Annotated in this window: 102 protein-coding genes, 1 tRNA gene and 2 pseudogenes; 78 read left to right on the top strand and 27 right to left on the bottom strand. The window is 60.4% G+C overall.

The window, feature by feature from the left end:
* Positions 1 to 274: 274 nt before the first annotated feature.
* Positions 275 to 571, bottom strand: a pseudogene (locus ABH945_RS09185) (hypothetical protein); the annotation flags it as partial.
* A gap of 527 nt (positions 572 to 1098) precedes the next feature.
* Between ABH945_RS09185 and imuA the strand changes: the two are divergent.
* From imuA to ABH945_RS09170, 3 genes are read left to right on the top strand one after another with little or no spacing between them, the layout of a single operon-like run.
* Positions 1099 to 1938: a translesion DNA synthesis-associated protein ImuA gene (gene imuA, locus ABH945_RS09180; RefSeq protein ID WP_429250347.1), complete on the top strand. Its 840-nt coding sequence runs from the start codon at positions 1099 to 1101 to the stop codon at positions 1936 to 1938.
* Positions 1838 to 3700, top strand: a complete 1863-nt coding sequence (locus ABH945_RS09175) for a Y-family DNA polymerase (RefSeq protein WP_429250388.1) — start codon at positions 1838 to 1840, stop codon at positions 3698 to 3700. The genes imuA and ABH945_RS09175 overlap by 101 nt, the downstream gene beginning before the upstream one ends.
* A gap of 5 nt (positions 3701 to 3705) precedes the next feature.
* Positions 3706 to 7356 (top strand): error-prone DNA polymerase, encoded by a 3651-nt coding sequence (locus tag ABH945_RS09170; RefSeq protein WP_429250346.1) that lies wholly within the window; start codon positions 3706 to 3708, stop codon positions 7354 to 7356.
* Positions 7357 to 7372: 16 nt separating this feature from the next.
* Here the strand turns inward: ABH945_RS09170 and ABH945_RS09165 are convergent, their stop codons facing one another.
* Entirely contained in the window at positions 7373 to 8314 is a 942-nt protein-coding gene (locus ABH945_RS09165) for a dTDP-4-dehydrorhamnose reductase family protein (RefSeq protein ID WP_429250345.1), read from the bottom strand.
* A gap of 34 nt (positions 8315 to 8348) precedes the next feature.
* A complete protein-coding gene (locus tag ABH945_RS09160) occupies positions 8349 to 8579 on the bottom strand; it encodes a heavy-metal-associated domain-containing protein (RefSeq protein ID WP_429250344.1) in 231 nt (76 codons plus the stop codon).
* Positions 8580 to 8702: 123 nt separating this feature from the next.
* Between ABH945_RS09160 and cueR the strand changes: the two genes are divergently transcribed.
* The 4 genes from cueR to ABH945_RS09140 all read left to right on the top strand — a co-directional run bounded on the left by cueR (position 8703) and on the right by ABH945_RS09140 (position 11482).
* On the top strand, positions 8703 to 9134 hold the full coding sequence (gene cueR / locus ABH945_RS09155) for a Cu(I)-responsive transcriptional regulator (protein ID WP_429250343.1): 432 nt from the start codon (positions 8703 to 8705) through the stop codon (positions 9132 to 9134).
* 310 nt (positions 9135 to 9444) lie between these two features.
* The gene (locus tag ABH945_RS09150; RefSeq protein ID WP_074763567.1) at positions 9445 to 9591 is read left to right on the top strand and encodes a DUF3563 family protein; all 147 of its coding nucleotides are present in this window, start codon (positions 9445 to 9447) and stop codon (positions 9589 to 9591) included.
* 238 nt (positions 9592 to 9829) lie between these two features.
* The gene (locus ABH945_RS09145; protein WP_074763568.1) at positions 9830 to 10174 is read left to right on the top strand and encodes a hypothetical protein; all 345 of its coding nucleotides are present in this window, start codon (positions 9830 to 9832) and stop codon (positions 10172 to 10174) included.
* Between the two features lie 261 nt (positions 10175 to 10435).
* Entirely contained in the window at positions 10436 to 11482 is a 1047-nt protein-coding gene (locus ABH945_RS09140) for an ABC transporter substrate-binding protein (protein ID WP_429250342.1), read from the top strand.
* An 85-nt stretch (positions 11483 to 11567) separates the two neighbouring features.
* Here the strand turns inward: ABH945_RS09140 and ABH945_RS09135 are convergent, their stop codons facing one another.
* Both ABH945_RS09135 and ABH945_RS09130 read right to left on the bottom strand, forming a co-directional pair.
* On the bottom strand, positions 11568 to 12413 hold the full coding sequence (locus tag ABH945_RS09135; protein ID WP_429250341.1) for a 23S rRNA (adenine(2030)-N(6))-methyltransferase RlmJ: 846 nt from the start codon (positions 12411 to 12413) through the stop codon (positions 11568 to 11570).
* 255 nt (positions 12414 to 12668) lie between these two features.
* Complete coding sequence (locus tag ABH945_RS09130; protein ID WP_429250340.1) at positions 12669 to 13640, bottom strand: potassium channel beta subunit family protein; 972 nt, start codon at positions 13638 to 13640, stop codon at positions 12669 to 12671.
* Positions 13641 to 13863: 223 nt separating this feature from the next.
* Between ABH945_RS09130 and ABH945_RS09125 the strand changes: the two genes are divergently transcribed.
* Together ABH945_RS09125 and ABH945_RS09120 are read left to right on the top strand one after the other, a co-directional pair.
* Complete coding sequence (locus ABH945_RS09125; protein ID WP_074763572.1) at positions 13864 to 14661, top strand: 3-hydroxybutyrate dehydrogenase; 798 nt, start codon at positions 13864 to 13866, stop codon at positions 14659 to 14661.
* Between the two features lie 10 nt (positions 14662 to 14671).
* Positions 14672 to 15910: a DUF3734 domain-containing protein gene (locus tag ABH945_RS09120; RefSeq protein WP_429250339.1), complete on the top strand. Its 1239-nt coding sequence runs from the start codon at positions 14672 to 14674 to the stop codon at positions 15908 to 15910.
* 133 nt (positions 15911 to 16043) lie between these two features.
* On the opposite strand, the gene ABH945_RS09115 is transcribed toward ABH945_RS09120, so the two are convergent.
* Entirely contained in the window at positions 16044 to 17243 is a 1200-nt protein-coding gene (locus ABH945_RS09115; RefSeq protein ID WP_074766330.1) for an amino acid aminotransferase, read from the bottom strand.
* Positions 17244 to 17715: 472 nt separating this feature from the next.
* Between ABH945_RS09115 and uvrB the strand changes: the two genes are divergently transcribed.
* From uvrB to ABH945_RS09090, 5 genes are all read left to right on the top strand, one after another.
* A complete protein-coding gene (gene uvrB, locus ABH945_RS09110) occupies positions 17716 to 19806 on the top strand; it encodes an excinuclease ABC subunit UvrB (RefSeq protein ID WP_074763574.1) in 2091 nt (696 codons plus the stop codon).
* A gap of 358 nt (positions 19807 to 20164) precedes the next feature.
* Positions 20165 to 20713, top strand: a complete 549-nt coding sequence (locus ABH945_RS09105; protein WP_074763575.1) for an iron transporter — start codon at positions 20165 to 20167, stop codon at positions 20711 to 20713.
* Between the two features lie 126 nt (positions 20714 to 20839).
* On the top strand, positions 20840 to 21172 hold the full coding sequence (locus tag ABH945_RS09100; protein ID WP_074766332.1) for a cupredoxin domain-containing protein: 333 nt from the start codon (positions 20840 to 20842) through the stop codon (positions 21170 to 21172).
* Between the two features lie 78 nt (positions 21173 to 21250).
* Complete coding sequence (locus ABH945_RS09095) at positions 21251 to 22105, top strand: FTR1 family iron permease (RefSeq protein ID WP_074763576.1); 855 nt, start codon at positions 21251 to 21253, stop codon at positions 22103 to 22105.
* Positions 22102 to 23508: a 4Fe-4S binding protein gene (locus ABH945_RS09090; protein WP_429250338.1), complete on the top strand. Its 1407-nt coding sequence runs from the start codon at positions 22102 to 22104 to the stop codon at positions 23506 to 23508. The genes ABH945_RS09095 and ABH945_RS09090 overlap by 4 nt, the downstream gene beginning before the upstream one ends.
* Before the next feature lie 274 nt (positions 23509 to 23782).
* Here ABH945_RS09090 and hemP read toward each other — a convergent pair whose 3' ends face one another.
* The 4 genes from hemP to ABH945_RS09070 form a co-directional block, all read right to left on the bottom strand.
* Positions 23783 to 24043, bottom strand: a complete 261-nt coding sequence (hemP, locus tag ABH945_RS09085; protein ID WP_074763578.1) for a hemin uptake protein HemP — start codon at positions 24041 to 24043, stop codon at positions 23783 to 23785.
* Positions 24044 to 24284: 241 nt separating this feature from the next.
* Positions 24285 to 24767: an SRPBCC family protein gene (locus tag ABH945_RS09080; RefSeq protein WP_074763579.1), complete on the bottom strand. Its 483-nt coding sequence runs from the start codon at positions 24765 to 24767 to the stop codon at positions 24285 to 24287.
* A gap of 76 nt (positions 24768 to 24843) precedes the next feature.
* On the bottom strand, positions 24844 to 25242 hold the full coding sequence (locus ABH945_RS09075) for an OsmC family protein (protein WP_429250337.1): 399 nt from the start codon (positions 25240 to 25242) through the stop codon (positions 24844 to 24846).
* 336 nt (positions 25243 to 25578) lie between these two features.
* A complete protein-coding gene (locus ABH945_RS09070) occupies positions 25579 to 26457 on the bottom strand; it encodes a pirin family protein (protein ID WP_429250336.1) in 879 nt (292 codons plus the stop codon).
* A 122-nt stretch (positions 26458 to 26579) separates the two neighbouring features.
* Between ABH945_RS09070 and ABH945_RS09065 the strand changes: the two genes are divergently transcribed.
* Positions 26580 to 27566 (top strand): LysR family transcriptional regulator, encoded by a 987-nt coding sequence (locus ABH945_RS09065; protein WP_074763582.1) that lies wholly within the window; start codon positions 26580 to 26582, stop codon positions 27564 to 27566.
* Between the two features lie 347 nt (positions 27567 to 27913).
* Here the strand turns inward: ABH945_RS09065 and ABH945_RS09060 are convergent, their stop codons facing one another.
* The 9 genes from ABH945_RS09060 to ABH945_RS09020 all read right to left on the bottom strand — a co-directional run bounded on the left by ABH945_RS09060 (position 27914) and on the right by ABH945_RS09020 (position 35868).
* Positions 27914 to 28333 carry an ExbD/TolR family protein gene (locus ABH945_RS09060; protein WP_074763583.1) on the bottom strand — a complete coding sequence of 140 codons (420 nt, stop codon included), beginning with the start codon at positions 28331 to 28333 and terminating at the stop codon, positions 27914 to 27916.
* 18 nt (positions 28334 to 28351) lie between these two features.
* Positions 28352 to 29101, bottom strand: coding sequence for a MotA/TolQ/ExbB proton channel family protein (locus ABH945_RS09055; protein WP_074763584.1), 750 nt, complete (start codon positions 29099 to 29101; stop codon positions 28352 to 28354).
* Positions 29102 to 29139: 38 nt separating this feature from the next.
* A complete protein-coding gene (locus ABH945_RS09050; protein WP_429250335.1) occupies positions 29140 to 29877 on the bottom strand; it encodes an energy transducer TonB in 738 nt (245 codons plus the stop codon).
* Between the two features lie 266 nt (positions 29878 to 30143).
* Positions 30144 to 30383 carry a (2Fe-2S)-binding protein gene (locus ABH945_RS09045; RefSeq protein WP_074763586.1) on the bottom strand — a complete coding sequence of 80 codons (240 nt, stop codon included), beginning with the start codon at positions 30381 to 30383 and terminating at the stop codon, positions 30144 to 30146.
* 216 nt (positions 30384 to 30599) lie between these two features.
* Positions 30600 to 31487 (bottom strand): glutamate racemase, encoded by an 888-nt coding sequence (gene murI, locus ABH945_RS09040; protein ID WP_429250334.1) that lies wholly within the window; start codon positions 31485 to 31487, stop codon positions 30600 to 30602.
* A gap of 210 nt (positions 31488 to 31697) precedes the next feature.
* A complete protein-coding gene (gene bfr, locus ABH945_RS09035; RefSeq protein ID WP_074763588.1) occupies positions 31698 to 32177 on the bottom strand; it encodes a bacterioferritin in 480 nt (159 codons plus the stop codon).
* A gap of 211 nt (positions 32178 to 32388) precedes the next feature.
* Positions 32389 to 33912: a fumarate hydratase gene (locus tag ABH945_RS09030; RefSeq protein WP_074763589.1), complete on the bottom strand. Its 1524-nt coding sequence runs from the start codon at positions 33910 to 33912 to the stop codon at positions 32389 to 32391.
* Positions 33913 to 34023: 111 nt separating this feature from the next.
* Positions 34024 to 34635 (bottom strand): TIGR00645 family protein, encoded by a 612-nt coding sequence (locus ABH945_RS09025; RefSeq protein WP_074763590.1) that lies wholly within the window; start codon positions 34633 to 34635, stop codon positions 34024 to 34026.
* 339 nt (positions 34636 to 34974) lie between these two features.
* Positions 34975 to 35868: a DMT family transporter gene (locus ABH945_RS09020; RefSeq protein ID WP_074763591.1), complete on the bottom strand. Its 894-nt coding sequence runs from the start codon at positions 35866 to 35868 to the stop codon at positions 34975 to 34977.
* 543 nt (positions 35869 to 36411) lie between these two features.
* Between ABH945_RS09020 and acs the strand changes: the two genes are divergently transcribed.
* The 19 genes and pseudogenes from acs to ABH945_RS08925 all read left to right on the top strand — a co-directional run bounded on the left by acs (position 36412) and on the right by ABH945_RS08925 (position 50857).
* Positions 36412 to 38394 (top strand): acetate--CoA ligase, encoded by a 1983-nt coding sequence (acs, locus tag ABH945_RS09015; protein WP_429250333.1) that lies wholly within the window; start codon positions 36412 to 36414, stop codon positions 38392 to 38394.
* 202 nt (positions 38395 to 38596) lie between these two features.
* On the top strand, positions 38597 to 38986 hold the full coding sequence (locus tag ABH945_RS09010) for a DUF4212 domain-containing protein (RefSeq protein WP_074763593.1): 390 nt from the start codon (positions 38597 to 38599) through the stop codon (positions 38984 to 38986).
* A gap of 8 nt (positions 38987 to 38994) precedes the next feature.
* Complete coding sequence (locus tag ABH945_RS09005) at positions 38995 to 41013, top strand: sodium:solute symporter family protein (RefSeq protein ID WP_074763594.1); 2019 nt, start codon at positions 38995 to 38997, stop codon at positions 41011 to 41013.
* A 60-nt stretch (positions 41014 to 41073) separates the two neighbouring features.
* Positions 41074 to 41164: transfer RNA gene (locus ABH945_RS09000), tRNA-Ser, on the top strand.
* A 174-nt stretch (positions 41165 to 41338) separates the two neighbouring features.
* Positions 41339 to 41584, top strand: a pseudogene (locus tag ABH945_RS08995) (Arm DNA-binding domain-containing protein); the annotation flags it as partial.
* Positions 41585 to 41599: 15 nt separating this feature from the next.
* Positions 41600 to 42580 (top strand): tyrosine-type recombinase/integrase, encoded by a 981-nt coding sequence (locus tag ABH945_RS08990; RefSeq protein WP_429250387.1) that lies wholly within the window; start codon positions 41600 to 41602, stop codon positions 42578 to 42580.
* Positions 42577 to 43083: a hypothetical protein gene (locus tag ABH945_RS08985; protein ID WP_429250332.1), complete on the top strand. Its 507-nt coding sequence runs from the start codon at positions 42577 to 42579 to the stop codon at positions 43081 to 43083. Before ABH945_RS08990 ends, ABH945_RS08985 begins: the two co-directional genes overlap by 4 nt.
* Before the next feature lie 107 nt (positions 43084 to 43190).
* Positions 43191 to 43499, top strand: a complete 309-nt coding sequence (locus ABH945_RS08980; RefSeq protein ID WP_429250331.1) for a hypothetical protein — start codon at positions 43191 to 43193, stop codon at positions 43497 to 43499.
* 96 nt (positions 43500 to 43595) lie between these two features.
* Entirely contained in the window at positions 43596 to 44717 is a 1122-nt protein-coding gene (locus ABH945_RS08975; RefSeq protein ID WP_429250330.1) for a hypothetical protein, read from the top strand.
* A gap of 12 nt (positions 44718 to 44729) precedes the next feature.
* Entirely contained in the window at positions 44730 to 45008 is a 279-nt protein-coding gene (locus tag ABH945_RS08970) for a hypothetical protein (protein WP_429250329.1), read from the top strand.
* A gap of 109 nt (positions 45009 to 45117) precedes the next feature.
* Positions 45118 to 46134: a phage major capsid protein gene (locus ABH945_RS08965; RefSeq protein WP_429250328.1), complete on the top strand. Its 1017-nt coding sequence runs from the start codon at positions 45118 to 45120 to the stop codon at positions 46132 to 46134.
* A 10-nt stretch (positions 46135 to 46144) separates the two neighbouring features.
* The gene (locus ABH945_RS08960) at positions 46145 to 46513 is read left to right on the top strand and encodes a hypothetical protein (protein WP_429250327.1); all 369 of its coding nucleotides are present in this window, start codon (positions 46145 to 46147) and stop codon (positions 46511 to 46513) included.
* 10 nt (positions 46514 to 46523) lie between these two features.
* Positions 46524 to 46757, top strand: a complete 234-nt coding sequence (locus ABH945_RS08955; RefSeq protein ID WP_429250326.1) for a hypothetical protein — start codon at positions 46524 to 46526, stop codon at positions 46755 to 46757.
* A 196-nt stretch (positions 46758 to 46953) separates the two neighbouring features.
* Positions 46954 to 47280: a P27 family phage terminase small subunit gene (locus tag ABH945_RS08950; protein WP_429250325.1), complete on the top strand. Its 327-nt coding sequence runs from the start codon at positions 46954 to 46956 to the stop codon at positions 47278 to 47280.
* 75 nt (positions 47281 to 47355) lie between these two features.
* Entirely contained in the window at positions 47356 to 47670 is a 315-nt protein-coding gene (locus ABH945_RS08945; RefSeq protein ID WP_429250324.1) for a hypothetical protein, read from the top strand.
* A gap of 329 nt (positions 47671 to 47999) precedes the next feature.
* Positions 48000 to 49049: a hypothetical protein gene (locus tag ABH945_RS08940; RefSeq protein ID WP_429250323.1), complete on the top strand. Its 1050-nt coding sequence runs from the start codon at positions 48000 to 48002 to the stop codon at positions 49047 to 49049.
* The gene (locus ABH945_RS08935; RefSeq protein WP_429250322.1) at positions 49042 to 49689 is read left to right on the top strand and encodes a hypothetical protein; all 648 of its coding nucleotides are present in this window, start codon (positions 49042 to 49044) and stop codon (positions 49687 to 49689) included. The genes ABH945_RS08940 and ABH945_RS08935 overlap by 8 nt, the downstream gene beginning before the upstream one ends.
* Positions 49690 to 49957: 268 nt before the next feature.
* Positions 49958 to 50500 carry a hypothetical protein gene (locus ABH945_RS08930; protein ID WP_429250321.1) on the top strand — a complete coding sequence of 181 codons (543 nt, stop codon included), beginning with the start codon at positions 49958 to 49960 and terminating at the stop codon, positions 50498 to 50500.
* A gap of 24 nt (positions 50501 to 50524) precedes the next feature.
* Complete coding sequence (locus ABH945_RS08925; protein WP_429250320.1) at positions 50525 to 50857, top strand: hypothetical protein; 333 nt, start codon at positions 50525 to 50527, stop codon at positions 50855 to 50857.
* 65 nt (positions 50858 to 50922) lie between these two features.
* Here the strand turns inward: ABH945_RS08925 and ABH945_RS08920 are convergent, their stop codons facing one another.
* A complete protein-coding gene (locus ABH945_RS08920; protein ID WP_429250319.1) occupies positions 50923 to 51699 on the bottom strand; it encodes a hypothetical protein in 777 nt (258 codons plus the stop codon).
* 928 nt (positions 51700 to 52627) lie between these two features.
* Between ABH945_RS08920 and ABH945_RS08915 the strand changes: the two genes are divergently transcribed.
* From ABH945_RS08915 to ABH945_RS08890, 6 genes are all read left to right on the top strand, one after another.
* Entirely contained in the window at positions 52628 to 52936 is a 309-nt protein-coding gene (locus tag ABH945_RS08915; protein ID WP_074763595.1) for a hypothetical protein, read from the top strand.
* Between the two features lie 132 nt (positions 52937 to 53068).
* Positions 53069 to 53347 carry an AlpA family phage regulatory protein gene (locus ABH945_RS08910; RefSeq protein WP_429250318.1) on the top strand — a complete coding sequence of 93 codons (279 nt, stop codon included), beginning with the start codon at positions 53069 to 53071 and terminating at the stop codon, positions 53345 to 53347.
* Positions 53325 to 53576, top strand: coding sequence for a hypothetical protein (locus ABH945_RS08905; RefSeq protein ID WP_429250317.1), 252 nt, complete (start codon positions 53325 to 53327; stop codon positions 53574 to 53576). The genes ABH945_RS08910 and ABH945_RS08905 overlap by 23 nt, the downstream gene beginning before the upstream one ends.
* A gap of 320 nt (positions 53577 to 53896) precedes the next feature.
* Positions 53897 to 54208 carry a PAAR domain-containing protein gene (locus tag ABH945_RS08900; protein WP_429250316.1) on the top strand — a complete coding sequence of 104 codons (312 nt, stop codon included), beginning with the start codon at positions 53897 to 53899 and terminating at the stop codon, positions 54206 to 54208.
* A 231-nt stretch (positions 54209 to 54439) separates the two neighbouring features.
* Positions 54440 to 54805, top strand: a complete 366-nt coding sequence (locus tag ABH945_RS08895) for a hypothetical protein (protein ID WP_429250315.1) — start codon at positions 54440 to 54442, stop codon at positions 54803 to 54805.
* Positions 54806 to 54808: 3 nt separating this feature from the next.
* Positions 54809 to 55441 (top strand): type VI secretion system amidase effector protein Tae4, encoded by a 633-nt coding sequence (locus ABH945_RS08890; RefSeq protein WP_429250314.1) that lies wholly within the window; start codon positions 54809 to 54811, stop codon positions 55439 to 55441.
* A 400-nt stretch (positions 55442 to 55841) separates the two neighbouring features.
* Here ABH945_RS08890 and ABH945_RS08885 read toward each other — a convergent pair whose 3' ends face one another.
* On the bottom strand, positions 55842 to 56228 hold the full coding sequence (locus tag ABH945_RS08885; protein WP_429250313.1) for a tyrosine-type recombinase/integrase: 387 nt from the start codon (positions 56226 to 56228) through the stop codon (positions 55842 to 55844).
* Between the two features lie 379 nt (positions 56229 to 56607).
* Between ABH945_RS08885 and ABH945_RS08880 the strand changes: the two genes are divergently transcribed.
* The 6 genes from ABH945_RS08880 (at position 56608) to ABH945_RS08855 (ending at position 63330) form a co-directional block, all read left to right on the top strand.
* On the top strand, positions 56608 to 57231 hold the full coding sequence (locus ABH945_RS08880; RefSeq protein WP_429250312.1) for a YdcF family protein: 624 nt from the start codon (positions 56608 to 56610) through the stop codon (positions 57229 to 57231).
* Positions 57232 to 57564: 333 nt separating this feature from the next.
* Complete coding sequence (locus tag ABH945_RS08875) at positions 57565 to 57915, top strand: hypothetical protein (RefSeq protein ID WP_429250311.1); 351 nt, start codon at positions 57565 to 57567, stop codon at positions 57913 to 57915.
* Positions 57916 to 58196: 281 nt separating this feature from the next.
* A complete protein-coding gene (locus ABH945_RS08870) occupies positions 58197 to 59450 on the top strand; it encodes an MFS transporter (protein ID WP_429250310.1) in 1254 nt (417 codons plus the stop codon).
* A gap of 143 nt (positions 59451 to 59593) precedes the next feature.
* A complete protein-coding gene (locus tag ABH945_RS08865) occupies positions 59594 to 60511 on the top strand; it encodes a LysR substrate-binding domain-containing protein (protein WP_429250309.1) in 918 nt (305 codons plus the stop codon).
* A 203-nt stretch (positions 60512 to 60714) separates the two neighbouring features.
* Positions 60715 to 62022 carry an MFS transporter gene (locus ABH945_RS08860; protein ID WP_429250308.1) on the top strand — a complete coding sequence of 436 codons (1308 nt, stop codon included), beginning with the start codon at positions 60715 to 60717 and terminating at the stop codon, positions 62020 to 62022.
* 60 nt (positions 62023 to 62082) lie between these two features.
* Positions 62083 to 63330 (top strand): amidohydrolase family protein, encoded by a 1248-nt coding sequence (locus ABH945_RS08855; protein WP_429250307.1) that lies wholly within the window; start codon positions 62083 to 62085, stop codon positions 63328 to 63330.
* 75 nt (positions 63331 to 63405) lie between these two features.
* On the opposite strand, the gene ABH945_RS08850 is transcribed toward ABH945_RS08855, so the two are convergent.
* Positions 63406 to 64317 carry a DMT family transporter gene (locus ABH945_RS08850; protein WP_429250306.1) on the bottom strand — a complete coding sequence of 304 codons (912 nt, stop codon included), beginning with the start codon at positions 64315 to 64317 and terminating at the stop codon, positions 63406 to 63408.
* 124 nt (positions 64318 to 64441) lie between these two features.
* Here ABH945_RS08850 and ABH945_RS08845 point away from each other — a divergent pair, with 124 nt between their 5' ends.
* Complete coding sequence (locus ABH945_RS08845) at positions 64442 to 65371, top strand: LysR family transcriptional regulator (RefSeq protein ID WP_429250305.1); 930 nt, start codon at positions 64442 to 64444, stop codon at positions 65369 to 65371.
* A gap of 121 nt (positions 65372 to 65492) precedes the next feature.
* Positions 65493 to 66569: an asparaginase gene (locus ABH945_RS08840; RefSeq protein WP_429250304.1), complete on the top strand. Its 1077-nt coding sequence runs from the start codon at positions 65493 to 65495 to the stop codon at positions 66567 to 66569.
* Between the two features lie 82 nt (positions 66570 to 66651).
* Here the strand turns inward: ABH945_RS08840 and ABH945_RS08835 are convergent, their stop codons facing one another.
* Entirely contained in the window at positions 66652 to 67626 is a 975-nt protein-coding gene (locus tag ABH945_RS08835; protein ID WP_074763612.1) for a chemotaxis protein, read from the bottom strand.
* A 399-nt stretch (positions 67627 to 68025) separates the two neighbouring features.
* On the opposite strand from ABH945_RS08835, the gene ABH945_RS08830 reads away from it, so the two are divergent.
* The 3 genes from ABH945_RS08830 to ABH945_RS08820 all read left to right on the top strand — a co-directional run bounded on the left by ABH945_RS08830 (position 68026) and on the right by ABH945_RS08820 (position 71663).
* A complete protein-coding gene (locus ABH945_RS08830) occupies positions 68026 to 68577 on the top strand; it encodes a DUF4142 domain-containing protein (RefSeq protein WP_074763613.1) in 552 nt (183 codons plus the stop codon).
* Between the two features lie 244 nt (positions 68578 to 68821).
* Entirely contained in the window at positions 68822 to 70531 is a 1710-nt protein-coding gene (locus tag ABH945_RS08825; protein ID WP_429250303.1) for a tetratricopeptide repeat protein, read from the top strand.
* Positions 70532 to 70637: 106 nt separating this feature from the next.
* On the top strand, positions 70638 to 71663 hold the full coding sequence (locus ABH945_RS08820; RefSeq protein ID WP_074763615.1) for an aldo/keto reductase: 1026 nt from the start codon (positions 70638 to 70640) through the stop codon (positions 71661 to 71663).
* Between the two features lie 166 nt (positions 71664 to 71829).
* On the opposite strand, the gene ABH945_RS08815 is transcribed toward ABH945_RS08820, so the two are convergent.
* Positions 71830 to 72573 carry an SDR family oxidoreductase gene (locus tag ABH945_RS08815; RefSeq protein WP_429250302.1) on the bottom strand — a complete coding sequence of 248 codons (744 nt, stop codon included), beginning with the start codon at positions 72571 to 72573 and terminating at the stop codon, positions 71830 to 71832.
* 162 nt (positions 72574 to 72735) lie between these two features.
* Between ABH945_RS08815 and ABH945_RS08810 the strand changes: the two genes are divergently transcribed.
* The 3 genes from ABH945_RS08810 (at position 72736) to ABH945_RS08800 (ending at position 75113) form a co-directional block, all read left to right on the top strand.
* Positions 72736 to 73644 (top strand): LysR family transcriptional regulator, encoded by a 909-nt coding sequence (locus ABH945_RS08810; RefSeq protein WP_429250301.1) that lies wholly within the window; start codon positions 72736 to 72738, stop codon positions 73642 to 73644.
* A 97-nt stretch (positions 73645 to 73741) separates the two neighbouring features.
* A complete protein-coding gene (locus tag ABH945_RS08805; protein WP_429250300.1) occupies positions 73742 to 74665 on the top strand; it encodes a LysR family transcriptional regulator in 924 nt (307 codons plus the stop codon).
* A 130-nt stretch (positions 74666 to 74795) separates the two neighbouring features.
* Entirely contained in the window at positions 74796 to 75113 is a 318-nt protein-coding gene (locus ABH945_RS08800) for a single-stranded DNA-binding protein (RefSeq protein WP_074763619.1), read from the top strand.
* On the opposite strand, the gene ABH945_RS08795 is transcribed toward ABH945_RS08800, so the two are convergent.
* Positions 75083 to 76009 (bottom strand): LysR family transcriptional regulator, encoded by a 927-nt coding sequence (locus tag ABH945_RS08795; protein WP_074763620.1) that lies wholly within the window; start codon positions 76007 to 76009, stop codon positions 75083 to 75085. The two genes, ABH945_RS08800 and ABH945_RS08795, sit on opposite strands and share 31 nt — an antisense overlap.
* A gap of 158 nt (positions 76010 to 76167) precedes the next feature.
* Here ABH945_RS08795 and ABH945_RS08790 point away from each other — a divergent pair, with 158 nt between their 5' ends.
* The 11 genes from ABH945_RS08790 (at position 76168) to ABH945_RS08740 (ending at position 94168) form a co-directional block, all read left to right on the top strand.
* Complete coding sequence (locus ABH945_RS08790) at positions 76168 to 77934, top strand: acyl-CoA dehydrogenase family protein (protein WP_429250386.1); 1767 nt, start codon at positions 76168 to 76170, stop codon at positions 77932 to 77934.
* On the top strand, positions 77931 to 79184 hold the full coding sequence (locus tag ABH945_RS08785; protein WP_429250299.1) for a CaiB/BaiF CoA transferase family protein: 1254 nt from the start codon (positions 77931 to 77933) through the stop codon (positions 79182 to 79184). The genes ABH945_RS08790 and ABH945_RS08785 overlap by 4 nt, the downstream gene beginning before the upstream one ends.
* Positions 79185 to 79257: 73 nt before the next feature.
* Positions 79258 to 80571, top strand: a complete 1314-nt coding sequence (locus ABH945_RS08780) for an MFS transporter (RefSeq protein ID WP_429250298.1) — start codon at positions 79258 to 79260, stop codon at positions 80569 to 80571.
* A gap of 184 nt (positions 80572 to 80755) precedes the next feature.
* Complete coding sequence (locus ABH945_RS08775; RefSeq protein ID WP_429250297.1) at positions 80756 to 82291, top strand: amino acid racemase; 1536 nt, start codon at positions 80756 to 80758, stop codon at positions 82289 to 82291.
* A gap of 300 nt (positions 82292 to 82591) precedes the next feature.
* On the top strand, positions 82592 to 88531 hold the full coding sequence (uvrA, locus tag ABH945_RS08770) for an excinuclease ABC subunit UvrA (protein WP_429250296.1): 5940 nt from the start codon (positions 82592 to 82594) through the stop codon (positions 88529 to 88531).
* Positions 88532 to 89504: 973 nt separating this feature from the next.
* Positions 89505 to 90215, top strand: coding sequence for an energy transducer TonB (locus ABH945_RS08765; RefSeq protein ID WP_074763626.1), 711 nt, complete (start codon positions 89505 to 89507; stop codon positions 90213 to 90215).
* A gap of 76 nt (positions 90216 to 90291) precedes the next feature.
* On the top strand, positions 90292 to 91194 hold the full coding sequence (locus ABH945_RS08760) for a MotA/TolQ/ExbB proton channel family protein (protein ID WP_429250295.1): 903 nt from the start codon (positions 90292 to 90294) through the stop codon (positions 91192 to 91194).
* 12 nt (positions 91195 to 91206) lie between these two features.
* On the top strand, positions 91207 to 91629 hold the full coding sequence (locus tag ABH945_RS08755; RefSeq protein ID WP_074763628.1) for an ExbD/TolR family protein: 423 nt from the start codon (positions 91207 to 91209) through the stop codon (positions 91627 to 91629).
* 59 nt (positions 91630 to 91688) lie between these two features.
* Positions 91689 to 92117 (top strand): ExbD/TolR family protein, encoded by a 429-nt coding sequence (locus tag ABH945_RS08750; protein ID WP_074763629.1) that lies wholly within the window; start codon positions 91689 to 91691, stop codon positions 92115 to 92117.
* Between the two features lie 9 nt (positions 92118 to 92126).
* Positions 92127 to 93332: a tetratricopeptide repeat protein gene (locus ABH945_RS08745; RefSeq protein WP_429250294.1), complete on the top strand. Its 1206-nt coding sequence runs from the start codon at positions 92127 to 92129 to the stop codon at positions 93330 to 93332.
* 260 nt (positions 93333 to 93592) lie between these two features.
* On the top strand, positions 93593 to 94168 hold the full coding sequence (locus tag ABH945_RS08740) for a helix-turn-helix domain-containing protein (protein ID WP_074763631.1): 576 nt from the start codon (positions 93593 to 93595) through the stop codon (positions 94166 to 94168).
* Positions 94169 to 94477: 309 nt separating this feature from the next.
* Here ABH945_RS08740 and ABH945_RS08735 read toward each other — a convergent pair whose 3' ends face one another.
* Positions 94478 to 94732, bottom strand: coding sequence for a hypothetical protein (locus ABH945_RS08735; RefSeq protein WP_429250293.1), 255 nt, complete (start codon positions 94730 to 94732; stop codon positions 94478 to 94480).
* A gap of 31 nt (positions 94733 to 94763) precedes the next feature.
* Here ABH945_RS08735 and ABH945_RS08730 point away from each other — a divergent pair, with 31 nt between their 5' ends.
* The 10 genes from ABH945_RS08730 to ABH945_RS08685 all read left to right on the top strand — a co-directional run bounded on the left by ABH945_RS08730 (position 94764) and on the right by ABH945_RS08685 (position 110380).
* Positions 94764 to 97250 carry a TonB-dependent receptor gene (locus tag ABH945_RS08730; protein WP_429250292.1) on the top strand — a complete coding sequence of 829 codons (2487 nt, stop codon included), beginning with the start codon at positions 94764 to 94766 and terminating at the stop codon, positions 97248 to 97250.
* Positions 97251 to 97542: 292 nt separating this feature from the next.
* The gene (locus ABH945_RS08725; protein WP_429250291.1) at positions 97543 to 99435 is read left to right on the top strand and encodes an extracellular solute-binding protein; all 1893 of its coding nucleotides are present in this window, start codon (positions 97543 to 97545) and stop codon (positions 99433 to 99435) included.
* Positions 99436 to 99443: 8 nt separating this feature from the next.
* Complete coding sequence (locus ABH945_RS08720; RefSeq protein ID WP_074763633.1) at positions 99444 to 100496, top strand: microcin C ABC transporter permease YejB; 1053 nt, start codon at positions 99444 to 99446, stop codon at positions 100494 to 100496.
* Entirely contained in the window at positions 100450 to 101565 is a 1116-nt protein-coding gene (locus tag ABH945_RS08715) for an ABC transporter permease (protein ID WP_429250290.1), read from the top strand. The genes ABH945_RS08720 and ABH945_RS08715 overlap by 47 nt, the downstream gene beginning before the upstream one ends.
* Positions 101562 to 103229, top strand: a complete 1668-nt coding sequence (locus ABH945_RS08710) for an ABC transporter ATP-binding protein (RefSeq protein ID WP_429250289.1) — start codon at positions 101562 to 101564, stop codon at positions 103227 to 103229. The genes ABH945_RS08715 and ABH945_RS08710 overlap by 4 nt, the downstream gene beginning before the upstream one ends.
* The gene (locus ABH945_RS08705; protein ID WP_429250288.1) at positions 103222 to 104658 is read left to right on the top strand and encodes a TldD/PmbA family protein; all 1437 of its coding nucleotides are present in this window, start codon (positions 103222 to 103224) and stop codon (positions 104656 to 104658) included. Before ABH945_RS08710 ends, ABH945_RS08705 begins: the two co-directional genes overlap by 8 nt.
* Positions 104658 to 106019 carry a TldD/PmbA family protein gene (locus ABH945_RS08700; protein ID WP_074763637.1) on the top strand — a complete coding sequence of 454 codons (1362 nt, stop codon included), beginning with the start codon at positions 104658 to 104660 and terminating at the stop codon, positions 106017 to 106019. Before ABH945_RS08705 ends, ABH945_RS08700 begins: the two co-directional genes overlap by 1 nt.
* A 58-nt stretch (positions 106020 to 106077) precedes the next feature.
* Positions 106078 to 106608 (top strand): GNAT family N-acetyltransferase, encoded by a 531-nt coding sequence (locus tag ABH945_RS08695; RefSeq protein ID WP_429250287.1) that lies wholly within the window; start codon positions 106078 to 106080, stop codon positions 106606 to 106608.
* Between the two features lie 3 nt (positions 106609 to 106611).
* Positions 106612 to 107160, top strand: coding sequence for a GNAT family N-acetyltransferase (locus ABH945_RS08690; protein WP_429250286.1), 549 nt, complete (start codon positions 106612 to 106614; stop codon positions 107158 to 107160).
* Positions 107161 to 107173: 13 nt separating this feature from the next.
* Complete coding sequence (locus ABH945_RS08685) at positions 107174 to 110380, top strand: multidrug efflux RND transporter permease subunit (RefSeq protein ID WP_429250285.1); 3207 nt, start codon at positions 107174 to 107176, stop codon at positions 110378 to 110380.
* 95 nt (positions 110381 to 110475) lie between these two features.
* Here the strand turns inward: ABH945_RS08685 and ABH945_RS08680 are convergent, their stop codons facing one another.
* Positions 110476 to 110832 (bottom strand): DUF4148 domain-containing protein, encoded by a 357-nt coding sequence (locus ABH945_RS08680; RefSeq protein ID WP_429250284.1) that lies wholly within the window; start codon positions 110830 to 110832, stop codon positions 110476 to 110478.
* Positions 110833 to 111215: 383 nt separating this feature from the next.
* On the opposite strand from ABH945_RS08680, the gene ABH945_RS08675 reads away from it, so the two are divergent.
* From ABH945_RS08675 to ABH945_RS08665, 3 genes are read left to right on the top strand one after another with little or no spacing between them, the layout of a single operon-like run.
* Positions 111216 to 111893: a response regulator transcription factor gene (locus tag ABH945_RS08675; RefSeq protein WP_074766336.1), complete on the top strand. Its 678-nt coding sequence runs from the start codon at positions 111216 to 111218 to the stop codon at positions 111891 to 111893.
* 11 nt (positions 111894 to 111904) lie between these two features.
* Entirely contained in the window at positions 111905 to 113302 is a 1398-nt protein-coding gene (locus ABH945_RS08670) for an ATP-binding protein (protein ID WP_429250283.1), read from the top strand.
* Between the two features lie 38 nt (positions 113303 to 113340).
* A complete protein-coding gene (locus tag ABH945_RS08665; RefSeq protein ID WP_074763642.1) occupies positions 113341 to 114045 on the top strand; it encodes a response regulator transcription factor in 705 nt (234 codons plus the stop codon).
* The last annotated feature ends 259 nt before the right edge of the window (positions 114046 to 114304 follow it).

Genomic DNA, 114304 nt, shown 5'->3' with positions numbered 1-114304 from the left:
GACCGTGAAACGACTCCACGCCGATGATAGTGCGGATTGCCCGTGTGAAAGTAGGTAATCGTCAGGCTCCCCAGCAGCATCAGAAACCCCACCCCGCAAAGGTGGGGTTTCTGCGTTTACCAGCACCGATTCAGCAGGCTGGGGGCATCGAATGATACAGGTCCGGCACCCTGCAGGGGAACCCTGCCACGGCAGAGGAGCACGGGTGGTAGCGACCATGATATGCACGGCATCCCGAGCCAGCGCTAAATAGCGCGTTAGCGCTTCCCGATGCTTAAGGCTGTAATTCAGCGCTTTCGCATTCGATGAACCTTTTCCGAAAGCAACTAGCTTGCGCTGCGTAACCATCCATTCGTAAGGCCTCTCGCACACTGTTTTTTTGCCGGTCATGGGGACCGCACGCTTCGTGCTCGATGTCGTAAAGCACAGCGAAAGGAAGAGAAGGGCGGGAGAGCCAGCCCTGCAACCAGGCATGCATGTAATTTGCATGCAGATCAAAGAATTTCGGTCTCGCATGTGATGCACATCCCATTTCAGTGATGCTCTGCCGGAACGACGTCTTCCACCTGCCGTAATCATCGCAACGTTACTTAAGTGCCCGTGCCCGCACTGGCCGTCTACCTTTGTTCTTCCTCACCCAGCGTCCTGACAGCCTCGCGTTTAGCTTGTGATTCAACGCGATGGCGGCAAGCGATACAACCGGTCTTCTGCGGTCGGCCACTACCAAGGCTTTTGAATTCCGCGCTATCGTGCGGATGCCGACGTCGGCCAAGCATCACTTCTTCTTCGATAGTGTTCATCTGTTCCCTATTTAAAAGGGACACGATGCTCCGAGACCTTTAACGCAGCTCACGACGAGATGATCGGGCGCTCACGAAGGTGCGCACAAAGCGGAAATTTAACTCACTACTGTATGGTTCGGAGTGCCGCGTAAATCAAACTGTCTGACAAAATTAAAATAAGAATCGCGACACTTCGCTGCGCCACTCGTCCTTAACATTTCCCGCAAAGTACTGTATAAATATACAGTACCAACTCATCTCCCAATCTTGCTCGATTTTTGAGCAGGGTGAGCATTCCCTTTCTACGAGCGTGTCTATGGCGGCAGCGATTCAGCTTGTGACGGCTACGCTGTCGTCGCAATTGCGGCGTCAGGTGTGGCAGGGCAATGAGATTGCCGAGGCAGAGTCTCGCGTAATTTCTAGCGGCTATACGGCGTTAGATCAACTGTTGCCGGGGCAAGGCTGGTCGGCTGGCAGTCTGACCGAGTTATTGATCGAACATTGTGGGGTGGGGGAGGTGCGACTGCTGGCTCATGCGCTTTGCCATCTGACAAAGCAGGCCGGGCGGCATGTCATGCTCGTCGCACCTCCCTATAAGCCATGTGCTGCGGCTTTGAGAGCCTGGGGTGTCGATGTCGAGCGGGTCTTATGGGTGCGCTCAGGTGAGGATCAGGCTTTGTGGGCCGCCACTCAGGCATTGAAGCAGGAGGGCATCGGCGCGGTTCTGGTATGGCTGCCGAATGTGCGCGCCGACAAGGTCCGGCGTCTGCAAGTGGCCGCTCAGGAATCGACAGCGCTGGCCTTCTTGATCAGGCCTGCCGAGGTCGCCACGCAATCTTCACCCGCGCCTTTGCGAATAATTTGCGAGCCACTTTTGCCCGCTAATGCGCAGACGATCAATCGTCGCCAATGGTTGCAGGAGATCGCTTTGTCGATCGATATCTTCAAGCGTCGTGGTCCCGCTCTCGCTGCACCTCTGCGTCTCGTTTTGCCGTTACAAGGCGTTTTGCTACCGGAAAACGGAGCCGGCAGCCGCCAGGACTCCGAGGTCAAACATGTTGTGGATCGCAATCACATTGCCACTCTTGTCGCTCGAAGCAGTGAAGCCTCTCGTTCCGCGTCCGGATGGTTCGCTCGCGAAGCCGAAGCGGTATGAGTTGTGCGACGAGGCAAGCAAAGCTCAGGATGTCCAGGACGCCGCCGCGGGGAATTGTTATGCGCTGGCTGATCACGCACACATTCTGCTGCCGGATTTCGACGCATTGTGTGCAGGAGTGCAGGCCGGTCATTCGCGTTCCTCAGCGTTGGCGCTTGCACCAGGATTGAAGTTGCTAGCCGCCGACATAGGCCGTGAGACTCAGGCATTCGAGGCGATCGCGCTCGCGCTGTTGACATACACGCCGAAAGTGTCGCTCGCCGAGGCTCACACCTTGTTGCTGGAAGTCGGTTCCGGTTTGAGATTGTTTGGCGGCTTGCGCATGCTGTTGTTGCGAGTGTCTGCGACAGTGGCGGAGTTCGGCTATACGGCGCGCATCTCCTGTGCACCAACTGCCTGGGGCGCGTGGTTATTGGCGCAGGCGCGCGTTGGCCGGCAGCGACATCGCTGGCATGTGATCAAGGAGAGTTCTCTCGAGCGTGCTCTCGATGGGTTATCGGTTTCGTTATTGCCGGTAGCGCAGGCACATCGTGATGCATTCGCGCATGTCGGCTGCATTACGCTCGCCGATTTGCGTCGATTGCCAAGGACGGGTGTCGTGCGGCGTTTTGGTAGCGGCATCCTGGACCTGCTGGCACAGGCGTACGGCACTCGTGCCGATCCGCGCGAAGCGTTTCGTGCGCCGGCATCGTTTCATGCGCAACTAGAATTGCCGTCGCGTGTCGATAACGCGGACGCGTTGCTGTTCGCCGCGCGTCGGCTGATCGTGCAACTGGCCGGCTGGCTGAGTGCGCATCATGCGGCACTCAGTGGTTATACCTTGCTGATGGAGCATGAATTGGCATCACGTCATGCTCCGAAGACATCCAGTCTGAACGTCGCGTGGGCGATCCCGTCGCGTGACGCGGATCATCTGATCTGGCTATTGCGGGAAAAGTTGAATCAAACGGTTCTGGCTGCGCCGGTCATCGAGTTGAAGCTGGTTGCAGATCAAATTGTCGAATATGCAGGGAAATCCGATACGTTGTTTCCGATGCCCGAATCGGACGGCGATTCGATTGCGCGCCTGCTCGAACGATTGAGCGCGCGATTGGGGCCTGAAAATGTGTTGCAGATGTCGGTGCAGGACGATCATCGCCCTGAACGGGCAATGAGCGTCGAGGCTTATCAGGCGAAGGCGTTTTCGCGCAAGAGGCGTTCGTCGGCGAAGGGGCGGACGAAGGTTCGGGAAGATAAGACCTGGCTGATCGACGAGTTGAAGAATGCCGAAGAAGGCGCGCGTACGAAGGGCGAGGTGATGGCGAGAGCAGCCGCGGTAGATTCGGGCACTATGGCTGAGAACATTGTTGAGCTCAACGCAACCAACGCAACCAACGCAACCAACGCAACCAACGCAACCAACGCAACCAACGCAACCAACGCAACCAACGCGACCAACGCGACCAACCAAGCCCCCATACTCCCTCACCCAGCCAACCCTCAACACAGTCTGGCATTGCCCGACACCCCTCTACCCAGCCAGCCGCGCCCACTCTGGATGCTCGACAAACCATTGCGCCTCATGATGCGCGACCAGCGCCCGGTCTATCGTCGTCCGTTGAAAATGCTGACCCGTACCGAGCGGATTGAAGCGGGGTGGTGGGACGGCGATATTGTCGAGCGGGATTATTACGTTGCCGCCGACGATCGCGGCCACATGTTCTGGGTGTATCGGGAGCGTACCGAGAAGGGCGAATGGTATTTGCAAGGCCTGTTCGGTTGAGTGTGATGAAAATTTTCCAGTCATCGCAGCTTGCTCGACAGTCGTCCACGGCGCACTTGCCGCCGTATGCCGAGCTGCATTGCCTGACTAATTTCACATTCCTGCGCGGCGCGTCGCATCCGCATGAGTTGGTTGAGCAGGCCATGTCGCGCGGCTACAGCGCGCTCGCGATCACTGACGAATGCTCGTTGGCGGGTGTCGTGCGGGCTCATGTGAGGCTGAAAGAAATAGGCGAGGAGCGGGAGCGTCAACGGAAAGAGCGTGAGAAGGAGAAGGCAGCCGAAGCCACAGAAAGTACAGAAGCACCAATCTCCGCTGAAGACGTAAAAGAAGCAGCAGTTCCGCACGAAGAGACGCGAAAACCTCCGGCAAGAAACGAAGCAAGAACTCCTGAAGCGCAACCAGAAACCTCAGAGGCACAAGCCGAACCCCAACCCGAACCGCAAAAGCCCATCCCCCACCTCATCATCGGCAGCGAGCTCAACCTGACCGATGAAAACGGCGAACCGTTCTGCACGCTGGTCGCGTTAGCCATCAACCGCAATGGATATGGCAACCTCTCCGAGCTAATTACGCTGGCGCGATCGCGCGCGGAGAAGGGCAGCTATCGTCTCGGCCCATCGGACTTCACCGATGCACTCCCACATCTGGCGCATCTGAAAACGTTGCCCGATTGCGTGTTGCTCCTCGTGCCGCAGCGTACGGCAACGCTCTCGCATACGTTGTATTGCGCGCACTGGCTCGCATCGTTCGCGGCAGGGCGTGCGTGGATCGCGCTTGAACTATGGCAAACCGGCAGCGACGATCTTCAGATCGACGCGTTGCGGATGATTTCGCAAGCGAGCGGATTGCCCCTGGTCGCCGCGGGTGGCGTGCTCATGCACACGCGATCGCGCAAGCCCTTACAGGACACGATGACCGCCATCGGCCGCGTCACGCCGCTGTCTGAATGCGGCCATGCACTCGAACCGAACGCGGAGCGGCACATGCGCACTCGGGTCCGGCTCGGCAAGCTGTATCCACGGGACACGCTCGAAGAAACGTTGCGCGTCGCCGCGCTGTGCCGCTTCTCGCTTACGGAACTTGCGTATGAGTATCCCGAAGAACTGGTGCCTGCCAGCGAGTCGCCGTCGAGTTATTTGCGCAAGCTGGTCATGGCCGGTGCCATGGAACGTTGGCCGCAAGGCATGGACCTGAAACGAATCGGCCAGATCGAAAAGGAGTTGAGCCTGATCGCCGATCTGAAATACGAAAAGTATTTTCTGACGGTGCACGATATCGTGAGTTTCGCTCGCTCCAGAAACATTCTGTGCCAGGGGCGAGGGTCGGCGGCGAATTCGATTGTCTGTTATTGCCTGCACGTCACGGAAATCGATCCGATCAGTATGAACATGCTGATCGAGCGATTTATCTCGCGCGCGCGCAATGAGCCGCCCGATATCGACGTCGACTTCGAGCATCAGCGTCGCGAAGAGGTCATCCAATATATTTATACGAAGTACGGTCGCCATCGGGCGGCGTTGACGGCATCGCTGATTACATATCACACGCGCAGTGCGTTGAAAGACGTCGGCAAGGCGCTGGGTCTGGAGGCGTCGCTGATCGAGCGGATCAGCAAGTCGCAGCAGTGGTGGGACGGGCCGGACGCGGTCGCCAAATATCTGACCGAAGCGGGCTTCGACGCCAACTCCCACATCACGCAGTATCTGATTCGTCTCACGAACGAGTTGCGCACTTTTCCGCGTCATCTGTCGCAACACGTCGGCGGTTTTGTGATCGCGAAAGACAAGCTGTCGCGGCTTGTGCCGATCGAGAACGCGACGATGAAAGACCGCAGCGTGATCGAGTGGGATAAGGACGATATCGACGCACTCAAGCTGCTGAAAGTCGACGTGCTCGCTCTCGGCATGTTGTCGGCGATCCGGCGCGGGCTGGAATTTGTCGCATTAAGACGCGGCTTTCCGGCGTTCAGGATGCAGGACATTCCGCGCGAGGATCGTGGCGTCTACGAGATGTGCGGCCATGCCGACACGATCGGCGTGTTCCAGATCGAATCGCGCGCACAGCAAAGCATGCTGCCGCGTCTGAAACCGAAGGAGTATTACGACCTGGTGATCGAGGTGGCGATCGTGCGGCCGGGGCCGATTCAGGGCGGCATGGTGCATCCCTATTTGCGTCGCAAGCAGGGTCTTGAGCCGGTCGACTACGCGAAAGACGAATTGCGGCCCGTGCTCGAACGTACTCTTGGTGTGCCGATTTTCCAGGAGCAGGTCATGCATCTGGCGATGGTCGCGGCGAAATATACCGGTGAACAGGCCGATCAGTTGCGACGTGCCATGGCCGCGTGGCGGCGCAGTGGCAACCTCGCGAAATATCAGAAGGATTTGAGCGACCGCATGCTCGCGCGCGGTTACGAGCAGGAGTTTATCGAGCGTATCTGCAATCAGATCGAGGGCTTCGGCGAGTATGGGTTTCCTGAAAGTCATGCGGCGAGCTTCGCGTTGCTGGTTTATCTCAGCGCATGGTTGAAGCGCTATGAGCCGGCCGCTTTTCTCGCGGGGTTGCTGAACAGTCAGCCGTTGGGGTTCTATTCGCCGTCGCAACTGGTTCAGGATGCGAAGCGTCACGGCGTCAAGGTATTGCCGCCCGATGTGACGCAAAGCGATTGGGAGTCGTGTTTCGAACAGCGCGAATCTGAGGGGCAGCGGATTTCAGCAGCGCAAACCTTGTTGCGTCGTCAGCAGGCGGTGCTGTCGGCGCAGCAATTGCGCGATCTTTCTTTGCGACGATTGTCGGTGAGCCGGACGATCCGGTGGGCGGCAAAGCGACTTGCCGCACGTGTGTATCGGCCGTCAAACACGTATGGTTTGCGCGGTCCCGCTGTGCGCCTCGGTTTGCAACTGATCAAGGGGCTCGCGCAAGACGCTGCCGAGCGCATCATGGCGGCCCGCAAAGACGCGCCGTTTTCCAATGTCGACGATCTGGCGCGTCGTGCGTCTCTGGCGCGACGCGATCTCGAAGCGCTTGCCGCGGCGAATGCGCTGGTCAGTATTGCCGGGCATCGACGGGAAGCCTGGTGGGCGGTGACTGCGCAACATATCGTGCCGAAGCTGCTGCGTGACGCGCCGATCGCCGAAGCGCCGCTGGCGTTGCCGCAGGCGGCCGAAGGCCGCGAGATCGTCGACGACTACGCGAGCATCGGGCTCACTCTCAATCGTCATCCGCTAGCACTGTTGCGGGCGCGTCTTGCGCAACAGCGCTTTCGTACGGCGGCCCAGCTTGCTGCGAGCCGGCACGGCACGCTGGTGCGCGCGTGCGGCATCGTCACCGTGCGGCAGCGGCCGGGCACGGCGAACGGCACCGTGTTCGTATCGCTCGAAGACGAAACCGGTTCGGTCAATGTGATCGTCTGGCCGTCGCTAGTGGAAAAGCAGCGCAAGGCGCTGTTGGGCGCATCGTTGCTGGCGGTTTACGGCGTTTTGCAACGAGACGACGGCGTGCTCACCGGTGGCGGCAATGCCGATAAGGAAGACAACGGCAGCCGGAAGAAAAAGCAGAAACACCAGGGCGAGGTGGTTCACCTTGTCGCCCATCGTCTCGAAGACCTCAGCGACTGGCTCGGCGAACTGGCGACCACGAGCCGCGATTTTCATTGATGCCGGTTCGCCGGCCTCAGGTCGACGGCGTTTCGCCTCGCCATGGATGCGCAGCCAATACCTGCCGGATCGCCGTATCGAATGGTGTGCGGCGGCCGATCCCGAGTGCCTCGAGCTGGCTCGAAGCGAGATGGCAGTTGTGCGGGCGGGGCGTCGTATCGGTCGGCGTGCGTTGTGGCGTCAGGCGCGCATCGAGTTGCAACGCGTCGGCAAGACGTATGGCGATTTCGTACTTGGTCATCGGTTCGTCGCCCGACCATTGGACCATGCCGCGGATCGTTTCGCCGCGCGAATGCCGTTCAAGCATTTGCCGGATCACAAAGGCGACGTCGGGCGTGAAGGTGGGATAGCGGATCGCCCATGCGTCCATCACGGCGGGCTTGCCGCTGGTGTCGTTAGCGCCGTTCGTGGAAGCCGAGGCGGCAATCGCCGGCACGAGACTGGTAACAGCCGATTCCGCCCAACTGACGACAGGTCCGTATAGCAGCGGCAACCGCAGCACACAGCCGAGGCTGGTTGTCTCGATTAGCGCACGTTCGCCTTCGAGCTTGCTGTGTCCGTAAGCGTTGAGCGGCGCGGGCGTGGAATCATGCTGGTAGGGCGGGTGGGTGCCGTCGAACACGTAGTCGGTGGAAATGGAGAGTGTCCACGCGCCGCGCCGGTTGGCCGCTGCGGCGAGGGTCCGCACCGCGTCGACATTCAATGCGCGAGCAAGCGCCGGATCATGCTCGCACACGTCCGGACGACGCTCTGCCGCAGCGATCACCAGCGCGTCAGGCGCTTCGGTTTCGACAAACCGCTCGACCGCCTGCGCGTCGCGAATATCCAGCGCAACCGTATTCGGACCTGGCCGGCTGAACGCCGTGGCAACGACTTGCCAGCCGGATTGCTGTGCGAGTTCGTCGACGAGTGCGCGACCGAGCAAGCCCGATGCGCCAATAACGGCAACCGTGAACATGATCTGGGGCTCGCCTTGTTTCGTTTAGTTTCGCTTAATGGGCGGCGTCGCCTGCGACTCCGGTCGCAACGGCCTTGACGGTGTAGCCGGCTTCGTCGATCGCGGCTTTCAGCGCGTCGACCGATTGTGTGGAATCGACCACCACGCGCCCCGACGCGAGATCCACCTGAACCTGGGCGGTGTCGTCGTGTTCGCGAATGGCGTTCGTGACGGCTGCGACGCAATGCTGGCAGCTCATGCCTTCTACCTGGAATTCGATGGTCATTGGATTGGTCTCGGGAGAAATCAAGATGGCGATAGTTGAATTATGCCTGCCGAACCGTATTTGAGTACGTGACCTTCCCATCATGGGAAGGTGTACGATCGATTCATACTCTGAGGAAAAGTCATGAATATCGGTGAAGCGGCGCGCATGTCGGGTGTCACGGCGAAGATGATCCGCTATTACGAAAGCGTGGGTTTGCTGGCGGCAAAGGCGAGGACGAGCGCGGGCTATCGCGTATACGGGCCCCAAGAGGTGCATTCGCTGCGGTTTATCCGGCAGGCCCGTCGGCTGGGTTTCCTGGTCGAAGATATTCGACGTCTTCTGGCGCTGTGGCACGACCGGTCGCGCGCAAGTGCCGAAGTCAAGGGAATCGCGCTGGAACATGTGGCAGAACTGGATCGTCGTATCGCCGAATTGACGGACATGCGCGACACGCTGGCCCATCTGGCAAACCATTGTCACGGGGATGACCGCCCAGACTGCCCGATTATCGAACGTCTTGCCGATGCGGATTCAGATACCAATTTGGAGAAATCAGGGTGCGATGATCGATAACGTTGGTAGCTGACAAGGACGCAGGTGCAACCCTTGGATGTTATTTGTCGCAACCCTCCCTTGTTTGCACCAATATTGTGCTTAAAAATTTGGGGAAGTACCAATTTTCGTTGAAAATGCATTCTGAATCGCGCTAAATCAACAACTTACACGCACCACACGCGTGCACCATTCCAAAACGGAATGCACGTCATGCGGGCATTTCACTAGCAAGGTTGCACCATCACGCTATAATCCGGGTTAACCCTTTTACGGGAAATCCCTGATGTCCAACTTCACCGGGGATTCAATCTGATCCTTGGAGAACATCATGTTTGCGTACATTCTTGAAAAGCTGAGCACCTGGTTTGAAACTGCAGAGCGTAACCGCCGTGAAGCCTACCTGGCCTCGTCGTCGGACATCGTCCAGCTCGAACAACGTATCCGCTCGCTGGAAACCAACGGCTACTCGCTGTAAGTTTCGCCCGCATCACGTTTGACCCGGCGGCGCATGTTGCGCGGCCACTGCAGTAAAAGCGTCAAGCCCCGTCAAATGCGGGGCTTTGTCACATCTGGACCTCGGAAACTGAATTGGGCGTCCGACGGCTAGTTGTGGCGAATATCGACTAGCCTCCTGGCTCACGTCGAGGTAAGGTAAATGTTCGCCGCGCCGTTGTCCGCGCGATTCGGCATTTTCAAACCAAACCGATCCGCCTATGCCTCCTGTCCGTCCGCTTAAATCCTTTCTGGCCGTGGCCTCCGCTGCTTCGCTGGCGACGGTTCTGGTCGCGTCCACTGCGTACGCTGCGTCGGATAGCACGCGCGCGCCGGTCATCCTCGATTCGCAGGGCGGAATTTACGACGGTCAGGGCGGCACGATGCTGCAAACCGGGCCGCTCTCGCGGCAGCCGATTGTCGGCGCGCAGCCCATCGCTGCACCCGCCGAACTGGCGCCCCCTGAGTCGTCGACACCGGTAGTTGTCGCGCCGTATATCCAGGTGCCGGTTGGCGGCGGCTCGACGCCACGGCCCCAGCCGCGTCCGCTACCTCGCACGCAGTAACAGTCTGCGGCGAGTATTCTCTCCGCCGATTTTTCCCCCGTTCCTTTTATTAAAAACATCGATGACACGGCGGGCGCCCGGTTGCTGCGCGCCCGCGTGATTACGCGTGAAGTGGCTCGACATACGCCATTGGGGTTTGGGCGAATGGCCCGGCCGAAACCGTCCGACGACAATCGTGGCGCGGCTTGTCGATGGCCATTCCGCGCCACGACGATCGTGCAGTGCCGCCGCATCGAATAAAAAGGAACAAGGAGATATCAGATGCCCCTTTTCGGGATGCGGCGTGCTACCCGCGCCTGCGTGACGCTGCTCGCACTTGTCGCCATCGCGCTACCCGGTGCCACGCGCGCCAAGGACGTACCGGAAACGCCGGCGATAACGTTGGCCGTGGGCGGCTTGCCGGGTCTTTACTATTTGCCGGTGCTGGCTGCGCAGCAGTTGGGCTACTTCAAGGAGGAGGGCCTCGACGTCACGCTCGAAGATTTCGCGGGGGGATCAAAGGCGCTGGAGGCGGTGGTGGGCGGCAGCGCGGACGTAGGCGCCGGCGCGTTCGAGCACACCTTGTTCATGCAGGAAAAAGGACAGCATTACCGCGCATTCGTGCTGATGGGCCGCGCACCGCAGATCGTGGTCGCGGTGCTGAAATCGAAGGCCGATCAACTCAAGACGCTGGCGGACTTCAAGGGCGCGAAAGTGGGCGTGAGCGCGCCGGGTTCGTCGACGGATCTCGTTCTCACCGTGGCTTTGCGCAAAGCCGGCGTGCAGCGCAACGAAATTTCGGCGATCGGCGTGGGCAGCGGCGCCACGGTGCTGGCGGCGGTCAGCGGCGGGCGGATCGACGCGCTTTCCAACGTCGATCCGATGATGACCAAACTCACGCGCAGTGGCGCAATCAGGGTGCTGATCGATACGCGAACCGTGAAGGGAACGCAGGAGGTATTCGGCGGGACAATGCCCGCGGCGACGCTCTACGCGTCGGAACAGTTCATTCAGAAGAATCCGAAGACGACGCAGGCGTTAGCCAACGCGATCGTGCACGCCAACCGCTGGCTGCAGACCGCAAGCGACGCCGATCTGCTGAAGATGGTGCCGCCGGCTTATCTGCTCAACGACTCGGCGCTTTATGTCGAGGCTTTTCACAATGTACGTGACGCCTATTCGCCGGATGGCTTGATGCCGGCGGACGGCCCGGCGACTTCATTGCGGGCGCTGTCGTCGTTTGATAGCACGCTCGATCCGAAGAAAATCGATCTGAACGCGACTTATACGAACGACTTTGCCCAGAAGGCCGCGGCGCAATTCAAGTAGAGGATGGCGGCGTATGCTCCAGCGCGCCGTCTGCGCGACGGCGGCCGGGCGTTCGAAGCCGCATCCTTCAACTTACGACTGAACCTCAATCGCCGCGATATTCGACCTTGAATTCCGCAGCCTTGTCTTCGCCGAGCGCTTTTACGAGCCAGGGCATTTGTTCCTTCAGCTCTTTGGCGAGCGTATAAGGCGGGTTCAGAATGAACATGCCGCTGCCGAACAGCCCGAAGCCGTCTGCCGGCGGGTTGCTCACGGTCAGGCTCACGTGCAGCCAGTTACGCGCCTGCAGTTTCTTCAACTGCTCAGGAAAACGTTGCGATTCCGGGCGTCGCACCTGCGGATACCAGACTGCATAAGTGCCGGTCGGAAAGCGCTTCAGACTTTCTTCGACACAGCGAAACGTGCGCATGTAATCGCGCTTGTCTTCATAGGACGGATCGAGCAGCACCAGCGCGCGGCGCGGCGCCGGCGGCAGCAACTTGATAATGCCGTCGAAGCCGTCGCCCGCGAACAGCATGGCGCGACGGCCCGCGTCGCGGAAATTGTGGCGCAATACGTCGATTTCGGTGGTGTGCAGCTCGAACAGACGCATGCGGTCCTGTTCGCGCAGTTGCCGCCACGCGATGTACGGCGAGCCCGGGTAAAAGCGCAACTGGCCGTCGGGATTCAACGCGCTGACTTCTTCGATGTAATCGGCGAAGATCGGCGGCAGATCGTTGCGTTCCCACAGTTTGGCAATGCCGGTCTGGAACTCGCCGGTCTTGATCGCGAAGCCTTCCCTCAGCGAATAAACGCCGGCGCCCGCATGCGTGTCGATATACCAGTAGGCTTTGTCCTTCTGGCCGAGGTAGCGCAAGAGCTGCAACACGACGGCGTGTTTCAGAACGTCGGCGTGATTGCCTGCATGAAAGGCGTGGCGGTAGCTGAGCATGATGAGGAGACGCTGAAAGAGAGCATGCCGGTCCGGACGGATGCGGCGGTGCGGTGCAGGACGGCCGCGCGACGGACAAACATCGCCGATGCGCAGCGCGGTCGCGTATTGTACGCGACGCCGCGTTGCGCTTTGCGGGAAGTTCCGCCGGAAGGTGCGCCTTGCGGGCCGCCACCTCCGTTTCGCGTCACTCCACGGCGTTGCCGCGTCGAACCATGCTACGCGCTCCGACGCAAATCCGGTCAGTCGTATGGATCAGTCGTACGCGTCGCCGATGATGTCTTCGATCCGCTTCTTGATCTCCGGCGTAATGCGTTGCGCGACCTCGATCGACTTCATGTTCTCGCCGATCTGTTCGACTCGCGACGCGCCGGTAATCACCGTGCTGACGTTCGGGTTCTTCAGGATCCAGCCGATTGCCAGTTGGCCGATCGTGCAGCCCAATTCGTCCGCCACTTCGCCGAGCCTGCCGACCGTGTTGTTCCTGCCCGCATCAGTGACCATGTTGCGCAGCCAGTCGTAGCCCTGCAACTGCGCGCGGCTGTCAGCGGGCACGCCGTTGCGATATTTGCCGGTGAGCAGGCCGGACGCCAGCGGACTCCACGTGGTCAGCCCGAGGCCGAGGTCCTCATAAAGCCGTTTGTACTCTTCCTCGACGCGCTTGCGATTGAACAGGTTGTATTGCGGCTGTTCCATCACCGGCTTGTGCAGATGATGCCGCTCGGCGATCTCATACGCGGCGCGGATCTCGTCGGCGCTCCATTCGGAGGTGCCCCAGTACAGCGCCTTGCCGCGCGTGATCATGTCGCTCATCGCCCAGACCGTTTCTTCGATCGGCGTATTCGGATCGGGACGATGGCAGAACGCCAGGTCGACGTAATCGAGTTGCAGCCGTTTGAGCGAAGCGTCGATTGCGTTCAGCAGGTATTTGCGGTTCAGCGTGTGGTACTGGTTCGGCGCTTCATTGAGACCCCAGAAGAATTTCGTCGACACCACATAGCTCACGCGCGGCCACGCCAGTTCCTTCAGAGCCTGACCCATGATTTCTTCGGATTTGCCGCCTGCGTAGGCCTCGGCGTTGTCGAAGAAATTGACGCCGGCGTCGCGCGCGGCGGCGAGCGATTCACGCGCCGCGTGAGTGTCCACCTGGCTGCCGTAGGTGACCCACGAGCCGATGGACAGTTCGCTGACTTGCAGGCCGGAGCGGCCCAGACGTCGATAATTCATGCATGCCTCCTTGTTGTTGATGTCACCGGAATTTCACCGAAAACGTCCAGTTTAATGAGATATCGCGCGATGTGCGTTTTACCTCTGGAGTTCACAGGGTTCATGCACAATAGCAGCCTTGGCCGCAATGCAGCATTCGGCGGATGGCCTATGCCGTCTGGCTGACTTCACGCCGCTTGCGGTTCCGTGGTCTCATTGCTTATCAACTGCATGGAGGTTCTGAATGTCGTCTACGAACACGAATCTGAATGGCAAGGTCGCCGTGGTCACCGGCGCGGCAAGCGGCATCGGCAAGCAGATCGCGCTGACTCTTTCCGCAGCCGGCGCAGCGGTCGCCATCGCCGACCTGAACCAGGACGGCGCGAACGCTGTTGCCGAGGAAATCACGAAAGGCGGCGGTAAGGCAATCGGTGTGGCCATGGACGTGACGAACGAAGATGCCGTCAATCAGGGCATCGACAAAGTCGTGGCCGAACTCGGCTCGGTCGACATTCTCATTTCCAACGCCGGCATCCAGATCGTCAATCCGATCGAAAACTATTCGTTTTCCGACTGGAAGAAAATGCAGGCCATTCACGTGGACGGCGCGTTCCTGACCACGAAAGCCGCGCTCAAGCATATGTACAAGGACGATCGCGGCGGCATCGTGATCTACATGGGTTCGGTCCATTCGCATGAAGCGTCGCCGCTGAAGTCCGCGTACGTGACGGCGAAACACGCGTTGCTCGGCCTGTCGCGCGTGCTGGCGAAAGAAGGCGCGAAGCACAACGTGCGCTCGCATGTGGTGTGTCCGGGTTTCGTGCGCACGCCGCTCGTCGACAAGCAGATCCCCGAGCAGGCTAAAGAACTCGGCATCAGCGAAGAAGACGTGATCAAGCGCGTGATGCTGGGCGGCACGGTCGACGGCATTTTCACCACGGTGGAAGACGTCGCGCAGACGGTGCTGTTCCTGTCCACCTTCCCGACGGCGGCGCTGACCGGCCAGTCCTTTATTGTGAGCCACGGCTGGTACATGCAATAAGGGGGCACCCATGGCGCAACGCAATCTCAAGCGGGCGCGCGTGGGCGCGCCCGGCGACGGGGAGGGCGAGGGCGCAGGACCGGCCACCGCCTCACGCCCGGGGCGGCACCTTCATTTGCCCAACTACGAAACCGTCGCGCTGATGCTGCAAGGCGGTGGCGCATTGGGCGCCTATCAGGCTGGCGTCTTTCAGGGCCTTTACGAGGCCGGCATCGAGCCGAACTGGCTGGCGGGCATTTCGATCGGCGCATTGAATACGGCGATCATTGCCGGTAATCCACCGGAAAAGCGCGTCGAGCGGCTGCTGCAATTCTGGGAGACGATCTGCCAGCCCGCGTTCGGGCCGCCGTTGCCGGCTTTCATCGAGCATGCGCTGTTCAACTCCAGCGAAGCCGTGCGCAAAGCGTTCACGGCAACCCAGGCAATGGGCGCGATCATCGAAGGGCAGAAGGGCTTTTTCGTGCCGCGCTTCCCGCCGCCGTTGCCCACGGTGTCCGGGCCGCCGCAAATGGCCAGTTATTACGACACCACGCCGCTGAAGGCCACGCTCGAAGCGTTGTGCGATTTCGACCGGATCAACTCGAAGGAAATGCGCGTGTCGGTGGGCGCGGTCAATTGCGGCACGGGCAACTTTGCGTACTTCGACAACACGCACACGACGCTGAGGCCCGAGCATTTCATGGCGTCGGGCGCGTTGCCGCCGGGCTTCGCGGCGGTTGAGATCGACGGCCAGTATTACTGGGACGGCGGTTTGATGTCGAATACGCCGCTCTACGAGGTGATTCAATCCACGCCGCGTCGCGACACGCTCGCATTTCAGGTCGATTTGTGGAGCGCGATCGGACCGGTGCCGGACAACATCACCGACGTCCAGGGGCGCATGAAGGACATCCAGTATTCGAGCCGTACACGCCTCGTGACCGATATGCTGCAGCGGTCGCAACGTTTCAGGCACGTGCTGCGCGAGGTGCTGGAGCGGGTGCCCGCCGAAGGGCGTGAAGATCCTTGGTGCAAGCTGGCCGAAGACCTCGCGTGCTCGAAGCGCTACAACGTGATTCACCTCATCTACCGGCACAAGGAGTACGAGGGGCACTACAAGGACTTCCAGTTCGGCTTGTCGACCATGCGCGAACATTGGCAAAGCGGGCTGGAGGATATTCGCCACTCGCTTGCGCATCCTGACTGGCTCGACATGCCCGATAACGACGCAGGTTTTGTCACGCACGACATTCATCGCGATTCGCGTTGAAGTCGGGCTAACTAAAATCGTCCGCGAAGTTTAGTTAACGAAAAACGGCGCCCTTTCGTCAGACAGGGCGCCGTTTCTACAGGCATTTTCAGCAGAGCAGGCAACTACCTCCCGCTCTCGCTCAAACAAACAATTACTTCAGCACGTGGGCAATCGCGTTAGCCACCACGTCGAGGTTGCGCGTGTTCAGCGCAGCCACGCAGATACGGCCCGTGCCCACCGCGTAAATGCCGAACTCTTCACGCAGACGATCCACTTGCGGAGCCGTCAGACCCGAGTACGAGAACATACCGCGTTGTGCATTCACGAAGCTGAAGTCGCGATCCACGCCGCTTGCCTTCAGGCGCTCGACCAAGCCGTTACGCATTGCGCGGATACGATCGCGCATTTCGCCCAGTTCCGCTTCCCACGTCGCGCGCAGTTCCGGCGAAGCCAGCACCGCTGCGACCACCGAGCCGCCATGCGTCGGCGGGTTCGAGTAGTTCGTGCGGATCACGCGCTTCAGTTGCGACAGCACGCGGGCCGATTCTTCCTTGCTCGCAGTGATGATCGACAGCGCGCCGATCCGTTCGCCGTACAGCGAGAACGACTTCGAGAACGACGACGACACGAACACGTTCAGTTCCGATGCAGCGAACAGGCGAACTGCTGCAGCGTCCGATTCGATGTTGTCGCCGAAACCCTGATACGCGATGTCGAGGAACGGCACCAGATTGCGCGCCTTCACGACTTCGACGATCTGCTTCCATTGGTCGACGGAGAGGTCGACGCCAGTCGGGTTATGGCAGCAGGCGTGCAGCACGACAACCGTGCCCGCCGCGTAGCCGTTCAGCGCGGCCAGCATGCCTTCGAAGTTCACGCCATGCGTCTTCGCGTCGTAGTACGGGTACGACACGACTTCGAAACCTGCACTTTCGAACAGCGCGCGGTGGTTTTCCCAGCTCGGGTCGCTGATTGCGACCTTGCCATTCGGGTTCAGACGCTTCAGGAAGTCTGCGCCGATCTTCAGCGCGCCCGTGCCGCCCAGAGCCTGTGCCGTCACGACGCGGCCTGCTGCGAGCAGCGGCGAGTCGTTGCCGAGCAGCAGCGTTTGCACGGCTGCATCGTAAGCGGCGATGCCTTCGATCGGCAGGTAACCGCGCGGCAGCGCAGCTTCGACGCGAGCCTTTTCAGCATCGCGGACAGCGCGCAGCAGCGGAATCTTGCCTTCTTCGTTGAAGTACACGCCAACGCCCAAGTTGACCTTGGTGGGACGTGCATCGGCGTTGAAGGCTTCGTTCAGGCCCAGAATCGGGTCGCGGGGAGCAAGTTCGACGGCGGAGAACAGAGACATGATGGGTGGCAGCAGTAGTGGGAAGAGGGCAAAGAAGGCGGCATCGAGCGCGAGCGGCCCAGCCTGACGGGTATGACGCAAAACGCAGGTCAGGTGACGGACGGCGGCGAGCGAGCGCAACTTCGCATTGTAACGAATCCGCGCGCATTTTTCGGACGACTCGGTTCGCAGAAGGGAATTATTTGCTTGAAAAACAGGCACTCTGGCGTCATGTGGCTTGAGCGGATCGGCGTGGAAAATGCCCGGCGAAGGCCGTCGCGTGCGTTCCGCCATGCAAATAACGTTCAGAATGCAAGCGCCGCGAACCCGTGAGCAAAAGAAACGGACTGTTCATGCAAAGGGCCAGAGCGTGTGGTTTGCGCCGGCCGGCAGTCACCCCGCGCAAAGGTCAGGAAAGCTGCAAATTCTGGCCCAATCCGCGTTTCCCGCAACCCGTTAGAATGATTCTTTGCCCAAGGCCCGCGCCGTCCCCATGTCCGAACAACATCTGACTGAAGCCGAAGACACGCTCGACGAATCCAAATTCGCGACGTTCGAAGGCTCGCCGTTCCAGTTGTACCAGCCGTACCCGCCCGCCGGCGACCAGCCCACGGCAATCGCCACGCTCGTCGAAGGCGTCGAGGACGGTCTCGCGTTCCAGACGCTGCTCGGCGTAACCGGCTCGGGCAAGACCTTCACGATGGCCAACACGATCGCGCGTCTCGGCCGTCCGGCTATCGTGTTCGCGCCGAACAAGACGCTCGCCGCGCAGCTTTATTCGGAGTTCCGCGAGTTCTTTCCGCGCAACGCGGTCGAGTACTTCGTGTCGTACTACGACTACTACCAGCCGGAAGCATATGTCCCGCAGCGCGACCTGTTCATCGAAAAGGACTCGTCGATCAACGAGCATATCGAGCAGATGCGGCTGTCGGCCACCAAGAGCCTGATGGAGCGGCGCGACGTGGTGATCGTCGCGACCGTGTCGGCGATTTACGGTATCGGCAACCCGTCCGAATACCATCAGATGATTCTGACGCTGCGCACCGGCGACAAGCTCGGCCAGCGCGACATCATCGCGCGGCTGATCGCGATGCAATACAACCGCAACGAAGCCGACTTCCAGCGCGGCTCGTTCCGCGTGCGCGGCGACACGATCGACATTTTTCCGGCCGAGCATGCCGAAATGGCGGTGCGCGTCGAGTTGTTCGACGACGAAGTCGAGACGCTGCAACTGTTCGATCCGCTTACGGGCCGCGTGCGGCAGAAGATTCCGCGTTTCACGGTCTATCCGTCGTCGCACTATGTGACGCCGCGCGACACCGTGGTGCGCGCGGTCGAAACGATCAAGAACGAACTGCGCGAGCGGCTCGAATTCTTTTATAGCGACGGAAAACTTGTCGAAGCGCAGCGGCTCGAACAGCGCACGCGCTTCGATCTGGAAATGCTTCAGGAGTTGGGCTTCTGCAAGGGCATCGAAAACTATTCGCGGCACTTTTCTGGCGCGGCTCCGGGCGAGCCGCCGCCGACGCTGGTCGACTACCTGCCGTCGGACGCGATCATGATGCTCGATGAATCGCACGTGCTGATCGGCCAGTTGAACGGCATGTACAACGGCGACCGCGCGCGTAAAGAGAACCTTGTCGACTACGGCTTCCGCCTGCCGTCCGCGCTCGACAACCGGCCGCTGAAGTTCAACGAGTTTGAGCGGAAGATGCGCCAGATCGTGTTCGTCTCCGCCACGCCCGCCGATTACGAAAAGAAAACCGCCGGGCAGGTGGCCGAACAGCTGGTGCGGCCAACCGGTCTCGTCGACCCGGAAATCGAGGTGCGCCCCGCGCGCAGTCAGGTCGACGACGTGCTCGGCGAGATCAACGAGCGCGTCAAGGTCGGCGACCGCGTGCTGGTCACCGTGCTGACCAAGCGCATGGCCGAGCAGCTAACCGAATTTCTCGCCGACCACGGCGTGAAGGTGCGCTATCTGCATAGTGACATCGACACGGTGGAGCGGGTCGAGATCATCCGCGATCTGCGGCTGGGCACGTTCGACGTGCTGGTCGGGATCAACCTGCTGCGTGAAGGGCTGGATATTCCGGAAGTGTCACTGGTCGCGATTCTCGACGCGGACAAGGAAGGCTTCCTGCGCGCCGAGCGCTCGCTGATCCAGACCATCGGCCGGGCGGCGCGCAACGTGAACGGCAAGGCGATTCTGTACGGCGACAAGATCACGGATTCGATGCGCCGGGCCATCGACGAAACCGAGCGGCGGCGCACCAAACAGATCGCGTTCAATGTTGCGAACGGCATTACGCCGCGTGGGGTGGTCAAGCGGATTCGCGACATTATCGACGGTGTGTACAACGTCGACGACGCGCGTGCCGAACTCAAGGAGCAGCAGACCCGCGCGAAATTCGAGGACATGTCCGAGAAGCAACTCGCGAAGGAACTGAAGCGCCTCGAAAAGCAGATGATGGAGCACGCCAAGAATCTGGAATTCGAAAAAGCAGCCCAGACTCGCGACCAGTTGGCGTTGCTGCGCCAGCGCGTGTTTGGCGCGAATGTCGGCGATCACGTTTCCGGCGTCTGACACACCATCTGATATTTCCTTCTCCCAAGGGCGTGGCGATCTGCCGCGCCCTTGTCAATTCCAGCTGGTACCCAGCGTGGCCGCATCGGCCGGCACCAGCAAGCCGTTCCACACGCGCTTCCTTAAAACAACCTTAAGACCCTTTTGCGACAAGGCTTTGCGAGTTTCGCAATTTGTTCTCCCCAAGGATCGGTGATAAACTCCGCCAATATTGAGAATGGTTCGCATTAACGTTTCATGTATGCGGTTTGCGGACGGTCGATCGCCCGATTAAGGACGGTGGGACCCTGCGCACAGGCATGCGCACCAACTGTTCCAATGGGTTTGATCCAGTCTGATAAAAAAACAAGGAGTTTCAATGCGAATTTCTTCATTTGTGCGTGGTAGCGCCGCTGCGGTCGCCGCAGTGGCGACCTTGTCGGCTTCGGCGGCGGAATACCCGATCGCCAAGCAGCAGATTCACGGCGGCATGGAAATCGGCGTGGTCTATCTGCAGCCGATCACGATGGAGCCGGAAGGCATGATGCGCAAGGCATCGGATTCGGACGTTCACCTCGAAACCGATATTCACGCGGTCAAGAACAACCCGACCGGTTTCGCCGAAGGCGACTGGATGCCGTATCTGCAAGTGCATTACGAACTGAACAAGGTTGGCTCGAAGAACGTGCAGAAGGGCGACCTGATGCCGATGGTCGCCAACGACGGCCCGCACTACGGCGACAACGTCAAGCTGGAAGGCCCGGGCAAGTATCACCTGAAGATGATCGTCGAACCGCCGATGCAGATGGGCCACATGGCTTTCGGCCGTCACGTCGACAAGGAAACCGGCGTGGGTCCGTGGTTCAAGCCGATCACGCTCGAATACGATTTCACCTTCGCCGGCATCGGCAAGAAGGGCGGGTACTGATCGTCGCATTGCCGTGCTTCGCCGCGTGAGTTCACTGCGAGGCGTCGGCAAATAAGTGATTGAGTCAATGCAGCAGGCGGCGCGCGGGTGGTCATCTTCGTCGCGCCGCGTTTTCCGGAAGGGCTAATGAGAATCAACCGAAAGATCGCGATGTTTGCCGCCACGGCTTTGCTGGCGGGCGCAGCTCACGCAGCGGACCTGCCGACCTTCAAGCTGGAAATGAACGACGGCAAACTGAACCCGGCCCGCATCGAAGTGCCGGCGGGGCAGCGGATCAAGATCGAAGTGCGCAACACCGGCAAGGGCGCGGCCGAATTCGAAAGCGTCCAGTTGCGTAAAGAAAAGGTGTTGGCGCCGGGCGCGGATTCGTTCGTCGTGATTGCTCCTCTGGAGCCGGGCGAATACAAGTTTTTCGACGATTTTCACCAGCAGGCGCAGGGCGTGATCGTCGCGAAGTAATGGCCTGAATGCGAGCGCCGGCCCGGGAGTGGCGGCGCGTTCGCACAGGCAGTAGAAGGATCGAAGGGAGAGCTTGGAATGGGTCAGATTCTGTTCGTCGTGTGGCGGGAAAGTGTCGAGGCGTTGCTGGTCGTCGGCATCCTGTATGCGTGGTTGAAAAATGGCGACGACGATGCGCGCCGCGGTTTGCCGTACCTGTGGGGCGGTGTCGCGGCCGGGCTGATCGCGGCCGTGGCGCTGGGCGCTGCGCTGGTCGGCTTCACGGAAGTGCTGTCCGGCGACGCGCAGGATTATTTCCAGACCGCGATGGTGCTGGTCGCTTGCGTACTGATCGTGCAGATGGTGCTGTGGATGAAGCAGCATGGCCGCACCCTCAAGCGCGACATGGAACAGTCGCTGCAAAAGAGCAAGCGCGATTCGAACTGGTGGGGCGTCGCGTTGCTGGTCGCTCTGGCGATCGCGCGCGAGGGCAGCGAAACGGTGATCTTCCTGTACGGCCTCGGTTTCGGCCAGTCGGGTCACGTGGACGGCAGCCAGATGCTCGCCGTCGTGCTCGGCCTGGGCCTCGCGTTCCTGACCTTCTACGTGCTGCAACTGGGCGGCAAGATTTTCTCGTGGCGCCTGTTTTTCCGCGTCACCGAATTCATGCTGCTGTTCCTCGGCGCGGGCCTGTTCCAGACCGGCGTCGACAAGCTGATCGACAAGGAAATCCTGCCGACCATCATCGACCAGGTATGGAATTCGTCGGCGCTGCTCGACGACTCCAGCACCTTCGGCTCGCTGGTTTCCACGCTGACAGGTTATCGCGCGCATCCCGCGCTGATGAACCTGATTGCTTACGCGGTCTACTGGGCGGTCGTCTATCTGCTGGTGCGCCGTGCCAACCGTAAGAACAGCAAGCCGGCGCAGCAGGCGGCAGGGCGCGCAGCATGAGCACAGTGATGACCCGTCCGGGCCGCCTCGCGGCGGCAGGGCAGTGGATGCAGCGTCACGGCGCCGTGATCCGCGGCATTCAATGGGTCGTGGTGGCGGTGTACGCGTTCCTGATCATCGTCCCGGCGGTGATGCCGCTGCCGGCCGATACCGCGCATCTCTGGAACAACCTGACGCTCGCCGCGCAGTTCGTGTTCTGGGGCATCTGGTGGCCGTTCGTGCTGCTGTCGATGGTGATGCTCGGTCGAGTGTGGTGCGGCGTGCTGTGTCCAGAGGGTGCGCTCGCCGAGTTCGCCAGCAAATTCGGCCGCGGCTGGGCGATTCCGCGCTGGATGCGCTGGGGCGGCTGGCCGTTCGTCGCGTTCGGTATCACGACGATCTACGGTCAGATGGTGAGCGTCTACCAGTATCCGAAAGCGGTGTTGTTGGTGCTGGGCGGATCGACCTTCGCGGCGATCATCATCGGTTTGCTGTACGGGCGAGAGAAACGCGTCTGGTGCAAATATCTCTGCCCCGTCAACGGGGTTTTTTCGCTTCTGGCGCGGCTCGCGCCGTTCCACTACAAGGTCGATGAAGACGCTTGGCGCCGCTCGTACAAGAACGGTGAGCATGGGCATCGCGTGATCCCGATCAACTGCGCGCCGCTGGTGCCGTTGCGCAATATGAAGGGCGCGTCGGACTGCCATATGTGCGGCCGTTGCAGCGGTCACCGCGACGCAGTGGCGCTGACGTGGCGCAAGCCGTCGTCGGAAGTGGTGCAACTCGGCGACAAGCAGGCGAATCCGTGGGACACCGCGCTGATTCTGTACGGCCTGCTCGGCATCGCGATCGGCGCGTTCCACTGGACCGCTTCGCGCTGGTTCGTCGACCTGAAGATGTTCTTCGCCAACTGGCTGGTCGATCACAACATCCTGTGGCCACTCGATACCAACGCGCCGTGGTTCCTGTTCACGCATTACCCCGAACAGAACGACGTGTTTTCGTGGCTCGACGGCTCGATGGTGATCGGCTACATCCTCGCGACCGCGCTGGTGTACGGCACGACGCTGCTGGTGCTGCTGATGGGCGCGACGCGCATGCTCGGTCGCTTTAACGCCGTGCGTCTGCATCATCTGACGCAGGCGTTGATTCCGATTGCCGGTACTGGCGTGTTTCTCGGCTTGTCGGCGACGACGTTGTCGTTGCTGCGCGCCGAGCATGTATCGCTGTGGTGGGCGTCGGACATGCGCATTGCAATTCTCGCGATTGCGAACCTGTGGAGTGCGTGGCTCGCGTGGCTGGTCACACGTCGCTACAGCGAACGATTCGTTCAACGCGGTCTCGCGATGGTGTGGTTCCTCGCAGCGTTGGCGGTGGTCGATAGCGCGTGGTGGTTGATGTTCTGGGGCTGGTCGGGGAAGTAAGCCTTTAAGCCTTGCATGAACTGGCGCGCCGCATAAAAAAAGCCGTGGAGATGATTTCATCCCACGGCTTTTCGTTTTCTGCATTGAGCATTGCACGGCATGTCGTGCAATCGCGTCGGTGAGGACCGAAAAAAGCGGCCTGGCTTGCTGCGACGGCTGGCTTGGTGTCTGCACGAAGGGGTCTAGTTCTCACGTGCAAGCCGTCGTGGCTGGCTACTGCCTAACACCTCTCTGGGAGGTGGTCCCCACAATACCCGGTACTGACTGCAATTCGTTACTTCGTCAGGATCAGCTTGCCTAAGCGCGTAGCACGCAGCTGGTAGGTTTCGCCGTTATGCAAGATGCTGATGTGGCTGTGGCCTTGCAGCAGTGCGTCGCTGCGCACCGACCGCTCCGAGGTCTCCGCCGAACCGCTCGCACGGTCCGCTGCAGGCTTCGCCGCGGAGGTGCTCGCCGTCGAAGCTTTCGGACGGCTGGTCAGCGCGGCTGCCGGACGGCGCAGGCTGAGGGTAGAGGTTCGGTTGAGATCGGTCATTCGTTTTAGGTGTTCGTCGATTCGATGGATTAATTCTAAATGATAACTATTCCCATTTACAAGAAAGAGAAATTGATCGGTTTTGAGTTTCGATAGTTAGATGAATTCGAGGAGGGGCTGAGCGAGGCCGGTCGTGTCAAAGGGCCTCGTCATCGGCGGATATGCAGTTCAGCGGACCCGCACGCGGCGGCGCGGGCAGGGCGCCCGCGCGATGTTCACATACAGCGGCGATTGACGGCTTTTAATGCAGCGAGCCCGGCTCCTGCTTCGTCTGCACGTATTGACGGATCAGCCGCACGGTATCGATATCGTTCTCCCGATACGCCGACTTCACGATTTCCTGCGTCTGTACGGCGTCCTGATCGGTCGAGACAGGCAGGGTGGTCGCGTATTCGAAGCGCAGGAACAGTTGCAACTCGTCCGGCTGCTCGATGGTCATGGTCAGCGAGCCGCCCACATGGTCGGCAGTCGGCAGGATGTCGTAGCGCACGCTGCGGCCGTCTTCCAGCGTGACGCGGTCGCGTACGGTGGCTTTGCCGTAATGCAGTTCGCGCTCGAGCACATTGCCTTCGCGCGAAACGATCGTGCAGCTATCGAGCCCGAGCACGAACAGCTGGGGTTGCTCGGCGCGCAGCACGAGACCCTCCCACAACTGGTCGCGGGTCATCGAGTCGACAAAGGGATTCAACGGATCGTTGATCTGGATAAGGTGTTCGAAATTCAAGACGACAGCTTCCTATGAAAGCGTTGCGATACGTGCGGCCCGCTCACTCGTGGCCGCTTCTTCAAATCGCCGCGCGTCAGGCGACGGCGAGGCCCGAACGGATCGTGATGGAATGCGTGAGGATCTTGTGAACTGGGCATGCATTGGCAATTTGCAAGAGCCGTTCCCGCTGCTCGTCCGACAGATCGCCTTCGAGCACGATCCTGCGGTCGATGGTCGAGCCTTCGGCGCCGGTTTCGATCGACAGCGTCACGCGAACGTCGGCGAGCGGCCATTGCTTGCGCTGGGCGTACATCTTCAGTGTGATCGACGTGCACGCGCCGAGGCTCGACAGCAACAGCGTGACGGGGGTCGGGCCGCGATCGCCGCCGCCGAGCGACTCGGGTTCGTCGGCAAGCCACGTGTGCTTGCCGTCGTCAAATAAGACCTGGAAATTCGTCGAACCGATGTGGGCGGTGACGGTGGACTCTGCCATGCGCGCTCCTGAACAGGACGGAAAGTCGCCGCGCGCCCAGGTTCATTGCAATGAAACGGCGCGGCGCGCGGCCTGAGCCGCTATTGTGAACGAAATTACCGGGGATAGCGGCCTGGGGTCATCCGCGTGATGGAGCGCGTCGCGGTTCGGCGCGGAAGGGCGTAGCGTGCGTTTTACGGCCTTGCGTGATCACTGCGCACTGGCCGCTGGCATCGACCGGGCAAGCCGGGAACCCTCAGCGGGCGGCGAAGCAGCAGCGGCAGTGATGCACGCCTACAGCAACCTCACGTGCCTTGTTGCCACCTCTCGCCACCGCCGCTCGAATTGCGCGAACGCTCAATGCGTAATCTCGCCCATGCGTCCGGCCTGGTAATCGATCACCGCCTGGCGGATTTCGTCTTCGGTGTTCATCACGAACGGGCCGTACCGCACGACAGGTTCTTTCAGCGGCACGCCGCCGAGCAGCAGCACCTCGAGCGGCTCTGCGCCCGCCGTCAGCGTGACGGAGTCGCCATCGTTGTGGAACACCACCATCTTCTGTGCGTCGATTTCCTGCCGCGCTTCGCTTTCGCCATAAAAGCCCTTGCCCGACAGCCCATAAGCGAACACGCGATAGTCAGCGGGCACCGGCTGCGTGATCGTTGCTCCGGGTTGCAGCGAGAAATGCTGATACAGGATCGGCGTGCGTGTTTCGATCGCGGCCTTCACGCCGAGCGCCTCGCCGGCGATCACCTTGACGCGCACCTTGCCATCCGTGGAAGTCGCGACCGGAATGCTCGACGACGGCATTTCCTGATAACGCGGCGCGATCATCTTGTCGCGACGCGGCAGATTCACCCACAGTTGCAGACCGTGCACGCGGCCGCCGGTGCGCACGAACGACGGGTCGGGCATTTCGCTATGCACGACGCCCGCGCCGGCGGTCATCCACTGCACGTCGCCCGCATGCAGAGTGCCGGAATGGCCCGCCGAGTCCTTGTGGCCGAACTGGCCTTCGAGCACATATGTCACGGTTTCGAAACCGCGATGCGGATGATCGGGCGCGCCCTTGGCTTCGCCTGGCGCGTAGTCGATCGGACCCATTTCGTCGAGCAGCAGGAACGGATCGAAATCCATCAGCAAGCGGGTCGGAAACGGGCGGTGGACGATAAAGCCGCCGCCTTCGGTCGTGCGGACGGCGGGAAACGTGCGTTCGATCGTGCGTGCCGAGCTCATTAAAGTCACCTTGAAAAATGGGGAATAGCGTTATTTTTGAAACATGGAGCTATTATAGGGACCGTTTTTCGAGGTGCCAGCCGCCGTCACGCAATGGATTGTTCTATTACTGGAACGATGAGATGAAGATCGATTCACACAACCTGAATGACCTGATGTACTTCTCGCAGGTCGTCGAGCATGGCGGGTTTTCGGCCGCAGAACGCGTACTGGGCATCTCGAAGTCGCGGCTATCGCGCCGTCTGACGGAGCTGGAAGCATCGTTGGGCGTGCGCTTGCTGCAGCGTTCCACGCGCAAGCTGGCGCTGACCGAGGCCGGCCAGCTGTTTTATCAGCACTGTCAGGCGATGCTGAGCGAGGCGCAGGCGGCGGTCAACGTGGTGCAGCAACTGCGTTCGTCGCCGCGCGGCACCGTGCGCGTGAGCGTGCCCGTCACGATCTCGCAAACCATTCTGTCGACGATCCTGCCCGAATTCATGCACCGCTATCCCGAAGTGAAAGTGGTGATGCGGGTGACGAATCGCGTGGTCGATCTGTTCGAGGATTCGATCGACGTCGCGCTGCGCGTGCGTTCCGATCCGCCTGAAAACGCGAACATCGTCGTGCGGCCGCTGTGGCGCACGCAGCAGATGCTGGTCGGTGCGCCGAGCCTGCTGCAGCAGAATGCACCGCCGTTGCTGCCCGCCGATCTGAACCGCTTCGAAACGCTGGATGTGCCGACCGGCGACGGACGCCACGTGTACAACCTGATTTCGCCCGACGGCACACGTCACGCGCACGAACACGATCCGCGTCTCGTGACTGCCGATCTGATGACGATCCGTGAAGCCGTGCTGTCGGGCGTCGGTATCGCGGCCTTGCCGGAGATGATGTATGGCTCCGCATTGCGCGCGGGGCAGTTGTCGCCGGTGATGCCGGGATGGACTTTTCCGACGCCGCAGTTGTACGCGGTATTCGTGTCGCGGCAGGGGATGGTGCCGGCGGTGCGCGCGTTCGTCGACTATCTGGTCGAAATGCTCGATCCCGACGATGGAAAACACATCATGGACGAGTGCCCGGTGCGCGAAGCCAAAGCCGCCGCACAAGCGTCGATGGCGACGGCGATCTAGCCGCTGTTACGCATCGCAGCATCGTTTTTAGCATTTAAGCGCGGCCTGTCATGAGTACTTTCAATGACCGTTTTCTTGAATGCGCGCGTTCACGGGCCTATATTGAAATCCCTTCGCTAAGGAGTCTCTTATGCGAAAACTCATGGCCGCTATGATAGTCGGCCTGATAGGGCTGACCGCGCTGTCCGTGTCGATCACGGCCGTCGCATGCGATGATTCTAGTAGCCCTCATACTTCGACCGAGGGCAAATGATCCCGCCGCCCGAAGGCGCCGAGTGCGCACAAAAAAAGGCCTTCATCTGACGATGAAGGCCTTTTACTTTTAGCCCTTGAAACAAGGGCTTTTCTTATTTTTTGGCAGGCTGCGTGACGAAGCCGATCTTGGTGAGACCGCCAGCTTGGGCCGCCGACATCACCTGCGCCACTTTCTCGTACGGGACCTTGCGATCTGCGTCGAGATGCAATTCCGGTTGCGGCTCCGCTTGCGCGGCCGCTGCAATCTTTGCGTTCAGCGTCGCGTCGTCGACCTTCTGATCGTCCCACATGACGTTGCCGTCCGCGTCGATCGCGATCGTGACCTGCGCGGGCTTCGTATCTTCCTTCTGACTGCTTGCATGCGGCAGATCGATCTTGACCGCGTGACGGATCACCGGAATCGTCACCATGAAAACAATCAGGAGAACCAGCATGACGTCGACGAGCGGCGTCATGTTGATTTCGTTCATCAGGCCGTCGTCATCGTCGCCGGCGAAGGGGCTCATTGCCATCGGAAAAAGCCTCGTCGATTAGTTGGCGCGGGTCGCGAGACGCAGGCCGTCTGAGGCGGCCGCGCCGGTACCGCGTTTGGACGACGACAGGCGTGCGCCGGTCACGAAGAATGCATGCAGACCGTGTGCGAAGCGGCTCAGCTTGGCGACGACAGCCTTGTTGGCACGCGTCAGTGCGTTGTAACCGAGCACGGCCGGAATGGCGACGAACAGACCGAACGCCGTCATGATCAGCGCTTCGCCGACCGGGCCTGCGACCTGGTCGATCGACGACTGGCCGCTTGCGCCGATAGCCAGCAGCGCGTGATAAATACCCCACACCGTACCGAACAGACCGACGAACGGCGCCGTGCTGCCGATCGACGCGAGAATCGCGAGGCCGCTCTGCATGCGCGACACGCTTTCATCCATCGTGTCTTTCAGGCAGCGCGTGACCCAGTCCGACACGTCCATGCGGTCATGCAGATGCGGCTGCGTCTGGTGATGGTGATCGGCCGCTTCCTGGCCCGACAAGGCGAGCGCGAGGAACGGGTTGTCGTGCGGCGTCGACGAACCGGCGCCGAGCTTCTTGATGCCGTCGGCGAGATCGTCCGAATGCCAGAACGCCTGTTCGGCATTCTTCGTGAGACGCTTCAGGCGCATCACGTTCCACGCTTTAATGACGATGACGCTCCACGACATCACCGACATGATCAACAGGGCGAGCGCGATACCGCGCGTCACGAAATCCCCTTGCGCCCACACGTGCGCCAGTCCGTAGTTTTGCATTGCAATTCCTTATTTTTAAAATCTGCTTCAGTTCGGTTTCAATCGTCGAGACTGAAGGCGAAAGGCTGGTTGTACGCGGCCCGAATCGGCTGGCCGTTTTCAAGATAGGGTTTGCAGGCGCTTGAACGCACGGCGGCGAGCGCTGCGTCATCGAGACGGCTGAAGCCGCTGCTCTTTTTGAGCTCGATGTCTTCGAGTTTGCCGGTCAGGCCGACCACGAATCTCACATAGGCAGTGCCGGTTTCACCGCGACGCCTCGAGAGCGCGGGGTAATCCGGTTTGCCGATATTGCATTCCAGGTGCGACACGTTTTTCGGCGCGCTGATTTCCATCGTCTGACGACCGATGGCCGGCGCGGCCGCAGCAGGCGGCGTGGCCGGAGCGGCGGGCGCGGGCGGCGTCGGGTCTGGCGCAGCAACGGGCGTGGGCGACGGCGCGGCAGCCTCGTGCAATGGCGTGGGCGTCGGTTTGGGTGTCGGAGTCGGCTTCGGCTGAACCTTCGGCTTCGTATGAACCGGCGGCGTCGGCTTGGGCGGCGGCGGCGCGATCGATTGCATCGCGACGGGCGCAGCGACAGGCGCGGGCGGAAGCAATTGCGCGGTCATCACGTGCGATTCGAGCGCGACCTGCACCGGCTCATTGCGCAAGGTCAGGATCACGGCGAGCAACGCGACGTGAACGCCCACCACAATGGCGGTCGCGGTCAGCGCGCGATAATTCGTTCGGACGGACGAAGCCGGCGGAGCGCCGGCGGAAGCGGTATGCGAGGCCTGCATTTCAGTGGGGCAGTGCGCTGTCGAAGCAGCGCGTCCAACGAGACATCGTCATGTTCGGAAGATCAGCAGCGAAATGAACAAAGTAGTCACGAAACCAATCAGCAATTCCATCTCAAACTCCTTTTAACGGGTGAGCGGGGTAGCTGGCTGGTACGGGTACTGGCTTGCTGACGGCAGTGGGATAAAACGTAACAGCGAACGAAGCGGGACTTCAAGGAAGCGACCGGCACTTCAGGGCGCGGTTCACACCGCGCCGAAGTAGTGTTTCAGGCGGCCTTGCGTTCGTAAAACGTCAGCGGTACGGCATTCGTCTGATGATACTCCACGCCGCAGCGGCTTGCGCACACGCCACTTTGCATCATCACGTCGCGCACAGATTCCGCGCACTTGCCACAGCAGGAAGCGACACCCAATTCGAACTGAAGCTCGTCGAACGAATCGATGCCGTCCGCGATCGACGAGCGGATCGTTCGGTCAGAAACAGATTTGCAGACACAGACAATCATGGCAGGGCGTCATAGCTAACGTTAATGCGAATTATTATCATTCTGTTGGAGCCGTTTGGCAAGCGTCGTGCATGATTTTTTGTAACAAAACCAGACTCTTAGAAGGGTTTCGTCTACACAGCGGCTTCTGGCGGGGGATGCGCGCCTATGAACAGGCGCTTAGAAAACACGCAAAAACGCGTCGAGAAGGTGTTCTGACGATAGATACAGCGCTGTTTATGCGGCTTGGGAATCCGGCGCCGACGTACGGCGCGACGGGATCAGCACCGTCTCGACATCTGTCTCTATATTGAGAAGAGTGGCGGCCAGTTGCTGTTGATGACTGCCGTCGCCAGTCGAATAAAAACGGGGCAGAACAGGAGCCGCGTTTTCCGGCGCGGCGCGCAGGCCATGTTGATCGAGCACACGTTCCAGTTGGCGGGCAATCGCCACGCTGGTGTCGATCAGTGTGAGCCTGTCGCCCACGATTTCGCGGATCGCCGCATCGAGAAACGGATAGTGCGTGCAGCCGAGCACGAGCGTGTCGGCGCCCGCGTCGAGCATCGGCTGAAGGTAGCTGCGCAGCAGCGCGCGCAATTCCGCCGAGCCGATATCGCAGCGCTCCACCGCCTGGACAAGCCCGTGGCCGGGTTGGCATAGGAAGCGGCAATCGGCGGCGTAACGTTCGAGCAGCCCCTGGAAACGGGCGCTGCGTAATGTCACCTGGGTGGCCAGCACGCCAGCAACGCGGCTTTTCGATTGCAGCGCGGCAGGTTTGATGCCGGGTTCGACGCCCACCAACGGAATGGTCAGCTTTTCGCGAACTTCGGCGATCGACTGGGCGGTCGCCGTGTTACAGGCCACCACTAGCGCCTTCGCTCCTTGCTTGACCAGCCATTCGCCGATCGCGAGCGTGCGGTCGGTGATGAAGTCGTCGTCGCGTTCGCCGTACGGAGCGTAGAGCGAGTCGGCTACGTACAGCAGCGCTTCGTCGGGCAATTGCGCGCGGACCGCTCGCAATACCGACAAACCGCCCAGACCCGAATCGAAAATGCCGACCGGCGCGCGCGAAGCGGCATCCGGCGTGAGCGTCCTGACAGCAGGAGACGGCGATTGTTCAGGCATAGGCGGCGAGGGCGCGTATCACGCGCGGTCGAAGGAAATTGGGGTAAGCGGGATGCGCAAGTATATCGCCCGCACCTCGCGCGTCATGGCGCACGCGAAAAAAATGCCATGGCGGATGCCATGGCATTTGAGCGGTTCTCATGAGTCGAGCAATGAACTGGCCCACGACTCGACTCATAAGCGGCGCGATGTGCTTCAGCGCCGGGTCGATCAGGATTCGACCGAACCCATCGCGCTTTGCTGGTAGTTCTGAATGCCGATCTTGTCGATCAGGTCGATTTGCGTTTCCAGCCAGTCGATATGCTCTTCGGTGTCGTCGAGAATCTTGACGAAGATTTCGCGCGAGATGAAATCGCGAACCGATTCGCAATACACGATGGCTTCTTTACACGTGCTTTGCGAAATCTGTTCGAGCTTCAGGTCGCATTCCAGAATCTCTTTGGTTTCTTCGCCGATCAGCAGCTTATGCAGGTCTTGCAGATTAGGCAGACCATCGAGCATGAAAATACGTTCGATAAGCCAGTCGGCATGTTTCATTTCGCCGATCGATTCGTCGTATTCATGCTTGCCCAGTTTTTCCAGACCCCAGTGACGATACATGCGCGCATGCAGGAAGTACTGGTTAATGGCGGTCAGTTCGTTTTTCAACTGCGAGTTGAGATATTCGATGACCTTTTTATCGCCTTGCATGATGTGTCCTGTGGAGGGTTTATATAGCGGTTTCAATTTCCCAGAACAATAAACGCCGAAGGCCAAAAAGCCAAGGCAAAAATGCAGTTTCACGCTTGATTTTCAAGGTTTTTTGCGTGATGCGTATTGTTCTCATTTCACCATAAAAAAACCGGGGCGCGTGGCCCCGGTTTCTGTTTTTCAGTTCATCTGATTATCGGTCGAATTACAATCAGACTGTCGCGACTGGAATCTTTCCAATTTTTGCCTGCCATTCTTTCGGGCCGGTTTGATGCACCGAAGTGCCGGTCGAATCGACGGCAACTGTTACCGGCATATCCTGGACGTCGAACTCGTAAATGGCTTCCATGCCGAGGTCTTCGAATGCGAGGACCTTGGCGCTGCGAATCGCCTTCGATACGAGATACGCCGCGCCGCCCACTGCCATCAGATAAGCCGCCTTGTGTTTCTTGATGGCTTCAATGGCAACCGGGCCGCGTTCCGCTTTACCGATCATCGAGATGAGACCGGTTTGCGACAGCATGGTCTCGGTGAACTTGTCCATGCGCGTGGCGGTGGTCGGGCCTGCAGGGCCAACCGCTTCGTCACGAACCGGGTCGACCGGGCCGACGTAGTAAATCACGCGGTTCGTGAAGTCGACCGGCAGCTTTTCGCCCTTGGCGAGCATGTCGGCGATACGCTTGTGCGCGGCGTCGCGGCCCGTCAACATTTTGCCCGACAGCAGCAGCGTTTGACCCGGCGTCCACGAAGCAACCTGTTCCGGCGTCAGCGTGTTCAGATCGACGCGCTGGCTCTTTTCGGTGTCCGGTTCCCACTGCACTTTCGGCCATGCGTCGAGCGACGGTGCTTCGAGTTTCGCGACGCCCGAGCCGTCCAGCGTGAAGTGCGCATGACGTGTGGCCGCGCAGTTCGGGATGATCGCGATCGGCTTGGACGCGGCGTGCGTCGGCGCGGCCATGATCTTCACGTCGAGCACGGTGGCGAGACCACCGAGACCCTGTGCGCCAATACCGAGCGCATTGACCTTCTCGTGCAGTTCGACGCGCAGTTCTTCGATCCAGTCCTTCGGGCCGCGAGCGATCACGTCCTGAATGTCGATCGGGTCCATCAGCGATTCCTTGGCCATCACCATCGCTTTCTCGGCAGTGCCGCCGATGCCGATGCCGAGCATGCCCGGCGGGCACCAGCCGGCGCCCATGGTCGGCACGGTCTTCAGAATCCAGTCGACGATCGAATCCGACGGATTCAGCATCGCGAACTTCGACTTGTTTTCCGAGCCGCCGCCCTTCGCCGCAACCTGCACGTCGACGGTGTTACCCGGCACGATCTCGTAGTGGATCACGGCCGGCGTGTTGTCCTTCGTGTTCTTGCGCGCGCCTTCGGGCGGGCTCACGATCGACGCGCGCAGCACGTTGTCCGGGTTCAGGTAACCGCGGCGCACGCCTTCGTTGATCATGTCGGTGACGCCCATCGTCGCACCGTCCCAACGCACGTCCATGCCGACCTTCACGAACACCGTGACGATGCCGGTGTCCTGGCAGATCGGGCGCTTGCCTTCGGCGCACATGCGGCTGTTGGTGAGAATCTGGGCGATGGCGTCCTTCGCGGCCGGGCTCTGTTCGAGTTCGTACGCGCGGCCGAGTGCCTGGATGTAATCGAGCGGGTGGTAATAGCTGATGTACTGAAGCGAATCAGCAATGCTCTGAATCAGATCTTCCTGTTTGATGACGGTCATAGCTAGGCTCAGTGGGGACAGCGGCGCTTCTGTTCCGATCGCAGTGCAATGCGGCCGGTTGCGCGCCTTAGGGACGGAAACTTTTGTTTCTGACACGCAGTCGAGTGCGTGTCAGTCGTGCGCTTTCAGTGGAGTCGAACCTTTAACCGAACCGACGGCGTGCAGCACCGCGGGCTCTTCGAAATGCTTCGGATGCGTATGCGTGGTGAGGCGGTCGACCAGCGCCATCACGAGTGCCGACACGAGGAACGCCACGTGGATGATCACCTGCCACATGATGGTATGCGTCGAATTCTGGTCGGGGCTGATGAAGGTCTTCAGCAGATGGATCGACGAGATACTGATCAGCGCCATCGACAGTTTGACTTTGAGCACGCCCGCGTTGACGTGGTCGAGCCACTCCGGTTCGTCCGGATGACCTTCTACCCCGAGGCGCGACACGAACGTTTCATACCCGCCGATGATCACCATGATCAACAGGTTCGAGATCATGACCACGTCGATCAGGCCGAGCACGACCAGCATGATGTTGGTTTCGTCGAGCGTCATCGAGGCCGTGACCAGATGCCAGACCTCCTTGATGAACAGCACGACGTAGACCGCCTGCGCGACGATCAGGCCGAGATAGAGCGGCACCTGCAGCCAGCGGCTCATGAAAATGATGGCGGGCAGCGGGCGCATCGGGCGGCGCTGACGGGTCGGGTCGGGTCGCGAAGCGGACATAGGCAAGTGTCAGATGAAACGCAGGTGACGGAACGGGGGCGAAACGCGCGGACTCGAGGTGCGGGCCGTTGACCAGGCGCAGCACAGAAACCGGACACGCAAAACCGGGCGCCGACGACGCGGTGCATGGCCGGGAGAGGCCGGAAAAGCTCGCGTCAGGCGCGCTATTGTACAGCGTCGGCCTGGTTTGCTGCGGCGCGGCGGGCGGCGTGGCGGATCGGTGCTTGACAGATGGCGGGAGGGGTGTCGCGATGTGTCGACGGGAACCGCCGCCGATGATCACACGCCGCGCCGCGCGTTGCGGGCGAAACGCGCAGCTGGGCCTCAGCGGCCCGTCGGTCAGGATGCGACCGGCGGCACCCGCTTCGGCTTCAGACTGGCGAGCCCGATCCCCACGATCACGCAGGCAAGCGCGAAACCATGCGCTAGCGTCGGCCGTTCGCCGAGAAACGCGATGCCGTAGATCGCCGCGGCCACCGGCAGCACCGCGCTGAACACGCCCGCGAGACTGCCCGGCACGTGCCGGATGCCCTTCATCCACAGCCAGAACGAGAAGATGCTGGCCGACAGCCCGTACCACAGCACCAGCGTCCACACGCTGACCGGCACCGCGCGATAGTCGAAGTGCGTCAGCGCGCCCGCGCCGAACGGCAGCATCAGCAGCAGGCCGAACAGATGCGTGTACGCGCAGATGTCGATCGGCTCGAGGGTTTGCGTGAGACGGCGCGACAGGATGATGTAAAGCGATTCGCAGCACACCGCGCCGAGCACCATCAGATTGCCCGCGAGCGATGTCTCGCCGCCCGCGCTCTCCTGCACATGCACGAGATTGATCACCACGACGCCGACGATCGCCAGCACGATCGACGCGAGTGCGCGTCCGTTCGGACGCTCCTTGAGGATCAGCCACGACAGCAGCGCAACGACCGCGGGGATCGTGCTGGTGATGACCCCGGCCGCGACCGCGCTGGTGCGCTGTACGCCATTGAGCATCAGCAGCGTAAACCCGAAGGTGCCGAACAGCGCCTGCAGGAACAGATTGATCCACTCGTCGCGTTTGACGCGGCGCAGTTTGGCGACGCGCAGCAGTGGCCACAAAACCGCCATCGCGATCACAAAACGCAATAGCGCGAACAGCGGGACGGGGACGAATTCGACGATCGATTTGCCGATGCCGACATTGCTGCCGACCAGCAGCATCGAGGTAATGAGAAGCAGGGAGTAGCGATTCAAGCTGGAATCCAGACGGCTAGTTCAGTTAGCATTGTAAGAGGCCGTGTGAGGCAGCGTAAAGAAACGCGCCGACTGTCACCTGGCGTGGCGGCATGCGGGATGCTTGCCGTGTGTCCGTCGTAGGCTGCTTCTATCGATGAATGTGTCGGCTCGAATGCATGAATGTGCGCCGACGCGTAGCATGCGCGCGATGCATCGATTGCGTCGGCTTGCAGAGCATGACCTGCACATCACGCTCTAAGGGTTTTCGCTGGCGAGCCAATGCCGCTCGCGTAAGTGGACGGTAAGTTGCAACGCTTATGTTTGAACACGCGCGAGAAAGTGCGGCACGCATGGACTCTTGTTGCGATGCCGCATGAGCATATCGTGCAGACGAACGGCGACGCGGCGATCAGCGGCCAGCGATCACGCCCGGAGCGCGAAAATGGAAGACAGCGCGCCGCCTGTCGAATCCCGGCAGCGGCTCGAAAAACGTAGCAACACATGACGCGCGAGTCGCGCGTCGGCACAGATTGACGTTTCATCTTCACCAAGGGGTTGTCGATGTCTGCGATTGAATCGGTTCTTCAGGAACGCCGTGTTTTCCCGCCCTCCGCTGAAGCAGCGGCCGGCGCGGCGATCTCCGGCATGGACGCATACCGGGCGCTCGCCGCCGAAGCGGAGCGCGATTACGAAGGTTTCTGGGGGCGCCTCGCCCGCGAAACGCTGAGCTGGAAACAGCCCTTCACCAAGGTGCTCGACGAATCGAAAGCGCCTTTCTACACGTGGTTCGAAGACGGTCAGCTGAACGCGTCGTATAACAGCATCGATCGTCACGTCGAAGCGGGCAACGGCGAGCGTGTCGCGATCGTCTTCGAAGCCGACGACGGCACCGTCACCAACGTCACCTATCAGGATCTGCTGCAACGCGTGTCGCGTTTCGCGAACGCGTTGAAAAAGCGCGGCGTGAAGAAGGGCGACCGCGTAGTGATCTATATGCCGATGTCGATCGAAGGCATCGTCGCGATGCAGGCTTGCGCGCGCATCGGCGCGACGCATTCGGTCGTGTTCGGCGGCTTCTCGTCGAAGTCGCTCAACGAACGGCTGGTCGACGTGGGCGCGGTCGCACTCGTCACATCGGACGAACAGATGCGCGGCGGCAAAGCGCTGCCGCTGAAAAACATCGCCGACGAAGCCCTCGCGATGGGCGGCTGCGAAGCGGTCACGAGCGTGATCGTTTATCAACGCACCGGCGGCAAGGTCGCGTGGAACGAAGGCCGCGATTTGTGGATGCATGAGCTTGCCGAAGCCGAATCCGATCAGTGCGCGCCAGAGTGGGTCGGCGCGGAACATCCGCTGTTTATTCTCTACACGTCGGGTTCGACCGGCAAGCCGAAGGGCGTGCAGCACAGCACCGGCGGCTATCTGTTGTGGGCCGCGCAAACGCTGAAGTGGACCTTCGACTGGAAGCCCACCGACGTATTCTGGTGTACCGCCGACATCGGCTGGATCACCGGGCATAGCTACATCACATATGGTCCGCTGGCACTCGGCGGCACCCAGGTCGTGTTCGAAGGCGTGCCGACCTACCCGAACGCGGGGCGCTTCTGGGACATGATCGCGAAGCACAAGGTCTCGCTGTTCTACACGGCGCCCACGGCAATCCGCTCGCTGATCAAGTCCGCCGACGCCGATCCGAAAGTGCATCCGAAGAGCTACGACCTGTCGACGCTGCGCATCATCGGCACGGTCGGCGAGCCGATCAATCCGGAGGCGTGGGTCTGGTATCACGAGAACGTGGGCGGCGGCCGCTGCCCGATCGTCGATACGTGGTGGCAAACCGAAACCGGCGGTCACATGATCACGCCGCTGCCAGGCGCGACGCCGCTCGTGCCGGGTTCGTGCACGCTGCCGCTGCCGGGCATCATGGCTGCGGTTGTCGACGAAACCGGGCAGGACGTGCCGAACGGGCAGGGCGGCATTCTGGTCGTGAAACGTCCGTGGCCGTCGATGCTGCGTAACGTGTGGGGCGACCCCGACCGCTACAAGAAGAGCTACTTCCCCGAAGAACTCGGCGGCACGCTGTATCTCGCCGGCGACGGCGCGGTGCGGGACAAGGAAACCGGCTACTTCACGATCATGGGCCGGATCGACGACGTGCTGAACGTGTCGGGTCACCGGCTCGGCACGATGGAGATCGAATCGGCGCTGGTGTCGAATCCGCTCGTCGCCGAGGCAGCGGTCGTGGGCCGTCCCGACGCAACCACGGGCGAAGCGGTCTGCGCGTTCGTCGTGCTGAAGCGCGCGCGTCCGGAAGGCGAAGAAGCGGTGAAGCTCGCCAACGAACTGCGCAACTGGGTCGGCAAGGAGATCGGGCCGATTGCGAAACCGAAGGACATCCGCTTCGGCGAGAATCTGCCGAAGACGCGCTCGGGCAAGATCATGCGTCGCCTGTTGCGCTCGCTGGCGAAGGGCGAGGCGATCACGCAGGACGTGTCCACGCTGGAGAATCCGGCAATTCTCGATCAGCTCGGCGAGTCGTTGTGACGGTTGGTTTTGTCGGGTACCAGGTCGAAGCGTGTCGAGTCACACGTTTGCGACCTGACCGGTCTTGACGACCGTAGGGGTTCGACTCGCGTTCGTCGCACCATCATGATCCCGCCTCAAGCGGATCGTTGAGTCAGCCTCCCAAAGCCACCGCGCGGTCAATCCCGATTGCCTGCGCAGTGGCTTTTTGATACATAGGCGCATGACCGCGCCGCAGCACTCCTCTCACGCCACGCTGAACCCCGCGCCCGAACCGCCTCCGGTCTCGGCGGCGATGGCGCGCGCGCATCGAACCTACTGGCGTTTCAATCTCGTGCTGATCACGACGCTGATGGCGCTCGGCTTCGTCGTCTCGTTCGTATTGCCGTTGATGGCGCCCGCGTTGTCGCAGTTGCGGATCGGCGGCTTCAGGTTGCCGTTCTACTTTGGTGCGCAGGGCGCGATCCTTATCTACCTGGCGTTGATCGTCGTGTATATCGTGCTGATGCAGTTCGCCGACCGTCGTCTGCAACGTGCATTCGATGCCGATATCAACGAACGCAGGCAAGCCAACGCGAGCCTGCCGTTGAACGAACCCGATCGCGGACGCTGAGCCACTCGATGAAACTGACGCATCGACTCATCCGTTCCTACGCGCTTTATACGCTCGGCTTCCTGCTTTTCATCTACGTGATGTGGCGCATCGAGCGCACCACGGGTCCGGGCGTGTGGATCGGCTACGTGTTCCTGTTCGTGCCGATCGCCGTGTATGCGGTGATCGGCGTGCTGTCGCGGACCTCCGATCTGGTCGAATACTACGTCGCGGGGCGGCGCGTGCCGTCCGCGTTCAACGGCATGGCGACGGCCGCCGACTGGTTATCGGCGGCGTCGTTCATCGGTCTCGCCGGCTCGATCTATGCCACCGGATACGACGGTCTCGCGTATCTGATGGGCTGGACCGGCGGCTATTGCCTCGTCGCGTTTTTGCTCGCGCCGTACGTGCGCAAGCTCGCGCGCTACACGATTCCCGATTTCCTCGGCACGCGCTTTTCGAGCAACGCGGTACGCGGACTCGCGGCGCTCGCCGCGATTCTTTGCTCGTTCGTTTATCTGGTCGCGCAGATTCAGGGCGTCGGCCTGATCGCCACGCGCTTTATCGGCGTGGATTTCGCGGTCGGCATTTTCTGCGGACTTGCGGGCATTCTGGTGTGCTCGTTTCTCGGCGGCATGCGTGCGGTGACATGGACCCAGGTTGCGCAGTACATCATCCTGATCGCCGCGATCCTGATACCTGTATCGATGATTGCGCATAAGGACGGCCTCGGCTGGGTGCCGCAATTCAGCTACGGCCGTTTGATGGAGCGCATCGAAGGCCTCGAGAAACAGGTGCGCGACGCGCCGCTCGAACAGACCGTGCGCGACGATTACCGACGCCGCGCGACGCTGATGCAGATGCGGCTCGACACGTTGCCGCAATCATTCGTCGACGAAAAGCAGCGTCTCACGCGGGAGGTGGCCGATTTACGCCGCCATAACGGTCCGTTGCGCGACATCAAGGAACGTGAGAGGGCGCTCGAACAGTTTCCACGCGATGCCGCCGCCGCGCAGATCGTGTGGACGCAACGCCGCGATGAAATGCTGATGCGCGCGGCCGCGCCGGTGCCGATGCACGAACCGTTTCCCGCTACCGGCGACGAAGACCGGCGCACCCATGAGCGCAATTTTCTGTCGCTGCTGCTGTGTCTGTCGCTGGGGACGGCGAGCTTGCCGCACATCCTGACGCGCTATAACACGACGACGTCGGTGGCCTCCGCGCGACGCTCGGTCGGCTGGACGCTGTTTTTCGTCGCGCTGTTTTATCTGACCGTGCCCGTGCTCGCGGTGCTGATCAAGTATGAAATTCTGACGAGTCTGGTCGGCCATCATTTTTCGGATCTGCCGCAGTGGCTCACGCAATGGCGCAAGGTCGAGCCGAGCCTGATCAGCCTCGCGGATATCAACGGCGACGGCATTGTGCGCTGGAGCGAGATTCAGATGCAGCCCGATATGGTCGTGCTCGCCGCGCCAGAAATCGCGGGGCTGCCGTATGTGATGTCGGGCTTGATCGCGGCGGGCGCGCTGGCCGCAGCGCTTTCCACGGCCGATGGCTTACTGCTCACCATCGCCAATGCTTTATCGCACGACGTGTATTACCACATGGTCGATCCGGGCGCGTCGAGTCAGCGGCGCGTGACGATCTCGAAGATTCTGCTGCTGGGGGTCGCATTGTTCGCGTCGTATGTGGCGTCGTTGAATACGGGGAACATTCTGTTTCTGGTGGGGGCGGCGTTTTCGCTGGCGGCGTCGAGTCTGTTTCCGGTGCTGGTGCTCGGCGTGTTCTGGAAGCGCACGACGCGGCTTGGGGCGGTCGCCGGCATGGTGGCGGGGCTGGTGGTGTGCATCTATTACATCGTGTCGACATACCCGTTCTTCACGCAGCTGACGGGTTTCGCCGGCGGACGATGGTTCGGCATAGAGCCGATCAGTTCCGGCGTATTCGGCGTGCCGGCGGGGTTTCTGGTGGCGATCGGGGTGAGCCTGATCGACCGGAAACCGGATGCTTATACGATCGCGCTGGTCGACTATATCCGGCATCCTTGAACGGGTTTGCACAGGGGTGTGGCATAAGGCGCGAAGTTTGCTATAATTCGGCTCCCCGCCGGAGAGATGGATGAGCGGTTTAAGTCGCACGCCTGGAAAGCGTGTATAGGTTAATAACCTATCCGGGGTTCGAATCCCCGTCTCTCCGCCAAACCCCCTTTTGAGCATCAAGGCTCATCCCCCGCAAAGCCTTATTTCACAAGGCTTTTAGCGCATTAAAGCTGTCAGCCGAGTCCGACCGAATCCGAAGGCGTACAATGCAGATTGTGGGCTGAATTGGTGGCCGTTGTGGGCCGTCCCATAGCCCGTTCTGTGGGGTGCGGAAATGGGGAAGCTGACGGAATACAAGTGTGCGCACGCGAAGCCCGGACGGCACGCGGACGGCGGCAATCTATATCTTCAAGTACGCGGGCGCGAGGCGCGCGCCTGGCTCTATCGTTACCGCGACGCGTTTGGCGCTGACCGCTCACTTGGTCTTGGCGGGTATCCGGTCGTCAATCTGGAAGAAGCGCGAGCTAAGGCGCTGGAACTGACTCGCCAACGCTCGCAGGGCATTGACCCGCTGGATAGTCGCCGCGCGCAGGAAGTGGCCGAAGCGGCGATGGGCGGCAGAAAACACACATTCCGCACGGTTGCCGAAGCCTTTATCCGTATGAAGTCGCCGGAATGGTCGAACGACAAACACGCGCAGCAATGGACGAACACGCTGGCGACCTACGCGTTCCCGAAGCTTGGTGACCTTCCAATTGAATCCATCGACTCGCAACATGTGCTGTCGGTCTTGCAACCAGTCTGGACAACCAAGCTCGAAACCGCGCGCCGCTTGCAACAGCGCGTTGCGCTTGTCATGGGCTACGCGATTGCAAGCCGTCTGCGCGAAGGCCCAAACCCCGGCACATGGAAGGGCAATCTTGAATTCGCGCTGACTTCGCACAAAAAGATGAAGGCGAAGAATCCTGATGTAGTGAAGCATCATGAGGCGTGGCCGTGGGCGGAAATGGGCGCATTCGTTGCCGAACTGCATACGCGGGTCGCGCAGTCTGCAAGGGCGCTCGAATTTACGATTTACACCTGCGCGCGCACAAATAACATCATCGAAGCTGAATGGTCTGAAATCGACCTTGACGCAGCGGTATGGACGATTCCCGCCGCGAAGATGAAGGCACGTAAGGAACATCGCGTGCCGCTTTCCCGCCAGGCGCTCACCGTGCTGAAGGGGCAGCGCGGCGTTGACGAACGCTATGTGTTCGCGACGGCGAAGTGCAAGCCGCTTTCAAATATGGCGATGCTGACCTTGCTGGAACGAATGGGGCATGTCGGGCTGACCGTTCACGGCTTCCGCTCTAGCTTCCGAGATTGGGTTAGCGAAAGCACGGACATCGACCCAATAAGTGCTGACCCTGTTGCCGCTGAAGTTGCGCTGGCGCACGTTCAGGGAGACGCGACCGAACGCGCCTACCAGCGGGGCGACATGTTCGCGAAGCGCGTGAAGCAAATGCAGACGTGGGGCGACTATTGTGCGACGCCGCCGAAGGTCGCCAAGCTTCGCCGGAAGGTGGCGGCATGAAGACGAATCGCGGAAAGTCGGCCCTTGACGCGCTTAAAATCGACACGACCGCCGACCTGATACGCAAAGCCAGTCAGGAAGAACAGGACATTGTTTTTTCCGACCCGGAGGCGATAGGGCTTGCCCGTCTTGTGTTCGTGGAGGACGTGCGCGAAGCGCTTGAAACGTTGCTGACAAAGGCGAGCGTGAAGCACTACCCCGAAGGCCGAGTCATGCTGGAAAAGGCCATTACGAACCTCCCGGCATGGCTGACGCAAGCGAGCGCGGGGCACGTTGCGAGTGCGCTTGGCTCGCTCGCCACAAGTAACGCGCAACGCGAACGCGCGAGCGGCGCACACAAGAAAGACGAAAAAGCGGCCGCTCGCAAACTCTATGACGCGATGCCCGGTTCACGTCCACTATCGAAGGCCGCCCGCGCGCAACTGAAGAATGACATCTTCGAAGCGACGGGCGTCGCGTGGTCAACCATCGACCGATGGCTTGCCGAATTCGAAACTGCCTGAAGACCCGATAGCCCGGCTTTGGACCCGATAGCCGGGCTTTGCGTTGATTGGTTGCGCGTTGCGTCGTGAAATGTGCCTCACTGTCAACACTGTCAGCGAGGCGCAAAATGAGCACATCAAATACGAACGAATCCGTTAGCGTAGCGAAGAAACGTGGTCGCCCGCGCAAGACGGTCGCCCCTTTGCAACCGCCGACACTTCCCCGTCTGCTGAACCGTGAGAATGTTGGCGTGGCGCTTAATAGCTCCCGTCAGAAGACTTACGACTTGGAGAGGAGTGACCCCGACTTTCCCGCGCCTCTCTATGTCGGCAGCGTGCCCCTATGGCTTGAACATGAAATCGCCGCCTATGTGCAGCGCAAGGCGGACGCGCGCCCGCGCGTTGTCCGCGAGCGTGCCGCCGAAGTTGAAGAGTAAGGGGGTGTTATGAGCTTTCCTTCGTTAAAGTGGGCATTGCGGTGCGATGACGACCCGCTTGCGCCGCCGCTGAGTGCGGAGAAGTGGAGGTGCGTCGTGGAACTCGCGTGGAAAGCGGGTGCCGATAACCGGCTTCCAAAAATGACGCCCGCCGCCCTGGCGAAGTGGGCGCATATTGCCGAAGACGTGGCCGCGCGATTCATTCGTGAACTGCGCGCCGAAGGACCGTTGCGCGATACCGGCGAGCGCATCGGCAGAACCGGGCGCATCGCCGTCTACGATTTCGTGCCCGAATGGGCAACCAATGCCCGCACCATCGCGCTCGCCCGCGATGCAGACAAAAAGTCGCGCCGTCGTCGCATTAATCACGATGCAAACACACCAATTAAACCAGCTAATCACGACGCAAACACACTGATTACCGATGGAGGTAATGACGACTTCGCAACGGATGCAAACACACTGATTACAACCCCCTCTATATATGGGGTAAACAAAACCAAACAGACAACCCCAAACAAAACAAGTAATGGGGGTGCGCACGACGTGATTACAAACGGAGTCGATGGCGACGCGCAGCAACGTCGCGTTTTGCAACGCGCCGCGACCGAACCCTGTCATCACACATTGCCGCGCGAAACTTTGCGGTCATGTTCGGCACAGTCCGAACGTGACGCCAGCGCGGCGAGCGCGTGCGGCACTGGTGAACCGATGCCGTCAGAAACATCAAATCCGCGCGAATCGGATTGGCCGCGCGAAATGGCGAAGATTGCGAAGCTACTCAGCGACGCGGACAGGGCCGATGCAAGGTGCGTTGCATTTGCCTGCCGACTGGTCGGACAGAACCCCGCTGGCTTGCCGGGGGCGTCGTATGACCGGGGCGTTATCGCGCAGCGTCTACCGTACCTTGCCCGAATCGGCGTGACCGATGACGAATTCGAACACGCGGTAACACGGGCGAGACAACGTTTCGAGCATCCGACATGGACCGGTCTGACGAAGTACCTGTGCGACGAAGTAGCCGCGCGAGTGCCGGACGCACGCGAAGCCGAACGTAAAGGCGACAAGGCTTTTTTTGACCGGCCCGCTGCGTTGACGACCGATGCGGCGGGCACCCATGCCGACGCCGCAACCGTCGCCGCCGATGCCATCAGGCGCGCGCAGCGCACCGCCGCCATCACGCGCGGCACGAAGGCGACGGCAACACAGAAGACCTGACGGACGGCCCACATGACCGACCTTGACGACCTCGAAGCCCGCATTGACGCGACCGAAGTGACGCTTCGTGATTGGTGCGAACGCAACGGTCGGCGTGTCCTGCCGACCAATGGCGGCGAAGTGTCCGAGTCGACGGCAGCGGTACTGTTGCGCTATGCCGGACCGTCAGCACTTCGGATGCAGGCCAACGCGGGCAAGCCGTGCGTGAAGTACAGCCTTTTCGGCGTGCGCCGCATGTATCGCTTGCGTGACATCGCCGCTTATCTCGCTCGCGACCCGGACGAAATTTGACGCGTTTCGCGCAAAACGCGCAAAACGCGTTGGCGCTCGACGGCATCGAAGCCGAATCTTTGCCCTAAGCCCTGCAACCCCGCCGGGTGCGCCCTCAAAGGGAAACAGCATGGCAACCCGCTTTGGTTTCGTTCAGGTCGCGCGAGCGTTGGCAGTCTCGAAAGGCGACCTTTCTAGCGCTCGCGTCTATCTCGCCGCACGGCACGGGCCGCACAGTGAACCCGCCGAATTCATCGCCCGCGCTATCGCGGACACGACCGTTATCAACAACCCGCAAGGGCTGTCGCTGGCGGGACTCGGTGCTGATTTTATCGGGCTGGTTTCGAAGCGCTCAATCATCGGTGCGATTGCCGCCGCGACGGGTTTTCATCGCGTGCTGCCGAACACCGCGACGCTTTCGCAAACGGTCGGTGCGGCGGCAGCATGGGTCGGCGAAGCCCAGGTCATTCCGGTCGGTGAAGCGGGCTTTGCACTTGAGCGCATGGGACCGTTGAAGCTCGCCGTACTGCTGCCGGTCAGTGACGAAATGATGCACGCGACCGGCGAAGCCGCCGACGCGATTTTCAATCGCGACCTTGCGAACGCCTGTGCCGACAAGGCAAGTGCAACGTTCGCTTCAGCGGACCCTGGCATTGAAGACGTGAAGCCGCCCGGCGTGTTTTACGGCATCGACCCGACCCCTTCGACCGGCGACGCGGAAGGCGACCTTGGCGCGCTGCTCGACGGCTTCGGCGGCGACCTGTCCCGTTCGTGCTTCGTCATGGAACCGGCGACGGCGGCGATGCTCGCCCTTGGCGGCGTGTCCGATACGCTCGGCGCGCAAGGCGGTTTTCTCGCTGGCATTGCCGCCGCGACATCGGAAACCGTGCCCGCTGGCGTGGTCGGCCTTGTCGATAGCTCGCGCGTCGCAATGCTCGACCTTGGCGTTGGGCTTGACGTGGCGAAACAGGCGCTTGTCGAAATCGATGACGGAAGCGGCGAAACGAAGCTGGTTTCGTTGTGGCAAAACAATTTGCAGGGCATTCGCGCGGTCGAATATCTGAATTGGAAGGTGCTTGACCCTTCGGCGGTTCGTTGGGTTTCTGGCTTCGCCGCGCCCGCGACGAAGAAGACCACCGCGAACTGAGGGGCACGCCATGAATGCCAACGTCGTCACTGGTTTCCCGACGCCGATGCGGGATAACCCCGTATGGTTTTCGACTGCGAACCGGATTGCCAGTCTCCTACGGTTGCATGGCTATCGCGTCGTGCCCGAATCGGACGAACAGGTTCGCGTGTTCGATGAACTTCAGGCGGGCATTGTTGCCCTTGCCGGGAGCATTGCCCGAACTCTTGTGCGCAATCCGGGTTCGTGTATTAGCGAAATGTACCTCTACGAGCATTCCGATGAACCAGGTTGCGTCATTGTTTTCTCGGAACTGAGTTCAGGGCATATGTACGCGACAAGCATCCCGTCTATTCGCCGCCCCATGCTCGGCGTTCGTGCGCCGCTGACGCTGCATTGAAGGGGAAGCCATGACTACGCTTGTTCCTGTTCGCATCGACCGCGACCTGTTGACGATGCTGTTGCGAAGCCGTGAGAACGCCGCGCTTGTGTTCGGCCCGCGCCACGCCGACGCGCTGATGCGATTGCTGACCGCCGCACGTCAGCACGGTCAGGAAGTCGATGTTGCATTGCTTGACGCTGGCAAGCGACAAACGCTGATTGCGCGCGCCGCTGGCGCGAACGATTGGGCGTGCGTGAAGTGACGCCGCGCTGTGGGACGCGGCGCGCGACGGGGAAGGCCGGGGGGGCATGAAAAAAGTTTTTCGGGTTTCGCCGGACACCGCGCGCCCAGTTTTGAAAAGAGAAATCTCGACTTTTCGGCAAAAAATCAGGTGCTGTTAAGGCCGCTCGCTTCCGCGCTGACAGCCACCTGACCACAGCGTTAGCCGGACTCGAACCATGACCGAAGCCCGCACGAATTGCCGCCCACCAGCATGGCTCGCGTCGGGATTACGGCGCGAATTCCGGCGTATCGCTGGCGAACTGTCGCAACCGCTCGACCCGATGACGGCGACGTTGCTTGCGCAATTCGTGGACGCTAGCGCGCGAGCCGCAGATGCGGCGCGGCGCATGAAGATAGAAGGCATCACGACTCGAAGCCGTTATGGACGCCCGCGCGTGTCCGACGCCGTGCACGCACACATGGGCGCGACGCGCGACATGCTTCGCTGTTACCGTTTGCTGGGCTTTGACAGGCGTCGTCGCTTCGACACGGCGACAACTTGAACATAGAAGGAGGAAGGACCATGAACGAAGACATGAACCGGGCGCGCACGACGGGCATTGTGCGTGCATCGACGGTTGCTGCTGACTAAAAGCACACAGGAAGACTTACGCCGAATTTCGGGCATCGCCACTAAGCCAACGCCTGACTGGTACGCCGACATTGTCGACCCACTCGGTGCAACGTTTTCGATGCCGCTGCCATTGCTGGTCGCGCACTACCACATAAAAAGCATTGGTTCGGTCGTGCTGGGCGCGGTGACAAAGACCGGTATTGCGTTCAAGGTGGAAATCGCCCAAATCGAACAGCCGGGACCACTGAAGACGCTATGTCACGACGCATGGGCGGCGGCGTGCGCTTCACGAAATGGGAGTGGCTTGAACTGTCGCTAGTTGCGATTCCGGCGAACGTCGATGTCGTGATTGCCGACGCCCGCCGAAGCATACGTTGAATGCATGCTTGCAGAATCTCGCGAGCTTCGCGCGGTTGTCGGGCGGGGCTGTTTGCGCGTGGTGAAGCTTCAGGATTGCGGGCGAGACGCGGCTTTGCTCTTTTTTCTATATAGCGGCTTCCTTTATGCGAATGGCATCACAGGATGTGAAAAAGTGTCAACACTTGCAAGACAGGACCTATTAGACTATTGCTCGCTTGCTGGACGTGATGAGAGGAATCTTTGCGAGCATCAATAGAGCGTACAAACTTATAAATCCGGGGATGTGTTATGGCAAGTAAGCAAGTCAGTTTCGCCAACTTCATTTGCAAGTTCGGTGAAGATAAGAATCTTTTAGATGTTGCGGAGCAAATTATCTTGCCAGCATTTTTGGATTCTGAATCGCTCAAGCCTCGCTCCTTCAAAGACACCGAATATTTTTTCTATCAACCTACGCTCCTAAACCTCGGGAAAGCCTCCGCCCCGGTACTGGCGATTGCTGGTCGATTCATTAAAGACACGACTTTAAGGCGGGAGCAAATATTCACGCCGGGAAAGGGCTTGGTTAAGACTTCCGGAAAGCTGGAATCATCTCCGTCTGCAATTTTTGTGCTCCTTCTTAACTCTCATAAACTCATTTATTATCCGGAAACTGCGCACGGTCCATCGTTATCAAGCTTCCGGAGCACCGCGTACAGCTATATCAGACAGCGTCAAAATAAATTCATTGACGAAGAATTCCTGCGTCTCCAGACTGAACGCGAGGAAATCTTAGCGCGCGGACGAGAAGATGTTCAGAAAGTAACGAAGAAGATGTTGTGGGACGAATACCCGTTCCCGTCGCTTGAGGTTGTATCTATTCCAAGTGCCCTCAGTCTTTATGAATTCGTTCGTAGATATAAACAATTATCTTCAATTTCTCTTAGAGTTTTGCAAACAAACAGCGAAATTGATAACTCAAATCTATTGAGGGCTATGCGAAAAACTGGCGGCCAACTTGGTGCAAAAAATTCGCAAATTACCCATTCTGCTGGCGACAAACAGGGATTAAACAAAAATGAGGCGGTAGCTCAATTGCACGCTGTGGCGCGCGATGGCAATGTTGAGGTAAAACTAAGCGGTAAGGATGTGTCGGGAAACCGATTGGTAGGCAACAACGAAGAATTTAAGCTTCGTGTGGCAATAGATAACGTTTCCTCCGATGTTGATGCTGCTGCAATGCAGTTAAATAATGTCTTGAACAAAGAGATTGAAAATAGCAATATAGAACTCGCCCCAGATGCAAATCTGGCGAAAACGAACGAAATCATAAGGCGAATTGCTAAGGCAAGAAATGTCTAAACCTGAGTTTGAGTTCACGCCTGAGGATTTACTCAAGGAGCGCTCGCTACTCGACGTCTATAGAATCGCCCGCTTAACCCCGGCGAACGGATTGAATGTCGGGGTTACGCTTGTAGTTTTTTTTATTTGTTGTGCTTACTGCTTGGCTGCTGGTGAAAATCAAGCTCCGGTGTTGACCTTGCTTCGCCAAATTTCCAGTGACGCCATAGCGTTTACCGCAAGCATTCTTGGATTTCTCGTTGCAGGATTCACAATTTTTGTGACAACTAGGCCGGAAGTTTTCTACATGATGGCCAAGGTGGAAAAGGAGGGGTTAGGAGTAAGTTATCTTAAATATAACCTCTCGATATTCCTTCTTGTATTTATTCACTATCTCGCATTTACCATATGTTGTGTGGCTCTTCGTGTATTTTTCTCGCCGCAAGGGCCTGCGTCGTTGATATTGCATGCCGTACCGATAAATATTTCTACTGCGATAATGATTAAAAAGTTGGGGGTTGCCTCAATTTTTATATTATTTACCAGTTGGCTGTTTTACTTGTTAATGCTATTAAAGTCTTTCATTTTTAATGTTTATCATATAGTGATGACCGGCGTGGCGTTAACCATAGACACGGACGAAGAGGACGGACAATCGTAGCGGTCGAGATTCCGTCAAACGAACGTGCAGAACCAAGGCCGCCGGTTTGGTTGCCAAATTCATCCTCAGTTATCCATTCCGATAAGTACTGGTCGTCCTGCTGGCGCGCTGGACGACTCCGTAAGGTCCTCGCGTCTCTTGGTATGCAACGGAACCTTGCCGTCGACGACGCCGCACGGCCCGACCTCGACCACGCTTCAGGTCGCGCGCTCGGGCCGCTGACCCTTCCCGCTACAATCCCGCGACACAATTCCATACAGGGGCGACTATGAGCGACACGAATTCCGCATTAATCGCGTTCGTTGGCGTGTTGGCAGGTGGCTATCTGAACAACTTTCTGGGCGAGGACTTCAAGCGCTTCCGCGACGGTCAGGCGCTGGCCGGTGCGCTAGCTGGTGAACTCGCGTCACACGCGACAGCAATCCCAATGCTGCAACGCATGTTTGGCGATATGGCAGCTACGCTTCGGACTGAGGGTGGACAAATCACATTGTATGAATTCAATCCACCGAACAGCCCCGTATTCGATGCAAGTGTATCGAAGCTCGGTTTGCTCGGCCCCACGCTCGCGCATGAAGTAGCTTTCGTATACGAACAAATTCGTGCCTTTCGGTCGATGTTTCGGAGCATATCAATTCACTACGAAGACATGCCGCGCGAGGGTATGTTAAATGGGTTTGAGCATTCCTTGACCTTGCTCGAAACCGCACATTTGCGAGGTACGAAGCTGATAGCGGACCTTCAGAAGTATGCGAGCGATGGCTATTGGCAGACGCGCCCTTGGGTATGGTGGGCGCGCAACATTGGTTAAAGCGAAATGCGGTGGCTAGGGGGAATGATGCGACGTTATGCACGGGTACGCGAAAAGTTCACGGGCGCGCTTTACCGTTTGGCGACGTGGGAAGGCGACGTCCGGGACCGGTTACGGGGCGTGCATTGGGTATTGAAACAATTGACCACTGAGGAATTGCCGCCCGAACTGCGTGACAGCTGGCAAAGCATCATGCACCGTCTAACGCGTTACGGCCCCGAACTGTCGCCTGATGGGCAAGTGTTCACCGACGCGGTAACGCATACGATGTCACGCATTCGAAACAGTACTGGTCGCGCAATCGCGACCGATATTTATCGCCTGTACAGCACCTTTGTTAGTACATACGGGCCGTGACCGGAACCGATTCGGGGTTGCGACATGGGCACTCTCAGCCGTGGAGGGGGCACGATTGGCGGTGGTCATCGATGTTCGTGCCATGAAAAGAAGAAAAGGCGTCCGAACTCGATGACAGTTAAGCTGTCGCAGATAAGCTGCGGGTGAATTAGAAGGTCTCGCGTGCCGTCTTCTAGGGAATGGATAAAGCTGAAGCAGGGTGTGCCTAGCGCATCTTGTTCCTCCGATATGGCGTCGATGCGGTTCCAGTCCATCTTGCCTAGGATTTTTTCTCGTTTTTCCGCTTCAAGGGCGCTGTAGCGTTCAGCCTCATCTGCCTTCAACAGCATCGGAGGGATATACAGCGGAATTCGATGGGCCAAGGCGTCGCGATAGTTTTTCAGATACTCGCCGTGCCACTGAACCAGTTTTTCAGATGTCAGGTATTCAGTTACCGGTAGAGGCAAGCGATTCTGTGTGGCCCGCTTGAACATACTCACGTCCATTCGTTGGCCACCGATTGCGGCTATCAGGTCGTGTCGATGCACAAACGCCCACGCGAAGTTTTCGAACACGCCGTAGAGATTCATCACGAAGGCATGCAGGTTGATTTGCACGTCGTGCACTGTTTCCATCGGCAGGGGGCGCTCGGAAGTCAGGGGGAATAGCGTGAATACGTTCCTCATTGCTCGGTGCATCACGCCAAGCCGCCGCGCTGCGCCGTGGCGAAGGTGTTCTTTCGAGGCAGGGGAGCCGGTGTGTTCGAGTTGGCGAAGGCAGTCCATCATTAAATCGCGAAGGCCTGAACTCGCATTCACATATTCTTCGGTTTGCTTCTCAGCGGCCTCTTTGCTGTAAGGCATCAAAACTCCTTTATCCGAACGCGCTAGTTTTCAGTTGATATCATAATCGTGCTTCTGTCCCTGTTTTGATGCCCTCAAATCGCAAGCAAGATTTTCTTGTCAGGGGCAGCTAAACATGTAGCCGAAATCTGCTATATCAGGGATTAGAATTACTTGCCTAAATTGTGGGCCTAGTTGTGGGCCGATGGGATATAAATAAGGTAGAAATGCCGCCCAGTAAGGATTTGAGGCGCTAGATAAGCGGACCGTCTCTCCGCCAGAATCGAACACTAAAGCCCTGTAAGTTCAACGACTTACGGGGCTTTTGTTTTTGTCGGCCCATCAATTAGCCCATCATCAGGCAAGATTTCATGGCTGGCCTGGCGAGTTCTCTTGTCCGTCGCGACCCGTCGCACGTTCGCCACACTCCGCTAGAATCCGGCTTGTCTGGGGCGCGCAGTTTCTGCTGCGGTCGCATCGTTAAGACCACAGCGAGCGTTTGGGGGCAACGTGAAACAGCCCATATTCGTACAAACATCAATCCGTTGTGGAGTCTGGTTGATCCGCTGACCGTTGAGCAGGCGGCACTAGTCGCAGGCTTCGACCCAAACTCGGTTGATGAAAGCGGCGACTAGTTCAAGAACCAGCAAACCGGAATGACCGACAGTAACGGGATCACATGGATTCACACTGCATTTGCAGCGCTGGTCAATGCAGTTAATGCCCGAACGCTGAAGGCAACGATACGCCGCTCAGCATGGGAACGGGGGTGGGACGAGGACCCGGGCGAGGGTGAAGCGTATGCGCAGAAAGTCACGGTAAGAGACGATGGCGCCGCGCAGGCTTGGGACATTGCCGAACCTCATGTCGTCAAGGTGCGACGGTCGATTATCTATCGTGTTGCACCTGACTGGAAGTTGACCACCGTGGACGTTGACGACATTCGCGAGTGGCTCGCATCGCGAGGTATAAAGACGGGTTTTTCTTTCCCGATGCAACGGATGCGCCGGACTATCTCAACTCCAAACACCCACGCTACGCGCCGAGGCTCGCCGCTGCTGTCAATGCGTGGCTGGCTGTCACGCAGGGCAGGGGCAAGAGTGTCAAGGACGCAATCAGGAAGTGGCTCCGTGAGCATGCGGCAGAGTTCGGCCTGACCAACGACGATGGCAACCCGAACGAGACGGGCATCGAGGAAGTTGCGAAGGTTGCGAACTGGCAACCGGCAGGCGGCGCGCCGAAGACCCCCGGCCAGTAACCTACCCGCCCCTTTGGGCTTTGGCAGGGGTGGGTTTTCTGAACCCACCCAGCTATTCACGGCCCGATTGCGCCAATCTAATACCGCCATGTCGCGTCATTCCGGCGCGCACTTTCGCATCGATGGTGAGTCATGGCCGATCAAACTATTCCCATCACGATTCCTCGCTATCGCGTGTCGCAGATTACGGGGCTTCAACGTAGCGCGCTGTACGAGCGCATCGCACGCGGCGAATTCCCGAAGCCCGTCGCTAATGATAGTGCCGCTGTACGCTCGATCGAAGCCGAAGCCGAAGCCGAAGCCGAAGCCGAAGCCGAAGCCGAAGTCGTGGCATGGGTTCAGCAGCAGATCGATACAAGCCGCAAGCATGCTGCGCGGGGAAAAAGCGATGAACGTCGCAAGCCCGCATAACGCGACGCGCCCCGACGATGCCGAAGCACTCGACGTCGCGTGTGCGCTCGATACTGCGGTTATCCGTGTCGATCAATTGCAAGCGCTGGCGGGATTGCTGAGTCAGGAAGAAGTCGCGGAACAGTTCTCCGATCTTTTAACCAGCGCGCAAGTTTCTATTTTTGGTCTGTTCGAGGATGCACTTGCGGACATACGCGCAACACTAACGCAGACAGTGGCGCATGAGTAACCGTGCTGGCTAAATCGCCCGTCTAAAAAAGGCGACGTATACCTAACACGGCGCACCGCCTCACTATTTGACAGCCGGGAAAGACCGGCATGAAAACCGACCTCGCAAGGGTCGGTTTTTTGTTTGAGACATAAACAGACCAATAGCGCGACTCATTGGTACGAGTTAACTTTTGACGAATGTTGACAAAACATCTAGAGCACGGCGGTTACTCTTGCGAGACGCGTTCGTATCAGATACGGCGGTCGTTCATATAGGAGACTTAAACATGCCGGAAAAGCAAAGCAATAAAACCTCCTACCTTTTCGTTTATCCAGGATTTGCGTACTGAGCGCGGCGGGCGAGTCAGCCGGGTAACGACCAAGGCGGAGTATCAAGGGATGGCGCTGGCGAGTGTCGGCGATACAGTCACTTATGACGACGGCAGTGAGGCCACGATCATCGACGGTGCGGGCTTTGCTGCTTCATGGGATGGCAAGCCGTATGCCCTTGTCGGTTCCCGCCTGAGCAACGGCGACACAATCACGGAAACATTGCAGGATGGCTGCGGTATCACGGTTCGCAGCGATAAACCTGTGCCCGGTCTGTTTGGCCCCGCCTATGTGTCGTTTTCGTCCGGATCTGCTTGCTGACGGGGAACGTCTATGAATCGAGCTATGGTTCGACACGGTGATCCGACGACAACAGGCGGCTTTGTTATCGCCCTCACTTCTACCATGTTTGACGATGGAAAGCGGAGGCATGTCTGCACATGGGGCGATGCCGGCCACCCGGTCGCGCTAATCGGCGGCGAGGCGTATTGCGAGGCGTGCAGGAGTGTCGGCTCGATTGCAAAATCGGGAGACCCACGCCGTGATCAAGTTATGAGCGAAACCGCCGCTGATGGCGATATCGTCCTGTGCAACTGCGCGTCGCCGCCTCGTATTGTCGCGAAACTGGCAGGCGAATCATGGTGCGATGATATGGCCGAATCAATGGGCACGGTGGTCTCCAGCAAGGCTGGCGGCGGTGTCGCGTCTGTCGTCGTAGGTGCATATGACGAACAGGTACGGGCAGTAGGACAGGGCGCGTTCGAAGGTTATCCGTATGTCATCGAAACAGCAGATGGACGGACTCACGCGGGAAGTATTGACGCTAGTTGCCACCTACCACGCATGTACACCGACTCAAGCGACAGCTACACAGTGCATTGGGGCGACGAGGCCCTGGTAAGACAGAATAGAATCTGAGACATGCCAAACAAGAAAACTGTGGTCCGAACCAACACGACGCTGAACTCAATCAAGGAAGTACAATTAAAAGCCCTGACCTTTCAGGATCTGTGGGACAACTACCCGTCAGGTGATCCCTACGACGATCCGAGCGGCAACTATGGCAACCAGTGTGCGATCCGCATGAGCGTAACGTTCCATCGTGTCGGCAGCGAGATGAAATCATTTTCGCAGAAGATTGTAAAACCGATGCCGGGAAAGCCGACTTTGGGGCGGCTTATTCTGGACGGAAAAGCTACAGCTACTCGCGCCTATGAGCTGGCCGAATGGCTTCAGCAAAGGCCATTCGCAGGCGTTTCAACGGCTGAGAACATTACTGGACCGGATTGGCCGAGCAAGATAAAGGGGCGCACAGGAATCGTGTTCTTCTATGGTTATTGGCGACAGGATGGCGATTCGGGAGCGGACTTAAGCGGCGGTCATATTGATCTGTGGGACAGAGATACTCTTACACCTTCGGCGGAATCGTTTCTACGATTTCGTGTCGGAGTGCCCAGCATTCCCAATCCTTTGTCATGGCTGAGAGGCCGGAGCGATAACATTTATTCGAACCTCGGAAAATCCAGGCAGATACTATTTTGGGAAGTGCGGTGAGGCGGTTATCCGTCGCGGCGCTGGGGTTCGTGTGGGGGCTTCTGCTGACGTGGCTCCTGCTCTATGTGTTCAGCCATGTAAATTGGCAACGTGAAGTTGCGCCAATGTCCGGCTGCTCTGACATGGAGCATTGCAGTCCGCGGACTCTCACGTTGTTCGTCCTTTTCGGTACGTTGTTTTGGCCGGCGTTTGTTTTTGCGGGCATCAACGCTGTGGCGTATAGGCACTGGTCAACCCAAAAATGGACGTTAGTTTTTAGCGTTGGGAGCATTTTTGTCGTGTTGTTTTATATGGTTCTTTACGCCATGCCGCAATCTGGAAGCTATTTGAAGTAACGCCTGTTGCGATACGGTGGCGCGCCCCTTCACCGTGCGGGTTCGCGGCCGCGACCGACTAACAGTTAGTCCGTCACACTGCAAACATGCTTTGCCCACGCCTCCGTCAGCGGTCGCCGCTGTTCCAACAAATCAGTCCGGTGATACGCCGCATCGACCTTGTTCGCGATTGTATGAGCGAGCGCCCGCTCGGCAAGATCACGCGCATAACCTTGTCCACTGGCCCAATCGCGGAAGCTGGAACGGAAGCCATGCGCCGTCGCCACGCGTCCCGGCGTATCGCTCTTTGCCTTGACCCGGCGTAGCAGTGCGGTAAGCGTCATGTCGCTGAGTACCTTTTCGCGTGGCGGCGGAAAGACAAGGGTTTCATGCTGCTTCTGTTCCTTGAGCGCCTTGACCAGTGTGAGCGCCCTGTCGGCGTTGATAGCAACATTGAAGGAGTTCTTCAACATCACGGCGTTAGGTGGGCATCGCGAATATCAGCTTCTGGCGCCAAGGAACGAAGGGCGGGCCTGTCCAGATAAGTACGGCATGCAAGTGGTTGAAGAAATGCGCGCGAAATTTGGGCTTGCGGCACCCTCAAAGTGAGATTGTCCAGCCAAGCTGCTCATTGATGATGTAAGTATGGCGTTCAAGTTGGTTCTGAACCAATCGGCAGCGTTGCGGTTTTGAAAGGCGATTGGTCTCCGGCAGCCGGGCCTTTTCCTCAAATGCGTTGCACCACTCACTGTTGCCCAGGTCGGGTCCGTGCCCTTCGGCATCTGAGATGTCGAAGTAGTGGCTGTCGAGGTATGAAAACCACTCTTGCGTACACGGCTGGACGACTGGAGCATGTGCTACCTTGGTAGTCACAAACAGCCACGCGAGAACAATAACGGAACAGATGCCAACGAGGATTTTCATTTGCGCTTTTTAAAGATAATTGCTTGCTTGTGGCTACTTTCGGGTGGCGTACTGGCTTCAGTTGGTCTGTTTTCCCGGCCCTGTCCAGCGGATGTTGCCGTTGTGCTGGGAAATACGGTACATGTCGACGGTAGTCCGTCGCCCAGGTTGGCGGCAAGGCTGGATAAAGCCTATCAGTGCTATGAACAACGGCAATGCAAACTCATTTTTGTTAGCGGCGGTGTCGATGCCTCCGGTACAGACGAAGCGCTCGCAATGCGAACCTATCTTGTGTTTCGTGGTGTTCCATCCGGCAGCATCGTGCTCGATCGTTCGGGTTACGATACCTGGTCAACTGCACGTAACGCCAGTGCCTTCATGAGGGATCGCGGCCTGTCGAGTGCATTGGTAGTGACGCAGTATTTTCATCTTCCGAGGGCGATGTTCGCGCTCAAGCGCTTTGGCGTGCGTCAAGTCAGTGGTGCGTACCCGGCGTTCTGGGAGGCGCGTGATGTCTATTCGATTGCGCGTGAAGTGCCGGCCTTGGTCTGGTATGCCATTCGCCCACTTTAGTATTGGTTTGCGAATGCTCGGCTGCGGCTCGGTGGCGCTGAATATGCGGTATGTGAAACGCTCGTTCAGCTTCGTCCTCGACCAAGCGCATCACAAGTCACAAAAATTCCCCCCTCGTGCCCAATCCGCCAGCACGATCACGCCCAATCACACGCGCCAATGACGCACTTCGTGCGTGAATCATCCCAGGTGCCAGGCTTCTGATCCAGCAGAAAAAGACGTCCCGACACAAACGCAAATCCAATCCCCAGCCACACCTGCCACGACGCCCCCCAACAAGGCAAAATCATAAACGACGCTCCGGAGCCCACTAACAGATCCAGAAGGCCGTTGATGAATACTTTGCTTGCATGGTTCGCCGCAGCGCGTTGGCGGTTATCGCTGTCCCATTGCCTCGAAGGGCTGCTGATTCAGGCGCCGCTCGGGCTGCTGTTCAATTTTCGGCTCGGCGCGCTCGCTGTCATCGTCTGGTACTGGTCGCGCAAGAAGCTCGAGGCGGAACTCGAAACCTTGCCGCCAGAGAAAGCGCAAGAGTTCGAAGCCCACGCTTATACCTGGGCGATCGGCTGGTTCCCATGGCAGTGGGATGCCTACAAGGTTCTGGACCTGGTGCTGCCGGCGATTTCGTCGGCGCTGATTTCCGTGGCGTTAGCGGGATACCGTGGCCCGCTAACGGTGTATTAGAGACTTGCAGCCTCGAGCTACGTCCCGGGCTCAACCCCCAGCTTCGCGTGACCAACCGGTGAAGCGATCCACTTCGAATCATTTGCGTACAATTGTCGCTCTTTCCCGACCCAGCAAAAGAAGCGTGCGGCCCATCCATGCCGCGCGAAGCGCGTCGGCCGAACCGGTGGCATAACATCACCGCGCGTTCCGGCTGCATGCAAAAGCGACTACCTGTGACCACCTGACGGCAATCGAGACCACTTGCGCCATCAGGCCAGCCCTGTAACGAACCCACACTCATGTCTACCGACCCAAGCGGCTCCGAATCTTTCAGTTTGCCAAAACACCCTGCGTTCCAGCGATTCTGGTGCACGCGCATCTTCTCGTCACTGTCGTTCCAGATGCTGGCCGTCGCGATGGGCTGGCACATCTACGCGCTCACGCATAGCGCGTTCGCACTCGGCCTCGTCGGCCTCGCGCAGTTTCTGCCGATGTTCGCGCTGACGCTCGTCGTCGGCCACGTCGCCGATACCTTCGACCGCCGACGCATCGCGGCCATCTGTCAGGGCCTCGAAAGCGTCGCTGCGTTGTTATTCGCCGTCGGCACTTTCGGCGGCTGGATCAGCGCGCCGATGATCTATGTGCTGGCCGCATGCGTCGGCGCAGCGCGCGCATTTGAATCGCCTGCGGTGGCCTCGCTGCTGCCCGCCGTCGTGCCTCGCGGACAACTGCCGAAGGCAACCGCATGGGCGACCTCAGCGAATCAGACCGCGCAGATCGCGGGGCCCGCGTTGGGTGGCTTGCTGTACGGCATCGGTCCGGGCGCGGTCTATCTCGCCTGCACGCTGTCGTTCGCTGCCGCTGCGGCAGCGGTATGGAGCATTCCGCTGCAGACGAAACCTGCGGTTCGCGCACCCGTCACGCTGGAATCGGTGTTCTCGGGCATCGCGTTTATCCGCAAGGAACCGGTGATTCTCGGCGCGTTGTCGCTCGATCTGTTCGCCGTGCTGTTCGGCGGCGCGACTGCGTTGTTGCCGATTTTCGCGCGCGATGTCCTGCACGCCGGCCCGCTCGGCCTTGGTCTGTTGCGTTCGGGCACCGCCATTGGCGCGCTCGCGGGCACCATCTGGCTCGCGCATTTTCCGTTGCGCAACCGGCCCGGCGCGGCGATGTTCGGCGGCGTGATTGCGTTCGGCCTGGCTACGCTGGTGTTCGGTCTGTCGAATCAGTTTTTCGTGTCGCTGCTTGCGTTGATCGTGCTGGGCGCGTCCGACACCATCAGCGTGGTGGTGCGTCTGTCGCTCGTGCAGTTGCGCACGCCGGACGAGATGCTCGGACGAGTCAGCGCGGTCAATTCGCTGTTTATCGGAACCTCGAATCAATTGGGCGAATTCGAATCGGGGGTGACGGCAGGGTGGTGGGGCGCGCGCCCTGCGGTGCTGGTCGGCGGCATCGCGACGATCACCGTCGCGTTGCTGTGGATGAAGCTATTTCCGGAACTTCGTCTCACGCGTTCGCTGGAAAAAGAAGAAGAACTGGCGCCGAGCAATTGATCAAGCGCAGCTGCCACTAGCTGCGTTTCTATCGATGATCGAAGAAAACCCCTTGCCAGAAGGGGTTAACGCGAAGCGGCCAGCGCTCTGCGCCGCTTCGCACCCGCTATGATGATGTGATCGTCACTCGATAAAACATCATCATGCGCATTGCCCCTCTACCTCCGCTGCAATGTCTGGTCGCGTTCGAATCGGCCGTGCGGCATGCGAGTTTCACCAAAGCCGCCGCTGAATTGCATCTGACGCAAAGCGCCGTGAGCCGGCAGATTGCGCAACTCGAAGACTTCCTCGGCCGCTCGCTGTTCGTGCGCGAGCATCGCGCATTGCGCTTGACGATCGCGGGCGAAGGCTACGCGAAACACGTGCAGTGGTTGCTCGCCACGTGTTCCGAAGCCACGCTCGACGTGATGAAACGTTACGGCGATCTCGAACTCACCATCGCCTGCTCATCGGGCGTCGCGGTGTTGTGGCTGACGCCGCGACTCGGCGCGTTTCGCGCCGCGCATCCGACCGTCAAGATCAGAATGATCGTGCGAGACGGACTCGCTTCGTTATCGCCCGCTGAATTCGACGTGGGGCTGTATTACAGCCGTCAACGCGCCGAGCCGCATTTCACCGCGCGCCGTATTTTCGACGAAGAGGTGTATCCGGTATGTTCGCCGGGATATCTCGCCGGCCGGGTACTCGAACCCGCCGACCTCGCGAGCGAAACGCTACTGATGCAGGAAGACGGCCAGCGGCAATGGATGTCGTGGTCCGAATGGTTTCGTCTGAACGATGTGCAGATGCCGGCATCGCCGCAAGCGGTCGTCGTCAATCATTATCCGCAACTCGTGCAGATGGCGATTCTGGGGCAGGGCGTCGTGCTCGGCTGGCGGCATATGATCGACGCATGCCTGAACGAAGGGCTGCTGGTGCGTGCAACGCAAGCGTCGGCGAGTCACGGCGGCGGTTATTACGTGGTGTCGCCGAACGACCGCTCGCAGAATCAGGCTGCGCGCCTGTTCACACGCTGGCTGTTCGAGCAGGCCGACGAGCAGATGGGCAAACCGGCTGGCTGAAGCGAGGTTAGACCCGAAAGCCAGACATAAGGCCCAAGCGAAAAGTTCGCATGCGCTAAACGCATGCAAGCATGCGAATCTTTCGTTTCGAAAACAAATCAGCTCTCTCTACGATCGGTGTCATGCATGCGAAAGCGCCATTCGAAGGCGTGGCGCGTTGCCGACATAATTGCCCGACAGGCAGCCAGATGAGGAAAGAGACCATGCAAGGAACGCTTTCATCCGCCGTCCCGCTCTCCGTGGACACGCTCGCGCGGCAGCGCCGCCGCGCCATTATCGCCACCGTACTCGGCAACGGGCTCGAGTGGTTCGATTTCACGGTGTACAGCTTCTTCGCGGTCATCATTGCGAAGCTGTTCTTCCCGACCGGCAATGAACTGACCTCGCTGCTGCTGGCGGTGGCCACGTTCGGCGTGGGCTTCTTCATGCGGCCGGTGGGCGGCATGGTGCTGGGTGTCTATGCCGATAAAGTCGGCAGAAAGGCGGCGCTCTCGCTCACGATTCTTCTGATGGCAGGCGGCACTGCGCTGATCGGTCTCGCGCCGACCTACGACCAGATTGGCCTGTGGGCACCGGTGCTGATCGTGGTCGCACGTTTGCTGCAGGGCTTTTCCGCCGGCGGCGAAATGGGCAGCGCGACAGCCTTCCTCACCGAATACGCACCCGCAGACAAACGCGCGTTCTATTCGAGCTGGATTCAATCGAGCATCGGCTTCGCGGTGTTGCTTGGCGCAGCGGTCGGCACCTTCGTGACGGCGAATCTGAGTGCTGATTCGCTGCACTCGTGGGGCTGGAGAATGCCGTTCCTGATCGGCATTCTGATCGGGCCGGTTGGCTATTTCATTCGCAGCCGCATGGACGAAACACCGGCCTTCGCCGCAGTTGCTGAAGAAGCAAAGAACGATTCGCCGCTCGCAGACGTATTCCGCAGCTATCCGCGCGAAACCTTCGCCAGTTTCTCGATGGTCATTCTGTGGACCGTTTGCACCTACGTGCTGCTGTTTTATATGCCGACGTATTCGGTGCGTACGTTGCATCTGCCGCAATCGACCGGCTTTCTCGCGGGCATGTTCGGCGGCTCGATGATCATGTGCTTCTCGCCGGTAGTCGGCAAACTCGCGGATCGCTTCGGTCGCCGGCCTTTTCTGTCGGGCGCGGCTGCACTGATCCTGGTGCTCGCATGGCCGATGTTCGCGTACATCAACAGCGCACCGGGCCTCGCTTCGCTGATCGTGTTTCAGGGCGTGTTCGGCCTGTTGATCGCGGCCTACACCGGTCCGATTCTCGCGGCGTTCTCCGAACTGTTCCCGACCAAAGTTCTGTCGACGGGTCTCTCCGTTGCGTACAACTTCGCGGTGACGATTTTCGGCGGCTTTGCACCGTTCTTCATCACGTGGCTGATCGCGTCGACGGGCAGCAACATGGCGCCCGCGATCTACGTGATGATCGCAGCAGGCATCAGCCTGTGCGGCACCTTCTTCGTGCGCGATCCGCGTCGGCGCACAGCTTGAACAGGCGCGTCCGGCTGATCCGCGCCGGACGGATTCCTTCATCCAGTCAGGAAGATTTCAATGAGCATTACGGTAATCAGCGGCGGCAACGTACTCGATCTGGCCCGGGGTATCTTGCTGGAACATCATCATGTTGTGATAGAAAACGGTCATATCGTCGAAGTCACCGACCGTCCCGTCGATCTGCCGAACGCACGCGTGATCGACGCGCGCGGCAAGACGGTGATGCCGGGTCTGATCGACTGTCACGTCCATGTGCTGGCTTCGCGCGCGAACCTCGGTGTGAATGCGGCGCAGCCGAATATTCTGACCGCGATTCGCGCGTTGCCGATTCTCAAGGCAATGGTTGGCCGCGGTTTCACCAGCGTGCGCGACGCGGGCGGCGCGGATTGGGGTTTGACGCAGGCACTCGAAAGCGGCCTGATTCCCGGCCCGCGAATTTTCCCGTCGGGCAAGGCGCTGTCGCAAACCGGTGGTCACGGCGATTTCCGGCCGCGCGGCGATGTGCTCGAACCGTGTTCGTGCGCGTTCCGCGCGGGCGCGATTGCACGTGTGGTCGACGGCGTGGATGCGGTGCGTCTCGCCGTGCGCGAAGAAATCCAGAAGGGCGCGACGCAAATCAAGATCATGGCGTCGGGCGGCGTGGCGTCGCCCACCGATCCGATCAGCAACACGCAGTATTCCGAGGACGAAATTCGCGCGATCGTCGCCGAAGCCGAAGCGGCCAATACGTACGTGATGGCGCATGCGTACACGGGACGCGCGATTTCTCGCGCGATCCGCTGTGGCGTGCGCACCATCGAACACGGCAATCTGGTCGATGCGGAAGCCGCGAAACTGATGCATGAGCACGGTGCATTCGTCGTGCCGACGCTGGTCACGTACGACGCACTCGCTAAACATGGTGCTGATTACGGGCTGCCCGCCGACTCGATCGCGAAGATCGAAACGGTGCGGCAGGCCGGCCGCGATTCGCTGGAAATCTACGCGAACGCGGGGGTGCCGATGGGTTTCGGTTCCGACCTGCTCGGAGAAATGCACACGTTCCAGAGCGACGAACTGCGTATTCGCGCTGATGTCCTCGGCAATCTGGAAGCGCTGCGTTCGGCCACCACGATTGCCGCGGATATCGTCAATCTGAAGGGTAAGCTCGGTGTGATCGAGGCGGGCGCGATTGCCGACGTGCTGGTGGTGGACGGTGATCCGCTCAAGGACATCGGCGTGCTGACCGGTCAGGGCGAGCGTGTGACCTATGTATTGCAGCGAGGCGAAGTCGTGAGCGAGCGGGGCACGGTCGCGTCACGTTGATGGCTTCGATAGCGCAAGCAATGAAGCGATCAACGACGCGATCCACGTTAGCATAAAAAATCGCGCAGGCGTCGTTCACGCCTGCGCGGCGCTCACGCGCCACGCGCTCCAGCGCACCGTCGCCATAATCGACGCGGCGACAATCAGCGCACCGCCGAGCCATGCGCTCACCGAAATCCTTTCCCCCAGCCAGATGCAGGCGAACAGCGCGCCAAACGCCGGTTCGCTGCCCATCAATAGCGACACGCGTGTCGGACTGCTGCGTTTGATCGCGAAGTTCTGCGCGAAAAACGCGAACAGCGTGCAAGCCAGCACCAGATACGCGATATAGCCCCAGAACGACGCGTGTCCCGCCAATGTCGGCAGCGCCCGCAGCTGGTGCGGCGCGAACACGCACGCGGCCGCCAGGCTTCCCGATGCGACAACACCCGCTTGCACCGCAGTCACCGTCAAAGGCGGCAACGCCGAATCGCGCATCACGCGTTTGGTCACGCAGACGGTCAACGCGCGCAGCAACGCGGCGAGCAGGATCAGCGCGTCGCCGGGATTCAGGCTCAGTGAACCGTCGCCGGCCAGCAGCCATGCGCCGAGCAACGACACCGCGACCGCCGCCCACTCGACCCGGCTGGGCCGGCGCTTGAGCATTTGCCATTCGACCAGCGGCGTCAGCACCACGCACAGGCTGATCAGAAACGCGGCGTTGGCGGCGCGCGTCAGCAGAATGCCGAAGGTTTCGCACAGAAAGATGCCGAGCAGCAGAACGCCGGCAATCAGCACGCCGCGCAGTGTGCGGGCGTCGGCGGCGCGCAGGTGGCGCAGCGCGGGCGACAGGATGGCGAAGGTGATGCCGAAGCGCAGTGCCAGCAGTCCCAGCACCGGATAAAACACCAACGCGCTTTTGACGACGCCATAACTCGTGCCCCACACGACGGCAACCGCGAGCAGCATCAGATCGGAGAGAAAAAGCAGGCGCTCCTGTTTCGGCATGACGAACCTCGTGCAATAAAGCACGTATTGTCGAATGATGCAGGGGAGATGATAATCGGGTCGTTGCGCACAGCGTTTATGTCGCAAATGCATTAATCATTCGCGCGTTCTCAAGGCTGCCACGATGACCCCTGCCGAGCTTTTCGACTTGCTGCCCGATATGGCGGTGTTTGCGCGCGTTGTCGAGGCGGGCAATTTTTCGGTGGCGGCGCGTCAGTTGGGCAGCACGCCGTCCACGGTCAGCCGTCAGATCAAGCGGCTCGAAGACGCGCTCGCTACGCGTCTTCTCGAACGATCCACCCGCACCGTGCGCGTGACGGAATCCGGCGCACAGGTGGTGCGATTCTGTCGCGACATGGTCGGCGCGGCGTCGGCTGCCGTCGATGCCGCCGGACAACTGTCGGGCCGCGCGCAAGGCAAGGTGAGCCTCAGTGCGCCGACGCAATTCGCGAGGGCGGTGATTCATCCGCTGATTGCGGGCTTTTTGCGCGCTTATGAAGAGGTCGATCTGCAACTGCTTTTCACCGATCACGACGTCGACCCGCTGGCCGATGACGTCGATCTGGTGATCCGTCTGACCGAGCATCCGCCGCAAGGCTTGGCTGGGCGCCGGTTGGGCGCGGTGCGCTGGCTGCTGGTGGCGTCGCCCGCTTATCTGCTCGAGCGCGGCACGCCCGCGCATCCACGCGATCTGCTGACACACGCATGCATCTATCTCGGCGAAACTGCCGACGACAACCGTTGGCGCTTTCGTCGCGGCACGGAAACGCACAGCGTCGATGTGAAGGGGCGCTATATCGCCAATCACGCCGGGGCGAGGCTCGAAGCCGCGCTGCAGGATTTCGGTATTGCAAACGTGCCGGAGTTCGCCGCCGAAGCCGCGTTGCAGAGCGGCGAACTGGTGCAGGTGCTGCCGGACTGGCGGCTCGATGCGCGCGCGTATGTCGGGTCCGTCTGGCTGCTTTATCCGCCGAACCGTTTTTTGCCGCCAAAGGTGAGGGCGTTGATCGATTATCTGGTCGAGCACATTGACGTCGCCGACAATGCGGAATAAACGCGCATCGGGCGATCCGATTTCGATTTTCGATTTTCGATTGACGAAACGAACGTGGAATCGCCAGAGCGATCCATGACTGAATGCAACGCACGTCAAAACGAGCACGAGGAGAACCAGCATGACCCTGCGCGAAACCGGCCCGGTTGCGGCGACTGTCTATCGCGGCGAATCGATTGAAAACTCGCATCTCGCGCATGTCGCGGTCGTCGATGCGAAGGGGCGTCTGCTGTATTCATTCGGCGACCCGTCGCGGATGACGTTGGCCCGCTCCGCCGCGAAGCCCGCCCAGGCGCTCGCGGTGCTGGAAACCGGCGCGCTCGAACGCTTCGGTTTCGACGAGGCCGATCTCGCGTTGATGTGCGCGTCGCATAGCAGCGAGCCGCGTCATATCGACCGGACGCGCAGCATGCTTGCCAAGGCGCAGGCGAGCGAAGCCGATTTGCGTTGCGGCGGCCATCCGCCGTTGTCCGATGCGGTGTATATCGACTGGCTCAAGCGCGACTTCAAGCCGGGAGCGGTGTGCAGCAACTGCTCCGGCAAGCACGCCGGCATGCTTGCCGGAGCGCGTTCCATCGGCACGGCGATCGGCGGTTATGAGCGACCTGAGCATCCGTTGCAGGTCCGCGTGAAGCACACGGTCGCCGACGTGTGCGATCTGCCGGACGACGCGGTTCAATGGGCAATCGATGGTTGCAATCTGCCGACACCGGCGTTTCCGCTGGACCGGCTTGCGCGCCTGTTTGCGAAGCTGGCGGCGTCGCAGGACGAGGTGGCGGCCGGTGGTTCACCGGCCACGTCCCGCACGCAGGCGCTCGCACGGATCTATCGCGCGATGACGGCGTATCCGGAACTGGTAGGCGGCGAGGGTCGCTTCTGTACCGAGTTGATGCAGGCATTCGACGGCGCGCTGGTCGGCAAGGTTGGCGCGGACGGCAGTTACGCGATTGGCGTGCGGGCGTCGCCGCAAACCGCTGCGTTGGGATCGGACGGCGCGCTGGGTATCGCGGTAAAAGTCGAAGACGGCAACGTGAGCATGCTGTACGCGGTAGCCGCCGAACTGCTTGCGCTGCTCGACATCGGAACAGCGGAACAACGCGCGAAACTCGACGCTTTTCGCGCGCCGAAGCGGCTCAATACGATGGGCGTCGAAACGGGCCGGCTGGCGTTTTCGGTCGAACTCGAGCGGGCGCAATAATCGCGTCGTGATATGGCTTTCGCAGCGATTGTCCGTAGGCAATCGCTGCATCTGCAACACGCTCTAACGCCACTCCCGCCTGCTACGCAGCAACTGCCGATGGCGCAGCCCCCAGCGCATGGCGGATCGCATCGGCCAGTTCGGCGGCGGCGAACTTCGCCACATACCCGTTCGCGCCCGCATTCTTCACATGCGCCTCGTTCGCCGCGCCCGTCAGCGACGAATGGATGATCACCGGAATATCGCGTGTGCGTTCATCTGCCTTGATCTGACGCGTCAGCATGAAGCCGTCCATTTCGGGCATCTCGAGATCGGTCAGCACCAGCGCAATCGTGTCTTTCGCGCGTGTGCCGTTCGACTGTGCTTCGCGGGCGACCTGCTGCAGCGTATTCCACGCTTCTTCGCCGGTCTTGGTCATCACGTAATCCGCGCCGATCGCGCTCAACGCCTGCTCGATCAGCTTGCGCGCGAAGCCGGAATCGTCGGCGGCGAGAATCTTGGCGCCCCGGCGAATTCCCAGCGCCTCGCCGACCGAGGTCGGGTCCACGCTCGGATGCTGCGACGGAAACACATCGCGCAACACCTGCTCGACGTCGATCACCTGGGCGAGCCGCGAGTCGCCCGTGTTGCCGTCGATCCGCGCAATGCTGGTGACGAGATTGCCGCCCGCCGCGCCCTCGGCCGACAGCACCTGATTCCACTCCAGCCGCACGATGTCGTCCACTTCCTCGACCGCGAACGCCTGGGTCGAGCGCGCGAATTCGGTGACCAGCAGGATGTTCAACCCGCGCGTCGGCTCGCAGCCCATCAGGCGCGGCAAGTCGATCACGGGGATGATCTGCCCGCGAATATCGACCGCGCCCATCACGAACGGCGACGATCCGGCGATCGGCGTGACGGCCGGCATCGTCGAGATTTCACGCACCTTGAAAACGTTGATGCCGTACAGCTCGTGCGCGTCGCTGCCGGGCACGGAGCCGAGCCGATACAGCAACAGCTCGAATTTATTCGAACTGGTCAGGTTGCTGCGTTCGTTCGCACGATTTTCTTCCGACATCGACTCTCTCCACGATTCACGATTGCTTTGCTTGATGGCCTGCCTGCGATGGCCTGGGGTATTGCGCTCTGCTTATTGCGCGCCATGGATGCGTTGCGTTCAGCCCTGGCGCGAGGCTTACCTCTCGGTTATCGGCGGCGCTGCCGAAAAATTCAGCGATTTTCGTGCGGATTCGATCGACTGGACGGCACGTCTTCGCGGGTATTGATATGAAGGTTACCTAAGGTTACAGAAGCGACAGCAGCGTTTCACCTGCACCGGGAAGCGCCTCCTAGAATCGACGGCGATCAAAGCGTGGCGTCATTCATGAGCCGAAAGCTTTCTGCAAGCATGATGCGCAGAGCGGGTTCAAGGCGCACACGTATCACTGTCGTTTCGCTTCCACCTCAAGGAGAACATATGATCCGCCTGCCTCTCGCCACTTTCACCAGCGCCTGTCTTCTGGTTGTCGCCACGGCGGCCAGCGCTCAAACCGGTGCGCCGGCCGCCGCCGACGCGGGCCGTCTGCATGCCGCCGACCAGGCGTTCATCGCCGACGGCACGCAGGGCGTCGCGACGCAGCGCGATGCCGCGCGTATCGCCACCTCGCGTTCCACCGACCGTGACGTGAAGGCGTTCGCCGAACGCGTGTCGACCGACAACGCGAAAATCTCCGACGCGTTGCGCGCCGCAAGCCCGCGCGGCGTCGACGTGCCGAAGAACGATCCCGACGCAGCCGTGCTCGCAAGCATCAACAATCTGCGTGGCGCCGATTTCGACAAGACGTATATCGAACAGGTCGCGCTGGCGGGCGAGCAGAAGACGCTGTCGGCATTCCAGGCTGAAATTGCGTCGGGTCGCGACGACCAGTTGAAGGCCGCCGCGCAGAAGGCGCTGCCGACGATCCAGCAGCACTACGCGATGGCGCAGGATCTGGCCAAGCGCAAGCATCTGTCCACGACGGCGCAGTAAAGCAGGGCGCTTCACGTTTTAACGTTTGCGCTTCATACTTTTCACGCGCGTCACGTTGTGGCGTGACGCGCGGCTTCTCGCGGTTCCTCACTGCTCTCGCGGCAGGTCAAGTGCGGGCTTTTCGGCGATAATCGGCTTCTTCTTTCGAGCCTGCGTTTCAGATACGCGACATGCGCGAATCGCCAGCGCTGAGCGCCCGAAGCAAACCTGACGTTTTTCATCGCACTCACTCCAAGCTCACCCTATGAGCAAGCCTGCCAATCTGCCGCAACAGTTGGACTACATGCTCCGGCAAGCCGTCGCGCTTCAACAGAGCGGCGCACATGTCGAAGCCGAAGAACTCTATCGCGAGATTCTCGAACTCAAGCCCCGTCATTTCGATGCGCTCCAACTGCTTGGTGCGCTGATGCTGCAAAGCGGCCGTCTGCAGGACGGGATCGATCTGCTGAAGAAGGCGCTGGCCGTCAACCCGAAACAGCCCGCGATTCACTCGAACCTCGCCTACGCGCTTAACGCATTGCAGCGTTTCAACGAAGGTCTCGTGAGCGCCGATCGCGCGCTGGCGTTGCAACCTAAATTTCCCGATGCGCTGAACAATCGCGGCAATGCGCAAGCGGGTCTGAACAAGCCGCTCGACGCACTTGGCAGTTTCGATCGCTGCATTGCGCTGTCGCCGGAATTCGCGCCCGCCTGGAACAATCGCGCGTGCGTGCTGCGCGATCTGGGCCGTCCCGCCGATGCACTCGCCAGTTGCGATCACGCGCTTGCCTTGCAGCCGGGCTATCCCGATGCATGGAGCAATCGCGGCAATGCGCTGAGCGACCTGAACCAGCCGCAGGACGCGGAGCGCAGCTACCGGCGCGCGCTCGAACTGTCGCCAACATTCGCGGACGCCTGGAACAATCTCGGTCTCACGCAGATCGATCTCAACCAGCATGGCGAAGCGCTGTCGAGTTACGAACGCGCGCTCGCCGTAAATCCCGACGCGGCGGAAACGCATTGGAACGAGTCACTGTGTCTGCTGCAGATGGGACGCTTCGACACCGGCTGGCGCAAATACGAATGGCGCTGGCAGCGCAACCGGATCAAGGCGGGCGCGCGCCAGTTTGCGCAGCCGTTGTGGCTCGGCGATTTTCCGCTCGACGGCAAGACGATTCTGCTGCATGCCGAACAGGGGCTCGGCGACACGTTGCAGTTTTGCCGTTATGCCGCGATGGTGTCGAAGCTCGGCGCGAAGGTCGTGCTCGAAGTGCCGCACGAATTGATGCGCCTGATGCGCACGCTCGACGGCGTCGATCAGTTGGTCGAAGCGGGGCAGCCGCTGCCGCCGTTCGATTGCCACTGTCCTTTGCTGAGCTTGCCGCTGGCATTCAGGACCGACGAACACAGCATTCCATCGGCGACGCCTTATCTATTCGCCGACGCGGATTCCGCGCGCCAGTGGCATGACCGGATTCACATGCCCGCCGATAACCGTCTGAAAGTCGGCCTCGTGTGGGCGGGCGGAAACCGGCCGCATGTCGCGGAATTGCGCAAGAACGATGCACGCCGCTCGATCGCATTCGACCAGTTGGCTCCCATCCTCGACCTGCCGGATGTGCGCTTTTTCAGCCTGCAAAAAGGCACGGCGGCGCAACAGCAATTGCTGGCGAGCGAACGGCGCGATCGCGTCGAAGACTACACGCAGCACCTCGACGATTTCGCCGATACCGCCGCGCTGGTCGGCAACCTCGATCTGGTCATTTCCGTCGATACGTCCACCGCGCATCTGGCGGGCGCGCTCGACAGGCCGGTCTGGATCCTGAACCGCTTCGACACCTGCTGGCGCTGGATGCTCGAACGCAGCGACACGCCCTGGTATCCGTCCGCGCGGTTGCTCCGTCAGCCCGCACTCGGCGATTGGGACAGCGTGCTGCAGCACGCCCGCACTGCGCTCGCCGCGTTAAGCGCATGACCGTCTGACAAGGTGGCGTCAACCTGCGCGCCTGCCGACGCATTTACGCAGACGCGCGTAGACTGAACGTCCGTTTTATCGACGGCTATGCCACGGAGAATCATCAATGGAATACAGACATCTGGGTGCATCCGGTTTCAAGGTGCCGGTACTGAGTTTCGGGACGGGCACGTTTGGCGGTAAGGGCGAATTTTTCGAGGCGTGGGGCGCGACCGATGTTGCCGAAGCGCGTCGTCTGATCGACATCTGCTTCGACTCGGGCGTCACGATGTTCGATAGCGCGGACATTTATTCGGGCGGCGCGTCCGAGTCGGTGCTGGGCGAAGCGCTGAAGGGCAAGCGCGACAAGGCGATCATTTCCACCAAGGCCACCTTCCGTTTCGACGATGGTCCGAACAGCGTCGGCTCGTCGCGTTTCCATCTGACCCAGGCGGTCGACGCCGCGCTCAAGCGGCTGCAAACCGATTACATCGACCTGTTCCAGTTGCACGGCTTCGACGCGAAAACGCCGATCGCCGAAGTCATGTCGACGCTCGACGATCTCGTGCGCGCGGGCAAGATCCGCTACACGGGCGTGTCGAATTTCTCGGGCTGGCATCTGATGAAATCGCAGGATGTCGCGGACCGTTATGGCTATCCGCGCTACGTCGCGAATCAGACCTACTACTCGCTGGTCGGCCGCGATTACGAGTGGGAACTGATGCCGCTCGGCGTCGATCAGGGGGTGGGCGCAGTGGTGTGGAGTCCGCTCGGCTGGGGGCGTCTGACGGGCAAGATCAAGCGCGGCCAGCCGCTGCCGGATTCGAGCCGTCTGCATAAAACCGCCGACATGGGGCCGCCGGTGCCCGACGAATATCTGTTCCGCGTACTCGATGCGATCGACGAAATCGCGGCGGAAACCGGCAAGACGGTCCCGCAAATCGCGTTGAACTGGCTGCTGCAGCGGCCGACGGTATCGACGGTGCTGATCGGCGCGCGCAATGAGGAACAACTGCGGCAGAACCTCGGCGCGGTCGGCTGGAATCTGACGCCGGAGCAGGTCGCGAAGCTGGATGCGGCGAGCGCGGTGCGACCGGCTTACCCGTACTGGCATCAGGAAGGTTTTGCGGAGCGCAATCCGAAGGCGGTTTAACCGCGCTTTCGTGCGGCGCGTGCTGCACGAAAGCGCCGGGCTGCCGGGTCGGGCAGCCCGGCTGGCGCGATGGCCGGGCGCGCCGCGGTCATCGCTAGCCAGGCGGCGGCAGCCCGAATCGCCCGCGACCGGGCGCAAAACTTCGCGACGAGCGCGTCGCGGTCCATCAAGCCAATCCGCCATTGGCCCGCAGCACCTGCCCATTCACCCAGCCCGAATCGACCCCCGCCAGAAACGACACCACGGCGGCGATATCGTCCGGCTGACCCAAACGTTGCAGCGGCGGCATTTTCGAGAACGTCTCGATCTGCTCATCGGTCTTGCCTTCGAGGAACAATGCCGTCGCGATCGGACCCGGCGCGACCGCGTTCACTGTGATGTTCCGGCCGCGCAATTCCTTTGCAAAAATGTGCGTGAACGATTCGACGGCCGCCTTGGTCGCCGTATAGATCGCATAGCCCGGCATGTTCAGCGCCAGCACCGTGCTCGAAAAATTGACGATGCGTCCACCGTCGTTCATCCGCGTAGCGGCTTCACGCAACGTGTTGAAGGTGCCGCGCACGTTGATGTCGAAGGTCTGGTCGTATAGCGCGTCGCTGGTATCGGCGAGCGGCACGGTCTTGAGCACACCCGCGTTGTTGATCAGCACATCCACCTTGCCGAGTTGCTGCTCGGTGATCTCGAACAGGCGCCGCACGTCGTCCACCTTCGATACATCCGCCTTGACCGCAATCGCCTTACCGCTTGCCGCCGTCAGTTCGGTGACGAGCGCGTCCGCTTCCTTCGAGCTGGACGCGTAGTTCACGACGACCGCCAGACCGTCTTTCGCGAGCCGCTGCGCGATCGCCGCGCCGATGCCCCGCGATGCGCCGGTGACGATAGCAACGCGAGCGTTGTGAGTCGTGTTCATGATTCGTTTCCTTCGATCAATGGTTCGTTGAGCAAGTGAGACGAATCATGACCGCTTTTGCGACGAAGATAATCAGGTTAGACTGACCATCATCATTCCATTTGCTTTAACAATAAGCGGTTATGCAGCCAAAGATGGCTGGACCGCGAGCGGGCGTCGACCATGGATCGTTTCGAGGAAATGCGGGTTTTCGTGCGGATTGCCGAGCGGCAGAGCTTCACGCGCGCGTCGGACGATCTGCAGATTCCCCGCGCGACCGTCACCAATCTGATGAAGCGCATGGAGCAGCGGCTCGGCGCGCGGCTGCTGGAGCGCACCACGCGCACGGTGCGGCTCACGCCCGATGGCGACGCGTATTACCGCCGTTGCGTCCGGCTGATCGCCGACATGGAAGAGGCCGAAGGTTCGTTTTCGAACCTCGCGCCGAAGGGGCTGCTGCGGGTGAATCTGCAAGGCACGCTTGCGCGTTACTTCGTCGTGCCCGCGTTGCCGGCGTTTCTCGCGCGGTTTCCCGACATCGAACTGACGATTGCCGAAGACGACCGGCTGGTCGATCTGGTGCGCGAAGGTATCGACTGTGTGTTGCGGGCGGGCAATCTGCAGGATTCGTCGATGGTCGGGCGGCGCGTCGCCGAATTGCGTCAGGTCACCGTCGCGAGCCCGGCGTATCTCGCTGAATATGGCGAGCCTGCCGATCCGTCGGAACTGTCCACGCATCGGGCGGTGAATTACGTGTCGAGTGCGACGGGCAAGCCGGTGCCGCTCGAATTCAGCGTCGATGGCCGCGATATCGCGATGGTGCTGCCTTCGGCGGTATCGGTGACGGGCGCCGACCTGTATGCCGGGTCGGCGCTCGCAGGACTCGGCATCGTGCAGGTGCCGCAGTACCGCGTGGCGGGCGACCTCGCCGCCGGACGCCTCAGGATCATCCTCGCGGATTTCCCGCCGCCGCCGATGCCGGTCTCGGTGTTGTATCCGCAGAATCGCCAGTTGTCGTCGCGCGTACGGGTGTTCGCGCAATGGCTGCGCGACATATTCGAGGCGGCGGAGAAGGCGCAGCGCCTGTCGTAAGCACGCTTCTGGAACAGCGAGGTGGTAGAAGCACGCTGCGCGTCACCGCCTTCCTGGTAACATCGCAGCATCCTGAAACCGTTCGAAGGAATCGAACATGTTGTCGGAAGACGAACTGGCTTTGCTCGACGCGATCCGCGAAACCGGCAGTCTGTCGCGCGCGGCGGCGCGGCTTGGCAAAGCGCCGTCCACGATTTCGCATGCCGCGCGCCAACTCGAAACGCGCTTCGACGCGTTGCTATTCGACCGGCGTCGCTATCGCCTGCAACTGACGCCCGCCGGCCAGCTTCTCGCCGATGAAGCCGCGCGTCTGCTGCTCGACATGTCGCGCATGACGCAGCGTGTGCGGCAGATCGCGAGCGGCTGGGAGGATCGGCTGTGGGTGGTGACGGACGAGATCCTCGAATTCGAATTGCTGATGCCGGTGGTGCGCGCGTTCGATGCGCTCGACTCCGGCGTCAAGCTGCGTTTTACGCACGAAGTGCTGGGCGGCACGTGGGAGGCGCTGCGCGACGGCCGCGCGGATCTGATCGTCGGCGCGACCAACGAGCCGCCGGCGATTCCCGGTTTGCGCTGGTTCGAACTCGGCGTGATGGAGTGGGTTTTCGCGGTCTCGCCGCGCCATCCGCTTGCGTCGGTCGAGGGGCCGCTGGGCCGCGAGCAGATACTCGCGCATCGCGCGGTGGTCGTGGCGGATTCGTCGCGCGCGACTGCCGGGCGAGCGTATGGAGTGATCGGCGGGCAGTCATCGCTGGCCGTGCCGAGCATGCGTGCCAAGATTCTCGCGCAGCGCGATGGCCTGGGCGTAGGGTGGGTGCCGCGTCAACGGGTGGCGTCGTTATTGAAGAGCGGCGAACTGATCGAGAAGACGACCGCCGATCCGCGCGAGCCGAACGTGTTGTATGTCGCATGGCGCGGCGATCACGAAGGGCGCGCATTGCAATGGTGGCTTGAACAGTTGCGGCAGCCGCGATTGGCGAAGCGTCTCGTGCGCGGCGTCGATATAACGATGGGCGGGTAGAGGTGGGCCATTTTCCCGCGTCAGAAAGCGTCTTTTCTGCTGCGGGCATGGCGTCTCATGGGATCATACGCACCGTGCCGGGCAATTCCGCTTTCTGCACAGTAACGGTAACAGTGACAGGAGCAGGGCAATGATCGATGGACTGGTGGGCGGGCGGTTATACGGCGAGGCGCAGATTCGCACCGGGCAGAACGGCAGGCGTTTCGTGACCTGCAAAGTGCGGGCGACCACCAACGACGGCGATACGATTTTCGTCAACGTGATCGCTTTCGACGACGACGTGCAGACCGCGCTACTCGCGTTGTCCGACGCCGACAGCGTCGCGCTGAGCGGGACCATTACGCCGAAGGTCTGGACCGACAAGAACGGTCTCGTCAAACCGGCCGTGGACATGATCGCCCACAAACTTCTGACCGCCTACGACGGCCGCCGCGACGCCGAAGCCTGACGCGTTTTCTCCGGCGCCGCGCCCGCTTCGCGGAGATAGTCGACGAAGCGGTCCGCGACCGGCTCGGTGTCCGCGTTTCGTCGCAGTAGCAAAACCTGCGACAGCAACGTCTCGCCGCGCAGCGGCAAAAAGCACACACGCGGGTCCTGCACCTGCTGCAACGTGTACGGCACCAGCGCCACGCCCATGCCGAAACCGACCATCGTCACGACGGTTTGCCACAAGCGCGCCTCATGGCGAATCAGCGGACTGAAACCGGCCCCGACGCATTGCGCGATGATCAGGTCGTGATAATGCGGCGACACGGTACGCGGAAATAGAATGAACGGCTCCTGCGCGAGCGCGCGCAGATCGACTTTGCGTTTGCGCGCGAGCGGATGGGTCGCGGGCAGGCAGCACAGAAACGGCTCCGAAAATACCGGCGACGAAATCACGTCCGACGGAAAATTGCCCCAATGCGCGCAGCCCATGTCGATCTGCATCCGCTGGATGGCGTGGACCTGCTCGCTGGTGTTCATCTCCTTCAAGACGATTTCGACGCCCGGATAATCGGCCTCGAATCGGCTCACCGCCTGCGGCATTCCGCGATACAGCATCGAGTTGACGAAGCCGATTCGCAGCCGTCCTGCGAGCCCATGCGCGGAGCGAACCGTGATGCGCTCGGCCTCGCTCGCCTGCAATAACAGGCGGCGCGCTTCGCCCAGCAGCACCTGCCCGGCATTGGTGAGCGCGACCGATTTGTTGGTGCGCGCCAGCAGTTGCACGCCGAGTTGCTCCTCGAACTTGCGGATGTCGAAACTGAGCGCGGGCTGCGAAATGAACAGCCGTTTGGCCGCGCGGCCGAAATGAAGCTCTTCGGCGACCGCCACGAAATAGCGAAGTTGCTTGAGGTCCATGGAGGTCTCCGGTTTCTTATCGATAAGCGTTGTCTATCGTACCGGATATAAGTTGTATTAGACGATTATCGACGCCGCTTCTATGCTGGCTCCACAACGCATCCATGATGCATCCATGACACATGGGCCAGGAGACAGGCATGACCAACATCAGCGATATCAGCGGCATCGTCGCGCGGCCGGAAAACGGCTCGTCCAATATCCCCGATAGCCGGGGCATCAACTTCTTCACCAGCGATCCCGATTTCGCGCGGCTGCTGAAACTGCATCTCGGCGACGCGTTGTATCGGGAACTCGAAAGCCAGTTCGTTTCGCTCGGTCAGCGCGCATCGGACGAACTCGACCTCTGGGCGCTTTCCGCCGACAAAAACCCGCCGCAATTGCACCACCGCACGCGTCGCGGCGAGGCACTGCAAAGCATCGACAAGCATCCCGATTACGTCGCGCTGGAACGCGTCGCCTACGCGGAGTTGGGGCTCGCGGCGATGAGCCACGACACCCAGTCAGGCAGAACAGCGCCGCCGCCGCTCGTGAAATACGCGTTGACGTTCCTGTTCGTGCAGGCGGAATTCGGCTTGTGCTGCCCCGTCAGCATGACCGATTCGCTGACTCGCACGCTGCGCAAATTCGGCGCGCCCGAACTGGTCGCGCGTTTTCTGCCGATGCTCGCATCGCGCGATTTCGACACGCTGTTTCAGGGCGCGATGTTCATGACCGAGCAGGCGGCGGGCTCCGATGTCGCGCGTATCGCCACGCGGGCAACGCGCGGAACCGACGCGAACGGCGAGCCGGAATGGCGTCTGTCCGGCGACAAATGGTTCTGCTCGAACGCCGACGCCGACCTCGCGATGGTGCTCGCGCGCCCCGACGATGCACCGCCCGGCATCAACGGGCTCGGCCTGTTCCTGCTGCCGAAAACCTTGCCCGACGGCTCGCGCAACAGCTACCGGATCGTGCGTCTGAAGGACAAGCTCGGCAGCCGCTCGATGGCGAGCGGCGAGATCGTGCTCGAAGGCGCGGTCGCGTATCTGATCGGCGAAGTGGGGCGCGGTTTTCATCAGATGGCCGACATGATCAACATGTCGCGGCTCTCGAACGGCGTGCGTGCTGCCGGGTTGATGCGGCGTGCGGTGACGGAAGCGCTGCATATCGCGCGAAACCGCGAAGCATTCGGCCGCAAACTGATCGACATGCCGCTGATGCAGCGGCAACTGCTGAAGATGATGCTGCCCGCCGAACAGGCGCGCTCGATGTTCATCCGCATCGCGCAGTTGCTGCCGCTCGCCGATGCGGGCGACCGTCAGGCGGCGAAATGCGTGCGCATTCTCACGCCACTGATCAAATTCCGCGCGTGCCGCGACGCGCGCCGCGTGACCGGCGATGCAATGGAAGTGCGCGGCGGCACCGGCTATATCGAGGAATGGAGCGACGCGCGGCTCGTGCGCGACGCGCATCTCGGCTCGATCTGGGAAGGCACCAGCAACATCGTCGCGCTCGATATCGCGCGCGCGGCGAAACGCGACGGCGCGCTCGAACCATTGCGCGACTACCTGAACGATTTGCTCGGCGCGGCCGGTTTGCCGGCCCAGAGTCTCGCGTTGCTGCGCTTGACCTTGACGCGGGCTTGCGATGCACTCGCGAGCGTGGCCGATTCCGGTCGCGACGAGTGCGTCCGGCAGGCGGGCTCGGCGTTGTATCACGCGAGTACGGCGGTGCTGATGGCGTGCGAAGGCGTGCAACTTGCGCCGGATTACCGGCGTCTGGCGCTCGCGCATCTGGTGGTGCGGCACAAGTTGCTGCCGTCCGATCCGCTCGATCCGTACAGCGCAACGGACGATGTCGACGTGATCGACGCGCTCGTCGATGGCCGCGCGATCACGCTCGGTCAGGCGATCCAACTGCTGCCCGCAGGAGCCGCGCAATGACCGCCGCGACGCATCAAACTCAAGGCGCGCTGCAAGGCATCAAGGTCGTCGATCTGAGCCGCGTGCTCGGCGGCCCGTACTGCACGCAGGCGCTCGCCGATCACGGCGCGCAGGTCATCAAACTGGAACCGCCGGACGGCGACGAAACACGCGGCTGGGGGCCGCCGTTCTATGGCGACACCGCGTGGTATTTCGCGGGCGTGAACCGCAACAAGCAGGGCATCGCGGTCGATCTGTCGCGTGAAGAAGGCCGCGCGATTCTGTGGCAGCTTCTCGACGACGCCGACGTGCTGGTCGAAAACTTCAAACCCGGCACGCTCGCGCGCTGGGGCATGGACTACGAGCGCGATCTGCGTGTGCGCTTTCCGAAGCTGATTCATTGCGCGGTGTCGGGCTTCGGCCCCGACGGCCCGCTCGGCGGCTTACCCGGCTACGACGCCGCGATTCAGGCGATGACCGGCCTGATGAGCGTGAACGGCGAGCGCGACGGACCCGCCACGCGGGTCGGCTTGCCGGTGGTCGATATGGTGACTGGCCTGAACGCGCTCGCGGGCATTCTGCTCGCGCTCGCCGAGCGCGCGAAAAGCGGGCACGGCCAGTCGATCGATATCGCGTTGTACGACTGCGGCGTGTCGCTGCTGCATCCGCATCTGCCGAACTATTTTGGATCGGGACGCACGCCGCAGCGCAGCGGCAACGCGCACCCGAACATCACGCCGTATGACAGCTATCGCACCGCGACCGCGCCGATCTTTCTCGCCGTCGGCAACGACCGGCAATTCGCGCGGCTGTGTGCGCATCTTGGCGCGCCCGAACTCGCCGGCGATCCGCGTTACGGTGACAACCGCAGCCGCTGCGCGCATCGCGAGCCATTGAAAGCGGCGCTCGAAAACCTGCTCGCCGCGCACGACTGCGAACCGCTCGCGCAGGCGCTGATCAACGCGGGTGTGCCGTGCGGCCCGGTGCAAACGGTCGATGTCGTCGCGCGCCATCCGCATACGCTGCATCGGCAGATGGTGGTCGAGATGGGCGAGTATCGCGGCACCGCCTCGCCGATCAAGTTGTCGCGCACGCCCGCCACTTATCGCAGCGCGCCACCGTCGCTCGGCGCCGATACGCGCGACGTGCTCGACGCGTTGGGGATCGACGCGGCCACCCAGCAGCGCCTGTTCGACGCGGGCGTGCTGAAGGCCGACGGACGTGAGGCATCCGAAGCAAAGGCGCACCAGGCCGAGGTAGCCAAAGCCTGACCCACCAGCGGTTTCCCGGCGACGGCACACAGATAGCCGCGCCTCCCAGAAGAATGACCTTGGAGACAGACACATGAATCGCGCATCCGACGACCACGCCGCCACCCGGCAACCCACGCGCGCGGCAGCGGCCGCTTTTGTCGGCACCACGATCGAGTGGTACGACTTTTACATCTACGCCACGGCATCCGCGCTGATTTTCGGCAAGCTGTTTTTTCCCGGCAGCGATCCGTTTTTCGCGACGCTCGCGTCGTTTGGGACCTTCGCGGTCGGCTTCTTCGCGCGGCCTTTTGGCGGACTGGTGTTCGGCCATCTGGGCGACCGCATCGGCCGGAAGAAGGCGCTGGTGGCGACGCTCGCGATCATGGGCGTCGGCACGGTCGGCATCGGCTTCCTGCCGACCTACGCGAGCGCGGGCATGTGGGCGCCGGTTCTGCTGGTGCTGCTGCGGGTCGCGCAGGGCGTGGCGATCGGCGGCGAGTGGGGCGGCGCGGTGCTGATGGCGAGCGAACATGCGCCGAAGGGCAAGCGCACGTTTTTCGCGTCGTTCGCGCAGTTGGGCAGCCCGGCCGGGTTGATCCTGTCGCTGCTGGCGTTCCGCGCGGTGGCGTCGATGGATAAAGATGCGTTTTTCAGCTGGGGATGGCGCCTGCCGTTTCTTGCGAGCGCGGTGCTGCTGGTGGTCGGTCTGCTGATTCGCGCAGGCGTCGGCGAATCGCCGGAGTTCAATGCGCTGAAAGCGCAACGGAGAGTCGCCGCGTTGCCGGTTGCCGAGGTCGTGCGCGATTCGTGGCGCACGCTGCTGCTGTGCCTCGGCGCAAACGTGATCGGCGTGGCCGGTGCGTGGTTCGTCAACACGTTCATGCTGAATTACACGACGCAGACGCTCGGACTCGACCGCTCGCTGATTCTCGACTGTCTGTTCGTGGTCGCGTTTATCCAGCTATTCACGCAGCTCGGCTCGGGATGGTTCGCGCAACGCATCGGCACGGGGCGTTTCCTGAAGGGCGCGGCGGCGCTGGCGATGCTGTCGCCGTATCCGATGTTCGCGCTCGTGTCGACCGGCCGGCCGGTGGCGATCGTGATCGGCGTCGCGCTCGCGGTGATGTGCATGTCGAGTTCGTATGCGGTGATGGCGGGGTTCATGTCGACGGCGTTTCCGGTGCGCGTCCGCTATTCGGCGATCTCGCTGTCCTATCAGGTCTGCGCGGCATTGGCCGGTGGTTTGACGCCGCTGATCGGGACCGTCCTCGCGCATCGTTATCCGGGCGCATGGTGGCCGCTCGCCGTGTTTTACAGTTGCCTCGCGGCCATCTCGCTGGTGTGCATCGGCACGCTGGAGCGCCGCAAGCGGGGCGCGGCGCGAGGCGTCGTCGAAGTCGCCTGACGGTTTTCCCTGAACCGCTGCGGCTGCCATTGCAATATCGAGTTCGATTGACCCCGCGAAACGCCTGGAAAGGACGCGTTCGTGGTTAACCCCACGTCATACGCGCCCGACATAATGTCATCCTCAAGCGCTCAAAAGCCGCCTACCATCAAGGCGAGCAGACTCAATGACAGGGGAAGTCATCATGAATCGCTTTCGTTCGCTAGGAGTGGTGACGGGCGCGGCGCAATTCGCCAGCGCCGACGTGCTGAGCCGGATGAGCGTGGCGTCGAACCGGCCCGGCGCGGGCCGTCCTTTCGACCTCGTTCTCGAACAGCGATCCTGGCAAGGCTCCGTTTCACCGGATGCGCCGGACGCCGCGAATGCGCAGTTCAGGATTCATGTGTTCGATGCGATACGCACGCTCGAAAAACGCGGCGTCGACGCGATCGTGCTGCCGTGTTTTCTCTGCCATACCTTTATCGACGAGTTGTCGGCCAACGTCGGCGTGCCGGTCGCGAACATCATGACGGCGCTGAATGCGCATGTGCGGCGCGCCTTCCCTTCGGTGCGCCGGATCGGTGTGCTCACGTCCGCGACGATCCGCGAAAACGGCCTTTTCGAGCGTTACTTCGACGCAGGTCGATTCGACGTGCTGCATCCGCGTAGCGAGACCGGGATCGACTGCGTGTCGGGCGCCGTGTATGGCGACGAGGGCATCCGGAACGGCCGTCTGTTCGGCCGGCCGGTCGAATTGCTGCGCGCAGCTTGCGCGGACCTGGTTGCCCAGGGCGCCGAACTGATCGTGCCGGGACTCGCGGAAATCGGCCTCGTCAAACGTGCGCTCGGTGCGCTCGAGGTGCCGTTCGTCGACGCCAACCAGGTCTATGCGCGCTATGTCGCGTCCGATCAATATTCGCAGCCGGACACGCGCTTCAAGCTCGGCGTGGTCGGCGGCGTCGGGCCTGCGGCAACGGTCGATTTCATGGCGAAGCTGGTGCGCAACACGCCGGCATCGCGCGACCAGGACCATCTCAAGGTGATGGTCGAGCAGAATCCGCAGATTCCGGATCGAACCGACGCGCTGCTCGGCCACGGCGACGACCCGACGCTCGCGCTGTATGCCGCATGCAAAACGCTCGAAGAGGGCGGCGCGAATCTGATCGCGATTCCGTGCAATACCGCGCATGCGTTCGTCGAGCAGATTCAGCCGTCGTTGAGGGTGCCGATCATCAATATGCTGACCTGTACCGTCGATTATCTGCGCGAGAGTTTTCCGACGCTGCGCGAAGTGGGCGTGCTGGCGACCTCGGGCACGCTCGCAAGCGGCGTGTATGAGCGGTCGCTGCAGACGCGCGGCTTCGTGCAGATTGCGCCCGCCGCGTCGGCGCAGGCGCGGCTGACGAACGCGGTGTATGGTCCTCGCGGCGCCAAGGCGGGTTACACGTCGGGCGAGTGCGCCGACGATGTCGCCGCCGCAGTCGACGATCTCGTTGCCCAAGGCGTGCAGGTGATCGTACTGGCATGCACCGAGTTGCCGCTGCTGTTGCGCGACGCGGTGCTGGCGTGTCCGGGTGGACGGGTGGTGCGGCTGGTCGATCCGACCGAGGTGCTGGCTCGGGCTTGCGTGGCGCATGCGCTGGGTCAGCGCGGCGTGCGGGATGGCGCCGGGGCGGGCGCGGGTGCTGACGAAACCGCATCGGCGCAAAGTCCGGTTGGTGCGGAGAGCGCTTACGGCTAAGCGGCGGCCGCTGGCTTCTTCACACCGATGGCCTGATCGCTCTTCGTTATTTTTCTCTGCCGGGCCCTTTGCGCCTGGCTTCAACCGCCTTCCGAATCGGCACAACCCTTGCTGCCACCATCCAGTGTCTCCCGCTTTTGCCGTCATTCACGCCCGCTACACTTCGGGGCACCCTCCCGGCAGGGTCATGGAAAACTGTATAGATATACAGTATAGTATTCCGTTGCAAGCCGGGCTTCGGCGCGTCTGCGCTGCCACCCCGGCTGCACCGAACTTGCGCGGTCGCGAGGCGTCCGTGACATGTGGCCCACTCGGGCCCGCCCATTCAGACATTCATTCAGACGGTCGGAAAAATTGTCATCTAACGGCACTATCAAGATCCGCGGCGCGCGCCAGCACAATCTCAAGAACATCGATCTCGACGTACGAACCGGCGAAATGACGGTCGTTACCGGGCCGTCCGGGTCCGGTAAATCGAGCCTCGTGTTCGACACGCTTTACGCGGAAGGCCAGCGGCGCTATGTCGAAACCTTCAGCGCCTACGCGCGTCAGTTCCTCGACCGCATGGACCGGCCGCAGGTCGACCGGGTGGACGGTGTGCCGCCTGCCATCGCGATCGACCAGACCAATCCGGTGCGCAGTTCGCGTTCCACCGTCGGCACGATGACGGAGTTGAACGATCACCTGAAGCTGCTGTATGCGCGCGCAGCCGAATTGTTCGACCGCAATACCGCACAGCAGGTGCGCCACGACACGCCGGAAACGATCTACGCCGATCTGCTCGCTCGTACCGAGCAGGACGAACCCCGGCTGGTGGTCACGTTTCCCGTCGAGTTGCCCGAATCCGCGTCGGAACAGGAAGTGGAGCAATGGCTGTCCGCGAGCGGCTACACGCGTGTGCAGGCGCAGCGCGAAGTCGATTCGCCTACCGGTAAGCGCAAGGTGCTCGACGTGGTGGCCGACCGTTTCCGTTTGCGTTCGGTGGACAAGCAGCGGGTGGTCGAGGCGATCGAGGCGTCGCTGAAGCGCGGTGGCGGGCGCGTCAATATTTACGTGCTGCCCGCGTCGTCTGAAGCGGCGGAGGGCCAGAGCGCCGAGCCGCCAATCTGGCGGTTCTCCACGGGCTTGCACAACCCGGACAGCGATCTGCGTTATGCCGACCCGCAACCGGCGCTGTTCTCGTTCAACTCGGCTTACGGCGCGTGTGAAGTGTGCAGAGGCTTTGGACGCGTGATCGGCGTCGATCTCGGCCTCGTGATTCCCGACGCGCGCAAGACGCTGCGCGACGGCGCGATCAAGCCGATGCAAACGCCCGCGTGGAAAGAATGCCAGGACGACCTGATGCGCTACGCGGCGAAAGCCGACATTCCGCGCGGCACGCCTTGGGGCGAGCTGACCGATGCCGAGCGCGACTGGGTCATCAACGGTTCGCCGGACTGGAACGGCAAGTGGCAAACCCATTGGTACGGCGTCAAACGCTTCTTCGAATATCTCGAATCGAAAGCGTACAAGATGCATATCCGCGTGCTGCTGTCGAAATACCGTAGCTATACGCCGTGCGAAACCTGCGGCGGCGCGCGTCTGAAAACGGAATCGCTGTTGTGGCGTCTCGGCACCAAAGCGAATGCGGACGACGTGCTGGCCGCGGAGCGCCGCTTCATGCCGCGCGGTGTCGACTGGACACGCGCGCAACTCGAAGCGTTGCCGGGTCTGACCGTGCACGATCTGATGCTGATGCCGATCGAGCGCATTCGGCGCTTCTTCGACGAAATCAGTTTGCCGTCCGCGTTGCTGGACGACGCATTGAAGCTGCTGCTCGCCGAAGTGCGTACCCGTCTCAAGTATTTGTGCGACGTGGGCCTCGGTTATCTGACGCTCGACCGGCAAAGCCGCACGTTGTCGGGCGGCGAGGTGCAGCGGATCAACCTGACCACGGCGCTCGGCACGTCGTTGACCAAAACGCTGTTCGTGCTCGACGAGCCGAGCATCGGGCTGCATCCGCGCGATCTGAACCGGATCGTCGAGGCAATGCATCGCCTGCGTGACGCGGGTAATACGCTGGTGGTGGTTGAACATGATCCGTCGGTCATGCTCGCGGCGGATCGCCTGATCGATATGGGTCCGGGCCCGGGCGAGCGGGGCGGTTCGATCATTTACGACGGCGCGCCTGACGCGATCCGTTCGTCGGGCACGCTCACCGGCGAATATCTGGGTGGCCGCCGGCATGTGGCCGACGCCGCGCACTGGTCGCCACGTCCGGTCGATGCGAAAACGCCGCGTATCGTGCTTGAAGGTGCAACCGAACACAACTTGCGCGACGTCACCGTCGAGATTCCGTTGGAGCGGCTGGTCTGCGTGACGGGTGTGTCGGGCTCCGGCAAGTCCACATTGCTGCAGGACGTGCTTTATCCGGCCATGGCCCGTCATTTCGGTCTGGCCACCGAATCACCCGGCGCATTCAGAAGCCTGACCGGTGCGGATCAGGTGACCGACGTCGTGTTCGTTGATCAGTCGCCGATCGGCAAAACGGCACGTTCGAATCCGGCCAGCTACGTCGGCGCATTCGACGAAATTCGCAAGCTGTTCGCCAAGGCGCCGCTCGCGCAGCAACGCGGCTACGGCCCCGGCATGTTCAGCTTCAACTCGGGCGACGGCCGTTGCCCGACCTGCGGCGGCTCGGGTTTCGAGCATATCGAAATGCAGTTCCTGAGCGACGTGTATCTGCGTTGTCCTGATTGCGACGGGCGCCGTTATCGTGCAGAACTGCTCGAAGTGAAGATCGAGCGCGGTCAGCCGGCTCGCGCGCTCAGTATTGCCGACGTGCTCGAATTGACCGTCAGCGAGGCCACTGCGTACTTCGAAAAGGATGCCGAAGTATTGCGCGTGTTGCAGCCTATCGTCGACGTGGGTCTCGAATACGTGAAACTCGGTCAGCCGGTGCCCACGCTGTCGGGCGGCGAAGCGCAGCGGCTCAAACTCGCGGGCTTCCTCGCGGAATCGGCGCAGGCGCGCACCGCTAGAAGCGCGAAACAGGCGGTGCCAAAACGCCTGTTCATGTTCGACGAACCCACCACCGGCCTGCATTTCGACGACATCGCCAAGCTGATGCAGGCGTTCGGCAAACTGCTGGCGAGCGGTCATTCGCTGATCGTGATCGAACACAATCTCGACGTGATTCGCGCGGCCGACTGGCTGATCGATCTCGGTCCAGAAGGTGGCGACGGCGGTGGCCGCGTGCTGTGCGCGGGCACGCCGGAAGACGTCAAACAGTGTGCCGAATCGCATACCGGCGAAGCGTTGTTGCAATACGACCGCGCGATGGGCGCGGCGGCTGAACCGGTGTCGCAAGGCATTCCGTTGCAGAAGGCGCTGAGCGCTGCGCGTGCCCGACGAGCAATCGAGGGCGAAGACGTGGTGCGCATCGTCAACGCGCGCGAGCACAACCTGAAAGCGCTGGACGTGGATATTCCGCATGGCAAATTCAACGTGATTACCGGCGTGTCGGGGTCGGGCAAATCCACGCTTGCCTTCGACATTCTGTTCCACGAAGGGCAGCGCCGTTACCTCGAGTCGTTGAACGCGTACGCGCGCTCCATCGTGCAACCGGCCGGGCGTCCGGAGGTCGACGCCGTGTACGGCATTCCGCCGACCGTCGCCATTGAACAGCGTCTCTCGCGCGGTGGCCGCAAGAGTACGGTCGCGACCACGTCGGAGGTCTGGCACTTTCTGCGTCTGCTGTATGTGAAGCTCGGTTTGCAGCATTGCATTCACGACGGCACGCCGGTGACATCGCAAAGTGTCGAGTCGATCGCGGCGCAATTGCTGCGCGATCACAAAGGCCAGCATGTCGGTTTCCTCGCACCGCTGGTCGTCAATCGCAAGGGCGTTTATACGGACCTCGCGAAGTGGGCGAAGGCGCGCGGCAATACGCATCTGCGGGTGGACGGCGAGTTTGTGCCGGTGGACCCGTGGCCGAAGCTCGACCGCTTCCGTGAGCACACGATCGAATTGCCGGTGGTGGACCTGGTCGTGTCGGCGGATCACGAAGCCGAATTGCGTGAGGCGCTCGACCAGACCCTCGAAATCGGCAAGGGTGTGATGCATCTGCTTGCGCCGCTCGACGGTCTGCACGACGCCATTAGCGGAGGTCGCGCCACGGCGAAGCTCGGCACGGTGAAGGTGCTGTCCACCAAGCGCGCGTGCCCAATGTGTGGCACGAGCTACCCCGAACTCGATCCGCGCATGTTCTCGTACAACAGCAAGCACGGCTGGTGTACGACCTGTGTCGGTACGGGGCTGTCGCTCACGCGGGAGCAACGCGCGGCGTATGACGACACGATCATCGTCGAAGACAATCGGGGCCGCGAGCAGAGCTTGCCATCGGAAGAGCAGGAGCCCGAAGGTCTTGCCGACGAACCGTGTCCGGATTGCTCGGGCACGCGTCTGAATCTGACAGCGCGCGCCGTCACGTTCAATACACAATCGATTACCGATGTCGCGCAATGGACCGTGTCCGACACGCGCGCGTGGATCGACACGTTGGAAATGACCGGTCGCGACGCGGAAATCGCGCGTGACGTGATCAGCGAAATCGGCAGCCGCCTGCAATTTCTGGAAGAAGTTGGGCTCGGTTATCTGAGCCTCGATCGCGCGGCGCCCAGTTTGTCGGGTGGCGAGGCGCAACGTATCCGGCTCGCCGCGCAACTCGGCAGCAATCTGCAAGGTGTGTGCTACGTGCTCGACGAACCGACTATCGGTTTGCATCCGCGCGACAACCAGATTCTCCTGAACGCGTTGCGCAAGCTGGGCGAAAAGGGCAATACGCTGGTGGTGGTCGAGCACGACGAAGACACGATTCGACGTGCTGATCACATCATCGATATCGGTCCGGGCGCGGGCAAGCGCGGCGGTACGCTGGTCGCGCAGGGCAGTGTGGCGGAACTGTCCGCACAGCCGGATTCGCTGACCGGACAGTTCCTCGCCAATCCTATCGTGCACCCGTTGCAGCCGCGTCGTGAAGTGGTCGCGGCCGGTAAACGCTCGGCCGCGGTGCCGGAAAACTGGCTGACCGTGCATGGCGGAAAGCTGCATAACCTGCGCAATGTCACGGTCGGCATTCCTTTGTCGCGGCTTGTCGCGGTGACAGGCGTCAGCGGTTCAGGCAAGTCGACGCTCGCGCGCGATGTGTTGATGACCAATCTGCTGGATGCGGTCGGGCGCTCGGTATTGTCGTCGCCGGCCACTCGGCGTGCGCGTGCGGCGGCTGAGGAAAAGCCCGCTGCCAACCGGCGTTCCAGCGTGCTCGCGCGATCCGCGCCGCGTGCGCCGCTGAACGTCACGCATGCTTGGCAAGGGTGCGATTCGATCACCGGGTGGGAAAGCATCGACCGCGTGCTTGAAGTCGATCAAACGCCGATCGGCAAAACGCCGCGTTCATGTCCGGCCACTTACATCGGCGTGTGGGATGCCATTCGCAAGCTGTTCGCGGGCACGCTCGAGGCGCGTGCGCGTGGCTACACGGCGTCGCGTTTCTCGTTCAATACCGGCGACGGGCGTTGCCCGGCTTGTGAAGGGCAAGGCGTACGCACTATCGGCATGAGCTTCCTGCCCGACGTGAAGGTGCCGTGCGATGTTTGCCACGGGCAGCGCTTCAATCCGGAGACGCTGGCAGTCACGTGGCGCGGCAAGAATATCGGCGACGTGTTGACGATGGAGATCGACGAGGCGGTCGAGTTCTTCTCGTCGATTACGAACATCGGCCACCCGTTGCAGTTGATGAAAGACGTCGGGCTCGGCTATCTGACGCTCGGCCAGCCGTCGCCTACGTTATCGGGCGGAGAGGCGCAGCGCATCAAGCTCGTCACCGAATTGAGCAAGGTGCGCGACGACATCACGCGGCGCGGTCAGAAGCCGCCGCATACGCTGTATGTGCTGGATGAGCCGACGGTCGGCTTGCACATGGCCGACGTGGCGAAGCTGATCCGCGTGCTGCATCGTCTTGCAGATGGCGGCCATAGTGTCGTCGTGATCGAGCACGATCTCGATGTGATTGCCGAAGCCGACTGGGTTATCGACCTCGGTCCCGAAGGCGGCGTAGGCGGCGGGACGATCGTCGCCGCGACGGATCCTGAAGGATTGGCGCGGGTTGCGGCTAGTCATACCGGTGCCGCATTGCGTCCGGTACTCGCACGCGCGCAGAACAGCACGGCACGAGTCGCGGGCGAAGGCACGAACGGTTGAAGCAGGGCGGAGCGGCGCGCCTTGAGTGCGTCGCTCCGGTTAAGCCCAGCGGCTGCGCATGTAGTCGCAGTGTCACCGTCTTGCTAAATACCCGGGTGGCATAACAACACAGAAGACGCCCAGGGCCTTACTCGCCCAATACATCTCCGTATTCGTTGGCTATATGTAATTTATTGGAATTAATTTGTAATTACGCAGAATGGATAATTAAAGCGAGTATTAAAACTGTCGTAAATACGCTAAATAATTTATAAGCGCTATTTTTCTTCTGCTATCCTCCCGACGCCCAAAACCTGTTCCTTTCCTGCTCTCATCGCACTCTGCAAGCGTGCTCGTCGCGAGCAATAGAGGTGCATTGAATGCGCTGCGAAAAGCCCGCCAGGTAAGGCGTTCAGGTTTCGGTGACTCAATTCGATCTGCCGCTTCGGAGCACGTCACAACAGCGCAAGAGTGTGCTGACGTCTGTCCAGGTGAGTGGCAAGATGCGAGTTATTCTCTGCCCGATATTCGCTTTTTCTTTTAAAGCGATACGACTTCGGCGCCAATTAGAGTTATTCATCTAAACTTAGTATTCTGTCATCAAAAAAAGTTTGACCGTTTATTTTTTGTCCTGCTATTGTTGCCTCCCATGACGCGCATGTGACGTTCACGCCAAAAGTTCCATCGACTTCGGCTCGAGTCCCTTACGTTGTCTTTAGCGGTCATGCAAAGCGGAAATGAACGAGTCGACATTGATCCATTAGTACGCCTATCCGTACGTCTACCTGGTTCGATCATTCGCCGCGCGTGACGCGTTGCCGACGCTCGCCCTTACTTCAGCCACGATCATCCGATTCTGGTTGGGAAGGGGTTCGTCAATTTGGATTCCGAATCAAATAGTTAGTCCGAGCGAATCGGATGAAGTGGACGTTGTTCGCCGTAGGTATGCGTATTCCAGTTTCAGAAATGAACGATTCACGCCGGAGGAGTCAAGGTGGGTACGAAAGTTGAAGGGCAATTTCCGGCAGCATCAGGCGGGATGGAAAGGCCGGGACGCCCGCGCGAGTTCGGGCGCAAGCAGCAAAACCCGGTTCGCCGCTTCGGCGGTATCGCCATTGTTTTGCTGCTGCACGTCGTGCTGATCTACGCACTTATCAATGGCCTCGCCACCAAAGTCGTGCAGGTGATCCAGCATCCGATCGAAACGAAAATCATCGAGCCGGTAAAGCCGCCGCCTCCGCCGCCGTTGCCGACAGTGCAATTGCCGCCGCCGAAATTCGCGCCACCACCGCCGCCGTTCGTGCCGCCGCCCGAGGTGCCGGTGCAGGCACCGCCGCAACCGACCATCGCACATCAGGCTGCGCCGGTCGTCTCTGCGCCTGCTGTGGCGCCGCCCGCACCGCCGGCCCCGCCCGCACCGACCAAACCGGTCAGCACGGAAGTCGGCGTCGTGTGCCCGAATTCGGATCAGATCCGTTCGTCGATCCGCTACCCGAAAGAGGCGCAGGAAAACAATGTGACGGGCGACGTCGTGATCGAGTTCGTTGTCGATCCGCAGGGCCATATTACGAATGAGCGGGTTGCGAAGTCCGCAGACGATTCGTCACTGGATCGCGCTGCCTTCAACGCAGTCAAGCAGTTCTCGTGCGTTTCCCAAGGCCAGGCTGTCCGTGTGCAAGTTCCGTTCTCGTTCAATTTGAACTGAATTCACCGGCTGTCCGGTTCCGGTAGCGATTTATCAGTCTGGGTTTTGACGTTGTACTAATGAACATGGAGCAGGCATGAAGAAGCGTACTCTCGCCGCACTGGCGGCAAGCATGTTGATCGCCGTCACCACGGTGGACTTTGTCGCGCCGCAAACGGCGCATGCACAGGCTAGCGACGCGACCGCGTCGGCTGCCGCACCGGCTACGGCCGCGCCGCAAACAGCGGGCTCCGCCGCCGACGAAGCCGTGCCGCCGCCGATGCCGGCCACGTCCGAAACCGTCAGTAACCCGTACGGTCTCGGCGCACTCTGGAAGAACGGCGACTTCGTGGCGCGCTTCGTTCTGATCCTGCTGGTGATCATGTCGATGGGTAGCTGGTACATCATGATCACCAAGTTCCTCGAGCAATTCCGCGCCAATCGTCGTGCGAAGAGTGCTGATGAACAGTTGTGGAGCGCGCCGTCGCTGGTCGAGGGCGCGAAGCTGCTCGACGAAGCATCGCCGTTCCGCTTCATCGCCGAGACGGCTATCGAGGCAGGCGAGCATCACGACGAAGCGTTGCTCGAAGCAGTGGACCGTAATACCTGGATCGATACATCGGTCGAGCGCGCAATCACCAACGTATCCAATCGTCTTCAAGACGGCCTGGCTTTTCTTGGTACGGTCGGTTCGACTGCGCCGTTTGTCGGCCTGTTCGGCACGGTGTGGGGTATTTATCACGCGCTGACGGCAATCGGTATTGCAGGCCAGGCATCGATCGACAAGGTCGCGGGTCCGGTCGGCGAAGCGCTGATCATGACGGCAATCGGCCTCGCGGTGGCTGTGCCCGCCGTGCTCGGCTACAACTTCCTGGTTCGTCGCAACAAGTCGGTGATGGAGCGTGTGCGTGCGTTCGGCGCACAACTGCATACGGTTCTGCTGGCCGGCAGCCGCCGCTCCAAACGTGCCGCGACTCGCGAAGCGTCGCTGGTTCAATAAGCGGAGTCCGTCATGGCTATGAGCGTTGGGCAGGACGATAACGACGAGGTCATCTCCAGTATCAACACCACGCCGCTCGTCGATGTGATGCTGGTTCTGCTGATCATCTTTCTGATCACGATTCCGGTGGTCACGCACACGGTCCCGGTGCAGTTGCCGAAGGAGACGATCCAGCCGTTGCAGACCACGCCGAAAAGCATCGTCATTGCGGTCAATCGCGACGGCGACTTCTTCTGGGACGAGAAACAGGTCGACGCGCCGACGCTACTGACACGCCTGAAAAGCGTGTCGGTCATGACGCCGCAACCGGAAGTCCACGTGCGCGGCGATCAGAGCACGCGCTATGAATTTATCGGCCGGGTCATTACCGCGTGCGAACGCGCCGGTATCGCGAAGGTTTCGTTTATCACCGAGCCGCCCGCACGCGGCGGCTAACTTTGCACGGGACCGGACTCGCGCGTTGAACCGCGAGGTCCGGTCGACAGGAGGCGATCATGGGAATGAACGTATCGTCGGGCGGTGGTTCCGAGCCGGACGTAATGGTCGATATCAACACCACGCCGTTGATCGACGTGATGCTGGTGTTGCTGATCATGCTGATCATCACGATTCCGATCCAGACGCACGCGATCAAGATGAACTTGCCGGTGGGTAATCCGCCGCCGCCGATCACGCAGCCGGAAGTGGTGCAGATCGATATCGATTTCGATGGCACGACGACGTGGAACGGACAGCCTGTGCCGGATCGCGCGGCGCTCGAATCCAGGCTTGCGCAAGTCGCGGCGGAACCCGTGCAAGCCGAGATTCATTTGCGGCCGAACAAGCTGGCGCCATACAAGGACGTCGCTGCGGTCATGGCATCCGCGCAACGAATCGGCGCGACGAAAATCGGGCTGATCGGCAACGAGCAGTACATGCAATAGGAAAGGGCAATGCAAACGATCCATCGACGATTCCGTCGCGCCGTCATGGCGGCCGCTATGGGCAGTCTTTCCGCACTCGCCATGCTGCCGTCGCTGTCGCATGCGGCAGACACGCTGCGCCCGGACGTGGCGAAACCGCTGAACGATGCACAGAACCTGTACCGCGCGCACAACTACAAGGGCGCGTTGACGAAGATCGATCAGGCTGCGGCCGTGCCGGGCAAGACGCCGTACGAGAGCACCGTGATCGAGGAGATGCGTGGTGCGGCTGCGGCGGCTGCCGGTGACTCCGCGGTCGCTGCTCAGGCATACGAAACATTATTGAGTTCGGGACATCTCGCGGGCGCGGACGAACAGCGCACTGAGGCGGCACTCGCGGGCATCTATTTCCAGCAGAAGAACTACGCGCAAGCCGCTAAAACAGCGCAGCGTTATCTGAAGGCGGGTGGCAACGATCCTGATATGCACACGTTGCTGGTTCAGTCTTACTACTTGTCGAACGATTGCGCGAGTGTGGTGAGCCTGCTCAAACCCACCGTCGATGCACAGGTTCACGCCGGTCATGTGCCTGACGAATCGCAACTGCAATTGCTCGGCACTTGCGCACAGCGCGTGAAGGACGACGCGACGTATCGCAGCACACTCGAAAAGCTGGTCGCGTATCACCCGAAGCAATCTTATTGGGACGATCTGTTCTCGGCCATCCGCAACAAGCCGGGCTATGCATCGACACTCGATATCGACACGTATCGTCTGCGTCGCGCCACCGGTTCGCTGACTTCCGCCGACGACTACATGGAGATGACGCAACTCGCTATCGTCGCGGGCATCACGGCTGAAGGCAAACAGGTGATTGACCAGGGCTTTACGTCAGGTGCACTCGGACACGATCCGCAGGCCGAGCGTGAAAAGCGCCTGCAGGCGTTGGCAGCAAAACGCGCACAGGCACCCGCCGATCCGGCGAACCCGGTCGCGCCAGTTGATGTCGCTTTCAACGAAGTTTTCGCGGGACAGGCAAAGCAGGGTCTCGCGGGAATGGAGGCAGCAATTGCAAAGGGCGGTCTCGATCACCCGGACCAGGCGCAACTGCATCTCGGCGAAGCCTATTACCTCGCTGGTGAGAAGGCGCGGGCCGTCCAGGCGTTTCGTGCGGTTAAAGGCACTGACGGTTCGGCCGATCTCGCTCGTTTATGGGTACTGGTGGCATCGAAATAAGAACATTCATAGTCAGGCTCTTTCCTCTCTCCTGGTAAAGCGCGTGTTTAACGCGGTTGTACTCGCTATTGCAATTCGATTGCAAACGCGTCTTTACCCTGAGAGTCGGCGCTTGTCGTTTTTTCAGAATCACATTCATCACGTTATTCATGACGATTGGTCACTGCCTTAACGGTGGTGTCTCAGGGAGGATGTTGGTATTCGACTAAACATAATTAGCTTTTATCAAACTATTTTTGACTACAGGATTCTGTCTTGCTATGGTTTTGCCACTCGATAACAAGGCACACATTGCAGTCGCTATAGGAAGCAAGATTCGCGCGCTTCGCCAACGGCTCAAGCGAACGCTGGATGAAGTGGCAACGACTGCGGGGATTTCCAAACCCTTTCTGTCGCAGGTTGAACGGGGGCACGCAACACCTTCAATTACCTCACTGGTTGGTATTGCTCGCGCTTTAGGCGTTACGGTGCAGTACTTCGTCGACACACCGACCGAAGACAAATCGGTGCGCAGGGCGAGTGAGTTGAAGTACTTCGGATTCGACGGAACCGCTAATCGATTTGGGCGGCTCACGAATCTGTCGGTAGGCAGCAAGCTGGAAGTGATTCTCGTCAGGATGCCGGTGGGGCAGAACCCGTCGGAAGTCACGACGCATGCGGGTGAAGAGTTTCTGTATGTGATGAGCGGCCAGATATCGCTCACCCTGGAAGGTACGACGTTCGTATTGCAGGCAGGTGACACCGCGCATTACGAGTCCACCGTGCCGCACGCCTGGTCCAATACTGCCGGCGAAGAAGCAGTGCTTGTGTGGGTAGGTACTCCACGATTGTTCTAGTGTCGTATTACTGGTTTCGTTCCTTCTCGCAAAGGTAGTCGATCCACATTCATAAGTATGCCTTAAGGGTAAATCGAGTTTGAAAAACCGGTATTGCGTACGACGCATACGTGATGCCGATTGAAACAAGAAGATAAGAAAAGAGAAAGCGCTGCGCATTTCGTTTGTAAGAAATTAGTAGTCCGAGTTTGAATGATTTGAAGAACTCCGTCTTGATGGACGGAGCGGCTTTAAACGGAACGCGGCGCAAGATCGCCGTATATCGAGTGGAGAGGTCCACAAGATCTCTCATCACATATAGCTGTGGCCTTACTGACGAGCGAGAAGGGGAAAAATGAAACAACGGGCATTGGCGTTGGCCATCAAAAGAATAATTTGGGCTGAACTGGCGTTGTCGGCTGCAATTGCCGTTCCGGCATTTGCACAAAGCCAGCCGGCCGCAACCGGAACGGCGACGGCTTCAACGACGGCGGAAAGCACGCCGGCTGCGGCTGCGGCGGCGGTTCCTGCATCGGGTGCGGCTGCGACATCGTCTGCGGACAGCGGCGCGACGACGACGGGCAAGGGCAACGTTCAGCAACTGAAGAAGTTTGAAGTGACCGGTTCGCTGATCCGCAGCTCGGACAAGGTCGGCTTCAATCAGGTTCAGACGGTGACGCAGAAGGACATTCAGAATAGCGGCGCAACGACCGTTGCCGACTTTCTGCGTACGACTTCAGCCAACTCGGCCAATAGCTGGAGCGAAGGGCAGGCGGGTAACTTTGCGGCGGGCGCAGCCGGTATTGCGTTGCGCGGCCTCAGCGAAAAGTACACACTGGTTCTCGTCGATGGTCAACGCGTTGCTCCGTTCGCGTTCTTCTCCAACAGCGTCGATTCATTCTTCGACCTGAACACGCTGCCGCTGAATTCCATTGATCGCATTGAAATCGTGAAGACGGGGGCGGTGTCGCAATACGGTTCCGATGCTATTGCTGGTGTCGTGAATATCATTACGAAGCACGACTTTCAGGGTCTGCAACTCGATGGCAGCTATGGCAGCGCGATCAACGGCGGCGGCGGACAGGGTACGACCAAATTCGGCGTGCTGGGCGGCTTCGGCGATCTAAACTCCGACCGCTTCAACGTCACTGCCGCAGCAAGCTTCTACAAGGCAAACGGCATTACACTCGCCGACCGCGACACGACGCGCGATCAGGACTTCACTAATCAGCCCGGCGGTCTTTCACTACTCGCGCCTTCGTACTGGAATATGCCGGACGGTAGCGCGCAGGCATTGGGCGGCTGCCCATTTGGCAGCTCGGTACGCCCTGCAGCGACTAATTCGCTGACGGCGGGATCGGCCGGCACAGTCTGCGGTCTCAACACTGCAGAAGGCATGTCCATCGCGCCGATGACCGAGCGTCTGAACGCGAAGATTCACGCAGACTTCAAGATCAACGATACGACGACGGCGTTCGGTGACTTCCTTGTCAGCAGCAATTCGACGACCACGAGCGACGGGTTGTGGAACAACGTCATCGGCAATCCGCAGAACCCCGCGCTCGTGTGGAACCCGCAAACGAAGCTGCTCACGCCGTTCAATTTCACGGTGCCCGCGAGCAATCCGTACAACCCGTTCGGTGTTGCGACGCCGCTCACGTACGCGTTCCCGAATACGGTTTCGGAGCAGACGGATTCCACTTACTGGCGTGCGTCTACCGGCCTGAAGGGGTCGTTTAGCTTGCCGCACGGTGACTGGGATTGGGCCACTTCGATCAGCCACTCGCAAAGCACGGTTGCCAACGAGTACAACAATCAGTTGAACGTTGCCGCGCTGACAAATATCTACCAGAACGGGACCTTCAATTTCGCCAACCCGGCCGCGACGCCTAACGGGCTCAACGGGTTGTACATGAATGCGGACAACCTCGGCATCTCGAAGCTCGATACGGTCGATGCAACGTTGTCGACGCCGAACCTGTTTCATCTGCCGGCAGGCGACGTGGGCCTCGGTTTCGGCGCGCAATTCACCCACCAGAGCGTGAACGTGGAGCCCGGCGCTGCCTACGAGCAGGGTCTCGTGATCAGCCCGGACCTGCAGGTGGTCGACGGCCAGCGCAACGTCGCGGCCGTGTATTACCAGATCGACATTCCTATCATCCAGAACCTGACGTTTAGCCAGTCGGGCCGTTACGACCACTACAGCGATGTCGGTGGCGCCTTCTCGCCGCGTTTCGCGCTGCGCTATCAACCGGTCAAGGCACTGACGTTCTATACCTCGTATAACCGCGGCTTCCGTGCGCCGACGTTCGTTGAAGACAGCAAGTCGCAAACGCTCGGCATTCAGGTCGATCCGAACACGGGGCAGAACTACACGTCGATTACAGAGGGCAATCCGAATCTCGCGGCTGAGCGCACACGCAACCTCAACATCGGCTTCCAGATGTCGCCGACCCGCACCACCGATGTCGGCTTCGAGTGGTACAAGATTCGCGTCGATAACGTTATCGGCCAAGGCGAGCCGTCGCAGGTTGTTACCGATGCAAACGGCAATCTGCTATACAAGGTCATCCCGTATCAGAACCTCGGCTATCTCGACACGAACGGTTTCGAAGGCACGTTGCGTCAGGCGTTGCCGACCAAGGTTGGTGTCTTTACGTTGACGGCTGATTGGGCCTACGTGAACAGTTTCAAGCTTGGTCTCGTGGGTGAAAGTCCGATCAACGGCGCGGGTAACAACTACACGCTCACGCAACCGTTCGGCGGCAGCTTCCCGCGCTGGAAGGGCAACACCACGCTGGACTGGACGTATCACAAGTTCGACGCGGCTTTGACGTGGCAGTTCACTGGTCCGTACGCGCAGAATCTGGCGGCAGCACCGGCACCGTCCAGAATCGGCTCGTATAGCCAGTTCAACCTGATGATGACGTACACGGGCTTCAAGAACTGGACGATCTTCGGCGGCATCGACAACATCTTCAATCGCGCGCCGCCGTACGATCCGATCTTCGCTAACGGTACGCTCGATCAGACTGGCTACGATACGTCGCTGTACACGTATTTCGGCCGCTTCGCCCAGGTCGGCGCGACGTATAAGTTCTGATGCGCGGATAGATTGCTTGTCGATCGTACGATCGCAAGATAGGCCGACCGCTCCGGCGCGCGTAATGCGCCGCCGGAGCGGTGTACTTTTTGGCGATGCATAGTGTGAGTACCCGTGTGCGTGAAATGTCAGAACCCGACGAGCCGCGCCGCACAGACGTAACGGTGGCGATGTCTACGCGCATCGTTGCGCTAACCAGACCAACTATCCGACGGAGCGTGGTGGCGAAAAGCCCCCGTGAGTCCCGCGCTGAGACATGAAAAGACTTTTGAAGTTACGACCGTTGCGCGCGATGCAAAATATTCTCCGCCAACCAGCGGTTCTTGAGAGAAGTACTGCGCTGACGCTGGCCGCGCTGCTCGGCGCATTGGCGGCGGTTGGCTCTGTCGACGCATTGGCGAAGCCGTCGATCTCGCAGTACGACCAGCCGAAATACCCAGCGGATTTCACCCATTTCGATTACGCGAATCCCGATGCGCCCGCTGACGGTACGCTTACGTTTCAAAACTATAACGAGTTCCAGACTTACGATTCGCTGAATCCGTTTCTGGTGCGTGGTGCGCCCGCGCCTGACATTCTGAACCTGATGTTCGACACGTTGATGCAGCGTAGCTGGGACGAACTGGCGTCCGAATATCCGTTGATTGCGGACAATGTCGATGTCGCCCCCGATCTGAGTTCGGCGACGTTCCACATCAATCCGGCTGCCCGCTTCTCGAATGGCGACCCGATTACCGCCGCCGACGTAAAGTACTCTTTCGACACGCTGACGAGTCCGCAGGCATCACCGCTTTTCAACGCGCAGTTCGCGGTGGTTAAAAGCGCGACCGTGATTGATAAGAGCACGGTACGTTTTGATTTCAGGCGTGCGGAACGTGACGCTCCGCTAATTGCGGGAGATCTGCCAATCCTCTCTCTGAAGTGGGGCATGCAGGCCGATGGCCGGCGTTTGCCTTTTGACCAGATGGCGACGGTGCCTCCCATTGGCAGCGGGGCCTATCTGATAGAAGCTCGGAAAAACGATAAGCAGATTTCTTATCGCCGTAACCCAGCTTACTGGGCAGCGAATCTGCCGTCGCGACGAGGAATGTTCCGCTTCGAACACATTACGTTCAAGCTGTATCGTGATCAGTACACGAAACTCGAAGCGTTCAAGGCCGGCAACGATGACATCGATGTTGAATACAGCGCGACGCAATGGGCGCGCAAATATGTCGGCAAGAACTTCGACAATGGAATACTGAAGAAAGGTGAATTCGCAGATGGTCCCGCGCAGATGCAGGGCTTCCTGATGAATTTACGCAAACCGATGTTCCAGGACGTGCGCGTGCGCCACGCGCTGAGTCTCGCCTTCGACTACGACTGGATGAACCGCATGATGTTCTACGGTCAATACCGGCGCGAGGAAAGCTATTTCGACGCGAGCCCGTTCGCGGCAACCGGCATGCCGGGCCAGAAAGAACTCGCGCTGCTCGAACCGTTGCGCGGCAGTATTCCGCCAGAGGCATTCGGTCCGATGCTAAAGCAGCCGACTACCATCGCTCCCGATTCATTGCGCGGCAATCTGCGTGAAGCGCGTGATTTGCTGGCGCAAGCGGGTTGGCGTTATCGCGATGGCGCATTGCGCGACGCTAATGGCACGCCAATGACAATCGAGGTGATAGATGACCAGCCCGGCATGGATCGTCTGATTCTGCCGTACATGCAGGCACTCGGCACGCTCGGCATTCAGGCACATATGCGTGAACTCGACAGTGCGCTCTATCAGAAGCGGCTCGATAACTTCGACTACGACATGACGACCTATATTTATCCGCCGGTTACGATTCCGGGAGCGGAACTGACGCGCCGTTTCGGGAGTGCTGCCGCATCGCAGATAGGCTCGGAGAACTATCCGGGCATTCGTTCAAAGGCGGTGGATTCACTGATTCATTCCGCGCTTGCCGCCGACAATCTCGACGATCTGGAGGCCGCGACCCGCGCACTGGATCGCGTGATGATCAACTCGTATTACCTCGTGCCGCATTATTACGGACCGGACGCGCGAATCGGCTATAAGACGAGGCTTGGTTATCCGGCCATTGTGCCGACCTCGTATCAATACGAAGACTGGGTAATCGACTACTGGTACGCGAAGCAGCCGCCCGCGCAAACCGCATCTTCTTCCACGACTACGGCCCACTGAGGCACTGCATGCTCGCCTACATTCTCAGACGATTGCTCCTGATGGTGCCGACACTGCTCGGCGTGGTGACGCTCACCTTTGTCGTTACGCAGTTCGTGCCGGGTGGGCCGGTCGAACAGGTAATGACGCAACTCCGCCACGGCACTGGCCGTGGTGGAGAGGCAGGGGCGGGCGGTGGTGGCTATCACGGCAGCCAGGGTGTCGATCCGCAACAACTCGAACAGATCAAGAAACAGTTCGGCTTCGATAAACCGCCGCTAGAACGCTATTTTCTGATGCTCCGGCGTTACGCGACATTCGATCTCGGCCAGTCGTACTACCAGCATGACAGCGTATGGGCGGTGATTCGCTCGAAGCTGCCGGTGTCGATCACGTTGGGACTGTGGACGGTATTGCTGACCTATCTGGTGTCGGTGCCTTTAGGTATTGCTAAAGCGGTACGCAATGGCTCACGTTTCGATACGCTCACCAGTGTTCTGGTACTCGCGGGTTATGCGATTCCAGGCTTCGTACTCGGCGTTTTGTTGCTGATGCTGTTCGGCGGCGGCACCTTCTGGCAGGTGTTTCCCATGCGCGGTCTCACGTCGGATAACTTCAGCGACCTCAGTACTTTCGGGAAGCTACTCGACTATCTGTGGCATATCGTCTTGCCGGTGACTGCTTCGGTGGTGGGCAACTTCGCGATCGTCACGATCCTCACCAAGAATACTTTTCTCGAAGAAATCGGCCGGCAGTATGTATTGACAGCGCGCGCGAAAGGTTCGCCGGAGCGTGACGTGTTGTGGAAGCACGTATTGCGCAATGCGGCGATTCCATTGCTGACCGGTTTGCCCGCGGCCTTCGTCGGCGCGTTTCTGAACGGCAATCTGCTGATCGAAACACTGTTCTCCCTCGACGGCATGGGCCAGCTTTCGTACGACTCGGTGATTCGCCGTGATTATCCCGTTGTGCTCGGCTCGCTGTTTCTGTTCACGCTGATCGCCCTCGTAACCAAACTCATTGCTGACGTCTGCTATGTCCTCGTCGACCCCCGCATCCAATTCAACCGCCTGGACCGCTGATTCGTCCGGCGCGGCGCACGCGGCGTCGCCGTCACCGTGGCGGCGTACGTGGCTTCGCTTTAAACAACAGCGCCTTGGCTACTGGAGTCTGGTGATCTTCGTGTCGCTGTTCGCCATCAGCCTGCTCGGCGAGGTGCTGTCGAACGATCGTCCGCTGATAGTCCGTTACGACGGGCACTATTATTTCCCGATCGTGAAGGATTACCCGGAGACGCTATTCGGCGGAGACTTTCCTGCGCGCGCGAATTATCTCGACCCGTATATCCGCTCGCGCCTCGAATCCAAGGGCAACTTCGCGGTCTATCCGCCGAATCATTTTCATTACGACACGATCGACTACTTCGCCGCACATCCTTATCCCGCTCCACCGACCACGACGAATTGGCTCGGCACGGATCAATTCGGACGCGATGTGCTGGCTAGACTTCTTTATGGCTTCAGACTGTCGGTACTGATGGCGCTTGCGCTCACGGTATCGGGCGTATTGATCGGCGTATTGACGGGGGCTATTCAGGGCTTTTATGGCGGCAGAACCGATCTTGTCGGTCAGCGGCTGATCGAAATATGGAGTTCGATGCCGGACCTCTACCTGCTGATTATTTTCGCGTCGATTTTCGAACCCACGCTGTGGCTGCTCTTCATTTTGCTGTCGATGTTCGGCTGGCTCGTGCTGTCCGACTATGTGCGCGCCGAGTTCCTGCGTAACCGCTCGCTCGACTACGTGAGAGCGGCGCGCACGATGGGTCTGAGCAACTGGCAGATCATGTTGCGCCATGTATTGCCGAACAGTCTTACGCCCGTGATTACATTCCTGCCGTTTCGAATGAGCGCGGCCATTCTGTCGCTGACGAGTCTCGACTTTCTCGGACTTGGCGTGCCGCCGCCGACACCGAGCCTCGGCGAGTTGCTACAGGAAGGCAAAAACAATCTCGACGCATGGTGGATTTCGATGTCGGCATTTGCTGCACTGGTCATCACGTTGTTGCTATTGACCTTTATGGGCGACGCGCTGCGTAATGCACTCGACACGCGTTCGCGCGGTTCGGCCTTCGGTGGAGGTCCGCGATGACAGCAACGCAGATGCACGAGAACAGACCGTTGCTCGAAATCGACCGCTTTTCCGTGCGTTTCGGTGGGAAGGTGGCAGTGCATGAATTGAGCCTTTCAATTGCACGCGGCGAGCGCGTGGCGCTGGTCGGAGAATCGGGTTCCGGTAAGAGCGTGACGGCGTTATCCATTCTGCGCCTCGTAGAACATGCGGAATTGAGTGGCCGGATGTTGCTCGACGGCGAGGACCTGTTGCAGAAAACCGAGCAACAGATGCGCGGCCTGCGTGGTGCCGACGTGGCAATGGTGTTTCAGGAACCGATGACCGCGCTCAATCCGCTCTTCACGATCGGCAAGCAGATTGCGGAAAGTCTACGGCTGCATGAGGGTTTGCGTCCCAACGCAGCGCGCCAGCGCGGCATCGAGTTGCTGCGCCGTACCGGCATTCCCGAACCCGAGCGCAGAATCGACAGCTTTCCACACCAGTTGTCCGGTGGGCAACGACAGCGCGCAATGATCGCAATGGCACTTGCATGCCGTCCGCGTCTATTGCTCGCCGACGAGCCCACCACCGCGCTCGACGTCACCGTGCGTCAGCAGATTGTCGATCTGCTGATTTCGTTGCAGGAGCAGGAAGCAGCGGAGCGCGGCATGGCGGTGCTGCTCATCACGCACGATCTGAATCTGGTGAAGCGTTTTGCACAACGTGTCGCAGTGATGGAGAAGGGCGTTCTCGTGGAAACCAACACCACGGAAGCACTATTTGCAAATCCGCAGCATCCGTACACGCAGCGTCTGCTGGACAGCGAGCCGCAACGGGCGATCGAACCGGTCGACTCGAAAGCACGTCGTCTGCTCGAAGTGCAAGGGCTGGCCGTCGATTACCGCACGTCGGCGAAAGGCTGGCGTTCGATGTTCGGCAGTTCCACTTTCCGTGCAGTTCATGACATCGATCTGAGCGTGCGGCGCGGGGAAACGCTCGGCATCGTCGGCGAATCGGGGTCGGGAAAATCGACGCTCGCGGCTGCGGTGCTCGGTCTTCAGCAACCGGCTGCGGGCTATATTCATATCGACGGCATGCCGCTTTCGACGCTGAAAACCGCGAAGTCGCGTCGCGCGTTGTATTCACGCATGCAAGTCGTGTTTCAGGACCCGTTCGGCTCACTATCGCCGCGCATGACCGTCGAGCAGATTATTGGCGAGGGTCTCGTCATGCATCGCCCGGAAATCGACGTCAAAGCGCGTCGCGCGCGTGTGGGCAGTTTGCTCGAAGAAGTCGGCATGCCCGCCGATTCGATGCTGCGCTATCCCCAGGAGTTCTCCGGTGGTCAGCGGCAACGCATTGCGATTGCGCGCGCCCTGGCGGTGCAGCCGGAATTGCTGGTACTCGATGAACCGACCAGCGCACTCGACGTATCGATCCAGAAGCAGGTGTTGAGTTTGCTCACCAATCTGCAAAAGAAATACGCTCTAAGCTATCTGTTCATTACGCACGATCTGGCGGTGATGCGGGCCATGGCGCATCGCGTGATCGTGATGAAATCGGGGCGTATCGTCGAAGCCGGTGACACGCTCGACGTATTGCATGCGCCATCGCATCCTTATACACGGTCGTTGCTGGCCTCGTCGCTTGCCGTGCCCGAGCAGGCCGTCAGCATGATCTCAACGGAAAATGCCAATGATTGACGAACGTTGGGCGCAAGCCGCCCGTGCGCTAAAAAGTGACGCGGCGTTCTGGTCGCTGCGCATTGTCGACGAACGGGTCGACGATCACGAAATCCGCAACGATATCGCGCAGCCGCTGCGCACCGTGCGCGATCGCGGCGCGATGTTGATCGCGTGGGTCGGCGCAGGCGCGGGTTATGCGGCTACCGCGAATCTGTCGGCAGCGGGTTTGCAGGCGGCGCTCGATATCGCTACTGCACGCGCTGAAGCAAGCGCGTCGCTTTCGTTGATCGATCATCGCGAGGTTGTGCGGCCTGCTGCGAGCGGTGCCTATATATCGCCGAATGTGCAGAAGCCGTTGCCGGGCCGGGCAGAATGGCTCGACATTCTGGGCACGGAATGCGCCCGCGCGAATCTCGATACGCGCATTGTCGAGCGCGTTGCGGCGGTGCAGATTACGCATGCCGATCAGTTTTATATCACCAGCGAAGGTGTTCGAATTGATCAGCAATTCCAGTTCGTGATGCCGCAATTGAGTGTAGCGGCCCATGCGAATGGCGATACGCAGACACGCACGCTGGGCGGCAATTACGGCACGCTGGGACAAGGCGGAATGGAAGTGCTGGCGCGTTTCGGTTTCGAAGGATCAGGCGTGCGCGTCGCTAATGAAGCACTGCAATTGCTGGCTGCGCCGAATTGCCCGTCGGGTAAGCGTGATTTGCTGCTCATGCCCGATCAGATGATGTTGCAGATTCACGAATCGATTGGTCATCCGCTGGAGCTTGACCGGATTCTCGGTGACGAACGCAATTTTGCGGGCTGGAGTTTCGTCAAGCAGGAGATGTTCGGTTCGTATCGCTACGGCTCGGAATTGCTGAACGTCACGTTCGATCCCGATCTGCGAGAAGAAGCGGCTGCTTATGCATTCGACGACGACGGCACGGAAGCGCGCAAAGAATATCTGATTCGTGACGGCATACTCGAACGTCCGTTAGGCGGCGCACTGTCACAGCAGCGCGCGGGAATGTCAGGCGTTGCCAACTCGCGCGCATCGAACTGGAACCGGCCGCCAATTGACAGAATGGCGAATCTGAATATCGAACCTGGCGAGAGTTCGCTGGAGCAGATGATCGGCAATATCGAACATGGCATTCTAATGCGCACGAATACGTCGTGGTCGATTGACGATCACCGGAATAAATTCCAGTTCGGCTGCGAATTCGGTCAGCTGATTGAAAACGGCAAACTCACTCAGGTTGTAAAGCAGCCGAATTATCGCGGCATATCCGCGAATTTCTGGCGCAGTTTAAGTGCGGTGGGCAATGCATCCACTCGCGAAGTGTATGGCACGTCGATGTGCGGCAAGGGCGAACCTGCGCAGATTATTCGTGTGGGACATGCGTCGCCCGCATGCGTGTTCAGCAATATCGACGTATTTGGAGGCGCGTGATGAGCCAGTTGATTTCTTCACGCGCGGCGGCGTCAGTGGACTGGCAAAGCTATTTCAATTCATTGGCCGATGCCATCGAGCGTTTGCAACAGAGCGGCGAGACCACACTCAGCTCATTTGCGGGTGAGCAGTCCGACTTTATCCGCTTCAACGCGGGCAAGGTGAGGCAGACCGGCAGCGTGTCGCAAGGCAAGCTGACGCTGCGTCTGATCGACGGAGCACGTCAGGCGTATTCGACGCTGACGGTTTGCGGCGATCTGCAACAGGATCTCGACGACGTCAGCTCGGCGCTCGCCGCCTTGCGCGAAGGTCTGCGCGATGCCGCCGACGATCCGCATCTGCTGTTCGACACGACGAAATGGTCACGCGTCACGCAGCGTTCCGGCAAGCTACCCGATCCCGGTAATCTGTCCCGCGTGGTGGCGGAGTGTGCAAAGGGGCTCGATTTCGTCGGCTTCTACGCCGGCGGCACGATTGTGCGCGGCTTCGCGTCCACGAGCGGTAGTCGGGGCTGGTATGAGGTGGACAACTTCAATTTCAGCTGGTCGCTCTATGACCCGAGCGGCCGCGCGATCAAGACGACTTACGCTGGCGACGACTGGAGTGACGCTGTATTCGCCAATAAAGTCGAGCAGGCCGCGACTCGACTCACGGTGCTCGCGCGAGCGCCGCGTGCATTGTCGCCGGGGCGTTATCGTTCGTGGATTGCGCCTGCCGCGCTTGCCGAACTGTTGGGCGTTGCTTCGTGGGCCGGGTTTTCCGCACGGGCTCAGGCGAGTTCGCGTAGTGAGTTGTACAAGCTGCATACCGGTGAAGTGACGCTCGATCCGCGTGTGACGATCAGCGAAGATCTGACGCTCGGCATTACACCGGGTTTCAACGACGACGGCTATTTGCGCGACAGCGTTGCGCTGATCGAAGCGGGCCGGAGTGTCGAGCGACTGACTAACGCCCGGAGCGCACGCGAGTATGGGTTGACACCGAATGGCGCATTGCCGAACGAATCGCCCGTCGCGCTTTCAATGGAAGCGGGTGATCTGCGCGAAGAAGATGTACTCGCAAAACTGGGTACAGGTCTTTACATCGGCAATCTCTGGTATGTGAATTTTTCGGACCGGATGAATTGCCGGCTCACCGGTATGACGCGCTTTGCGACCTTCTGGGTGGAAGACGGTGAGATCGTTGCGCCGCTCGAAGCCATGCGTTTCGACGATAGCCTGTACCGCCTGCTAGGCGGCGAACTCGAACAACTCGGTGCGGAAGCCGAACTGCAATTGAGCGATTCGACCTGGGGCGAGCGTGCCACGGGCGGCATGCAACTACCCGGCATTCTGGTGAGATCATTTGAACTGACGTTATGAGCCTATGGGTCAAAAAAATCTAGAAGAAAAAGTAGAATCTGGGAGATTGCCCGAGGGCATGACGTTGCGTGCATTGCGTGTTGCCGACGCCGAGCAATTCCACGCGATGCTGCAGTTGCCCGCGGTCGTTCATGGCAATCCGCATGTGCCATTCGAGTCGGTGACGGTTACGCGGGAGTACATCGAAAAGCTCGATCCGCGTGAAATAGCTATTGCGGCGATGGTAGGCGATACGTTTGTCGGTGAAGCGGAATTGACGCCATTCAAAGGTCGGCGTGCGCATGCCGGATCGCTCGCGATTGGTGTTCACGACGCGTGGCAGCGGCGCGGCATCGGCAACGTGTTGATGAGCGAATTACTCGATCTCGCCGATAATTGGCTCGGCCTGCGTCGCATCGAGTTGACCGTATTCGCCGACAACCATGCGGCGCTCGCGTTGTATCGCAAGTTCGGTTTCGTGATCGAAGCGCGTCAACGCGGTGCTGTCTTGCGTCGCGGCGTGTTGATAGACTGCTATTTGATGGCTCGTTTGCGCGAACCCGCACCATTGATGCCGCCAGTCTCCGGTTCCAACCTCGCCGCGAACTAGACCATGAACGAAACAACGTTGCAGAGCGACGCGTCACTCAGGAATCGCGTAACGGTGAAGCGATGCGAACCGGCCGATATGGAAGCGCTCGCCGAAATCATGAATCTGCCCGCCGTGCGGCGCGGCACACTGTCATCCGGCTACCGCAGAATTGAACAGATGCGGGCATGGAGTGAGAGCAGGCGCGAGGGCAGTGTGATCGTGTGCGCATGGCTCGACGACACGATAGTGGGCAATGCCAGCCTTGAAATGAATCGCCCCAGCCGTTCACATTGTGCGAGTCTCGGTCTGGCGGTGCACGATGCGTATCACGGCCGCGGTGTCGGCTCGGCGCTGCTGCAGGCGCTAGCCGATTACGCCGACAACGCGCTGGGGTTGCGCCGGGTTGAACTGACCGTGTTTGCCGATAATGTGCCGGCAATCGCGCTATATCTCAGCGGTGGGTTCGTCGAAGAAGGGCGCTCGCGTGCTTATGCAATGCGCGACGGCGTCCTGGCCGACGTCATACATATGGCGCGCATTGTCGATGCGCCTCGCTTCGAGACAATCTGAACAGGGCTCTCGCGTGCCTATATTTTTCATCGATCGTCCGGTTTTCGCGTGGATCGTCGCGCTCGCTATTGTCGTGGCGGGCGCGCTCGCGATCCCGCAATTGCCGGTCGCGCAGTATCCACGGCTCGCGCCACCGCGCGTCGTCATAACCGCCACCTATCCGGGTGCATCGACAGAAGTGGTGGATGCGAATGTCGGCAGCATCATCGAGGAAAGTCTCGATGGCGCCGACAATATGCTCTATTACGAAACCACCAGCGACAACCTCGGCGATCTGGAAATCGATGCGACGTTCGCGCCCGGCACCAATCCCGATCTCGCTCTGGTCGACATTCAGAACCGGCTCAAGCAGGTTGAGCCGCGTTTGCCGCAGCAGGTCGTACAGCAGGGCATCAGCGTGTTCAAGGCGGCCAACACGTTCCTGATGCTGGTCGCGCTGACATCGACCGACGGTACGCGTGACTCGGTGCAATTGAGCGACTATCTGAGTCGCTACGTGCTGCGCGAATTGAAGCGCGCGCCCGGCGTGGGCGCGGCGGAACTGTGGGACGCGGACGAAGCGCTGCGTATCTGGCTCGATCCGATGAAGCTGCGCGAATACGGACTGGGCGCAGCCGATGTCAACGCTGCGATTGCTGCGCAAAATGCAGCGGTCACGGCGGGTACGTTGGGCGATGCGCCGTTCGTGCCAGGGCAGCAGATCACCGCGTCGGTGAGCGTGAAAGGGCAACTGGTCTCGCCGGACGAATTCGGACAGATCGTATTGAAGGCGTTGCCGGATGGCTCGGCCGTGCGTCTGCGCGATGTCGCGCGAGTCGAACTGGGGCGGGACAATTACTCGTACTGGTCGCGCCTGAACGGCAAAGCGGCGGCGACGGTCGGTATTCAACTGGGGCCGCGCGGCAATGCGCTCGAAACTTCCAATGCAATTCGTGCGAGGCTCGCGGAATTGTCTAAAGGATTGCCGTCCGGCGTCGCAGTCGAAATTCCTTTCGACAATGCGCATTTCGTGCAGATTGCCAGTCGCGAAGTACTCGTCACGCTTGCCGAGGCAGTCGTACTGGTGTTCTTCGTGATGTGGCTGTTCCTGCGCGATTTACGCTATACGCTGGTGCCGACTGTCGTGATTCCCGTCACGCTGATGGGCGCGTTTCTAGCGATGTACATATGCGATCTGTCGATCAATGTATTCACGATGTTCGGACTCGTGCTGGCAATCGGCATTCTCGTCGACGACGCGATCGTGGTCGTGGAAAGCGTGCATCGTGTCATGGAAGAAGAGGGCCTGCCACCGCGCGAAGCGACGCGCAAGGCGATGTCGCAGATCGGCGGTGCGATTGTCGGTGTGACGGCTGTGCTGACGGCCGTGTTCGTGCCGATGGCATTCTTCCCCGGCGGAGTCGGCGGAATTTATCGCCAGTTCGCGGTGTCGATGATCGCGTCGATGCTGGTGTCGTCGTTTCTGGCTTTGTCGTTGACGCCCGCGTTGTGCGCGAATTTGCTCAGGCCGCACACGCGCCCGGTCGGTCAGCGCGATGCGCGTCGCGGGTTGCCCGGTTTCGCCGCGCGCGCCGCAAGCCGTTTTACGTCGGGCTTCGACCGCACCGCACGCGGCTATCGCGAACTGACTGCGCGCACGCTGCGTCGCATCGGCCCTATGTTCGCCGTCTATGCGGTGCTGGTCGTCGTATGCGGGCTGCTCTACTGGCGCATGCCCGGCGGCTTTCTACCGAGCGAGGACGAAGGCCAGTTGCAGGTGATGGTGCAATTGCCCGCTGGCGCGACGCAGGCGCGCACGTTGGCGGTGGTGCAGCGGATGGAAAAGATCCTGCATGACGAGCCCGCCATCGCGAACGTCACGAGTGTGATCGGGTGGAGTTTTGCCGGCAGCGGTCAGAACGTCGCGATGGGCTTTGTCGAACTGAAAGACTGGAGCCAGCGCGATACCGACGCGCTCACTTTGCGCGACCGTCTCAACGACAGCTTCAGCAAAATTCTGGACGGCGACGTCGAGGCGCAATTGCCGCCATCAGTGCCCGGTATCGGGCATTCGGATGGCTTCGTGTTTCGTCTCGAAGATCGCGGCGGTGTCGGACTCGCTGCGCTGAAGGCCGCGCGTGAACAACTGTTTGCGCAAGCGAAGGCGAGTCCGGTATTGACCTCGGTGCATTCCGAAGATCTGCCGGACGCGCCGCGCGTCGAACTCTCGATAGACCGAGCCAAAGCGTACGCATTCGGCGTACCGTTCGACCGTATTGCAGAAATATTGGGCAGCACGTTCGGCTCGACTTATATCGACGATTTTCCGACTGGTGGCCGCATGCGCCGCGTGATGATCGCAGCCGATGCCGACACACGTATGACGGAAAACGACCTGCTGGCGCTCGCCGTGCCCAACGCGAGCGGCGGCATGGTGCCGTTATCGGCGATTGCAGCAAGCCATTGGTCGATCGGTCCGGTCATGCTGACGCGCTACAACGGCTATCCGTCACTCGACGTGAGCGGACGCGCTGCGCCCGGCCACAGTTCCGGCGCGGCGATGGCGGAGATGGAGCGGCTCGCCGCTTCGTTGCCGGTCGGCGTGAGTTACGACTGGGTGGATGCCGCGCGCGAGGAAACTGCTGCTGCACAGCTTACGCCGCTGTTGATCGGCCTGTCGCTGCTCGCTGTATTCATGGCGCTGGCTGCGCTATACGAGAGCTGGACGATCCCGTTTGCGGTCTTGACGGTCGTGCCGCTCGGCGTGATCGGCGCGGTCGTGGCGATGTTGTTGCGAGGCATGCCGAACGACGTGTACTTCAAGGTCGGCATGATTACCGTGATCGGTCTCGCGGCAAAGAACGCGATTCTGATCGTCCAATTCGCGCGCGATCTCTATCGGCGCGGCATGCCTTTATCGCGCGCTGTCACTGAAGCAGCGGGGGCGCGTTTCCGGCCGATCGTGATGACATCCGCCGCTTTTCTGCTCGGCGTTGTGCCGCTGGTGGTATCCAGCGGCGCGGGCGCGGAAAGCCGTCGTTCGATTGGTACAGGCGTGGTCGGCGGGGTGCTCGCGGCAACGTTGTTCGGACTGGTGTTTGCGCCGGCTGCGTTTTACGCGGTCGCCTCGTTGACGCACGGCAGGCGACGGCTGGCGGAATTGCGCCGCAAGCGTGCGCAACGGCATACGCGTCACAGTGAAACCCAATCCGGTTCGCTCGACAAATCATCACTGACGTAACGCGTTTTCTCGCGGTTGTGTGCAATCGGGCACGCAGGCATCACGCTGTTCGCAGCGTCGGCGCACCGACTGCGCGCCGACCGTCAGCACGAAGTTCAACCGGCCGGCTGAGTGGCGGCGGGAACCGGTGCGGCGCCGCCTGAGGTCGGCGCGGCGCTGGCCGACACGTGCGCTTGCGCGGGCAAACAGTCCGCACGATATTCGACCTGCAATTTCTGCTCAGCCTTTTCCAGATCGTTCGGATAATCGGCGTCATCGCCATTGCTGGGCTGATAGCCAACCGATTCGAGTTCACCGAGTTCGCGCATCAACTGCTTGTGCGTCACTTCGCCTTTCATCTGTTTGAACGGGTAATCGTTGCATTGTTGTTGCGTGAGACCGGGCGCGGCCATCGCGGAAGCGCTGCCAATCAGAAGAAGAGTAGTGAGCAAGGTTTTCGTTGCGAGCTTCATTTTTTTCCATCCACGAGAAGGTTCGAATCGGACCGCGAATAAAACGGCGGGCTGAACGGAAGGCTAGTGGAGGTGGTCTACCGAACCGGCGTCGGCAGAATGAAATTTGTTTTATCGTTGCGCGGACTCATGTCGAGGGCCTTTCTGCTGACTTTCCGCGGCCGTTTTGCGAACTTAAATTATTCTTCATGAAACGGACGTTCATCCGCTACGAGGCCCGGCGTAGCCTGCATTCCGGCACTGTGGCAAAGCGTCGGCGTCCGCCGAAACGCACGTCCGTGCACTGAACGCGCTAGCCGAATATGGCATCATGTCCTTCTACTGATAACCGGTCGCGTCCGTCGCTTGCATCGGTAGAGCGGGCCGCGGCGCATGCAATGATCATGTCGCGAGTATTGACGATCGAAGATGATGAAATTACCGCGAATGAAATTGTCGGTGAACTGAAAAGCCGCGGCTTCACCGTGGATTGGGTGGCGAACGGCCGCGACGGCATGGCTCGCGCAATCAGCGAAGACTACGACGTCATTACGCTCGACCGTATGCTGCCCGGCGTCGACGGCCTCACGATTCTAACCACCATGCGCAGCATCGGCATTCAAACGCCTGTGTTGATGCTCAGCGCGCTAGGCGATGTCGACGAACGCGTACGCGGTCTGCGAGCAGGCGGCGACGATTATCTGACCAAGCCGTTCGACCCCGAAGAAATGACCGCACGGCTCGAAGTTCTGCTGCGCCGCAGCCAGACGCCGGCTGCGCAGCTCGAAACCCATTTGCGGGTCGGGCCTCTCGAACTCGATCTGATTTCGCGCAAGGTTCAGCGTGACGGCGAAGAGATCGTGCTGCTGCCCACCGAGTACCGCGTGCTCGAATTCATGATGCGTCATGCTGGGCAAACCATTACTCGCACCATGCTGTTCGAAGCGGTATGGGGTTATCACTTCGATCCGGGCACCAATCTGATCGACGTGCATATGGGCCGGTTGCGCAAAAAGATCGACCCTGCCGGTGTGACGCCGATGATCCAGACCGTACGGGGTTCGGGCTATATCCTCGCATGAGCGATATTCTGATGGACACAACTTTGCCCGCTCAATCCGCGCTCGGGCAGCGCTGGCATTCGACCACGTTCCGGCTGCTCGCCATTTACGCGGTCATTTTTTCGCTTTCCGTGATGGTGCTGCTGGGCGTGATCGGCTGGGCCGTGACCGGCGACATGGAACGCGAATTCGATGTGGTGATGGACTGGCAACTGATCTACTTCGATTCGCTGCCCGACGCCGACCTCGCCGATGCAATTCACCGCCGCATCGAACACGAGCGGATGCACTCGAATTACTACGGTTTGTTCGGACCTGACGGCCGTTTGCTCGCAGGCGACGTGCTCGCCTATCCGCCGCAATTGCCGACCAATCGTACGGGCAAGACGCTCGATCTCACGATGTCGATGAGGCACGACGAAGCGCCGCCACGCGTGCGCGCAATGGCCGAGCAGCGCAAGGACGGCTCGACCCTCGTGATCGCGCGCGACCTCACGCACGTGCTGCGGATTCGCGCGACCATCATCAAGGCGCTGGTGGGCGGCGGCATTCTGTGCCTGCTGGCGGGCGCGGCGGGCGGCCTTGCGCTGAGCGTGCGTCAGATGCGTCGGCTGAAGGCGATCCGGCATGTCACGCAGCGTATTGCGCAGGGCGATCTCGCGCAGCGCCTGCCGATTGGCGGGCGCGACGAAGTGGATATGCTCGCGCATCTGGTGAACCATATGCTGGCCGAAGTCGAACGTCTGATGAACGAAGTAAAGGGCGCATGCGACGGCATCGCGCACGATTTGCGCACGCCGTTGGCCCATGTTCGCACGTTGCTCGCGCAGGCGGCGGAGCGCACCGAGTCGCATGACGACGCCGAGTTAGCCGGGCTGGTGGACCGCGCACGCACCGAAACCGACGCACTGCTCGACCGCTTTCGCGCGATGCTGCGCATTTCCGAAATTGGCACTTTGCAACGACGCGGCGGCTTCAGCGAAATGCAATTGCAAACGCTGGTTCAGGAGGTGGGCGAGCTTTACGAACCGCTCGCGGAGAGCCGTTCTATCCAGCTTTCGGTGCACACTCAGGCGGTGGATGCAATTCATGGTGACCGTGCATTGCTATTCGAAGCACTGAGTAATCTCGTGGACAACGCGATCAAGTTCACGCCTGAAGGTGGAGTCGTACGCATGGAATTGCGTCAAACGCCGGCAGGTCCGCAAGTGGATATTGTCGACAATGGTCCGGGCATTGCCGCCGACGAACGTGATGCGGTATTGCAACGCTTTTATCGCGGCGAAACGACCCGACATCTGGCCGGCTCGGGACTGGGCCTCAGTATTGTTTCTGCAGTGATGCGAGTACACGATTTCACGATGAAGATCGGCAATGCGCAACCGGGCGCGAGAATTTCCATCGAATGCTGGTCGAGGACGCTTGCGTGACCCTTTGCTTATTTTTCCCTGTCATTGGCAGATGCTGAATGCGCGTTTTATTCGTAGGTCCTTCTCACCCGGAGGCCGCCTGGCTTTTCAAGGCGCTTCAGGAGAGCGCACATAGTTTGCAACGGGCCGACGATCTGCGTGACGGCGTTTTTCTCGCCACGCAGGAGGCCTTCGATGCAATCGTGCTGATGGTTCTCGACATTGGCCTTTATCCATCGTTGCTGACGTTTCTCGGCGAGTTTTCGTCGGCGGGTAATGGTGCATCGATCATTGCGGTGCTCGGCACCGCCACCGCCCAGGATCGCACCCGTGTTTTGCGGGCCGGCGCGGATGCCTGCTTCGGTCAGCCTTATTCGTTTATTGAAATGCATGAACGTCTGCAGGCTTTGAGGCGGACCAGCGGCGCTCGCGCGGTCGCGGCGAGTTCGGTTCCTGCGTCGATTCCCGCCGCATTTGGCAGTCCCTCTCTCGACGCGGCCACCCGGGAACTCGTTTTTGGTATGCACCGGCTTGCGGTGACGCGGCGTGAATTTCTTTTGCTCGAATGCTTATTTCGGCAGGTGAACGCGCCAGTCGCACGAGATCAACTGATTCGCTATGCGTGGCCGGAAAAGGAAGATGTCGATCCATCCAGCGTCAATCTGGTGGTGTCACGGTTAAGAAGAAAGCTGACCGATGAAGTGCCTCAGGTCAGGATCGAAACGGTAAGCCGGTTTGGCTACCAGGTGTCGATCGATTCCTGAATTCTAGCTTCGCTCTCGCAGTACCCAATCCACCTTTCCTTATTTGCTCCACTTGCAACCGTTCCGCGTCGCGAGTGGAGTGAATTCGTCCGTTCCTTTCAATCTTCGTTTGCATGATGCAAAGGTGCTCATGCGGGTTGGGTCAATGATCGATTCATGAAAATGCAACGCGTCGATTGAAACTCAGTCTTGCAGATGCAGTGCTTTCTGACCTCGATATATTCGTCGCGTGGTCACATTCAATGAAATGAAAACGACC

The sequence above is a fragment of the Paraburkholderia sp. GAS333 genome (assembly GCF_050435665.1).
Taxonomy (GTDB): domain Bacteria; phylum Pseudomonadota; class Gammaproteobacteria; order Burkholderiales; family Burkholderiaceae; genus Paraburkholderia; species Paraburkholderia fungorum_A.
Note: the sequence above shows the minus strand (reverse complement) of the source record. Positions and strands in the feature narration are given on the sequence as shown.

Excerpts from the sequence above, each read along its gene's own strand:
- imuA (WP_429250347.1), top strand. The coding sequence starts at position 1,099 with ATGGCGGCAGCGATTCAGCTTGTGACGGCTACGCTGTCGTCGCAATTG.
- ABH945_RS09175 (WP_429250388.1), top strand. The coding sequence starts at position 1,838 with ATGTTGTGGATCGCAATCACATTGCCACTCTTGTCGCTCGAAGCAGTG.
- ABH945_RS09170 (WP_429250346.1), top strand. The coding sequence starts at position 3,706 with ATGAAAATTTTCCAGTCATCGCAGCTTGCTCGACAGTCGTCCACGGCG.
- ABH945_RS09165 (WP_429250345.1), bottom strand. The coding sequence starts at position 8,314 with ATGTTCACGGTTGCCGTTATTGGCGCATCGGGCTTGCTCGGTCGCGCA.
- ABH945_RS09160 (WP_429250344.1), bottom strand. The coding sequence starts at position 8,579 with ATGACCATCGAATTCCAGGTAGAAGGCATGAGCTGCCAGCATTGCGTC.
- cueR (WP_429250343.1), top strand. The coding sequence starts at position 8,703 with ATGAATATCGGTGAAGCGGCGCGCATGTCGGGTGTCACGGCGAAGATG.
- ABH945_RS09150 (WP_074763567.1), top strand. The coding sequence starts at position 9,445 with ATGTTTGCGTACATTCTTGAAAAGCTGAGCACCTGGTTTGAAACTGCA.
- ABH945_RS09145 (WP_074763568.1), top strand. The coding sequence starts at position 9,830 with ATGCCTCCTGTCCGTCCGCTTAAATCCTTTCTGGCCGTGGCCTCCGCT.
- ABH945_RS09140 (WP_429250342.1), top strand. The coding sequence starts at position 10,436 with ATGCCCCTTTTCGGGATGCGGCGTGCTACCCGCGCCTGCGTGACGCTG.
- ABH945_RS09135 (WP_429250341.1), bottom strand. The coding sequence starts at position 12,413 with ATGCTCAGCTACCGCCACGCCTTTCATGCAGGCAATCACGCCGACGTT.
- ABH945_RS09130 (WP_429250340.1), bottom strand. The coding sequence starts at position 13,640 with ATGAATTATCGACGTCTGGGCCGCTCCGGCCTGCAAGTCAGCGAACTG.
- ABH945_RS09125 (WP_074763572.1), top strand. The coding sequence starts at position 13,864 with ATGTCGTCTACGAACACGAATCTGAATGGCAAGGTCGCCGTGGTCACC.
- ABH945_RS09120 (WP_429250339.1), top strand. The coding sequence starts at position 14,672 with ATGGCGCAACGCAATCTCAAGCGGGCGCGCGTGGGCGCGCCCGGCGAC.
- ABH945_RS09115 (WP_074766330.1), bottom strand. The coding sequence starts at position 17,243 with ATGTCTCTGTTCTCCGCCGTCGAACTTGCTCCCCGCGACCCGATTCTG.
- uvrB (WP_074763574.1), top strand. The coding sequence starts at position 17,716 with ATGTCCGAACAACATCTGACTGAAGCCGAAGACACGCTCGACGAATCC.
- ABH945_RS09105 (WP_074763575.1), top strand. The coding sequence starts at position 20,165 with ATGCGAATTTCTTCATTTGTGCGTGGTAGCGCCGCTGCGGTCGCCGCA.
- ABH945_RS09100 (WP_074766332.1), top strand. The coding sequence starts at position 20,840 with ATGAGAATCAACCGAAAGATCGCGATGTTTGCCGCCACGGCTTTGCTG.
- ABH945_RS09095 (WP_074763576.1), top strand. The coding sequence starts at position 21,251 with ATGGGTCAGATTCTGTTCGTCGTGTGGCGGGAAAGTGTCGAGGCGTTG.
- ABH945_RS09090 (WP_429250338.1), top strand. The coding sequence starts at position 22,102 with ATGAGCACAGTGATGACCCGTCCGGGCCGCCTCGCGGCGGCAGGGCAG.
- hemP (WP_074763578.1), bottom strand. The coding sequence starts at position 24,043 with ATGACCGATCTCAACCGAACCTCTACCCTCAGCCTGCGCCGTCCGGCA.
- ABH945_RS09075 (WP_429250337.1), bottom strand. The coding sequence starts at position 25,242 with ATGGCAGAGTCCACCGTCACCGCCCACATCGGTTCGACGAATTTCCAG.
- ABH945_RS09070 (WP_429250336.1), bottom strand. The coding sequence starts at position 26,457 with ATGAGCTCGGCACGCACGATCGAACGCACGTTTCCCGCCGTCCGCACG.
- ABH945_RS09065 (WP_074763582.1), top strand. The coding sequence starts at position 26,580 with ATGAAGATCGATTCACACAACCTGAATGACCTGATGTACTTCTCGCAG.
- ABH945_RS09060 (WP_074763583.1), bottom strand. The coding sequence starts at position 28,333 with ATGGCAATGAGCCCCTTCGCCGGCGACGATGACGACGGCCTGATGAAC.
- ABH945_RS09055 (WP_074763584.1), bottom strand. The coding sequence starts at position 29,101 with ATGCAAAACTACGGACTGGCGCACGTGTGGGCGCAAGGGGATTTCGTG.
- ABH945_RS09050 (WP_429250335.1), bottom strand. The coding sequence starts at position 29,877 with ATGCAGGCCTCGCATACCGCTTCCGCCGGCGCTCCGCCGGCTTCGTCC.
- ABH945_RS09045 (WP_074763586.1), bottom strand. The coding sequence starts at position 30,383 with ATGATTGTCTGTGTCTGCAAATCTGTTTCTGACCGAACGATCCGCTCG.
- murI (WP_429250334.1), bottom strand. The coding sequence starts at position 31,487 with ATGCCTGAACAATCGCCGTCTCCTGCTGTCAGGACGCTCACGCCGGAT.
- bfr (WP_074763588.1), bottom strand. The coding sequence starts at position 32,177 with ATGCAAGGCGATAAAAAGGTCATCGAATATCTCAACTCGCAGTTGAAA.
- ABH945_RS09030 (WP_074763589.1), bottom strand. The coding sequence starts at position 33,912 with ATGACCGTCATCAAACAGGAAGATCTGATTCAGAGCATTGCTGATTCG.
- ABH945_RS09025 (WP_074763590.1), bottom strand. The coding sequence starts at position 34,635 with ATGTCCGCTTCGCGACCCGACCCGACCCGTCAGCGCCGCCCGATGCGC.
- acs (WP_429250333.1), top strand. The coding sequence starts at position 36,412 with ATGTCTGCGATTGAATCGGTTCTTCAGGAACGCCGTGTTTTCCCGCCC.
- ABH945_RS09010 (WP_074763593.1), top strand. The coding sequence starts at position 38,597 with ATGACCGCGCCGCAGCACTCCTCTCACGCCACGCTGAACCCCGCGCCC.
- ABH945_RS09005 (WP_074763594.1), top strand. The coding sequence starts at position 38,995 with ATGAAACTGACGCATCGACTCATCCGTTCCTACGCGCTTTATACGCTC.
- ABH945_RS08985 (WP_429250332.1), top strand. The coding sequence starts at position 42,577 with ATGAAGACGAATCGCGGAAAGTCGGCCCTTGACGCGCTTAAAATCGAC.
- ABH945_RS08980 (WP_429250331.1), top strand. The coding sequence starts at position 43,191 with ATGAGCACATCAAATACGAACGAATCCGTTAGCGTAGCGAAGAAACGT.
- ABH945_RS08970 (WP_429250329.1), top strand. The coding sequence starts at position 44,730 with ATGACCGACCTTGACGACCTCGAAGCCCGCATTGACGCGACCGAAGTG.
- ABH945_RS08965 (WP_429250328.1), top strand. The coding sequence starts at position 45,118 with ATGGCAACCCGCTTTGGTTTCGTTCAGGTCGCGCGAGCGTTGGCAGTC.
- ABH945_RS08960 (WP_429250327.1), top strand. The coding sequence starts at position 46,145 with ATGAATGCCAACGTCGTCACTGGTTTCCCGACGCCGATGCGGGATAAC.
- ABH945_RS08955 (WP_429250326.1), top strand. The coding sequence starts at position 46,524 with ATGACTACGCTTGTTCCTGTTCGCATCGACCGCGACCTGTTGACGATG.
- ABH945_RS08950 (WP_429250325.1), top strand. The coding sequence starts at position 46,954 with ATGACCGAAGCCCGCACGAATTGCCGCCCACCAGCATGGCTCGCGTCG.
- ABH945_RS08940 (WP_429250323.1), top strand. The coding sequence starts at position 48,000 with ATGGCAAGTAAGCAAGTCAGTTTCGCCAACTTCATTTGCAAGTTCGGT.
- ABH945_RS08935 (WP_429250322.1), top strand. The coding sequence starts at position 49,042 with ATGTCTAAACCTGAGTTTGAGTTCACGCCTGAGGATTTACTCAAGGAG.
- ABH945_RS08930 (WP_429250321.1), top strand. The coding sequence starts at position 49,958 with ATGAGCGACACGAATTCCGCATTAATCGCGTTCGTTGGCGTGTTGGCA.
- ABH945_RS08925 (WP_429250320.1), top strand. The coding sequence starts at position 50,525 with ATGATGCGACGTTATGCACGGGTACGCGAAAAGTTCACGGGCGCGCTT.
- ABH945_RS08920 (WP_429250319.1), bottom strand. The coding sequence starts at position 51,699 with ATGCCTTACAGCAAAGAGGCCGCTGAGAAGCAAACCGAAGAATATGTG.
- ABH945_RS08910 (WP_429250318.1), top strand. The coding sequence starts at position 53,069 with ATGGCCGATCAAACTATTCCCATCACGATTCCTCGCTATCGCGTGTCG.
- ABH945_RS08905 (WP_429250317.1), top strand. The coding sequence starts at position 53,325 with ATGAACGTCGCAAGCCCGCATAACGCGACGCGCCCCGACGATGCCGAA.
- ABH945_RS08895 (WP_429250315.1), top strand. The coding sequence starts at position 54,440 with ATGAGCGAAACCGCCGCTGATGGCGATATCGTCCTGTGCAACTGCGCG.
- ABH945_RS08890 (WP_429250314.1), top strand. The coding sequence starts at position 54,809 with ATGCCAAACAAGAAAACTGTGGTCCGAACCAACACGACGCTGAACTCA.
- ABH945_RS08885 (WP_429250313.1), bottom strand. The coding sequence starts at position 56,228 with ATGTTGAAGAACTCCTTCAATGTTGCTATCAACGCCGACAGGGCGCTC.
- ABH945_RS08880 (WP_429250312.1), top strand. The coding sequence starts at position 56,608 with ATGTGCTACCTTGGTAGTCACAAACAGCCACGCGAGAACAATAACGGA.
- ABH945_RS08875 (WP_429250311.1), top strand. The coding sequence starts at position 57,565 with ATGAATACTTTGCTTGCATGGTTCGCCGCAGCGCGTTGGCGGTTATCG.
- ABH945_RS08870 (WP_429250310.1), top strand. The coding sequence starts at position 58,197 with ATGTCTACCGACCCAAGCGGCTCCGAATCTTTCAGTTTGCCAAAACAC.
- ABH945_RS08865 (WP_429250309.1), top strand. The coding sequence starts at position 59,594 with ATGCGCATTGCCCCTCTACCTCCGCTGCAATGTCTGGTCGCGTTCGAA.
- ABH945_RS08860 (WP_429250308.1), top strand. The coding sequence starts at position 60,715 with ATGCAAGGAACGCTTTCATCCGCCGTCCCGCTCTCCGTGGACACGCTC.
- ABH945_RS08855 (WP_429250307.1), top strand. The coding sequence starts at position 62,083 with ATGAGCATTACGGTAATCAGCGGCGGCAACGTACTCGATCTGGCCCGG.
- ABH945_RS08850 (WP_429250306.1), bottom strand. The coding sequence starts at position 64,317 with ATGCCGAAACAGGAGCGCCTGCTTTTTCTCTCCGATCTGATGCTGCTC.
- ABH945_RS08845 (WP_429250305.1), top strand. The coding sequence starts at position 64,442 with ATGACCCCTGCCGAGCTTTTCGACTTGCTGCCCGATATGGCGGTGTTT.
- ABH945_RS08840 (WP_429250304.1), top strand. The coding sequence starts at position 65,493 with ATGACCCTGCGCGAAACCGGCCCGGTTGCGGCGACTGTCTATCGCGGC.
- ABH945_RS08835 (WP_074763612.1), bottom strand. The coding sequence starts at position 67,626 with ATGTCGGAAGAAAATCGTGCGAACGAACGCAGCAACCTGACCAGTTCG.
- ABH945_RS08830 (WP_074763613.1), top strand. The coding sequence starts at position 68,026 with ATGATCCGCCTGCCTCTCGCCACTTTCACCAGCGCCTGTCTTCTGGTT.
- ABH945_RS08825 (WP_429250303.1), top strand. The coding sequence starts at position 68,822 with ATGAGCAAGCCTGCCAATCTGCCGCAACAGTTGGACTACATGCTCCGG.
- ABH945_RS08820 (WP_074763615.1), top strand. The coding sequence starts at position 70,638 with ATGGAATACAGACATCTGGGTGCATCCGGTTTCAAGGTGCCGGTACTG.
- ABH945_RS08815 (WP_429250302.1), bottom strand. The coding sequence starts at position 72,573 with ATGAACACGACTCACAACGCTCGCGTTGCTATCGTCACCGGCGCATCG.
- ABH945_RS08810 (WP_429250301.1), top strand. The coding sequence starts at position 72,736 with ATGGATCGTTTCGAGGAAATGCGGGTTTTCGTGCGGATTGCCGAGCGG.
- ABH945_RS08805 (WP_429250300.1), top strand. The coding sequence starts at position 73,742 with ATGTTGTCGGAAGACGAACTGGCTTTGCTCGACGCGATCCGCGAAACC.
- ABH945_RS08800 (WP_074763619.1), top strand. The coding sequence starts at position 74,796 with ATGATCGATGGACTGGTGGGCGGGCGGTTATACGGCGAGGCGCAGATT.
- ABH945_RS08795 (WP_074763620.1), bottom strand. The coding sequence starts at position 76,009 with ATGGACCTCAAGCAACTTCGCTATTTCGTGGCGGTCGCCGAAGAGCTT.
- ABH945_RS08785 (WP_429250299.1), top strand. The coding sequence starts at position 77,931 with ATGACCGCCGCGACGCATCAAACTCAAGGCGCGCTGCAAGGCATCAAG.
- ABH945_RS08780 (WP_429250298.1), top strand. The coding sequence starts at position 79,258 with ATGAATCGCGCATCCGACGACCACGCCGCCACCCGGCAACCCACGCGC.
- ABH945_RS08775 (WP_429250297.1), top strand. The coding sequence starts at position 80,756 with ATGAATCGCTTTCGTTCGCTAGGAGTGGTGACGGGCGCGGCGCAATTC.
- uvrA (WP_429250296.1), top strand. The coding sequence starts at position 82,592 with ATGTGGCCCACTCGGGCCCGCCCATTCAGACATTCATTCAGACGGTCG.
- ABH945_RS08760 (WP_429250295.1), top strand. The coding sequence starts at position 90,292 with ATGAAGAAGCGTACTCTCGCCGCACTGGCGGCAAGCATGTTGATCGCC.
- ABH945_RS08755 (WP_074763628.1), top strand. The coding sequence starts at position 91,207 with ATGGCTATGAGCGTTGGGCAGGACGATAACGACGAGGTCATCTCCAGT.
- ABH945_RS08750 (WP_074763629.1), top strand. The coding sequence starts at position 91,689 with ATGGGAATGAACGTATCGTCGGGCGGTGGTTCCGAGCCGGACGTAATG.
- ABH945_RS08745 (WP_429250294.1), top strand. The coding sequence starts at position 92,127 with ATGCAAACGATCCATCGACGATTCCGTCGCGCCGTCATGGCGGCCGCT.
- ABH945_RS08740 (WP_074763631.1), top strand. The coding sequence starts at position 93,593 with ATGGTTTTGCCACTCGATAACAAGGCACACATTGCAGTCGCTATAGGA.
- ABH945_RS08725 (WP_429250291.1), top strand. The coding sequence starts at position 97,543 with ATGCAAAATATTCTCCGCCAACCAGCGGTTCTTGAGAGAAGTACTGCG.
- ABH945_RS08720 (WP_074763633.1), top strand. The coding sequence starts at position 99,444 with ATGCTCGCCTACATTCTCAGACGATTGCTCCTGATGGTGCCGACACTG.
- ABH945_RS08715 (WP_429250290.1), top strand. The coding sequence starts at position 100,450 with ATGTCCTCGTCGACCCCCGCATCCAATTCAACCGCCTGGACCGCTGAT.
- ABH945_RS08710 (WP_429250289.1), top strand. The coding sequence starts at position 101,562 with ATGACAGCAACGCAGATGCACGAGAACAGACCGTTGCTCGAAATCGAC.
- ABH945_RS08705 (WP_429250288.1), top strand. The coding sequence starts at position 103,222 with ATGATTGACGAACGTTGGGCGCAAGCCGCCCGTGCGCTAAAAAGTGAC.
- ABH945_RS08700 (WP_074763637.1), top strand. The coding sequence starts at position 104,658 with ATGAGCCAGTTGATTTCTTCACGCGCGGCGGCGTCAGTGGACTGGCAA.
- ABH945_RS08695 (WP_429250287.1), top strand. The coding sequence starts at position 106,078 with ATGACGTTGCGTGCATTGCGTGTTGCCGACGCCGAGCAATTCCACGCG.
- ABH945_RS08690 (WP_429250286.1), top strand. The coding sequence starts at position 106,612 with ATGAACGAAACAACGTTGCAGAGCGACGCGTCACTCAGGAATCGCGTA.
- ABH945_RS08680 (WP_429250284.1), bottom strand. The coding sequence starts at position 110,832 with ATGAAGCTCGCAACGAAAACCTTGCTCACTACTCTTCTTCTGATTGGC.
- ABH945_RS08675 (WP_074766336.1), top strand. The coding sequence starts at position 111,216 with ATGTCGCGAGTATTGACGATCGAAGATGATGAAATTACCGCGAATGAA.
- ABH945_RS08670 (WP_429250283.1), top strand. The coding sequence starts at position 111,905 with ATGGACACAACTTTGCCCGCTCAATCCGCGCTCGGGCAGCGCTGGCAT.
- ABH945_RS08665 (WP_074763642.1), top strand. The coding sequence starts at position 113,341 with ATGCGCGTTTTATTCGTAGGTCCTTCTCACCCGGAGGCCGCCTGGCTT.